This window comes from Pseudomonas koreensis (genome assembly GCF_012986595.1).
GTDB classification, from domain to species: Bacteria; Pseudomonadota; Gammaproteobacteria; order Pseudomonadales; family Pseudomonadaceae; genus Aquipseudomonas; species Aquipseudomonas koreensis.
Genome location: NZ_JAAQYM010000002.1, coordinates 170489 through 284538, shown reverse-complemented (window position 1 = coordinate 284538; position 114050 = coordinate 170489). Strand labels below are relative to the sequence as shown.

The 114050-nt window shown below is 61.1% G+C and carries 107 protein-coding genes (2 of these 107 running past the window's edge); 80 read left to right on the top strand and 27 right to left on the bottom strand.

The annotated features are described in order from the left end of the window. Both HBN98_RS06390 and HBN98_RS06385 read right to left on the bottom strand, forming a co-directional pair. Positions 1–422: the 5' portion of a 2OG-Fe(II) oxygenase gene (locus HBN98_RS06390; RefSeq protein WP_064588707.1), read on the bottom strand. Its footprint begins 349 nt before the window's first position; the window shows 422 of its 771 coding nt (coding positions 1–422); the start codon lies at positions 420–422; its stop codon lies off the left edge, out of view. 90 nt (positions 423–512) lie between these two features. Beyond that, positions 513–1139, bottom strand: coding sequence for an alanyl-tRNA editing protein (locus tag HBN98_RS06385; protein ID WP_064588706.1), 627 nt, complete (start codon positions 1137–1139; stop codon positions 513–515). A gap of 90 nt (positions 1140–1229) precedes the next feature. Here HBN98_RS06385 and HBN98_RS06380 point away from each other — a divergent pair, with 90 nt between their 5' ends. Further along, positions 1230–2228, top strand: coding sequence for a LysR family transcriptional regulator (locus tag HBN98_RS06380; RefSeq protein ID WP_025112989.1), 999 nt, complete (start codon positions 1230–1232; stop codon positions 2226–2228). Positions 2229–2355: 127 nt separating this feature from the next. Here HBN98_RS06380 and HBN98_RS06375 read toward each other — a convergent pair whose 3' ends face one another. Both HBN98_RS06375 and HBN98_RS06370 read right to left on the bottom strand, forming a co-directional pair. Then, positions 2356–2763: a PA2817 family protein gene (locus tag HBN98_RS06375; protein WP_083368219.1), complete on the bottom strand. Its 408-nt coding sequence runs from the start codon at positions 2761–2763 to the stop codon at positions 2356–2358. 89 nt (positions 2764–2852) lie between these two features. Beyond that, on the bottom strand, positions 2853–5300 hold the full coding sequence (locus HBN98_RS06370; RefSeq protein WP_083368220.1) for an acyl-CoA dehydrogenase: 2448 nt from the start codon (positions 5298–5300) through the stop codon (positions 2853–2855). A gap of 248 nt (positions 5301–5548) precedes the next feature. Between HBN98_RS06370 and HBN98_RS06365 the strand changes: the two genes are divergently transcribed. From HBN98_RS06365 to HBN98_RS06350, 4 genes are all read left to right on the top strand, one after another. Further along, on the top strand, positions 5549–6208 hold the full coding sequence (locus HBN98_RS06365) for a transglutaminase-like domain-containing protein (RefSeq protein ID WP_083368221.1): 660 nt from the start codon (positions 5549–5551) through the stop codon (positions 6206–6208). Between the two features lie 43 nt (positions 6209–6251). Further along, entirely contained in the window at positions 6252–6875 is a 624-nt protein-coding gene (locus HBN98_RS06360) for a glutathione S-transferase family protein (RefSeq protein ID WP_083368222.1), read from the top strand. A 133-nt stretch (positions 6876–7008) separates the two neighbouring features. Continuing rightward, the gene (locus HBN98_RS06355; RefSeq protein ID WP_064588701.1) at positions 7009–7941 is read left to right on the top strand and encodes an ABC transporter ATP-binding protein; all 933 of its coding nucleotides are present in this window, start codon (positions 7009–7011) and stop codon (positions 7939–7941) included. Next, positions 7938–8717: an ABC transporter permease gene (locus tag HBN98_RS06350; protein WP_064588700.1), complete on the top strand. Its 780-nt coding sequence runs from the start codon at positions 7938–7940 to the stop codon at positions 8715–8717. The genes HBN98_RS06355 and HBN98_RS06350 overlap by 4 nt, the downstream gene beginning before the upstream one ends. Before the next feature lie 164 nt (positions 8718–8881). Here the strand turns inward: HBN98_RS06350 and HBN98_RS06345 are convergent, their stop codons facing one another. Next, complete coding sequence (locus HBN98_RS06345) at positions 8882–9400, bottom strand: DUF2062 domain-containing protein (RefSeq protein WP_083368223.1); 519 nt, start codon at positions 9398–9400, stop codon at positions 8882–8884. Between the two features lie 135 nt (positions 9401–9535). On the opposite strand from HBN98_RS06345, the gene HBN98_RS06340 reads away from it, so the two are divergent. From HBN98_RS06340 to HBN98_RS06285, 12 genes are all read left to right on the top strand, one after another. Further along, positions 9536–11770 carry a DNA internalization-related competence protein ComEC/Rec2 gene (locus tag HBN98_RS06340; RefSeq protein ID WP_083368224.1) on the top strand — a complete coding sequence of 745 codons (2235 nt, stop codon included), beginning with the start codon at positions 9536–9538 and terminating at the stop codon, positions 11768–11770. Positions 11771–11871: 101 nt separating this feature from the next. Then, positions 11872–12507: a MotA/TolQ/ExbB proton channel family protein gene (locus HBN98_RS06335; protein ID WP_064588697.1), complete on the top strand. Its 636-nt coding sequence runs from the start codon at positions 11872–11874 to the stop codon at positions 12505–12507. Then, entirely contained in the window at positions 12504–12932 is a 429-nt protein-coding gene (locus HBN98_RS06330; RefSeq protein ID WP_064588696.1) for an ExbD/TolR family protein, read from the top strand. Before HBN98_RS06335 ends, HBN98_RS06330 begins: the two co-directional genes overlap by 4 nt. Further along, the gene (lpxK, locus tag HBN98_RS06325) at positions 12932–13942 is read left to right on the top strand and encodes a tetraacyldisaccharide 4'-kinase (protein WP_083368225.1); all 1011 of its coding nucleotides are present in this window, start codon (positions 12932–12934) and stop codon (positions 13940–13942) included. Before HBN98_RS06330 ends, lpxK begins: the two co-directional genes overlap by 1 nt. Before the next feature lie 21 nt (positions 13943–13963). Continuing rightward, positions 13964–14149: a Trm112 family protein gene (locus HBN98_RS06320; RefSeq protein WP_003174668.1), complete on the top strand. Its 186-nt coding sequence runs from the start codon at positions 13964–13966 to the stop codon at positions 14147–14149. Continuing rightward, complete coding sequence (gene kdsB, locus HBN98_RS06315) at positions 14146–14910, top strand: 3-deoxy-manno-octulosonate cytidylyltransferase (RefSeq protein ID WP_083368226.1); 765 nt, start codon at positions 14146–14148, stop codon at positions 14908–14910. The genes HBN98_RS06320 and kdsB overlap by 4 nt, the downstream gene beginning before the upstream one ends. Continuing rightward, positions 14910–15374: a low molecular weight protein-tyrosine-phosphatase gene (locus HBN98_RS06310; RefSeq protein ID WP_016986041.1), complete on the top strand. Its 465-nt coding sequence runs from the start codon at positions 14910–14912 to the stop codon at positions 15372–15374. The genes kdsB and HBN98_RS06310 overlap by 1 nt, the downstream gene beginning before the upstream one ends. Continuing rightward, entirely contained in the window at positions 15371–16390 is a 1020-nt protein-coding gene (murB, locus tag HBN98_RS06305) for a UDP-N-acetylmuramate dehydrogenase (protein ID WP_083368227.1), read from the top strand. Before HBN98_RS06310 ends, murB begins: the two co-directional genes overlap by 4 nt. A 410-nt stretch (positions 16391–16800) precedes the next feature. Continuing rightward, positions 16801–17271: a (2Fe-2S)-binding protein gene (locus HBN98_RS06300; RefSeq protein WP_083368228.1), complete on the top strand. Its 471-nt coding sequence runs from the start codon at positions 16801–16803 to the stop codon at positions 17269–17271. Then, positions 17268–19589 carry a xanthine dehydrogenase family protein molybdopterin-binding subunit gene (locus HBN98_RS06295; RefSeq protein ID WP_083368229.1) on the top strand — a complete coding sequence of 774 codons (2322 nt, stop codon included), beginning with the start codon at positions 17268–17270 and terminating at the stop codon, positions 19587–19589. Before HBN98_RS06300 ends, HBN98_RS06295 begins: the two co-directional genes overlap by 4 nt. Next, the gene (locus HBN98_RS06290) at positions 19589–20569 is read left to right on the top strand and encodes an XdhC family protein (protein WP_083368230.1); all 981 of its coding nucleotides are present in this window, start codon (positions 19589–19591) and stop codon (positions 20567–20569) included. The genes HBN98_RS06295 and HBN98_RS06290 overlap by 1 nt, the downstream gene beginning before the upstream one ends. Beyond that, the gene (locus HBN98_RS06285; RefSeq protein ID WP_083368231.1) at positions 20566–21156 is read left to right on the top strand and encodes a nucleotidyltransferase family protein; all 591 of its coding nucleotides are present in this window, start codon (positions 20566–20568) and stop codon (positions 21154–21156) included. Before HBN98_RS06290 ends, HBN98_RS06285 begins: the two co-directional genes overlap by 4 nt. A 146-nt stretch (positions 21157–21302) precedes the next feature. Here HBN98_RS06285 and rne read toward each other — a convergent pair whose 3' ends face one another. Continuing rightward, the gene (gene rne, locus HBN98_RS06280) at positions 21303–24548 is read right to left on the bottom strand and encodes a ribonuclease E (RefSeq protein ID WP_083368232.1); all 3246 of its coding nucleotides are present in this window, start codon (positions 24546–24548) and stop codon (positions 21303–21305) included. Positions 24549–25247: 699 nt separating this feature from the next. Here rne and rluC point away from each other — a divergent pair. From rluC to HBN98_RS06265, 3 genes are read left to right on the top strand one after another with little or no spacing between them, the layout of a single operon-like run. Continuing rightward, positions 25248–26210 (top strand): 23S rRNA pseudouridine(955/2504/2580) synthase RluC, encoded by a 963-nt coding sequence (gene rluC, locus HBN98_RS06275; RefSeq protein ID WP_083368233.1) that lies wholly within the window; start codon positions 25248–25250, stop codon positions 26208–26210. Further along, positions 26197–26859, top strand: coding sequence for an HAD-IA family hydrolase (locus tag HBN98_RS06270; protein ID WP_064588686.1), 663 nt, complete (start codon positions 26197–26199; stop codon positions 26857–26859). The genes rluC and HBN98_RS06270 overlap by 14 nt, the downstream gene beginning before the upstream one ends. A 24-nt stretch (positions 26860–26883) precedes the next feature. Next, positions 26884–27873 (top strand): S49 family peptidase, encoded by a 990-nt coding sequence (locus tag HBN98_RS06265; RefSeq protein WP_083368234.1) that lies wholly within the window; start codon positions 26884–26886, stop codon positions 27871–27873. Between the two features lie 51 nt (positions 27874–27924). On the opposite strand, the gene HBN98_RS06260 is transcribed toward HBN98_RS06265, so the two are convergent. Next, a complete protein-coding gene (locus HBN98_RS06260; protein ID WP_083368235.1) occupies positions 27925–28503 on the bottom strand; it encodes a Maf family protein in 579 nt (192 codons plus the stop codon). A gap of 105 nt (positions 28504–28608) precedes the next feature. Between HBN98_RS06260 and HBN98_RS06255 the strand changes: the two genes are divergently transcribed. From HBN98_RS06255 to HBN98_RS06125, 27 genes are all read left to right on the top strand, one after another. Then, a complete protein-coding gene (locus HBN98_RS06255; RefSeq protein WP_003204262.1) occupies positions 28609–29136 on the top strand; it encodes a YceD family protein in 528 nt (175 codons plus the stop codon). A gap of 13 nt (positions 29137–29149) precedes the next feature. Further along, positions 29150–29332 carry a 50S ribosomal protein L32 gene (rpmF, locus tag HBN98_RS06250; protein ID WP_003179396.1) on the top strand — a complete coding sequence of 61 codons (183 nt, stop codon included), beginning with the start codon at positions 29150–29152 and terminating at the stop codon, positions 29330–29332. Between the two features lie 4 nt (positions 29333–29336). Beyond that, the gene (gene plsX / locus HBN98_RS06245; protein ID WP_082920348.1) at positions 29337–30347 is read left to right on the top strand and encodes a phosphate acyltransferase PlsX; all 1011 of its coding nucleotides are present in this window, start codon (positions 29337–29339) and stop codon (positions 30345–30347) included. Positions 30348–30470: 123 nt separating this feature from the next. Continuing rightward, complete coding sequence (fabD, locus tag HBN98_RS06240) at positions 30471–31409, top strand: ACP S-malonyltransferase (protein WP_083368236.1); 939 nt, start codon at positions 30471–30473, stop codon at positions 31407–31409. 16 nt (positions 31410–31425) lie between these two features. Continuing rightward, positions 31426–32166: a 3-oxoacyl-ACP reductase FabG gene (gene fabG / locus HBN98_RS06235; protein ID WP_064588681.1), complete on the top strand. Its 741-nt coding sequence runs from the start codon at positions 31426–31428 to the stop codon at positions 32164–32166. Between the two features lie 196 nt (positions 32167–32362). Continuing rightward, positions 32363–32599 carry an acyl carrier protein gene (gene acpP, locus HBN98_RS06230; RefSeq protein WP_003175607.1) on the top strand — a complete coding sequence of 79 codons (237 nt, stop codon included), beginning with the start codon at positions 32363–32365 and terminating at the stop codon, positions 32597–32599. 108 nt (positions 32600–32707) lie between these two features. Beyond that, entirely contained in the window at positions 32708–33952 is a 1245-nt protein-coding gene (gene fabF / locus HBN98_RS06225) for a beta-ketoacyl-ACP synthase II (RefSeq protein ID WP_003227039.1), read from the top strand. Beyond that, the gene (gene pabC, locus HBN98_RS06220; protein WP_083368237.1) at positions 33952–34767 is read left to right on the top strand and encodes an aminodeoxychorismate lyase; all 816 of its coding nucleotides are present in this window, start codon (positions 33952–33954) and stop codon (positions 34765–34767) included. The genes fabF and pabC overlap by 1 nt, the downstream gene beginning before the upstream one ends. 3 nt (positions 34768–34770) lie before the next feature. Then, positions 34771–35955, top strand: a complete 1185-nt coding sequence (mltG, locus tag HBN98_RS06215) for an endolytic transglycosylase MltG (protein ID WP_083368238.1) — start codon at positions 34771–34773, stop codon at positions 35953–35955. A 19-nt stretch (positions 35956–35974) separates the two neighbouring features. After that, entirely contained in the window at positions 35975–36607 is a 633-nt protein-coding gene (tmk, locus tag HBN98_RS06210) for a dTMP kinase (protein WP_064588678.1), read from the top strand. After that, the gene (locus HBN98_RS06205) at positions 36600–37583 is read left to right on the top strand and encodes a DNA polymerase III subunit delta' (protein ID WP_083368239.1); all 984 of its coding nucleotides are present in this window, start codon (positions 36600–36602) and stop codon (positions 37581–37583) included. The genes tmk and HBN98_RS06205 overlap by 8 nt, the downstream gene beginning before the upstream one ends. A 56-nt stretch (positions 37584–37639) precedes the next feature. After that, a complete protein-coding gene (locus HBN98_RS06200; protein WP_064588676.1) occupies positions 37640–37996 on the top strand; it encodes a PilZ domain-containing protein in 357 nt (118 codons plus the stop codon). Between the two features lie 14 nt (positions 37997–38010). Then, a complete protein-coding gene (locus HBN98_RS06195; protein WP_083368240.1) occupies positions 38011–38799 on the top strand; it encodes a TatD family hydrolase in 789 nt (262 codons plus the stop codon). A 388-nt stretch (positions 38800–39187) separates the two neighbouring features. Then, positions 39188–39826 carry a TetR/AcrR family transcriptional regulator gene (locus tag HBN98_RS06190; protein WP_007950805.1) on the top strand — a complete coding sequence of 213 codons (639 nt, stop codon included), beginning with the start codon at positions 39188–39190 and terminating at the stop codon, positions 39824–39826. Positions 39827–39963: 137 nt separating this feature from the next. Beyond that, the gene (locus HBN98_RS06185; RefSeq protein WP_083368241.1) at positions 39964–40932 is read left to right on the top strand and encodes a GTP 3',8-cyclase MoaA; all 969 of its coding nucleotides are present in this window, start codon (positions 39964–39966) and stop codon (positions 40930–40932) included. Between the two features lie 270 nt (positions 40933–41202). After that, positions 41203–41808, top strand: coding sequence for a DUF4823 domain-containing protein (locus HBN98_RS06180; RefSeq protein ID WP_007967613.1), 606 nt, complete (start codon positions 41203–41205; stop codon positions 41806–41808). A gap of 15 nt (positions 41809–41823) precedes the next feature. Continuing rightward, a complete protein-coding gene (locus tag HBN98_RS06175; RefSeq protein ID WP_007967615.1) occupies positions 41824–42384 on the top strand; it encodes a DUF1285 domain-containing protein in 561 nt (186 codons plus the stop codon). Positions 42385–42583: 199 nt separating this feature from the next. Next, complete coding sequence (locus HBN98_RS06170) at positions 42584–43300, top strand: FadR/GntR family transcriptional regulator (RefSeq protein WP_064588673.1); 717 nt, start codon at positions 42584–42586, stop codon at positions 43298–43300. 129 nt (positions 43301–43429) lie between these two features. Continuing rightward, positions 43430–44305: an SMP-30/gluconolactonase/LRE family protein gene (locus HBN98_RS06165; protein ID WP_083368242.1), complete on the top strand. Its 876-nt coding sequence runs from the start codon at positions 43430–43432 to the stop codon at positions 44303–44305. Positions 44306–44575: 270 nt separating this feature from the next. Beyond that, complete coding sequence (locus HBN98_RS06160) at positions 44576–45394, top strand: SDR family oxidoreductase (protein ID WP_083368243.1); 819 nt, start codon at positions 44576–44578, stop codon at positions 45392–45394. 183 nt (positions 45395–45577) lie between these two features. Continuing rightward, the gene (locus HBN98_RS06155) at positions 45578–46582 is read left to right on the top strand and encodes a substrate-binding domain-containing protein (protein ID WP_083368244.1); all 1005 of its coding nucleotides are present in this window, start codon (positions 45578–45580) and stop codon (positions 46580–46582) included. Positions 46583–46615: 33 nt separating this feature from the next. Further along, positions 46616–48160 carry an L-arabinose ABC transporter ATP-binding protein AraG gene (araG, locus tag HBN98_RS06150; protein ID WP_083368245.1) on the top strand — a complete coding sequence of 515 codons (1545 nt, stop codon included), beginning with the start codon at positions 46616–46618 and terminating at the stop codon, positions 48158–48160. A 12-nt stretch (positions 48161–48172) separates the two neighbouring features. Further along, on the top strand, positions 48173–49141 hold the full coding sequence (gene araH, locus HBN98_RS06145) for an L-arabinose ABC transporter permease AraH (protein ID WP_027612371.1): 969 nt from the start codon (positions 48173–48175) through the stop codon (positions 49139–49141). Between the two features lie 229 nt (positions 49142–49370). Then, positions 49371–50084, top strand: a complete 714-nt coding sequence (locus HBN98_RS06140) for a GntR family transcriptional regulator (protein WP_064588668.1) — start codon at positions 49371–49373, stop codon at positions 50082–50084. Beyond that, positions 50081–51079 carry an ADP-ribosylglycohydrolase family protein gene (locus tag HBN98_RS06135; RefSeq protein WP_083368246.1) on the top strand — a complete coding sequence of 333 codons (999 nt, stop codon included), beginning with the start codon at positions 50081–50083 and terminating at the stop codon, positions 51077–51079. The genes HBN98_RS06140 and HBN98_RS06135 overlap by 4 nt, the downstream gene beginning before the upstream one ends. A gap of 197 nt (positions 51080–51276) precedes the next feature. Further along, positions 51277–52743: a purine-cytosine permease family protein gene (locus HBN98_RS06130; RefSeq protein WP_083368247.1), complete on the top strand. Its 1467-nt coding sequence runs from the start codon at positions 51277–51279 to the stop codon at positions 52741–52743. Continuing rightward, positions 52736–53656 (top strand): PfkB family carbohydrate kinase, encoded by a 921-nt coding sequence (locus tag HBN98_RS06125; RefSeq protein ID WP_083369409.1) that lies wholly within the window; start codon positions 52736–52738, stop codon positions 53654–53656. Before HBN98_RS06130 ends, HBN98_RS06125 begins: the two co-directional genes overlap by 8 nt. Positions 53657–53808: 152 nt before the next feature. Here HBN98_RS06125 and HBN98_RS06120 read toward each other — a convergent pair whose 3' ends face one another. The 3 genes from HBN98_RS06120 to HBN98_RS06110 form a co-directional block, all read right to left on the bottom strand. Then, the gene (locus HBN98_RS06120) at positions 53809–54063 is read right to left on the bottom strand and encodes a hypothetical protein (protein WP_064588665.1); all 255 of its coding nucleotides are present in this window, start codon (positions 54061–54063) and stop codon (positions 53809–53811) included. A gap of 44 nt (positions 54064–54107) precedes the next feature. Further along, positions 54108–54443, bottom strand: coding sequence for a hypothetical protein (locus tag HBN98_RS06115; protein ID WP_064588664.1), 336 nt, complete (start codon positions 54441–54443; stop codon positions 54108–54110). Positions 54444–54607: 164 nt separating this feature from the next. After that, positions 54608–55261, bottom strand: a complete 654-nt coding sequence (locus HBN98_RS06110) for an HD domain-containing protein (protein WP_083368248.1) — start codon at positions 55259–55261, stop codon at positions 54608–54610. Between the two features lie 228 nt (positions 55262–55489). On the opposite strand from HBN98_RS06110, the gene HBN98_RS06105 reads away from it, so the two are divergent. Next, positions 55490–55969, top strand: a complete 480-nt coding sequence (locus tag HBN98_RS06105) for a GNAT family N-acetyltransferase (RefSeq protein ID WP_083368249.1) — start codon at positions 55490–55492, stop codon at positions 55967–55969. Between the two features lie 3 nt (positions 55970–55972). Here the strand turns inward: HBN98_RS06105 and HBN98_RS06100 are convergent, their stop codons facing one another. Beyond that, positions 55973–56446, bottom strand: coding sequence for a hypothetical protein (locus HBN98_RS06100; protein ID WP_083368250.1), 474 nt, complete (start codon positions 56444–56446; stop codon positions 55973–55975). 190 nt (positions 56447–56636) lie between these two features. Between HBN98_RS06100 and HBN98_RS06095 the strand changes: the two genes are divergently transcribed. From HBN98_RS06095 to HBN98_RS06075, 5 genes are all read left to right on the top strand, one after another. Continuing rightward, complete coding sequence (locus tag HBN98_RS06095; RefSeq protein WP_083368251.1) at positions 56637–57626, top strand: 2-dehydro-3-deoxygalactonokinase; 990 nt, start codon at positions 56637–56639, stop codon at positions 57624–57626. A 19-nt stretch (positions 57627–57645) separates the two neighbouring features. Next, positions 57646–58266 carry a 2-dehydro-3-deoxy-6-phosphogalactonate aldolase gene (locus HBN98_RS06090; RefSeq protein ID WP_083368252.1) on the top strand — a complete coding sequence of 207 codons (621 nt, stop codon included), beginning with the start codon at positions 57646–57648 and terminating at the stop codon, positions 58264–58266. A gap of 12 nt (positions 58267–58278) precedes the next feature. Beyond that, the gene (gene dgoD / locus HBN98_RS06085) at positions 58279–59463 is read left to right on the top strand and encodes a galactonate dehydratase (RefSeq protein ID WP_262378972.1); all 1185 of its coding nucleotides are present in this window, start codon (positions 58279–58281) and stop codon (positions 59461–59463) included. A 173-nt stretch (positions 59464–59636) separates the two neighbouring features. Further along, on the top strand, positions 59637–60941 hold the full coding sequence (locus tag HBN98_RS06080) for an MFS transporter (protein WP_083368253.1): 1305 nt from the start codon (positions 59637–59639) through the stop codon (positions 60939–60941). A gap of 61 nt (positions 60942–61002) precedes the next feature. Next, complete coding sequence (locus HBN98_RS06075; protein ID WP_064588657.1) at positions 61003–61806, top strand: IclR family transcriptional regulator; 804 nt, start codon at positions 61003–61005, stop codon at positions 61804–61806. A 4-nt stretch (positions 61807–61810) separates the two neighbouring features. Here HBN98_RS06075 and HBN98_RS06070 read toward each other — a convergent pair whose 3' ends face one another. Then, a complete protein-coding gene (locus tag HBN98_RS06070) occupies positions 61811–62863 on the bottom strand; it encodes an NAD(P)-dependent alcohol dehydrogenase (protein WP_083368254.1) in 1053 nt (350 codons plus the stop codon). 190 nt (positions 62864–63053) lie between these two features. Between HBN98_RS06070 and HBN98_RS06065 the strand changes: the two genes are divergently transcribed. Next, positions 63054–63944, top strand: a complete 891-nt coding sequence (locus HBN98_RS06065; RefSeq protein WP_083368255.1) for an AraC family transcriptional regulator — start codon at positions 63054–63056, stop codon at positions 63942–63944. A 184-nt stretch (positions 63945–64128) separates the two neighbouring features. Here the strand turns inward: HBN98_RS06065 and HBN98_RS06060 are convergent, their stop codons facing one another. Continuing rightward, positions 64129–65793 carry an electron transfer flavoprotein-ubiquinone oxidoreductase gene (locus tag HBN98_RS06060; RefSeq protein WP_083368256.1) on the bottom strand — a complete coding sequence of 555 codons (1665 nt, stop codon included), beginning with the start codon at positions 65791–65793 and terminating at the stop codon, positions 64129–64131. 524 nt (positions 65794–66317) lie between these two features. On the opposite strand from HBN98_RS06060, the gene HBN98_RS06055 reads away from it, so the two are divergent. From HBN98_RS06055 to HBN98_RS06010, 10 genes are all read left to right on the top strand, one after another. Further along, positions 66318–67067 carry an electron transfer flavoprotein subunit beta/FixA family protein gene (locus HBN98_RS06055; protein ID WP_003226982.1) on the top strand — a complete coding sequence of 250 codons (750 nt, stop codon included), beginning with the start codon at positions 66318–66320 and terminating at the stop codon, positions 67065–67067. After that, positions 67068–67997, top strand: a complete 930-nt coding sequence (locus HBN98_RS06050; RefSeq protein WP_083368257.1) for an electron transfer flavoprotein subunit alpha/FixB family protein — start codon at positions 67068–67070, stop codon at positions 67995–67997. 80 nt (positions 67998–68077) lie between these two features. Then, complete coding sequence (locus HBN98_RS06045; RefSeq protein WP_083368258.1) at positions 68078–68899, top strand: substrate-binding periplasmic protein; 822 nt, start codon at positions 68078–68080, stop codon at positions 68897–68899. 9 nt (positions 68900–68908) lie between these two features. Beyond that, entirely contained in the window at positions 68909–69265 is a 357-nt protein-coding gene (locus HBN98_RS06040; protein WP_169842076.1) for a DUF4398 domain-containing protein, read from the top strand. After that, entirely contained in the window at positions 69262–70074 is an 813-nt protein-coding gene (locus HBN98_RS06035; protein ID WP_064588650.1) for an OmpA family protein, read from the top strand. The genes HBN98_RS06040 and HBN98_RS06035 overlap by 4 nt, the downstream gene beginning before the upstream one ends. A gap of 201 nt (positions 70075–70275) precedes the next feature. Further along, on the top strand, positions 70276–71715 hold the full coding sequence (locus HBN98_RS06030) for an aminotransferase-like domain-containing protein (protein WP_064588649.1): 1440 nt from the start codon (positions 70276–70278) through the stop codon (positions 71713–71715). Positions 71716–71793: 78 nt separating this feature from the next. Beyond that, the gene (locus HBN98_RS06025) at positions 71794–72288 is read left to right on the top strand and encodes a translation initiation factor 2 (protein ID WP_083368259.1); all 495 of its coding nucleotides are present in this window, start codon (positions 71794–71796) and stop codon (positions 72286–72288) included. 165 nt (positions 72289–72453) lie between these two features. Next, on the top strand, positions 72454–72708 hold the full coding sequence (locus HBN98_RS06020; protein ID WP_027612393.1) for a YkgJ family cysteine cluster protein: 255 nt from the start codon (positions 72454–72456) through the stop codon (positions 72706–72708). Between the two features lie 41 nt (positions 72709–72749). Further along, positions 72750–73355: an START domain-containing protein gene (locus HBN98_RS06015; RefSeq protein WP_083368260.1), complete on the top strand. Its 606-nt coding sequence runs from the start codon at positions 72750–72752 to the stop codon at positions 73353–73355. A 309-nt stretch (positions 73356–73664) separates the two neighbouring features. Next, positions 73665–75758 carry an LTA synthase family protein gene (locus HBN98_RS06010; protein ID WP_083368261.1) on the top strand — a complete coding sequence of 698 codons (2094 nt, stop codon included), beginning with the start codon at positions 73665–73667 and terminating at the stop codon, positions 75756–75758. A gap of 56 nt (positions 75759–75814) precedes the next feature. On the opposite strand, the gene HBN98_RS06005 is transcribed toward HBN98_RS06010, so the two are convergent. After that, positions 75815–75973, bottom strand: a complete 159-nt coding sequence (locus HBN98_RS06005; RefSeq protein ID WP_169432680.1) for a DUF3309 family protein — start codon at positions 75971–75973, stop codon at positions 75815–75817. A gap of 324 nt (positions 75974–76297) precedes the next feature. On the opposite strand from HBN98_RS06005, the gene HBN98_RS06000 reads away from it, so the two are divergent. The 3 genes from HBN98_RS06000 (at position 76298) to csrA (ending at position 77841) form a co-directional block, all read left to right on the top strand. After that, positions 76298–77113 (top strand): SDR family oxidoreductase, encoded by an 816-nt coding sequence (locus HBN98_RS06000; RefSeq protein WP_064588645.1) that lies wholly within the window; start codon positions 76298–76300, stop codon positions 77111–77113. 63 nt (positions 77114–77176) lie between these two features. After that, the gene (locus tag HBN98_RS05995) at positions 77177–77509 is read left to right on the top strand and encodes a YnfA family protein (protein ID WP_003226957.1); all 333 of its coding nucleotides are present in this window, start codon (positions 77177–77179) and stop codon (positions 77507–77509) included. A gap of 146 nt (positions 77510–77655) precedes the next feature. Further along, positions 77656–77841, top strand: a complete 186-nt coding sequence (csrA, locus tag HBN98_RS05990) for a carbon storage regulator CsrA (protein ID WP_007965653.1) — start codon at positions 77656–77658, stop codon at positions 77839–77841. Here the strand turns inward: csrA and HBN98_RS05985 are convergent. From HBN98_RS05985 to mnmC, 5 genes are all read right to left on the bottom strand, one after another. After that, positions 77838–78065, bottom strand: a complete 228-nt coding sequence (locus tag HBN98_RS05985; protein ID WP_003192759.1) for a YheU family protein — start codon at positions 78063–78065, stop codon at positions 77838–77840. The genes csrA and HBN98_RS05985 overlap by 4 nt on opposite strands. A gap of 201 nt (positions 78066–78266) precedes the next feature. Continuing rightward, complete coding sequence (locus HBN98_RS05980; protein WP_064588644.1) at positions 78267–79457, bottom strand: osmoprotectant NAGGN system M42 family peptidase; 1191 nt, start codon at positions 79455–79457, stop codon at positions 78267–78269. A 157-nt stretch (positions 79458–79614) separates the two neighbouring features. After that, positions 79615–81363, bottom strand: coding sequence for an N-acetylglutaminylglutamine synthetase (ngg, locus tag HBN98_RS05975; RefSeq protein WP_064588643.1), 1749 nt, complete (start codon positions 81361–81363; stop codon positions 79615–79617). A gap of 3 nt (positions 81364–81366) precedes the next feature. Further along, positions 81367–83139, bottom strand: coding sequence for an N-acetylglutaminylglutamine amidotransferase (locus HBN98_RS05970; protein WP_083368262.1), 1773 nt, complete (start codon positions 83137–83139; stop codon positions 81367–81369). Positions 83140–83288: 149 nt separating this feature from the next. Then, positions 83289–85268, bottom strand: a complete 1980-nt coding sequence (gene mnmC / locus HBN98_RS05965) for a bifunctional tRNA (5-methylaminomethyl-2-thiouridine)(34)-methyltransferase MnmC2/FAD-dependent 5-carboxymethylaminomethyl-2-thiouridine(34) oxidoreductase MnmC1 (RefSeq protein ID WP_083368263.1) — start codon at positions 85266–85268, stop codon at positions 83289–83291. Positions 85269–85623: 355 nt separating this feature from the next. Between mnmC and pap the strand changes: the two genes are divergently transcribed. Further along, positions 85624–87138: a polyphosphate:AMP phosphotransferase gene (gene pap, locus HBN98_RS05960; RefSeq protein WP_083368264.1), complete on the top strand. Its 1515-nt coding sequence runs from the start codon at positions 85624–85626 to the stop codon at positions 87136–87138. Positions 87139–87241: 103 nt separating this feature from the next. Next, a complete protein-coding gene (locus HBN98_RS05955) occupies positions 87242–88426 on the top strand; it encodes a thiolase family protein (protein ID WP_083368265.1) in 1185 nt (394 codons plus the stop codon). Positions 88427–88558: 132 nt separating this feature from the next. On the opposite strand, the gene HBN98_RS05950 is transcribed toward HBN98_RS05955, so the two are convergent. Next, positions 88559–88747: a DUF6316 family protein gene (locus HBN98_RS05950; RefSeq protein ID WP_083368266.1), complete on the bottom strand. Its 189-nt coding sequence runs from the start codon at positions 88745–88747 to the stop codon at positions 88559–88561. Between the two features lie 210 nt (positions 88748–88957). Between HBN98_RS05950 and HBN98_RS05945 the strand changes: the two genes are divergently transcribed. Next, positions 88958–89911 (top strand): DMT family transporter, encoded by a 954-nt coding sequence (locus HBN98_RS05945; RefSeq protein ID WP_083368267.1) that lies wholly within the window; start codon positions 88958–88960, stop codon positions 89909–89911. Between the two features lie 86 nt (positions 89912–89997). Here the strand turns inward: HBN98_RS05945 and HBN98_RS05940 are convergent, their stop codons facing one another. Next, positions 89998–91392: a class II fumarate hydratase gene (locus tag HBN98_RS05940; RefSeq protein ID WP_064588635.1), complete on the bottom strand. Its 1395-nt coding sequence runs from the start codon at positions 91390–91392 to the stop codon at positions 89998–90000. Positions 91393–91585: 193 nt separating this feature from the next. Between HBN98_RS05940 and HBN98_RS05935 the strand changes: the two genes are divergently transcribed. The 5 genes from HBN98_RS05935 (at position 91586) to HBN98_RS05915 (ending at position 95974) form a co-directional block, all read left to right on the top strand. Beyond that, positions 91586–92104, top strand: coding sequence for a DUF2059 domain-containing protein (locus HBN98_RS05935; protein WP_003226938.1), 519 nt, complete (start codon positions 91586–91588; stop codon positions 92102–92104). 12 nt (positions 92105–92116) lie between these two features. Next, positions 92117–92416 (top strand): BolA family protein, encoded by a 300-nt coding sequence (locus tag HBN98_RS05930; RefSeq protein ID WP_083368268.1) that lies wholly within the window; start codon positions 92117–92119, stop codon positions 92414–92416. Between the two features lie 168 nt (positions 92417–92584). Beyond that, positions 92585–93526 (top strand): oxygen-dependent tRNA uridine(34) hydroxylase TrhO, encoded by a 942-nt coding sequence (gene trhO, locus HBN98_RS05925; protein WP_083368269.1) that lies wholly within the window; start codon positions 92585–92587, stop codon positions 93524–93526. A gap of 35 nt (positions 93527–93561) precedes the next feature. Continuing rightward, positions 93562–94164 (top strand): DsbA family protein, encoded by a 603-nt coding sequence (locus HBN98_RS05920; protein WP_169842429.1) that lies wholly within the window; start codon positions 93562–93564, stop codon positions 94162–94164. Beyond that, entirely contained in the window at positions 94157–95974 is a 1818-nt protein-coding gene (locus tag HBN98_RS05915; RefSeq protein WP_083368270.1) for an ABC transporter ATP-binding protein, read from the top strand. The genes HBN98_RS05920 and HBN98_RS05915 overlap by 8 nt, the downstream gene beginning before the upstream one ends. Before the next feature lies 1 nt (position 95975). On the opposite strand, the gene HBN98_RS05910 is transcribed toward HBN98_RS05915, so the two are convergent. Then, on the bottom strand, positions 95976–100664 hold the full coding sequence (locus HBN98_RS05910; protein WP_083368271.1) for a hypothetical protein: 4689 nt from the start codon (positions 100662–100664) through the stop codon (positions 95976–95978). Between the two features lie 174 nt (positions 100665–100838). Here HBN98_RS05910 and HBN98_RS05905 point away from each other — a divergent pair, with 174 nt between their 5' ends. Then, positions 100839–103298: an EAL domain-containing protein gene (locus HBN98_RS05905; RefSeq protein WP_064588630.1), complete on the top strand. Its 2460-nt coding sequence runs from the start codon at positions 100839–100841 to the stop codon at positions 103296–103298. A gap of 79 nt (positions 103299–103377) precedes the next feature. Then, positions 103378–104139, top strand: coding sequence for an iron-containing redox enzyme family protein (locus HBN98_RS05900; protein ID WP_186352699.1), 762 nt, complete (start codon positions 103378–103380; stop codon positions 104137–104139). Positions 104140–104277: 138 nt separating this feature from the next. Here HBN98_RS05900 and HBN98_RS05895 read toward each other — a convergent pair whose 3' ends face one another. The 5 genes from HBN98_RS05895 to HBN98_RS05875 form a co-directional block, all read right to left on the bottom strand. After that, the gene (locus HBN98_RS05895) at positions 104278–105204 is read right to left on the bottom strand and encodes a GGDEF domain-containing protein (protein ID WP_064588628.1); all 927 of its coding nucleotides are present in this window, start codon (positions 105202–105204) and stop codon (positions 104278–104280) included. A gap of 362 nt (positions 105205–105566) precedes the next feature. Beyond that, positions 105567–106307, bottom strand: coding sequence for a YciK family oxidoreductase (locus HBN98_RS05890; RefSeq protein ID WP_083368272.1), 741 nt, complete (start codon positions 106305–106307; stop codon positions 105567–105569). A 170-nt stretch (positions 106308–106477) separates the two neighbouring features. Beyond that, positions 106478–107149 (bottom strand): N-acetylmuramic acid 6-phosphate phosphatase MupP, encoded by a 672-nt coding sequence (mupP, locus tag HBN98_RS05885; RefSeq protein WP_064588626.1) that lies wholly within the window; start codon positions 107147–107149, stop codon positions 106478–106480. 4 nt (positions 107150–107153) lie between these two features. Further along, positions 107154–107852: a bifunctional 2-polyprenyl-6-hydroxyphenol methylase/3-demethylubiquinol 3-O-methyltransferase UbiG gene (ubiG, locus tag HBN98_RS05880; RefSeq protein ID WP_047598712.1), complete on the bottom strand. Its 699-nt coding sequence runs from the start codon at positions 107850–107852 to the stop codon at positions 107154–107156. Between the two features lie 57 nt (positions 107853–107909). Further along, on the bottom strand, positions 107910–109244 hold the full coding sequence (locus HBN98_RS05875) for a TRZ/ATZ family hydrolase (RefSeq protein ID WP_083368273.1): 1335 nt from the start codon (positions 109242–109244) through the stop codon (positions 107910–107912). Positions 109245–109352: 108 nt separating this feature from the next. Here HBN98_RS05875 and mtnA point away from each other — a divergent pair, with 108 nt between their 5' ends. From mtnA to serC, 3 genes are all read left to right on the top strand, one after another. Further along, positions 109353–110429, top strand: coding sequence for an S-methyl-5-thioribose-1-phosphate isomerase (gene mtnA / locus HBN98_RS05870; protein WP_083368274.1), 1077 nt, complete (start codon positions 109353–109355; stop codon positions 110427–110429). A gap of 425 nt (positions 110430–110854) precedes the next feature. Beyond that, the gene (gene gyrA / locus HBN98_RS05865; protein ID WP_083368275.1) at positions 110855–113509 is read left to right on the top strand and encodes a DNA gyrase subunit A; all 2655 of its coding nucleotides are present in this window, start codon (positions 110855–110857) and stop codon (positions 113507–113509) included. A gap of 250 nt (positions 113510–113759) precedes the next feature. Continuing rightward, positions 113760–114050, top strand: partial view of a 3-phosphoserine/phosphohydroxythreonine transaminase gene (gene serC, locus HBN98_RS05860; protein ID WP_064588622.1) — the 5' end (the start) only. The gene runs 795 nt beyond the window's last position; 291 of the gene's 1086 nt are visible here — the first part of the coding sequence; it begins with the start codon at positions 113760–113762; its stop codon lies off the right edge, out of view.

The following is a 114050-nucleotide window of genomic DNA, read 5'->3' as shown; positions in this document are numbered from 1 at the left end:
TGGTGGGCGAGGAAGCACACGCCGGGTTTGACCACCCGCGACAGGCCGACATACATCTTGCGGCCATAGAGGTTTTCCAGATGCGCACCGGCCGGCCATGACTCGTCGAGCATGCAGCGCAAAGTGTCGACCGGGGATGAGTAGGGCGCACAACGATTGCGCAGCTCGGCGATGTTGCTGGTGGCGCGTTCGAAGTAGTCCTCGATCAGCAGAGGCTGGTTTTCCGCCTCGTAAAACGCCATGCCGATGCGGCCTATGCTCGGCGCGTTGATGTAGCCTTCGAAGCCCGGAGCAAGAATTTTGTCGCCAATCTGGATCGCCAGCGGTTCGGGCAAAAAGCCTTTGACGCGAATGGCGAGGACTTCTTCGTTGGCCAATTTTTTTATGCACGTCTCATCGAGACGCTCGACGTCTAGCATCATTGTTTTTAGGTCCATCTATCGATAGTCAACGGAACCGGCGAGCGCGGTTCCCCCGGCGCCGGACGCTGCGCGGAGCAGCGCCCGAAATGCTTAATCCACGGTGTAGTGGACGGATAACGTGCCCTTCTTCTGCGAAAGGGAAGCGATCGTGACTGTGCCCAAATCCTTCAGGCTGCGTACATGGGTGCCGCCGCAGCCATAGGCGGGCAACTCGCCAAAGCCGATTTCCCGCGCGCCTTCACGCAGCGAGGTCAGGCGTGGCAGATCGTGTTCAATCCACTGATTGATACCGTGTTGAACGGTGGGCGCGTCGACCTCCTGCGCGGCATCGCCTGGCTTGAATTGCACCCGGCCTTCGTCTGGCCAGTGGTGTGCCTTGATCGGCGTCCAGCCCAAGGCCTGCACAAAGTGCCCGATCAGGTGCCCCGCCGAGTGCATGCGGGTGTTGTAACAGCGACGTTGCTCATCGACGTGGATGCAGGTCATGCCGAGTTTTACCGGACGGTCGACGTAGTGAACGATCCGGTCCGGCTCCTGAACTACGCGCAGCACCTGGCTTTCGCCGATCCGGCCGGTATCGCAGGGCTGGCCACCGCCTTGCGGATGAAACAGCGTGGCGCGCAGCACGACAGCGAATTCGTTCTCGTGGGGCGTGCAGTCGAGGACTTCCACATTAGCCTTGAGGTCATCACTATGGAAAAAGAGGCGAAGCGTCATATTCCATGCCCTTATTAAAGTTTCTTTTTTTATTATATGAATCGTGTAATAACGTGATAATCCGTTCAAACATCAAAGGACTTGTGCGCTGTGAGCATCAATCTCCCGTTGCCACTGCTGGGTGAAATGGCGATTTTCGTCAAGGTCGTGGAGACCGGAAGTTTCTCCGAGGCCGCTCGCCAGCTGGGCTCTTCGCCGTCCGCGATCAGTCGCAGCATTTCCCGCCTGGAAAAGGCCCTGGCCACGCGTCTGTTGCAGCGCACCACACGCAAACTGCGCTTGAGTGACGGTGGCGAAGAAGTGTTCAAGCGCTGTCAGGAGATGGTCAGCGCCGCCAAGTCAGTCATGGAGATCAGCGGCCAGTTCACCCATGAGGCGGAAGGACTGGTGCGGGTCAGCGTGCCGAAAGCCGTTGGGCGTTTCGTGATTCATCCGCACATGCCCGAGTTTCTGCGGCGCTATCCCAAGGTCGATGTCGAGTTGCTGTTGGAGGACCGGCAGGTTGATCTGATTGACGATCATGTCGATCTGGCGATTCGTATCACTGACCGTCCGCCGGCCGGACTGGTCGGACGCCAGTTGCTGACCATCGACCATTTGCTCTGCGCTACCCCGCAATACCTGGCCGAACACGGCACACCGACGCATCCGCATGACCTGCTCAATCACAGCTGTATTTATCTGGGTGAAACGCCGAGCGATGCGCGCTGGAAATTCAAGAAGGGCAGCAAAGCCGTGACAGTCGGTGTGCGCGGCCGCTATGCCGCCAACCATACTGGCGTGCGGTTGGGGGCGGTGTTGCAGCACATCGGTATCGGCAGCCTGCCGTATTTCACCGCGCGTTATGCGTTAGAGCAGAAGTTGATTGTGCAGGTGTTGCCCGAGTGGACATTCCTCGCTTCCTACCACGGTGGGCTGTGGCTGCTGCATTCACCAACGCGTTATCTGCCGCCGAAGCTGCGGGTGTTCATCGATTATCTGGTGGAGTGCCTGGAGAAGGAGCCGACATTGAGCAAGCCGGGGAAGGCGGGGGCGCCGAACAATCTGGCGATGGCGTATGAATTACCGGAGAGCGAGGGGCTGCTTTAAAGCAAAAGATCGTCCGAACCCGGCCCGAGCCTGCGGCAGCTCCCACAGTGGTTACGTGTATTCCCTGTAGGAGCTGCCGCAGGCTCGGGCCGCGTTCGGACGATCTTTTGATCTTCAAACCATTAAATCAGTGCTTGCTGTCCTGGGCAGACATCGCCAGCAGCTGTTTTTCCTGATTCCAGTCGAACGGTTCGTCGTTCTGTTCGGCTTCGTAGCGACGTTCTTCCAGTGCCTGATACAGGTCGATTTCTTCATCGGACAGGTAGTGCAGGCAGTCGCCGGCGAAGAACCACAGCAGATCCCGCGGGATCAAGTGGGCAATTTGCGGGTAACGGGTGATGACCTGGCACAGGATGTCCTGGCCCAGGTACTGGCTTTCGATCGGATCGATCGGCAAGGATGCCAGCAGTTCGTCGAAGCGCTCCAGGAACAAGGCATGGCTTTCTTCGGGAACCTGTTCGGCCTCACCTACGGCGACCAGGATACTGCGCAGGTGGTCGAGCAAAACAAGATGATCGGCAACGACGTTGGACACGAGATAAGTCCTCAAGAGCAAAACGGGCGCGGGAGTATAAAGCCCCCGCGCCCGTTTTTCACAAATAAACAGCTACACGGTGGTCAGCATCAGCGGACTTTGCCCTCTGCCGGCTTCAGCTCCTCTTTGTCGAAATCATCGACGTCGATCACCTTGCGCCGTGCCGCTTCGGCATCGCGCAGGGTCTGTGCTTCCTGCGCTTGCAACACCCCGGCCTCCAGTGCGGCATCAATGGCGTGTTCGCCCGCCACCGGTTTGACCTGACCGCTCTTGAGCGCGGTGTGCAGTTTCTTGTGCAGCGGTTGTGCGGCGTTCAGCAGGTCGCTGGCATGTTGCAGGGCGCCGACGGCATCGTCGGCGGACTGCGGGCGATAGCAGCCGGCGAGCAGTTCTTCGAGGGTCGGATCGCCTTTGGCCCGACCAATCACTGCAGCCACTTCGGCACCGAGCTTGTCCGAAGGGCCTGTGTGGCGCCGGCCGAACGGGAACACGATCACTCGTAACAGGCAGCCGAACACCTTGTTCGGGAAGTTGCTCAGCAGCTCATCCAGTGCCCGCTCCGATTGACCAAGGCTTTCTTCCATGGCCCAGCGGAACAGCGGCTCCATATGCGCCGGCGAATCCAGATCGTGATAACGCTTGAGCGCGGCGGAAGCCAGATACAGGTTGCTCAATACATCGCCAAGACGCGCCGACAGGCGTTCGCGGCGCTTCAGTTCGCCGCCCAGCAGCATCATGCTGAAGTCGGCCAGCATGGCGAAAGCCGCTGCCTGACGGTTGAGTGCGCGGAAATAACCTTGGCTGATCCTGTCCCCAGGCGCATGTTCGAAGTGGCCGAAGCCCAGGTTCAGCACCAGCGTGCTGGCGGCGTTGCCCACCGCAAAACCAATGTGCTTGAGCAGCAGACCATCAAACTCTTTCAGCGCCTGATCCTTGTCCTCGCGTCCGGCGAGGGCCATTTCCTTGAGAACGAACGGATGGCAGCGAATGGCGCCCTGACCGAAGATCATCAGGTTACGCGAGAGGATGTTCGCGCCTTCCACGGTGATGAAGATCGGCGCCCCGTTCCAGCTGCGCCCCAGGTAGTTGTTCGGGCCCATGATGATCGCCTTGCCGCCATGTACGTCCATGGCGTGGCTGATGCACTCGCGGCCGCGTTCGGTCAGGTGATACTTGAGGATCGCCGACAGCACCGAGGGTTTCTCGCCCAGATCCACCGCGTTGGCGGTGAGCATGCGCGCTGCATCCATCATCCAGGCGTTGCCGCCAATGCGCGCCATGGCTTCCTGAATCCCTTCGAAGGCCGACAGCGGTACGTTGAACTGTTCACGAATCTGCGCGTACTGACCGGTCACCAGGCTGGTGAACTTGGCCGCGCCGGTGCCGACTGCCGGCAGCGAAATCGAACGCCCGACCGACAGGCAGTTCATCAGCATCATCCAGCCCTTGCCGAGCATCTCCTGACCGCCAATGAGGTAGTCCAGCGGGATGAACACATCCTTGCCCGAGTTGGGGCCGTTCATGAATGCGGCACCCAGTGGCAGGTGACGGCGGCCGATTTCCACGCCCGGCGTATCGGTGGGGATCAGCGCCAGGCTGATACCGAGGTCGTCCTTGTCGCCCAGCAGATGCTCCGGATCGTAAGCCTTGAAGGCCAGGCCGAGCAGGGTCGCCACCGGGCCGAGGGTGATGTAACGCTTTTCCCAGTTCAGGCGCAGGCCGATGACTTCCTGGCCTTCCCATTGACCCTTGCAGATGATCCCGGTGTCCGGCATGGCGCCGGCATCGGAGCCCGCCAGCGGGCCGGTGAGGGCAAAGCACGGAATATCGTCGCCACGGGCCAGCCGTGGCAGGTAGTGATTGCGTTGTTCATCGGTGCCGTAATGCAGCAACAATTCGGCCGGGCCGAGGGAGTTGGGCACCATCACGGTGGAGGCCAGATCGCCGCTGCGGGTGGCGAGCTTCATTGCCACTTGCGAGTGGGCATAGGCGGAAAAGCCCTTGCCGCCGAATTCCTTGGGAATGATCAGGGCGAAAAAGCCGTGTTCCTTGATGTGGGTCCAGGCTTCCGGCGGCAGGTCCATCGACTGGCCGATCTGCCAGTCACTGACCATTGCGCAGAGTTCTTCGGTCGGGCCGTCGATGAAGGCCTGTTCCTCTTCGCTCAGTTGCACCTTGGGGTAGGCCAGTAGCTTGTCCCAGTCCGGACGGCCGCTGAACAGCTCGCCGTCCCACCACACGGTGCCGGCATCGATCGCGTCGCGTTCGGTCTGCGACATCGGCGGCAGGGTTTTCTGGAACCAGTTGAACAGCGGCGCGGTGAAGTGTTTGCGGCGCAGGTCAGGCAGCAGCAACGGCGCGGCAACCACCGCGAGCACGACCCAGAACAGCAGCAGCAACCAGCCCGGGGCATGGCTGAAAATGCCCATCGCCAGCAGGTAAATGGCAACGATGCCCAAAGCGGGCAGCGGGGCGATGCGGCGGTGGGCGAGGTACGCCACACCGACGATCAGAACCAGTATCCACAACAACAGCATATGTAATCCTCCGTGAACCAAGGCAAACCGACCCTCCAGAGCTTAGACGGCATCTGTAAAACGGGGTGGTCAGAACATGGTGATTGAACGCGTGGGAAACCCTGGATGGCGTTTGTAGGTTCGGTGGGCAACGCCCGTGAGAAATCGTTCGCTATTCCCGCGTCTTCGCGTGCATGTTTGGCCGAAACGTCGTTATCTCTGTGCTTGAGCTGTCGCTAGACTCGGGGCTCACCCAGGAGAAAAACGTCATGCGTGAGTATCTGAGCCCCGGCCGCTTCATCGATAGTGACCACCCGGCGGTGGTGGAGTTCGCCGAACAGCAGCGTGGCGCCAGCCGCGATCCGCTCGCGCAGGCGATCAATCTTTATTACGCCGTGCGCGAGGCCGTGCGCTACAACCCGTATACCTTCAGCCGCGATTCGCAGACCTTGCGCGGCAGTTACGCATTGGCAACAGGGGAGAGCTACTGCGTGCCCAAAGCCACGCTGCTCGCAGGCTGCGCCCGCCATTGTGGGATCCCGGCGCGTATTGGTCTGGCGGATGTTAGAAATCATCTGTCGACTCCGCGTCTGCTGGAGTTGCTGAAAAGCGATATGTTCGCCATGCACGGCTACACCGAGCTGTTCCTCAACGATCGCTGGGTCAAAGCCACGCCGGCGTTCAACCAGCAACTCTGCGAATTGTTCAATGTGGCACCGCTGGAATTTGATGGCATCAATGACAGCGTGTTCCACCCGTACAACCGGGATGGCGCGCAGTTGATGGAGTATCTGGTCGATCACGGTCAGTTCGCCGATGTGCCGGAAACCTTCTTCTTCGAACACCTGGAGAAGTGCTATCCACACCTGTTTGGCGATCATCAGCCGCAACAGTTGGGTGACATGCTCGGTGATGTAAGCCGCCTCTGATCCGGCGTATGCTGCTCGCCCACGCATTTGAAAAGAGGCGGTCATGCTGAAGATCTGGGGACGGAAAAACTCATCGAATGTCAGGAAGCCGCTGTGGGCCGCCGAGGAACTTGGCCTGGCTTACGAGGCGATTGACGCCGGCGGGGCCTTCGGTGTGGTCGACACGCCTGAATATCGGGCGATGAACCCGAACGGCCGGGTACCGGTGATCGAAGATGACGGCTTCGTGCTGTGGGAATCCAACGCCATCGTGCGTTACCTGCTGGCCAAACATGCGCCGAACAGTGCGTGGTACTCGGCAGATCCACAGGCCCGGGCCATCGCTGACAAGTGGATGGACTGGGCCACTTCGAGTTTCGCCGGGCCGTTCCGTACCGTGTTCTGGGGTGTGCTGCGTACGCCGGCCGGGCAGCAGGACTGGCCGGCAATCAATGCCGCGATCAAGGAGTGCACGGCGCTGCTGGCCATGGCCGATCAGGCGCTTGCCAGCCAGCCGTATCTGTCTGGCAACGAAATCGGTATGGGCGATATTCCCCTCGGCAGTTTCATTTATGCCTGGTTTGAAATGCCCATCGAACGCGCCTCGCAGCCCTATCTGGAAGCTTGGTACGCACGCTTGAAGCAGCGTCCGGCGTATCAGAAAGCGGTGATGACCGCGTTGACTTGATAATTACTATCGACACACTTGACTGTACTTGTGTGGCGGGGGCAAGCACCATTGCGTTCACGCGCTGCGGTTGTTTCCCTCGCCGTGCGCCCTTATTTGTTTCTTTCCTCCCTTCTTGGTGCGTAAATCCGATATGAGTTCCGCTCTGTCCATCCGGCAGCTAACCAAAACCTACGGCAACGGGTTCCAGGCCTTGAGTGGTATCGATCTGGACGTTGCCGAAGGTGACTTTTTCGCCTTGCTCGGCCCCAACGGTGCCGGCAAATCCACGACCATCGGCATTCTCTCGACCCTGGTGAACAAGACCAGCGGCACGGTGAATATCTTCGGCCATGACCTGGACAAGAACCCCGCCGCGCTCAAGCGCTCGATCGGCGTGGTGCCCCAGGAATTCAACTTCAACCAGTTCGAAAAGACGTTCGACATCGTGGTGACCCAGGCCGGTTACTACGGCATTCCGGCGAAGATCGCCAAGGAACGCGCCGAGCAGTACCTGACCCAGCTCGGCCTGTGGGACAAGCGCGATGTGCCGTCGCGTTCGCTGTCCGGCGGCATGAAGCGGCGCCTGATGATTGCCCGCGCGCTGGTGCATGAACCGCGCCTGCTGATCCTCGATGAACCGACCGCTGGCGTGGACATCGAACTGCGTCGCTCGATGTGGACCTTCCTCACCGAGCTGAACCAGAAAGGCATCACCATCATCCTCACCACGCACTATCTGGAGGAGGCTGAGCAGCTGTGCCGCAACATCGGCATCATCGACCACGGCACCATCGTCGAGAACACCAGCATGAAACAACTGCTGGGCCAGTTGCACGTCGAAACCTTCCTGTTGGACCTGAAAAACGACTTGAACACCGCGCCGCAATTGATCGGCTATCCCGCCCGGTTGCTCGACAGCCATACCCTGGAAGTCCAGGTCGACAAATCCATGGGCATCACCGCGCTGTTCACCCAGCTTGCGCAGCAGAACATCGAAGTGTTGAGCCTGCGTAACAAAACCAATCGCCTCGAGGAGCTGTTCGTGTCCCTGGTGGAGAAAAATCTGTCGAAGGTGGCGGTATGAGTTCCGAGTTCCGCCCCAACCTCGTCGCCCTCAATACCATTGTTTACCGTGAAGTCCGGCGTTTTACCCGGATCTGGCCGCAGACCCTGCTGCCGCCGGCGATCACCATGGTTCTGTATTTCGTGATCTTCGGTAACCTGATCGGCCGGCAGATCGGCGACATGGGTGGCTTCACCTACATGGAGTACATCGTGCCGGGGCTGATCATGATGTCGGTGATCACCAACTCCTACGGCAACGTGGTCTCGAGTTTCTTTGGCAGCAAGTTCCAGCGTTCCATCGAAGAACTGATGGTCTCGCCGGTTTCGCCACACACGATTCTCATCGGTTACACCTGCGGCGGCGTGCTGCGCGGTTTGATGGTCGGGGTCATCGTCACCATCCTTTCGCTGTTCTTCACGCATCTGCAGGTGCATCACTTGGGCGTGACCATCCTGGTCGTGGTGCTGACGGCGACGATCTTCTCGCTGCTGGGGTTCATCAACGCGGTATTTGCGCGCAACTTCGATGACATCTCGATCATCCCGACCTTTGTGCTGACGCCGCTGACTTACCTGGGCGGGGTGTTTTACTCGATCACCTTGCTGCCACCGTTCTGGCAGACCGTATCGCTGGCCAACCCGGTGCTGCACATGGTCAACGCCTTCCGTTACGGCATTCTCGGGGTGTCGGACATCCGCATCGGCATTGCGATCAGCTTCATGCTGGTGGCGACGGTGGTGCTGTACTTCGGCTGTGCGCGGTTGCTGGTGAGTGGGCGCGGGATGCGGACCTGATCCAAAACCGTGTCGCTGCCATCGCGGGCAAGTCCGCTCCCACAGGGATTTGTGTCGTTCACATAATTGCGGGCAAACCAGATTCTGTGGGAGCGGGCTTGCCCGCGATGGGTCCCATTCAAACGCTACAAAAAACGGCCTCCACTGCGGAGGCCGTTTTGCATTCAAGACTTGCGGTTCTTCTTGCGCCGCGCCCATTGCCGCGCCACCCACCAGCGCCAGTACAGCATCACCGTGAAGTAGGCGAGGACGCCGAGTATCAGCCCGCATACCAACGATCCCAGCAAAAACGGTTGCCACATGGTCGAGAGCTCGCCGCTGATCCATTCCCAGGTCAACGAGTCGGGCAGGGTGCGGGCGGGCACATTCATCAGCCAGGCCCCGGCCTGATACGTGCAGAAGAACACGGCCGGCATGGTGATCGGGTTGGTCAGCCACACGAGGCTGACCGCAATCGGCATGTTGCCGCGCACGGTGATCGCCAGTGCCGCCGCCACCAGCATTTGCGCCGGTATCGGCAGGAACGCGGCGAACAGGCCAACGGCCATCGCCCGGGCGACCGAGTGACGATTGAGGTGCCAGAGGTTCGGGTCATGCAGCAACTTGCCGAGAAAGCGTAAGGATTTGTGTTCCCTGATGCTCGTCGGATCGGGCATGTAACGTTTGAATAAGCGCCGGGGCATAAGGCTTCTCGGTCGGTTAAGGCGGCAAGTATGTCTGGATTCTACGAAGCGCCCATTCAGACTTTGTGACAATTGTTGACGACGAGCATGCGCCGCGCCAGCTACGCCTAAGGAGGGACTCTCAAGGACGGGCGTATGCGCACAGGGATGGTGGCGCTGGCAGCCGGTCTGCTGGTGGTGGTTTTTTTACCGGTGTCACCGCCGGTCGGGTTGCTGATGGTGCTGTCCGTGGTGGGGCTGATGTTGCTGCCGTTTCGCAGTTATCCCCTGGCGTTTCTGCTGTTCGGTTTCACTTGGGCGTGTGTCAGCGCGCAGTGGGCACTGAATGATCGCTTGCCCAGGCAACTTGACGGCGAAACCCGCTGGGTCGAGGGGCGGGTGGTCGGCTTGCCGCAAAACAGCGAGGGCGTGGTGCGTTTCGAGTTGGCCGATGCCCGTTCACGGCATGAGCAACTGCCGTCGTTGATGCGTCTGGCGTGGTATGGCGGGCCGCCGGTCAACAGCGGTGAGCGCTGGCGTTTGGCGGTGAAGCTCAAGCGTCCCGGCGGTTTGCTCAATCCTGATGCCTTCGATTACGAGGCCTGGTTGCTGGCGCAACGCATCGGTGCGACCGGCACGATCAAGGACGGTCAGCGTCTGGCCGAGGCCAGTTGGGCCTGGCGCGACCGCATTCGTCAGCGCTTGCTGGAGGCGAACGCCCAGGGCCGGGCCGGGGCCTTGGCGGCGCTGGTGCTGGGCGACGGCTCCGGGCTCAGCCGCGAGGATTGGCAGATCCTGCAGGACACCGGCACCGTTCATCTGCTGGTGATTTCCGGCCAGCATATCGGGCTGTTGGCGGCGGTCATGTATCTGCTGGTCGCCGGGCTGGCACGTTACGGGCTGTGGCCGTTGCGCTGGCCGTGGCTGCCCTGGGCTTGCGGTCTGGCGTTTGCGGCGGCAGTCGGTTACGGGTTGCTGGCGGGGTTCGAGGTGCCGGTGCAGCGGGCCTGTGTGATGGTCGGGCTGGTGCTGCTGTGGCGCCTGCGATTTCGCCATCTCGGCGCGTGGTGGCCATTGTTGCTGGCGTTCAATGCGCTGTTGTTGCTTGACCCGTTGGCCAGTTTGCGCCCCGGTTTCTGGTTGTCTTTTGCGGCGGTGGCGGTGCTGATCTTCACCTTCGGCAACCGTCTCGGCGCGTGGCGTTGGTGGCAGACCTGGACCCGCGCGCAATGGCTGATCGCGATTGGCCTGTGCCCGGTGCTGCTGGCGCTGAACCTGCCCATCAGCCTCAGCGGGCCGTTGGCGAATCTGCTGGCGGTGCCGTGGGTCAGTTTTGTCGTGTTGCCGCCGGCGCTGCTCGGCACTGCATTGTTGCCGGTGCCCTATGTCGGCGAAGGCCTGCTGTGGCTGGCGGGTGGACTGATCGATGTGCTGTTTCGCGGGCTGGCGTTGATTGCCGGGCAATGGCCTGCGTGGATTCCAGCCGCGATTTCGTGGTGGATGTGGACACTGGGCAGCCTCGGCGCGCTGCTGTTGCTGTTGCCACGCGGCGTGCCGATGCGGCCGTTGGGTTGGCCGTTGCTATTGATGCTGGTGATGCCACCGCGTGAGCGACTGCCCGAGGGCGTGGCCGACATCTGGCAACTGGACGTGGGCCAAGGCCTGGCAATTCTGATCCGTACGCGCAATCACAGCGTGCTCTACGACGCCGGGCCGCGCTTCGGCGATTTCGATCTCGGCGAGCGGGTGGTGGTGCCGGCCCTGCGCAAACTCGGCGTCGAGCAACTGGATTTGATGCTGCTCAGCCATGCCGATGCCGATCATGCCGGCGGCGCCCTGGCAGTGGCGCGCCGCTTGCCGGTCGCTCAGGTCATCAGCGGCGACCCGCCGGGACTGCCCGCCGCGCTGAATGCCAGTGGGTGTGACAGTGGCCGGCAATGGCAATGGGACGGTGTACGTTTTCAGCTCTGGCAGTGGTCCGAGGCGCACGACAGCAACCAGCGCTCCTGTGTATTGCAGATCGAGGCCAATGGCGAGCGCCTGCTGCTGACCGGCGATATTGATACGGCCGCCGAACGGGTTTTGCTGGAGAGTCCGCTGGCGGTGCCGACGCAATGGCTGCAAGCGCCGCACCATGGCAGCCGCAGTTCATCCTCGATGGCTTTGCTCAGGGCCTTGAAGCCACATTCGGTGCTGATCTCCCGGGGTCAGGGCAATTCGTTCGGCCACCCGCATCCCACCGTGCTCGCGCGTTATCGCCAGCAGCGGTTGCGGATTTACGACAGCACCGAGCACGGCGCCATTCATCTGCAACTGGGGACCTTCAACGCACCATGGACGGCGCGTCAGCAACGGCGTTTCTGGCGCGATCCGCCCGTGTCGGCCCGTTGATCGGCGCAGGCACGCTTGCGACATCACGGTCGTCGGGGCAGCGGGTCTTAATCGCGAACCGGTATGGTAAAGTGGCGCACTTTTTCGAGGGGACTGTCACTGTGTGGGAATTGGTCAAATCCGGCGGCTGGATGATGTTGCCGATCATTCTGAGTTCCATCGCGGCCATGGCGATTGTCGCCGAGCGCCTGTGGACCCTGCGCGCCAGTCGCGTCACCCCCGAGCATCTGCTGGGCCAGGTCTGGGTGTGGATCAAGGACAAGCAGCTCAACAAAGAAAAACTCAAGGAATTGCGCGCCAATTCGCCGTTGGGTGAAATCCTCGCCGCGGGCCTGGCCAACTCCAAGCATGGTCGCGAGATCATGAAGGAATGCATCGAAGAAGCCGCTGGCCGGGTGATCCATGAGCTGGAGCGCTACGTCAACGCGCTGGGCACCATTGCCGCCATGGCGCCGCTGCTCGGCCTGCTGGGTACGGTGCTGGGCATGATCGACATTTTCAGTGCCTTCACCGGTTCCGGCATGACCACCAATGCCTCGGTGCTGGCGGGCGGTATTTCCAAGGCGTTGATCACCACGGCGGCGGGCCTGATGGTCGGTATTCCGTCAGTGTTTTTCCACCGTTTCCTGCAACGCCGCATCGACGAGCTGGTGGTGGGCATGGAGCAGGAAGCGATCAAACTGGTCGAAGTGGTGCAGGGCGACCGTGACGTCGATCTGGCCGGGGAAAAAGCGTGAAATTCCGTCGCAAACCCCGGGAAACGGTGGACATCAACCTTGCGTCGCTGATTGACGTGGTGTTCATCCTGTTGCTGTTTTTCGTCGTGACGACAACCTTTACCCGCGAGACCCAGTTGCGTGTCGATCTGCCGGAGTCGGTCAGCGGTTCGCCCGCCGAAGACCAGCAGCTCAAGCAACTGGATGTCGCGATCAGCGCCGAAGGCGTGTTCTCGGTGAACAACAGGATTCTGCCGAAAAACGACCTGGCGACGCTGATGGAAGCCATGCAGAAAGAATCCAACGGCGACACCAACATGCCGTTGTCGATCAGTGCCGATGGCAAGACTCAGCACCAGTCAGTGATCACCGCCATGGACGCGGCCGGCAAGCTCGGTTTCAGCCATTTGCGCATGACCACGGTCGAGGCGGCGCCCAAATCCTGATGAGCCTGTCCGATCGCTTGCTCGCCGCGTGGTACAAGGGGCATCCGGCCCTGACGCTGCTGCGGCCGCTGGAAATGCTCTACCGCCGCGTGGTGGTCAACAAACGCCAGCGCTTTCTCGACGGCGAAGGCCAGATCTACCAGCCGCCGGTGCCGCTGATTGTGGTCGGCAACATCACCGTCGGCGGCACCGGCAAGACGCCGATGATCCTGTGGCTGATCGAACACTGCCGGCGCAGCGGTTTGCGCGTCGGCGTGGTCAGCCGTGGTTATGGTGCCAAGCCGCCGCAGTTGCCGTGGCGGGTCGAGGCCGACCAGAGCGCCGACATCGCCGGCGACGAACCGCTGTTGATCGTGCAGCGCACCGGCGTGCCGTTGATGATCGACCCTGATCGCAGCGCTGCAGTCAAAGCCTTGCTCGCCAGTCAGCCACTGGATCTGATCCTCTCCGACGACGGCATGCAGCATTACCGTCTGGCCCGGGATCTGGAGTTGGTATTGATTGACGCCGCCCGGGGCCTGGGCAACAAACGCTGTCTGCCGGCAGGTCCGTTGCGCGAGCCGATCGAGCGCCTGCAAAGCGTCGACGGTGTGCTGTTCAATGGCGCCACGGCCGACCGCGACGACGGCTTCGCGTTTCGCCTGCAACCGACCGCACTGGTCAATCTGCGCAGCGGCGAGCGCAAGCCGCTGACGCATTTTGCGCCCGGTCAAACGGTGCACGCGGTGGCCGGGATCGGCAATCCGCAACGTTTCTTCAATACCCTCGAAGCGCTAGACTGGCGGACAATCCCCCATGCGTTTGCCGATCACGCCGAATACAGCGTGCAGGCCTTGAATTTCACACCGTCATTGCCGTTGGTGATGACCGAAAAGGACGCGGTGAAGTGCCGTGCCTTCGCCGCAGACGACTGGTGGTATCTGGCGGTCGATGCCGTGCCGTCACCGGCCTTCGTGGCCTGGTTCGACACCCAGTTGATGCGCCTGTTGCCCGATCGTCTTTTGCCTTAACTTTTTATCCAGGGAATGTTCATGGACACCAAATTGCTCGACATCCTCGCGTGCCCGATCTGCAAAGGCCCGCTCAAGCTCAGCGCCGACAAGACCGAACTGATCAGCAAGGGTGCAGGTCTGGCCTACCCGATCCGTGACGGCATCCCGGTGATGCTCGAAAGCGAAGCTCGCACCCTGACCACCGACGAGCGTCTGGATAAATGACCACTGCCTTCACCGTTGTCATCCCGTCGCGTTACGCCTCGACCCGCCTGCCGGGCAAACCGCTGCTGGACATCGCCGGCAAGCCGATGATCCAGCACGTCTGGGAACAGGCGAGCAAAAGCAGTGCCACCCGCGTGGTGGTGGCGACTGACGATGCGCGCATCGTCGAGGCGTGCCAGGGTTTCGGCGCTGAAGTGGTGCTGACCCGTGAAGACCATAATTCCGGGACTGACCGTCTGGCTGAAGTCGCGGCGAAACTGGGCCTTGCGCCGGACGCGATCGTGGTCAACGTGCAGGGTGACGAGCCGTTGATCCCGCCGAGCGTGATCGATCAGGTCGCGGCCAACCTCGCGGCCCACACCGAAGCGCGCATGGCCACGCTGGCCGAGCCGATCGAAGACGTGGACACGCTGTTCAACCCGAACGTGGTCAAGGTCGTGAGCGACCTCAACGGCCTGGCGCTGACCTTCAGCCGCGCGACCTTGCCGTGGGCGCGCGACGCCTTTGCCAAGAGCCGCGAGCAGTTGCCTGAAGGCGTGCCGTATCGTCGCCACATCGGCATTTATGCCTACCGCGCCGGGTTCCTCCAGGATTTCGTGAGTTGGGGCCCGTGCTGGCTGGAAAACACCGAATCGCTGGAGCAACTGCGTGCCCTGTGGCACGGCGTGCGGATTCATGTGGCCGACGCGTTGATCGCGCCGCCGACCGGCGTCGACACCGTTGAAGACCTCGAGCGCGTTCGTCGCCTGCTGGGGGCCTGATGCGCGTTCTGTTCGTGTGCCTGGGCAACATCTGTCGTTCGCCCACCGCTGAAGGCGTGTTGCGCCACAAACTGCGCGAAGCCGGGCTGGCCGATCAAGTCGAAGTGGCCTCCGCCGGCACCGGTGACTGGCACGTCGGCAACCCGCCGGACAAACGCAGCCAGGCAGCGGCCAAAGTGCGTGGTTATGACCTGTCGGCGCAACGCGCGCAGCAGGTCAGCCGCGCCGATTTCGCCAGTTACGACCTGATTCTGGCGATGGACAACAGCAACCTGCGCAACCTCAAGGCTTTGCAGCCTTCCACCGGCAAGGCCGAGCTGGACCTGTTCCTGCGCCGCTATGCCGGGGTGGTCGATGAAGTGCCGGATCCGTATTACGACGGCGATCAGGGTTTCGAGCAGGTGCTGGACCTGATCGAGGCGGCGTGTGACCAACTGTTGATCGAAGTGAAGGGCCGGTTATGAGTTTGCAGCTGCAACCACAGGTTTCGCTGAAACCGTTCAACAGTTTTGGCGTCGACGTTCGCGCGCAGCTGTTTGCCGAGGCTCACAGCGACGCCGATGTTCGCGAAGCCCTGGCCTGTGCCACTGCGCATGACCTGCCGTTGCTGGTCATTGGCGGTGGCAGCAACCTGTTGCTGACGGCTGATATTCCGGCGCTGGTGCTGCGCATGGCGACCCGGGGCATTCGGTTGATCAGTGACGACGGCAACCGCGTGGTGATCGAGGCTGAAGCCGGCGAGCCGTGGCATCCGTTCGTGCAACACACGCTGGCGCAGGGTTTTTCCGGTCTGGAAAACCTCAGCCTGATCCCGGGAACGGTGGGCGCCGCGCCGATGCAGAACATCGGCGCCTACGGTGTCGAGATCAAGGATGTGTTCGCCGGCCTCACCGCGCTGGATCGCCAGACCGGTGAGCTGCGCGACTTCAGCCTGGAACAATGCAACTTCGCCTACCGCGACAGCCTGTTCAAGCAGCAGCCGGGGCGGTGGCTGATCCTGCGCGTGCGCTTCAATCTTGATCGCGTTGCCCACCTGCATCTGGAGTACGGCCCGGTGCGTCAGCGCCTGACCGAGCAGGGCATCGAGCAACCGACACCCAGCGACGTCAGTCGCGCAATCTGCAGCATCCGCAGCGAAAAACTGCCGGACCCGGCGGTGCTCGGCAACGCCGGCAGCTTCTTCAAGAATCCGCTGGTGTCGGCGGCGCGGGTGGCGCAGATCAAGCAGCAGCACCCGGACCTGGTGGCCTATGCGCAACCGGACGGGCAGATGAAACTGGCTGCCGGCTGGCTGATCGAGCGCGCTGGCTGGAAGGGTTTCCGTGAGGCCGATGCTGGCGTGCATAAACTGCAGGCGTTGGTGCTGGTCAACTACGGCGCAGCCACTGGCCTGCAATTGCTCGATCTGGCCCAGCGCATCCAAAAAGATATTGCCGAACGTTTCAATGTCGAGCTGGAAATGGAGCCCAATCGGTATTGAGGCTACGCTCTCATAGCTGAATCGAAAGCCCTGCACTCAACAAAAAGTGCAGGGCTTTTTTGTTAATGGTGGGTTAACTTAGCCAGCTAACGATAACCGTCATTTGCTCCACCAAAGGCCCGGTGCAGACGTTCGCGTCGGCACGAGAGAGCCTGTGCCAACCACATATCAGTCAGCGATGACCCTGTGGCGAGGGAGCTTGCTCCCGCTGGACTGCGGAGCAGGCCCTTCTTGAAAGCGGGGCCGCTACGCGCCCCAGCGGGAGCAAGCTCCCTCGCCACGAAGTCAGTATTCAGCTTCACTGATGTGTATCGGCCGATTAGCCTGAGTCGATCTGCGCGAACCACACCGCTGATTTCCAGCGGCAGATTGCTCGACCCCATAACCACTAGAAATATGCGGGCGTGCCCATGATTACCCTGAAACTCAATGGCCAGAACCATCAACTGGATGTCACCGAAGACATGCCACTGCTGTGGGCTATCCGTGATGTCGCCGGTTACAACGGCACCAAATTCGGCTGCGGCATGGGCCTGTGTGGCGCGTGCACCATTCATATCGACGGCTTGCCAGCACGCAGTTGCATCACCCCGATCGGCTCGGTGATCGGGCAGAACGTCAGCACCATCGACAACCTGCACGCCGATCCGGTCGGCCAGGTGGTCCAGCAAGCCTGGCTCGACAGCGCCGTGGCGCAGTGCGGTTTCTGTCAGGGCGGGCAGATCATGTCCGCCACCGCGTTGCTCAAGACCCACCCCAATCCGAGCGACGAGCAGATCGAAGAGGCGATGGTCGGCAACATTTGCCGTTGCGGCACCTACAACCGGATCAAGACCGCCATCCGCCAGGCCTCCACTCACTTGAAGGAGGCCAAGGCATGAGCCGCCTGCCAAATGATTTCGCCCTGAGCAACCTCAGCCGCCGTGGTTTTCTCAAAGGCGTCGGCGCCACTGGCGCATTGGTGCTGGCCGCCAGTTGGGGCTGGCAGGATGCGTTGGCCGAAGAGGCACCGAAGAAGTTCGGCGCCGACGGCATGCCCAACGGCTGGATCGACGATCCCAAGGTCTACGTCAGCATTGCCGCGGATGGCACGGTCACCGTGGTCTGCAACCGTTCGGAAATGGGCCAGGGCGTGCGCACCAGCCTGAGCATGGTGGTTGCCGATGAACTGGACGCCGATTGGGCCAAGGTCAACGTGCAGCAGGCACCGGGCGATGAGGTGCGGTTCGGCAACCAGGACACCGACGGTTCACGCAGCATGCGTCACTGGTATGAACCGATGCGTCGTTGCGGCGCGGCTGCCAGGACCATGCTCGAGCAAGCCGCCGCCGCGCAATGGCAAGTGCCGGCAAGCGAGTGCCGGGCACAGTTGCACAAAGTCATTCACAAACCGTCCGGTCGTGAGCTGGGTTATGGCGAACTGGCCGCCGCTGCCAGTGCGCTGGCGGTGCCGGCGCGTGACAGCCTGCGCCTCAAGCAACCGTCGGAATTTCGCTATATCGGCAAGGAAGGCACCAAGGCCATCGACGGTGCCGACATCGTCAATGGCCGCGCGGTATATGGCGCCGATGTGCATTTCGACGGCATGCTGTACGCCACCATCGCCCGTCCGGCGGTGTACGGCGGCAAGGTCAAGTCGCTGGATGACAGCGCGGCGCTGAAGGTTCCGGGCGTGCTCAAAGTGCTGCAAATCGAAAGCCGTCCGCTGCCGTCGGAATTCCAGCCGCTGGGCGGCGTGGCAGTGGTTGCCAGCAATACCTGGGCGGCGATCAAGGGCCGCGAGGCGCTGAAAATCGAATGGGATGACGGCCCCAATGCCAGTTACGACTCGATCGCTTATCGCAAGGAACTGGAAGCCGCGTCACGCAAACCCGGCAAAGTGGTGCGCAACACCGGCGATATCGACAAAGCCCTGAGCGGCGCGGCCAGCAGCCTCGAAGCGTCTTATTATTTGCCGCACCTGGCCCAGGCACCGATGGAGCCGATGGTCGCCATCGCTCGCTACAACAATGGCGTGTGCGAAGCATGGGCGCCGAGTCAGGCGCCGCAGGTAACCCGCGAGCGCATCGCCGAACGCCTGGGGCTGCCGTTCGATAACGTCACCGTCAACGTCACCCTGTTGGGCGGTGGTTTCGGCCGTAAATCGAAACCGGATTTCGTTATCGAGGCGGCGATCCTCGCCAAGGAGTTCCCCGGCAAAGCCGTACGGGTGCAATGGACGCGTGAAGACGACATCCACAACTCGTATTTCCACACGGTCTCCGCCGAGTACCTGAAGGCCGCTGTCGGCAAGGACGGCATGCCCTCTGGCTGGCTGCATCGCACGGTGGCGCCGAGCATTACCGCGTTGTTCGCCCCGGGCATGAACCATGAGGCGGCGTTCGAACTGGGCATGGGCTTCACCAACATGGCCTACGCGATTCCCAATGTGCGTCTGGAAAACCCCGAAGCCACGGTGCATACCCGCGTCGGCTGGTATCGCTCGGTGTCGAACATTCCTCATGGCTTTGCGATCCAGAGTTTCGTCGATGAACTGGCGCACAAGGCTGGTGTGGATCCGCTCAAGTATCAGATCAAATTGCTCGGCCCCGATCGGCAGATTGACCCGCGCACCCTCAGCGAGGAGTGGAACTACGGCGAATCCCCCGAGCGCTATCCGATTGACACCGGGCGCATGCGCACCGTGCTGGAGACCGCGGCCAAGGCTGCCGGTTGGGGGCGGACATTGCCCAAGGGCCGAGGCCTGGGGCTGGCGGTGCATTACAGTTTCGTGACCTACGTGGCGGCGGTGATTGAAGTCGAAGTCAAGGACGATGGCACGCTGATCGTGCACAAGGCTGACATCGCCGTGGATTGCGGGCCGCAGATCAACCCTGAACGTATCCGCTCGCAATTCGAAGGCGCCTGTGTGATGGGCCTGGGCAACGCGGTGCTGGGGGAAATCAGCTTCAAGGATGGCAAGGTCCAGCAGGACAACTTCCATATGTACGAAGTGGCGCGCATGTCCCTGGCGCCGAAGGAAGTTGCCGTGCATCTGGTGACGCCGCCGGGCGAGGTGCCGTTGGGTGGCGTCGGTGAACCGGGCGTGCCGCCGATTGCGCCGGCGCTGTGCAATGCGATCTTCGCCGCTACCGGCCAGCGCATCCGCAACTTGCCGGTGCGTTATCAGTTGCAGAGCTGGCAGAAGGCGCAGGCGTAATGGACAGCGCCCATCTCAACGTCCTGCGCAGCGTGCTCGAATGGCGCCGCGCCGGGCAGCGGGTGGTGCTGTTCAGCGTGGTGCAGACCTGGGGCACCGCACCCCGGGCGCCGGGGGCGATGCTGGCCTTGCGCGAGGATGGTGTGGTGATCGGTTCGGTGTCCGGCGGTTGTGTCGAGGATGACTTGATCGCCCGCCTGCATGACGGGCGCATCGCCAGCGATGGCCCGCCGGTGCAACTGATTACCTACGGCGTTACCCGGGAGGAGGCCGCGCGGTTCGGTTTGCCGTGTGGCGGCACGTTGCGCCTGACCGAAGAGCAGGTCGCCGATCCGGCATGGGTCGCCGAGTTGCTCGCGCGGTGTGAGGCCCATGAGATTGTCGCCCGCGAGCTGAACATCGCAACCGGTGAGGTGCTGCTGTCGGCGGCGAGCAAATCCGATGTGCTGGAGTTCGACGGCAACACCCTGCGCGCCATTTATGGCCCGCGTTGGCGTCTGCTGTTGATCGGTGCCGGACAGCTGTCGCGTTACGTGGCTGACATGGCCCGGCTGCTGGATTTCGAAGTGCTGATCTGTGATCCGCGCACCGAGTTCGTCTACGGCTGGGAAGCGCACCACGGTCGTTTTGTCCCGGGAATGCCGGACGATGCCGTGTTGAGCATTCAGACGGACGAGCGCACGGCCATCGTCGCGCTGACGCACGATCCGCGTCTGGACGACATGGCCTTGCTCACGGCACTCGATTCGCCGGCATTCTATGTCGGCGCACTCGGTTCGCGAGTCAACAGCCAGAAGCGCCGGGACAACCTGGCTCAACTAGGCTTGTCAGCCGAGGCGATCAACCGTTTGCACGGGCCGATCGGCCTGCACATTGGCAGCCATTCGCCGGCGGAGATTGCTCTGTCGTTGTTGGCGGAGATCGTTGCGATCAAGAACGGCGTCGAGTTGAAACAGAAGAAAACGCTGGAGGGAGCATGAGTCGATCCATCGCAGTAATCGTCCTGGCAGCGGGCGAGGGCAGCCGCTTTCGTCAGGTGGCCGGTGCTGACAATGACAAGCTGCTGGCCGATTGCACCGGGCGCGATGGCGCGGTGCGGTCGGTGATCGAGCAGGTGTTGTTGAATCTGCCGGCCGATCTCGACCAGCGGGTGCTGGTGACGACTGAGGCAAGGCCGCAGGCGATGCGCATGGCACAGGCTTATGGTTATGACGTGGTGTCGATTGAATCGAGCGGTATGGGCGAGAGCATCGCGGCTGGCGTTGCGGCATGCCCGGATGCGGATGGCTGGCTGATTGTGCTGGGGGATATGCCGTTTATCCTGCCGTCGAGTATTGCGCGGGTGGTGGCAGCGATGGCCGACGACGCCGTGAGCGTACCGGTGCAGGAGGGCGAGTTCGGCCACCCGGTGGGGTTTGGGCGTTCGTTCGGGCCGGGGTTGCAGGCGTTGAGCGGTGACCGTGGCGCCAGGCCGTTGTTCAAGCAGGGCCGAGTGGTGGAGGTGACGGTGGATGATCCTGGGGTGTTGTGGGATATCGATGTGCCTGAAGCGTTGGTGTTCAAATAAAGCCAGATCAAAAGATCGCAGCCTTCGACTGCTTCTACACAGGTCTTCTGTAGGAGCTGCCGAAGGCTGCGATCTTTTAATCTTCCAAATGGAATAAAAAAGCCCCGCCTGATTGCTCAGGCGGGGCTTTTTATGGGCTTTCGGAATCAGACGAGCGGTTTAGGCTCGTGTTCTTTTTCCTCGGCCGCTTGGTGATGCTCAACCGCGTCCTGAACGGAGCGTGGTGCTTCGGCGATGACCGATTCAACCACGGCTTCTTCAGTCACGACAGCAGCCTCGACCTCTTCAGCCGCCGGGGCAGCAGCGGCAGCCAGTTCGGCTTCCTTCTGCAGACGCTCGGCTTCACGCTTGCGGCGACGCACTTCACGTGGGTCGTTCGGTGCGCGGCCGTTTGGCGTCAGGGCGCTGACCGGAGTGGCTGCGACCACTGGGGCTGGCTCTTCGGCAGCGACTGGCGCTTCGACGACCGGCGCTTCAACCACTGGCGCTGGAGCAGGTTCGGCAGTTTCAACCACCGGCTCGGCAGCCTTGGCTTCTTCAACCACCGGGGCGGCTTCAACCACTGGCGCCGGGGTTTCAGCGACAGCCGGCTCGGCAACCCAGTTGAACGCGGTCTGTTCTTCGCGAACTTCACGCACGGTTTCGGTCACGGTTTCAGCGACGGTTTCAGCAACCGGCTCTGCAACCACGACTGGCGCTTCGACAACCGGAGCAGGCTCGGCAGCGACTTCAACCTGAGGCTGAGCTTCGCGAACCGGGGCGACTTCGACTTCCGGAGCTGCAACCACTTCCACCGGAGTGGTCGCTTCAACCACCGGCGCTTCCACTGGAGCGGTGTCCAGGGTGGCAGCGGTGGCGCGTTCAGCTTGCTCGTGAGCCTGTGCTTCGGCTGGAGCACTGATCACGCTGCTGGCAACAGCGGCGGTGACGGCCAGGCCGGCAGCCAGATCGGCAGCGTTTGGCGCCTCAGCGTTTTCGCCGGACTCGGACTCTTCCGAACCTTCGATCACGTTGCCGTTGGCATCACGCTGACGCTCGCGACGGTTGCTGCGACGACGCTGACCACGGGAGCGACGACGTGGACGATCGCCTTCGGCGTTGTCCTGACCGTCTTCCGGCAGTTGCTCTTCGTTGCTGTTCACTTCTTCTTCAGCGACGGCAGCAGCGGCCTGTTCGGCACGCGGTTGACGCTCTTCACGCGGCGGACGCGGTGCGCGCTCTTCGCGTGGCTGACGAGCCGGACGCTCTTCTGCGACAACAGCGGCAGCGGCAGCCGTTACTGGTGCAGCCGGGGCAGCGTCCAGAGGTTCGCGCAGTTCACGTACACGCTCTTCGCGCTCGCCACGTGGCTTGCGGTCTTCGCGTGGCGCACGCGGTGCACGTTCTTCACGCGGGGCGCGTGGAGCACGTTCTTCGCGGGCGGCTGGCGCTTCGGTGCGGGCTTCACGCGGCTCGCGGACTTCACGGGCTTCTCGTGGCTGGCGCTCTTCACGCGGCTCGCGTGGAGCGCGTTCTTCACGCGGTGCACGTTCTTCGCGCGGCTTGCGCTCTTCATCGCGGCGACCGTTACGGTTGCGGCTCTGCTGACGACCGTTGCGACGCTCTTCATTACGGGCCGGACGCTCGGTGGCCGGTTTTTCAACCACAACCGGAGCGACTGGCTCTTCTTTGGTGGCGAACAGGCTGACCAGCGACTTCACCAGGCCTTTGAACAGGCTTGGCTCTGGCGCGGCAACCGGAGCCGGTGCAGCGGCGACAGGCGCGGCAACTTCGGTCGGAACCGGAGCGTTGGCGCGGGCCGGAGCTGTCTTGACCGCAGCTTCCTGGCGAACCAGGGTGCGGGTCGCAGCGGCTGGCTGGACTTCTTCGACTTCGGCAGCGGCAGCAGCGATTTCGTAGCTGGACTGGTTGGTCGCGGCTTCCGGGCTGTCGTCACGCAGACGCTGAACTTCGAAGTGCGGGGTTTCGAGGTGATCGTTCGGCAGGATGACGATACGGGCACGGGTGCGCAGTTCGATCTTGGTGATCGAGTTGCGTTTTTCGTTGAGCAGGAACGCGGCGACCGGGATCGGCACCTGAGCGCGCACTTCGGCAGTGCGGTCTTTCAGGGCTTCTTCTTCGATCAGGCGCAGGATTGCCAGCGACAGCGATTCAACGTCACGGATGATGCCGGTGCCGTTGCAACGCGGGCAGACGATGCCGCTGCTTTCGCCCAGCGATGGACGCAGGCGCTGACGGGACATTTCCAGCAGGCCGAAGCGCGAGATGCGGCCGATCTGCACGCGGGCGCGGTCGGCTTCCAGGCATTCGCGGACTTTCTCTTCCACGGCGCGCTGGTTCTTGGCAGGGGTCATGTCGATGAAGTCGATGACGATCAGGCCGCCGATGTCGCGCAGGCGCAACTGACGGGCGATTTCTTCGGCGGCTTCAAGGTTGGTCTGCAGGGCGGTTTCTTCGATGTCGCTGCCTTTGGTGGCGCGCGCCGAGTTGATGTCGATGGACACCAGGGCTTCGGTCGGATCGATAACGATGGAGCCGCCGGAAGGCAGTTCAACGACGCGCTGGAAAGCGGTCTCGATCTGGCTTTCGATCTGGAAACGGTTGAACAGCGGCACGCTGTCTTCGTACAGCTTGATCTTGCTGGCGTACTGCGGCATCACCTGGCGGATGAAGGTCAGGGCTTCGTCCTGGGCTTCAACGCTGTCGATCAGCACTTCGCCGATGTCCTGGCGCAGGTAGTCGCGGATGGCGCGGATGATCACGTTGCTTTCCTGGTAGATCAGGAATGGCGCGGAGCGATCCAGCGAGGCTTCTTTGATGGCGGTCCACAGTTGCAGCAGGTAATCGAGGTCCCACTGCATTTCTTCGCTGCTGCGGCCCAGGCCGGCAGTGCGCACGATCAGACCCATGTCGGCCGGTGCAACCAGGCCGTTCAGCGCTTCACGCAGTTCGTTGCGCTCTTCGCCTTCGATGCGACGGGAGATACCGCCGGCACGCGGGTTGTTCGGCATCAGCACGAGGTAACGACCGGCCAGGCTGATGAAGGTGGTCAGGGCGGCGCCCTTGTTGCCACGTTCTTCTTTTTCGACCTGAACGATGACTTCCTGGCCTTCGCTCAGGACGTCCTTGATGTTGACGCGGCCTTCAGGAGCTTTCTTGAAGTATTCGCGGGAGATTTCTTTGAGGGGCAGGAAGCCGTGGCGCTCGGAGCCGAAATCGACAAAGGCAGCCTCAAGGCTTGGTTCGATGCGAGTGATACGGCCTTTGTAGATGTTGGCCTTTTTCTGCTCGCGTGCACCGGATTCGATATCCAGGTCGTAGAGGCGTTGGCCATCTACCAGTGCAACACGCAACTCTTCGGGTTGAGTTGCGTTAATCAGCATTCTTTTCATGTAGTACCGTCGGTTTCCGGGCTGCCGGAAACGGCGTTCGGCACACACGACTTCTCACGGTCGGTGTCAGGTGCGTCGGGAGTGGTTGGCCATTCCCGTGTCCAGCGATGTCAGGCCAATTGGGCCGATATCGCGACGTACGCGTCCTGCTTGCTGTGGCTACTTAAGCACTCAGTCAGGAGGAGGAATCAACCAGTGGCTGTGGACGAGATGAAGCGTCTTGATAAAGCCTATTGCTACACAGTCCAGCGGTTGTGCATCTCCACCCTACACGTATCCCTGATAATTCGGGTGCTGCCGCGCGCAGAATCCGCAGCGGGTTGGCATTTACCGTGAGCTCCGAAAGGGGAGGTCACGCATCATGGCTAATTCAGGCGATGTTTCCGAAGCCTTCGCTCGGGGTCATCTGCAGCTGACTGCACTTTGTGAACTGGCCTCGAATATTTGCCTGTCAGGCGAGTGAAAACTCTGCTCGACGGTGTAATTCAGGCCTCATGTCACCTGCGCTTGTTACAACTGCAAACTCCACCGTTACGTAGCGAAAGCCCCGTAGGACGGCCTCGCGTCCTGGTGAATTGCGTTGGTCAGGGCCGGTTTTTGACCGTGGTTCCGCTGTCCAGGCCGCTTTTGGCGGCGTTCGCGACTATAGCAGCAATGATTAAGTGCTTCAATTCCATAAAAATTGTTATCATCCGCGGCATGACAACTACTGCCCCTTCGACTCCAGGCGTTCAACTGCTTGAAGTCTCGCCGGAGTATGCCGGCCAACGAATCGACAATTTCCTTCTTGCCCGGCTCAAAGGCGTGCCCAAGACCTTGATTTACCGCATTTTGCGTAAAGGCGAAGTGCGTGTGAACAAGGGGCGGATCAAGCCCGAATACAAGCTGCAGGCCGGCGATATCGTGCGCGTGCCGCCGGTTCGCGTGCCGGAGCGCGACGAGCCTGTGCCTCTGGCTCAAGGGCTGTTGCAGCGTCTGGAAGCCTCGATTGTCTACGAAGACAAAGCCCTGATCGTGATCAACAAGCCCGCCGGCATTGCCGTTCACGGCGGCAGCGGCTTGAATTACGGCGTCATCGAAGCCTTTCGTCAGTTGCGCCCGGATGCCAAGGAGCTGGAACTGGTTCACCGTCTCGACCGTGATACTTCCGGCCTGCTGATGATCGCGAAGAAGCGCAGCATGTTGCGTCACTTGCACGCTGCATTGCGCGGTGACGGTGTCGACAAACGCTACATGGCGCTGGTTCGCGGCAACTGGGCGACCTCGATCAAGCAAGTCCGTGCGGCGCTCGGCAAGAGCAATCTGCGCTCCGGCGAGCGCATGGTCGAAGTCGACGAGGAGGAGGGCAAGGAGTCGGTGACCGTGTTCAAGGTCCTGCGTCGCTTTGGTGACTTTGCCACCCTGATCGAGGCCAAGCCGATCACCGGCCGCACGCACCAGATCCGCGTCCACACGTTGCATGCCGGGCACTGCATTGCCGGCGACACCAAGTACGGCGATGACGGTTTCAGCAAGGAAATCCGTGATCTGGGCGGCAAGCGCCTGTTCCTGCACGCCTACATGCTGACCGTACCGCTGCCTGACGGTGGTGAGCTGAAGTTGCAGGCCCCCGTCGATGAAATGTGGGCCAAGACCGTGGAGCGATTGAGTGCGCCCCTCTGATTACAAACTGCTGATTTTTGATTGGGACGGCACCCTCGCCGATTCCATTGGTCGGATTGTCGAGGCGATGCATTCTGCGTCCGCGCGTTCCGGTTTTGAGTTGCGTGATGATTTTGCCGTCAAAGGCATTATCGGCCTGGGCTTGCCCGAGGCGATCCGCACCTTGTACCCGGACATCAGCGATGCCGAGATGACCTTGTTCCGCGAGTATTACGCTGATCACTACATCGCCGCAGAAGCCGTGCCTTCGCCGTTGTTCGAGGGCGTAGTGGAGTCGATGGCGTCGTTTCGTGAGCAGGGTTATCACCTGGCGGTGGCCACCGGCAAGAATCGTCGCGGACTGGATCGGGTGCTCAAGGCCAATGGCTGGGAGGATTATTTCGACATCACTCGCGCCGCCGACGAGACCGCGAGCAAGCCCCATCCGCTAATGCTTGAGCAGATTCTCGCGCATTGCGGTGTGCGGCCCGAGCAGGCGTTGATGGTGGGGGATTCGTCCTTCGATCTACTGATGGCGCGTAACGCGGGCATGGCGTCTGTGGCGGTCAGTTATGGCGCGCAGTCCATTGAGTCGCTGCAGCAGTTCGAGCCGCGCCTGTCGATCGACCGTTTTAGTGAATTGCACGCCTGGCTGGGGCAGCAGGCTTAATACGATTTTGCTGGGGTACAGCGCATGACCGACGAATGGAAAGCACCCGCCAAGGCAAGTGCCGACGACGGTGACGAGAAAAGCTGGAAGCTGTTGGAAAAGACCTTGCTGGCCAGCGTGCAGGAGCAGCGCCGTTCACGACGTTGGGGGATTTTCTTCAAGCTGCTGACGTTTGTTTATCTGTTTGTTGCGCTGATCCTGTTTACGCCGTTGATGGACATGGAAAAGAGCGCCACCCGGGGTCCGAACTACACCGCGCTGATCGACGTCACCGGCATGATCGCCGACAAGGAGCCGGCCAGCGCCGACAATATTGTCGGCAGTCTGCGGGCGGCCTTCGAGGACAAGAAGGTCAAGGGCGTGATCCTGCGGATCAACAGTCCGGGCGGCAGCCCGGTGCAATCGGGTTACGTGTATGACGAGATCAAGCGTCTGCGTGGTCTGCATCCGGATACCAAGGTGTACGCGGTGATTTCCGATCTCGGTGCGTCCGGCGCTTATTACATCGCCAGTGCAGCGGATCAGATCTATGCCGACAAGGCCAGTCTGGTTGGCTCCATCGGTGTGACGGCGGCGGGTTACGGCTTTGTCGGCGCCATGGACAAGCTGGGTGTCGAGCGCCGCACTTACACGTCGGGTGAGCACAAGTCGTTCCTGGATCCGTTCCAGCCGCAGAAGCCTGACGAGACCGCGTTCTGGCAGACCGTGCTGGACACCACGCACAAGCAGTTCATCAGCAGCGTCAAGCAGGGCCGTGGCGATCGCCTGAAGGACAAGGAGCATCCGGAGCTGTTCTCCGGGCTGGTCTGGTCCGGCGAGCAAGCACTGCCGTTGGGGTTGATTGATGGTCTGGGTAACGCCAGTTCAGTGGCGCGGGATGTGATCGGCGAGAAAGAGCTGGTGGATTTCACTGTGCAGGAATCGCCGTTCGATCGCTTCTCGAAGAAGCTCGGCGCCAGCGTGGCTGAGCAATTGGCGATGTGGATGGGTTTCCACGGGCCATCGTTGCGTTAAGTCAGTAGAAGTGTTGAAAAAAACCGGCCTTGATGGCCGGTTTTTTGTGCGTCAGGGAATTTGCACGCCTTCGACCAGCAGCATGTCGATCAGGCGAATCAGAGGCAGGCCGATCAGGCTGGTGGCGTCAGGGCCTTCGGTGTACTGAAACAGGCTCACGCCCAGGCCTTCGGCTTTGAAGCTGCCAGCGCAGTCGTACGGCTGTTCCAGGCGCAGGTAGCGCTCGATGCGCGCTTCGTCGAGTTGACGCATGTGGACGGTGAACGGCACGCAGTCGACCTGGCAGTGGCCAGTCTGGCTGTTGAGCAGGGCGAGGCCGGTGAGGAAGGTCACGCTGGCGCCACTGGCGGCCAGCAGTTGCTCGCGGGCCTTGTCGAAGGTGTGCGGTTTGCCGATGATGCGTTCGCCGAGCACGGCAACCTGGTCCGAGCCGATAATCAGATGAGCAGGGTGGCTGGCAGTCAGTGCCCGGGCTTTATGTTCGGCGAGGCGCTTGACCAGCTCGATGGCTGATTCGCCCGGCTGGTGGCTTTCGTCGATATCCGGCGAGCTGCAGACGAACGGCAGGTGCAGGCGGGCGAGCAATTCCCGACGATAAGTCGAGCTGGAAGCAAGTAATAAAGGCAGCATTGGCGTCTCCTGAGGCAGGTGCGAATTCTAGCGGAGGCACGCAAGTGACGGACAGGGCACAATTTCCTTTGACATGGGTGGGGGCATCCCTATAATGCTGCGCCTATGTTGAATGACCCGATTCCACCTCACGTTGACCCGCGCAAATTGGCTGACCGTGGCACCACCCTTCAAGGTGAGCTGCTGCTGGCCGATTTGAAGAGACTTTGCGACCCGCTTTCCGACGATGTCGGTACGGTGCAGGCCAAATTCGTTTTTGAACGAGATGAACGTAAATCTGTGGTAATCCACAGCTTTATCGACACCGAAGTCAAAATGGTTTGCCAGCGTTGTCTTGAGCTGGTCACCCTGCCGATCCACAGCGAATGCAGTTACGCTGTAGTGAAGGAGGGTGCGAATACCCAGTCGTTACCGAAAGGTTATGACGTGCTGGAACTGGGCGAAGATCCATTGGATCTGCAGTCACTGATCGAGGAGGAGCTTTTGCTCGCCTTGCCCATTGTGCCTGCTCATCATCCGGAAGAATGCCAGCAGCCGGCGGGAGCAGATGAACCCGAACCGAGCGAGGACGAGGTAACGCGGTCCAACCCGTTCAGTGTATTGGCGCAGTTAAAGCGTGACCCAAACGTTTAGGAGTTAATCAATTATGGCTGTTCAGCAGAACAAAAAATCCCGCTCTGCCCGTGACATGCGCCGTTCGCACGACGCTCTCGAGGCTAGCACCCTGTCTGTAGAAAAAACCACTGGTGAAGTTCACCTGCGTCACCACGTATCGCCAGAAGGCGTATACCGTGGCCGTAAAGTGATCGACAAGGGCGCTGACGAGTAATCACTTGTCTGCTCAAGTCATCGCGATTGACGCAATGGGCGGGGACTTCGGTCCCCGCAGCATTGTTCAGGCCAGCCTTGCTTGCCTTTCTGCTACGCCCTCGCTGCACCTGACCCTCGTCGGTCAACCCTCCCTTCTTGAAGAATTGATCAACGGCCAGTCGGCTGCCGATCGCGCGCGCCTGACGATTGTTCCGGCGTCTGAAGTCATCACCATGGACGAAAAGCCGACCCAGGCCTTGCGTGGCAAGCCGGACTCGTCGATGCGTGTCGCCCTTGAATTGGTGCGTGACGGCAAGGCTCAAGCCTGTGTCAGCGCCGGCAATACCGGTGCGCTGATGGCGTTGTCGCGGTTCGTGCTCAAGACGTTGCCGGGGATTGATCGGCCGGCGATGGTCGCGGCGATCCCGACGCAGAAAGGTTATTGCCAGTTGCTCGACCTGGGCGCCAACGTCGATTGCAGTGCCGAGCATCTGTTGCAGTTCGCGGTGATGGGGTCGGTGGCGGCGCAGACGCTGGGTATCGCCCGGCCGCGGGTGGCGCTGCTCAACATCGGCACCGAAGACATCAAGGGTAATCAGCAGGTCAAGCTGGCAGCGACCTTGTTGCAGGCGGCGCGCGGCATTCACTACATCGGTTTTGTCGAGGGCGATGGCCTGTATCGCGGCGAAGCCGACGTGGTGGTGTGTGACGGCTTTGTCGGCAATATCCTGCTCAAGTCCAGCGAGGGCCTGGCGACGATGATCGCGGCGCGCATTGAGGCGTTGTTCAGGAAAAACCTCGCGTCACGCGCTGTGGGCGCGTTGGCGCTGCCATTGATGAAGCGTCTGCAGGCTGATCTGGCCCCGGCGCGACATAATGGCGCAAGCTTTCTCGGGTTGCAGGGCATTGTCGTGAAAAGTCACGGTTCGGCCGGGGTTCAGGGCTTTCAAAGCGCGATTCAGCGCGCGCTGATCGAGATTCAGGAGAATCTGCCCGAGCGCCTCCACGGTCGTCTGGAGGATTTGTTGTCTTAGGCGTTTTCGTCGGACAATGCTTAAATGTGACCGCCCGGTTCAAAGGGCCATCCAACTGTCAGTTTCTTGCGTCCCTCAGTGGGGCGTCATTTTCCGACGACAAGATCATTAGGGGCTTGTTACATGTCTGCTTCCCTCGCATTCGTCTTTCCAGGACAGGGTTCGCAGTCCCTCGGCATGCTGGCCGAGCTGGGCGCGGAACATCCGCTGATCCTCGAAACATTCAAAGAAGCCTCCGCTGCTCTGGGCTACGACCTGTGGGCACTGACCCAGCAAGGTCCGGAAGAACTGCTCAATCAAACCGACAAAACCCAACCGGCCATTCTGACCGCCTCGATCGCCCTGTGGCGTCTGTGGCTGGCTGAAGGCGGCGCGCGTCCTGCATTCGTTGCCGGTCACAGCCTGGGTGAATACAGCGCACTGGTGGCTGCCGGCAGCCTGACGCTGGCTGATGCGGTGAAGCTCGTTGAACGCCGTGGCCAACTGATGCAGGAAGCCGTTCCGGCCGGGCAGGGCGGCATGGCTGCGATCCTCGGTCTGGAAGATGCTGACGTACTGGCAGCCTGCGCTGAAGCGGCGCAGGGTGAAGTGGTCAGCGCCGTCAACTTCAACTCGCCAGGTCAAGTGGTCATCGCCGGTGTCAAGGCGGCTGTCGAGCGCGCCATCGAAGGCTGCAAGGCTCGTGGTGCCAAGCGTGCCATGCCGCTGCCGGTCAGCGTGCCGTCGCACTGCGAACTGATGCGCCCGGCTGCCGAGCGCTTCGCCGAATCCATCGCCGCCATCGACTGGCAGGCGCCGCAGATCCCGGTAGTACAGAACGTCAGCGCGCAGGTGCCGGCTGATCTGGAAACCCTCAAGCGTGATCTGCTCGAACAACTGTACAAGCCAGTTCGCTGGGTTGAATCGGTCCAGACTCTGGCAGCCAAAGGCGCAACCAGTCTGGTCGAGTGCGGCCCGGGCAAGGTGCTGGCCGGTCTGAACAAACGTTGCGCCGAAGGCGTTTCGACTTCCAACCTCAATACCCCAGACGCTTTCGCTGCCGCCCGTGCAGCGCTGGCCTGAATCAGGAGAAACTTGCATGAGTCTGCAAGGTAAAGTTGCACTGGTCACCGGTGCAAGCCGCGGTATCGGCCAGGCTATCGCCCTCGAACTGGGTCGCCAGGGCGCCACCGTTATTGGCACTGCGACCTCCGCCAAAGGCGCCGAGGCGATTGCCGCTACGCTGAAAGAGCACGGTATCCAGGGCACGGGTCTGGAACTGAACGTCACCAGCGATGAGTCGGTCAGCGCCGTGCTGGCGAGCATTCAGGAGCAGTTCGGTGCGCCGGCGATCCTGGTCAATAATGCCGGCATCACCCGCGATAACCTGATGATGCGCATGAAAGACGATGAATGGTACGACGTGATCGATACCAACCTGAACAGCCTGTATCGCCTGTCCAAGGGCGTTTTGCGTGGCATGACCAAGGCGCGCTGGGGTCGAATTATCAGTATTGGCTCGGTGGTGGGTGCCATGGGCAACGCAGGCCAAGTAAACTATGCAGCCGCCAAGGCCGGTCTGGAAGGTTTCAGCCGTGCAATGGCGCGTGAAGTCGGTTCGCGTTCGATTACGGTCAACTCGGTAACCCCAGGGTTTATCGACACCGATATGACCCGCGAGCTGCCTGAAGCACAGCGTGAAGCCTTGCAGACGCAGATTCCGCTGGGTCGTCTGGGACAAGCTCAAGAGATCGCTTCTGTGGTCGCTTTTCTTGCATCCGACGGTGCGGCATACGTTACTGGGGCTACAATCCCGGTGAACGGTGGGATGTACATGTAAGTAAAATGTGACGGATTGCTTCAAAAAAATGTCATACGAGCTGTCTAAAATCCGTTATAAAGCTGCAATCTATTTATAGGCAGAGGGTCGCAGGGTTTGAGGAGTGAAGCTTTCAGTTGAAAAGCTGAAAAGCCTTTCTATACACTTACCCACTGGCCAGCTGCCTGAATTTGTCCATTAGGAGTGAAAACAAGGTATGAGCACCATCGAAGAGCGCGTCAAGAAAATCGTTGCCGAGCAACTGGGTGTTAAAGAAGAAGAAGTGGTCAACACTGCTTCCTTCGTTGAAGACCTGGGTGCCGACTCCCTTGACACCGTTGAGCTGGTGATGGCTCTGGAAGAGGAATTCGAGACCGAAATCCCTGACGAAGAAGCTGAGAAGATCACTACTGTACAAGCTGCAATCGACTACGTTACTAGCCACCAGGCGTAATAGTTTGTAATCGTTGTCTGCTGTCATGGAAAAACCGCACTGCCATCATGGCGTGCGGTTTTTTCTTTAGGCCTGATGCAAAGTCGTCATTTGAAAAAGGAGAGTGCTGTGTCGCGTAGACGCGTCGTAGTCACCGGTATGGGTATGTTGTCGCCACTGGGCACGGATGTGCCGAGCAGTTGGCAGGGCATTCTGGCTGGCCGCAGTGGCATTGGTCTGATCGAACACACCGACCTTTCTGCCTATTCCACCCGTTTTGGCGGCTCGGTAAAGGGCTTCAATGTCGAGGAATACCTGTCGGTCAAGGAAGCACGCAAGCTCGACCTGTTCATTCAGTACGGTCTGGCCGCGGGTTTTCAGGCTGTTCGCAACGCTGGTCTGGAAGTCACCGATGCCAACCGTGAACGCATTGGCGTGGCCATGGGTTCGGGGATCGGCGGGCTGACCAACATCGAAGAAACCAGCCGTACCCTGCATGAGACGGGCCCGCGTCGAATCTCGCCATTCTTCGTGCCAGGCTCGATCATCAATATGATTTCCGGTTTTCTGTCCATCCACCTGGGTGCACAGGGACCGAACTACGCCATTTCCACTGCCTGTACCACCGGTACGCACTGCATTGGCATGGCGGCACGCAACATCATGTACGACGAAGCCGACGTCATGATCGCCGGCGGTGCCGAAATGGCCGCGTGCGGCCTGGGCATGGGCGGTTTCGGCGCGTCCCGTGCGCTGTCGACCCGCAACGACGAGCCGACTCGCGCCAGCCGTCCTTGGGACAAGGGCCGTGACGGCTTCGTGCTGTCCGACGGTGCCGGTGCGCTGGTACTCGAAGAACTCGAGCACGCCAAGGCTCGCGGCGCGACCATCTATGCCGAGCTGATCGGCTTTGGCACCAGCGGCGATGCGTTCCACATGACCTCGCCACCCGCTGATGGCGCCGGTGCTGCGCGCTGCATCACCAATGCCCTGCGCGATGCGAAGATCAATATCGACCAAGTGCAGTACATCAACGCCCACGGCACCTCGACCCCGGCCGGCGACCTCGCCGAAGCCAACGCGATCAAGACCGTGTTCGGTGATCACGCCTACAACCTGGCGGTCAGCTCCACCAAGTCCATGACCGGTCACCTCTTGGGTGCGGCGGGCGCGGTCGAAGCGATCTTCAGTGTGCTGGCAATCAACAGCCAGGTGGCACCGCCGACCATCAACCTCGATGAGCCGGATGAAGGCTGCGATCTCGATTTTGTGCCGCACACCGCGCGCAACATGGACATCGACGTCGTACTGTCCAACTCCTTCGGGTTTGGCGGCACCAACGGTACGTTGGCATTCCGCCGGTTCGCCGGTTGATGGACTGCTGGGTCGACGGTCAGCCGGCTGACGCTCTGTCGCTGAAAGATCGCGGCCTGGCTTACGGCGATGGTCTGTTCGAGACCATTGCCGTGCGGCGCGGCCAGCCTGTGTTGCTGGATCGTCACCTGGCGCGTCTGGCCGGTGGCTGCGCACGTCTGGCGATCGCCGCTGATCTCGAGCTGGTTCGCCAAGAGCTGCTGAGCTATGCGGCAGCGATGGGCGAGGGTGTGCTCAAGTTCATTCTCACCCGGGGCGATGGCTTGCGTGGCTACGCGCCCGATCCTGCGGCGCCGGGCCGGCGCATTCTGCAAGGCAATCCTCCTGCTGCTTATCCTGTCGTGCATGGCGAACAAGGCGTGCGCCTGTTCCCCTGCGTCACGCGGTTGTCGAACCAGCCCTTGCTGGCCGGGCTCAAGCATCTGAATCGTCTGGAGCAAGTGCTCGCCCGTGCCGAGTGGCGCGACAGCGAGCATGCCGAAGGCCTGATGCTTGATCAGGCCGGACGCGTCATAGAGGGCGTGTTCAGCAACCTGTTCCTGGTGCGCGACGGCGTATTGATCACCCCGGATTTGAAGCGCTGCGGCGTCGCCGGTGTGATGCGTGCTGAAATTTTGTTTCAGGCCGAGTCATTGGCCATCCCCACCCAAATCACCGACATCAGCCTCGAACAGCTGCAATGGGCTGATGAAGTCTTTGTTTGCAACAGCGTGTATGGCGTCTGGCCGGTACGTGCCTACGCTGCGCTGAGCTGGCCGGTTGGCCCGCTCACCCGTAAACTGCAAACCATTTCCCGCGCCCTACTGGATGCCTGATTCGTGAGACGTAAACTCTTGCTGCTGCTGGAAACCGGACTGGTTCTGGCAGGGCTGCTATTGGGCGCCAGCGCCTGGAAAATCCATTCGGCACTGGAACAGCCTCTGAACATCACGCAGGAAGAACTGCTGGATGTGCCGAAAGGCTCGACGCCGACTCGTACCTTCCTCGAACTCGAAACCGATGGCGTGATCAAGGACGCCTTCTGGTTGCGCATCTACTGGCGCTTCAATCTGGCCGGCACGCCGATCCATACCGGCGAATACCGCATGCAGCCGGGCATGACCGTCAACGGTCTGATCGACCTGTGGAAGCGCGGCGAAGTGGTGCAATACAGCCTGACGCTTGTCGAGGGCTGGAACTTCCATCAGGTCCGCGCCGCGCTGGCAAAAGATGACAAGATCGAGCAGACCCTCAAGGGCTTGAGCGACAGCGAAGTGATGGAGAAAATCGGCCATCGTGGGCTGTTCCCGGAAGGCCGTTTCTTCCCGGATACCTACCGTTTTGTGCGCGGTGTTTCCGACGTCGAGTTGCTGAAGAAAGCCTTCGATCGCCTCGACGAGGTGTTGGCCAAGGAGTGGGACAATCGTTCGCCCGACGCGCCGTACAGCGAGCCTTATCAGGCGCTGATCATGGCGTCGCTGGTGGAGAAGGAAACCGGCGTGCCACAGGAACGCGGGCAGATTGCCGGCGTGTTCGTGCGGCGGATGGCGCTGGGCATGCAGTTGCAGACCGATCCGACCGTGATCTACGGTTTGGGCGATCGCTACACCGGTAAATTGACTCGCGCGCATCTCAAAGAGCCGACGCCGTACAACACCTATGTGATTCCGGGGTTGCCGCCGACGCCGATTGCCATGGTCGGCCGCGAGGCGATTCATGCCGCGCTCAATCCGGTGGAAGGCAACAGCCTGTATTTTGTTGCCCGTGGCGACGGTAGCCATGTGTTCTCCGATGACCTGGAGGCGCATAACAGTGCGGTGCGCGAGTTCCAGCTCAAGCGTCGTGCCGATTACCGCTCCAGCCCGGCGCCGGCCGCTCCGGCCCCGGCTACCGAACAGGCGACTCCTGCTGCGTCTCCTGACACCGCGCCAGAGGCGGTGCCGCAGGTTCCGCCGCAGGACCCTGCGCCAGCCCCGGCACCTGCTGCCGAGCCTGGGGCGGCGGCGCCGCAAAACGCGCAATGACTTTGATTAAGGACTGCCTGTGACTGGCTTGTTTATTACCCTGGAAGGCCCGGAAGGCGCCGGCAAGAGCACCAACCGCGAGTACCTCGCCGAGCGTCTGCGCGCTGAAGGTATCGAAGTGCTGCTGACCCGCGAGCCCGGCGGCACGCCGCTGGCTGAACGCATTCGCGATGTGCTGCTGGCCCCGGCAGATGAAGTCATGAACCCCGACACCGAGCTGTTGCTGGTGTTCGCCGCCCGCGCCCAGCATCTGGCCGAGGTGATTCGCCCGGCGCTGGCCCGCGGCGCGGTGGTGCTGTGTGATCGTTTCACCGATTCGACGTATGCCTATCAGGGCGGCGGTCGCGGTTTGTCGCTGGAACGCATTGCCGCGCTGGAGACGTTCGTCCAGGGCGATCTGCGCCCGGATCTGACGCTGATTTTCGATCTGCCGGTGGAAGTCGGCCTGGCCCGTGCCAGTGCTCGCGGACGACTGGATCGCTTCGAGCTGGAAGGCCGGGCGTTCTTCGAAGCGGTACGCAATGCATTTCTCAAGCGCGCCGAAGCCGATCCTGCGCGCTATGTGCGCATCGATGCCGGTCAGCCATTGGTCAAGGTTCAGCAATCGCTGGATACCTTGATTCCGAACTTGCTGGAGCTGATTCGTGGCTGAGGCCTATCCATGGCAGGACAGCCTTTGGCAGCAACTGGCCGGGTGTAGTCAGCACGCCCACGCGTATCTGTTGCATGGCCCGGTCGGGATCGGCAAGCGTGCGCTGGCTGAGCGGCTGATGGCCAGCCTGCTGTGCCAGCGTCCGACGCCCGAGGCCTGTGGTGAGTGCAAATCCTGCCTGTTGCTCAAGGCCGGCAGCCATCCGGACAATTACATCCTGGAGCCGGAAGAAGCCGACAAGGCGATCAAGGTCGACCAGGTGCGCGATCTGGTCAGTTTCGTGGTGCAGACTGCGCAACTGGGCGGGCGCAAGGTGGTGCTGATCGAACCGGTGGAGTCGATGAACATCAACGCCGCCAACGCCTTGCTCAAGAGTCTCGAAGAGCCTTCGGGCGATACCGTGCTGTTGCTGGTCAGCCATCAGCCGAGCCGTTTGTTGCCGACGATAAAGAGTCGTTGCGTGCAGCAGGCATGTCCGCTGCCGGGCGAGGCCATGAGCCTGCAATGGCTGGCACAGGCGCTGCCGGAGTGTTCCGAAGAGGAGCGCGTCGAATTGCTGACGCTGGCGGCCGGTTCGCCACTGGCGGCGGTCAGCCTGCAGTCCCAGGGTGTGCGCGAACAGCGTGCGCAGGTGGTCGAAGGGGTGAAGAAGCTACTCAAGCAGCAGCAGTCGCCGACGCAACTGGCCGAGGAATGGAAAAACATTCCGATGCTGCGTCTGTTCGATTGGTTCTGCGACTGGTCGAGCTTGATCCTGCGCTATCAACTGACCCAGGATGAAGCCGGCCTGGGTCTGACTGACATGCGCAAAGTGGTGCAGTACCTGGCGCAGAAAAGCGCCCAAGGCAAAGTCCTCGATATTCAGGACTGGATTCTCGCTCAGCGGCAGAAAGTCCTGAGCAAGGCCAACCTCAATCCGGCGTTGCTGCTGGAAGCGCTGTTGGTGCAATGGGTGAGTCTGCCGGGCCAACGGTAATCGCCCTGGAATGACTGTGTGCGCCTAGACTCTGAAGATCAGCAGAGGAGGTCAACATGAATGAACCCATGAGCCCGGGACCGCGCAACGGCATCCTGTCCCTGACCATCAAGGACAAGTCGGTGCTGTACGCGGCCTACATGCCGTTCATCAGAAACGGCGGCTTGTTCATCCCGACCAACAAGAGCTACAAGTTGGGCGACGAGGTGTTCATGCTGCTGAATCTGATGGACGAGGCGGAAAAGATTCCGGTGGCCGGCAAGGTTGCCTGGATTACCCCCAAAGGCGCCCAAGGCAATCGTGCCGCCGGTGTCGGTGTGCAATTCAACGATGGCGACAACACCGCTCGCAGTCGCATCGAAACCCATCTGGCCGGAGCCCTCAAGTCCGACCGTCCCACTCATACGATGTAAGTTGCAGTCCTTTTATGCTCGTAGATTCTCATTGTCACCTTGATCGCCTCGACCTCGCCGCCCATGACGGTTCGCTGGATGCTGCCCTCGATGCGGCCCGGCAGCGCGGGGTCGGGCACTTCCTGTGCATCGGCGTCAGTGCCGACAACGCCGCCGACGTCAAAGCCCTGGCCGAACGTTATGCCGACGTCGATTGTTCGGTCGGTGTGCATCCGCTGGATGTGCAGCCGGGTGCGGCGCCCGCGCTGGATTGGTTGCTGCACGAACTCAATCACCCGAAAGTGGTGGCGATCGGCGAAACCGGTCTGGATTATCACTACGAGCCGGAAGCCGCCGAGTTGCAGCAGGCATCGTTCCGTCTGCACTTGCAAGCTGCCCAGCAGACCGGCAAACCGGTGATCATCCATACCCGTGGCGCCCGCGCCGACACCCTTGAACTGCTGCGCGAGGCCGCGCTGCCCCAGGCCGGTGTGCTGCATTGCTTCACCGAAGACTGGGACATGGCCAAGGCCGCGCTGGACATGGGCTATTACATTTCCCTGTCGGGTATCGTCACCTTTCGCAATGCAGACGCCCTGCGCGATGTGGCCAGCAAAGTGCCGGCCGACCGGCTGCTGGTGGAGACCGATTCGCCGTACCTGGCGCCGATCCCTTATCGCGGCAAGCCGAACCTGCCGCAGTACGTGCGCGAAGTGGCCGAGTTCCTGGCAATGCTGCGTGGGGAAAACTACGAGCGATTTGCCGAGCAGACCACCGAGAACTTCAAGCGGCTGTTCCCGCTGGCGAGTGTTAAATCTGCTTGACTGCGAAATGGACGTCGCGTGCGGGCAGATTCCACCGCGAACGCCAAATCGCAGGCAAAAAAAACCCGGGTTCTGGGGGGTGAATCCGGGTTAAGACCATTAGGAGTAAAACAAAGGCACGCGGTCCCTTGGTACCTTTATCGGCACGGCACTTGGGGGAGATGCCGTCCGACAGTTCAAGTATTGATCAGTCTGGCGTTGAGTCCAGTTGAGCGGCCGGGGTTTTTAAACAAATTTGGAATACGTGCGCTTCAGTTGAGTTCTCATTGCACCCCCAGCGTTCGCAAAATGAACAAGAAACGCAGATATGGTCGGATGATCCGTGCATTTTTGTGCAAGTTAGGCATAATACGCGGCTTCGAATTTTGACCCCTACAGACCTTTTCTTATGCACAAAGAACCTCGTAAGGTCCGTGAGTTTCGTCGCCGCGAGCAAGAAATTCTCGATACCGCGCTTAAGCTGTTCCTCGAACAAGGTGAAGACAGTGTCACCGTCGAGATGATTGCTGATGCCGTGGGTATCGGCAAAGGCACGATCTACAAGCATTTCAAATCCAAGGCCGAGATCTACCTGCGGCTGATGCTCGATTACGAGCGCGATTTGAACGAGCTGCTGCATTCGGCCGATGTCGACAAGGACAAGGAAGCGCTGTCACGTGCCTACTTCGAATTCCGCATGCGCGACCCGCAGCGCTACCGCCTGTTCGACCGTCTTGAAGAGAAGGTCGTAAAAGGCAATCAGGTGCCGGAGATGGTCGAGGAGTTGCACAAGATCCGCGCCTCGAACTTCGAACGCCTGACCTTGCTCATCAAGGGCCGCATCAGCGAAGGCAAGCTCGAAGACGTGCCGCCGTACTTCCACTACTGCGCATCCTGGGCGCTGGTGCACGGCGCGGTGGCGCTGTATCACTCGCCGTTCTGGAGCAACGTGCTGGAAGATCAGGAAGGTTTCTTCCAGTTCTTGATGGACATCGGTGTGCGCATGGGCAACAAGCGCAAGCGTGATCCGGAAACCCCGAGCAGCTGAATCATTCAGCGGCCTTATTGCGTCATGATTTCGCTGCATGACGCAGTACCGCAGGAATATACTCAGGCATAGGGCTTGCTAAAACTTGATTTGTGAGTCAAGTTTTAACAGCTCGAAATTCTATCGCCGGAGTGATCATGATCGTTGACCGTCAAGGCAGGCGTTTTCGCAATTTGCGCATCAGCCTGACTTCAGCCTGCAATTACGCCTGTACCTACTGCGTGCCCAACGGCAAGCGGCTGGTGGCTGCGCAGGATGAACTGTCGGCCGAGGCCATGGCTCGTGGCGTCGCTTACCTGATCGAAGCTGCCGGCATCGAGCGTCTGCGCATCACCGGCGGTGAGCCGCTGGTCAGCCCCAAACTCGAATCTTTCATGAGCGCCGTCGGCAAGATGGGCCTGGAAGACATCAGCCTGACCACCAACGGTCAACTCCTGGCGAAGAAGCTGCCGCTGCTGGTGGACGCCGGTTTGCGCCGGATCAACGTGTCCCTCGATACCCTCGACGCCGGTGCGTTCCGCAGCATCGCCCGTGGCGGCGACCTGGCGACCGTGCTCGATGGCATGGACCAGGCAAAAGCGGCGGGTCTGAAGATCAAGGTCAACATGGTGCCGTTGCGCGGGCAGAACCTGGATCAGGTGATGCCGCTGCTCGATTACTGCCTGGAACGTGGCTACGAGCTGCGCTTTATCGAGCTGATGCGCATGGGCCACCTCGCCACCGACTCCAATACCTTCCTGCAACAGTTCGTCAGCCTGCAGCAACTGTTGAGCCTGATCGGCGAACGCTACGAGTACGCCCAGGCCGATGCGCCGGTGGACGCCACAGCCGTGCGCTATGCGATCCCGGGCGTCGGTCATTTCGGCGTGATTGCCAACGAAAGCGTGCCGTTCTGCCGGACGTGCTCGCGTTTGCGCCTGTCGTCGACCGGCTGGCTGCATGGCTGCCTGTCGTCGAGCAACCGCCACTATGTCGGTGACCTGCTCGACAAGCCGCGTCACCAGGCACTGCCGGCGTTGCAGCGCTTGCTGGTCAAGGCCTTGGGCGACAAACAGGAAGTGGCGTTCTCCGGTGGCGCGACCGTCATGAAGATCATCGGCGGCTGAACTGGCTTTTGTGGCAAGGGAGCTTGCTCCCGCTGGGTTGCCAGCCAACCCGAGAACCATTCATCTCAGGGCGTCCGGCTTACTTCAAATCCCGGATTTGCGACGGCTGCGCCGCCGAGCGGGAGCAAGCTCCCTCGCCACAAAAGCTTCATTTGAGGCCTTTGGGGCGTCATTTCAAATTCGATACCTGCACATTTTCAAGGACTGGCGCAAAAGCTGCATCCAACGGCCATTCGCCGGTTTTCCGTCACCGGCTTCTGGAGGATGAGGATGCGTAGCCTGGTTTTGCTGCTGGCCGTTTTGGCGCTTGGCGGCTGTATGACTGTCAGCGATATGGCCGAAGGCACTCGCTATCAGATGAGCGACGCGGGGCTGCTGGATCACAGCGACAGCCGTCGGGTGAACAATTTCCGCATTCAGCCGGACTCGTTCATCTACATCGCCCAAGGCGCGTTCGCACCGCCGGGCGGCTCTTACCCGCGCCCGAATGTGGTGGCCGAAGAAGCCTTCAAGGGCTTTGTCGAATACTTCCCGATGGTTCGTCGTGCCCGCGCTCCAGAAGGTCTTGATCAGGCGATGGGCGAAGCTCGCGATGCCGGCGCCCATTACCTGCTGTACACCCGTTTTGCCAAGGCTGACGACCGCATCGGCAACTCCGACGAGTGGCTCGATCAGGAAGCCGTGGATCGCTTGGGCATCGACGGTGGGGTGATTCAAATCATGTTGATCGAGACCAGCACCCAGTATTTGATTGATACTGCACGGATCAAGAGTCGTGGCGGTTTACTGACGTTCCACGACAACAAGCCTGAAGACCTGATCGGCCCGCCACTGGCGCAATACGCGCGCAGCCTGCTCGGAGTCGGCGACCAATAAACCAAGGAGTACGCCATGAGTGGCCCGCAAAAAGCCAATGACCTGTTGGGACAGATCCCCAAAACCAAAGGCCTGCCGCCGGTGCACTTGTGGAACCCGGACTTCTGCGGCGACATCGACATGCGCATCGCCCGCGACGGCACCTGGTATTACCTGGGTACGCCGATCGGGCGCAAGCCGATGGTCAAGCTGTTCTCCACGATCATCCGCCGCGACGGCGATGACTACTTCCTGATCACCCCGGTCGAAAAGGTCGGGATCAAGGTCGACGATGCGCCATTCGTGGCGATTGCCGTGGAAGTCGAAGGCGAGGGCGAGGCGCAGGTCCTGCGTTTCACCACCAATGTCGAAGAAACCGCCGAAGCCGGGCCGGAACATCCGATCCGTGTCGAGATCGACCCGACGACCCAAGAGCCTGCACCTTATGTGCATGTGCGCACCAACCTTGAAGCGCTGATTCATCGCAATGTGTTCTACCAACTGGTGGAACTGGCAGTCAGTCGCGAAATCGATGGGCAGCGCTGGCTCGGTGTGTGGAGCGGCGGAGAGTTCTTCCGCATCGGCCTCGAACCCTGATCAATACACATCACTAACTGTGGGAGCGAGCCTGCTCGCGAAAGCGCTACGTCAGTCACCATCAATGTTGATTGATACACCGCCTTCGCGAGCAGGCTCGCTCCCACATTGGGTTTGTGGATTGTCTGAAAAATCCCATTGACGGTTATTCGTATGATGATTAGCGTGAACACCCATCGCGAACCGCTTTGAGGTTTTCATGTCCAGCAGCTTTCATGCGTCAACGGTCGATTGGCTGGGCAGCTGGATTGCCGCTGGCCAGGTCAAACCGGGGCAGACGATCAAGGTCGAGGCCGATCTGGGCCTGCAGCTTGGTGTCAGCCGCACGGTGATCCGCGAAGCGATCAAAACCCTCGTCGCCAAAGGCATGCTCGAAGTCGGCCCGAAGGTCGGTACCCGGGTGTTGCCGGTGCGGCGCTGGAACCTGTTCGATCCGCAAGTCGTCGGCTGGCTGTCACGCAACGGCTTGCCGGAAAACTTCGTCGATGACCTGCTCGACCTGCGGCGCACCATTGAACCGATGGCCGTGCGCTGGGCCTGCGAGCGCGCCAGCCTCGAGCAGATCGAAGCTGTGCGACTGGCGTATAACGCGCTGGAGCGGGCGGTCGACAGCGGCATCGATTACAACCGTGCCGACCAGGTATTCCACGAGTGCATTCTGGCGGCCAGCCACAACCAGTTCATCGAACAAATGGTTCCGGCCCTTGGCGCCTTGCTCGCCGTGTCGTTTGAAGTTTCCGCCGCCGACCCTGACGAATTGCGCCGCACATTACCCATTCACAAGGACATGGCCGACGCCATCGCCGCCCGGGATGCCGCGCGCGGGGTATGGGCCTGCATGACCCTGATCGACAACGCTGACCTGGCGATCAAACGCTTTTACCCAAAGGTCATGGCCGACAAGAAAGCCAGCTGACAACACAAATTCCCCTGTAGGAGTGAGCCTGCTCGCGATGGCGCCGTACCAGAAAAAGCCACTTTGACTGAACCACCGCCATCGCGAGCAGGCTCACTCCTACAGTTAAAACAACATGAAGGATTCAACATGACGTGGACCGCCGTAACTCAACACCGCGCCAAGCTCGGTGAAGGCCCGTTCTGGGATGCCCCGACTCAGGCGCTGTATTGGGTCGATATCGCCGGCAGGCAGGCGCTGCGGCTGATTGGCAACAATGTGCAGATCTGGCAGATGCCCGAGCACGTTTCCGCGTTCATCCCCTGTGCCAGTGGCGATGCGCTGGTGACCCTGAGCAGCGGCGTGTATCGACTGGACCTCGATTCCCCGGGGCTCGAGCCACGCCTGGAATTGTTCTGTATCGCCGACCCGCAACCGGGCAATCGGCCCAACGAAGCACGCTGTGATGCGCTGGGTCGACTGTGGCTCGGCACCATGCAGAACAACATCGGCGACCACGGCGAAGACCTGCCGATCATCCGTCGCTCCGGTGGCTTGTTTCGCATTGATCCCGACCAGCGCGTCACGCCGTTGCTGCGCGGCCTGGGGATTCCCAACACGCTGTTGTGGAGTGAAGACGGCACCACGGTGCTGTTCGGCGACAGTCTTGATGACACGCTGTATCGCTATTTTATTCACGCCGACGGCAACCTTGATGTAGCTGATCCCTGGTATGGCCCGGATCAGCACGGCGGTCCCGACGGTTCGGCGATGGATGCCGAAGGTTATGTGTGGAACGCGCGGTGGGACGGCAGTTGCCTGCTGCGTCTGACGCCGGAAGGCAAGGTCGACCGCAGGATCGAACTGCCGGTCAGCCGCCCGACCAGTTGCGTATTCGGCGGCGAGGATCTGAAAACCCTGTACATCACCAGCGCCCAGAGTCCGCACAACCACCCGCTGGATGGCGCGGTGTTGTCGATGCGCGTCGATGTGCCGGGCAAACTCTGCACACGATTCGCCGGTTAAATCCCAAAATATGGGATGCAAAATTATATATTGAGATTATTTGGCGGTCGGGTTTATAGTCGGTTCCAGCAGTAACACGCACTCACACTTAAAAAGAACAAAACAGGTGAAGTGATGCAGCGAATCTCTATCGCACTCCCCAGCGGAGTCAGCGTCTCGCAACGGCCCGGCGTCGCTCGCCGCGCCTGCCTGTCTTGTTCTCACAGTCTTCCAGACCGGACATCGTCAGATGCCCGGTTTTTTTGTGCTTACGAGCAGGAGTCCTGATCCATGGCTGAACCTCTTTCCTTGCCGCCGGTGCCCGCGCCGCCGAAAGGCGAGCGTCTGAAAAACAAAGTGGTCCTGCTGACCGGCGCCGCTCAAGGCATCGGCGAAGCCATCGTCGCCACCTTCGCCTCGCAGCAGGCCAAACTGGTGATCAGCGATATTCAGGCGGAGAAAGTCGAGCAGGTTGCCGCCCACTGGCGCGAGCAGGGAGCCGACGTGCAGGCGATCAAGGCTGATGTGTCGCGTCAGCAAGACCTGCACGCCATGGCCAGACTCGCCGTCGAACGCCACGGGCGCATCGACGTGCTGGTCAACTGCGCCGGGGTCAACGTGTTCCGTGACCCGCTGCAAATGACCGAAGAAGATTGGCGCCGCTGCTTCGCCATCGACCTGGACGGCGCCTGGCACGGCTGCAAAGCGGTGCTGCCACAGATGATCGAGCAGGGCGTCGGCAGCATCATCAACATCGCTTCGACCCATTCCAGCCACATCATTCCCGGCTGCTTCCCGTATCCGGTGGCCAAGCACGGCCTGCTCGGGCTGACCCGGGCGCTGGGCATCGAGTACGCGGCGAAAGGCGTTCGGGTCAACGCCATCGCCCCGGGCTACATCGAAACGCAACTGAACGTCGATTTCTGGAACGGCTTTGCCGATCCGCATGCCGAGCGTCAGCGCGCCTTTGACCTGCACCCGCCAAAACGCATCGGCCAGCCGATCGAAGTGGCGATGACCGCGGTGTTTCTGGCCAGTGATGAAGCGCCGTTCATCAACGCCTCGTGCATCACCATCGATGGTGGCCGTTCAGTGATGTACCACGACTGAGCGGACCGGGCTTGAGGCGGGTGAGTCCGCCTGAAATCCAATCATCATACGATATGACTATTTTCAACAAAGGCTGCTGTTACACGCTGTGAACGATTGAACGCCGCTATTCGTGGCGAGTGAGCAAGCTCCCTCGCCACAGTTTTCAAACATTGCTCAAAAAAAATAACAAGGAGTCAGCTTATGAAACGTCGTTTCGGGATTCGTACCCTGTGCAGTGCCGCGCTGGCGGTCACTGCGTTCAGCCTGAGCAGTTCGCTGCTGGCTGCCGATGCCGTGAAAATCGGTTTCCTGGTCAAACAGGCTGAAGAGCCCTGGTTCCAGACCGAATGGGCCTTCGCCGAGAAAGCCGCCAAGGACAAAGGCTTCGAACTGATCAAGATCGCCGTGCCGGACGGGGAGAAAACCCTCTCGGCCATCGACAGCCTCGCCGCCAACGGGGCCAAGGGCTTCGTGATCTGCCCGCCGGATGTGTCGCTCGGCCCGGCGATCATGGCCAAAGCCAAACTCAATGACCTCAAAGTGATCGCCGTGGACGACCGTTTCGTCGACGCCAACGGCAAGTTCATGGAAGACGTGCCGTACCTCGGCATGGCCGCATTTGAAGTCGGCCAGAAGCAGGGCAACGCGATGGTCGCCGAAGCGAAGAAACGCAACTGGGACTGGAAAGACACCTACGCCGTGGTCAACACCTACAACGAACTCGATACCGGCAAGAAGCGCACCGACGGCTCGGTCAAATCCCTGGAAGACGCCGGCATGCCGAAGGATCACATCCTGTTCGCAGCGCTCAAGACCCTCGACGTGCCGGGCAGCATGGACGCGACCAACTCGGCGCTGGTCAAACTGCCGAGCGCGGCGAAGAACCTGATCATCGGCGGGATGAACGACAACACCGTACTCGGCGGCGTGCGCGCCACCGAAGCCGCCGGGTTCGCTGCGGCCAACGTGATCGGCATCGGCATCAACGGCACTGACGCCATCGGCGAGTTGAAAAAGCCCAACAGCGGTTTCTTCGGTTCGATGCTGCCGAGCCCGCACATCGAAGGCTACAAGACTGCCGAGATGATGTACGAGTGGGTCACCACCGGCAAAGAGCCGCCGAAGTACACGGCGATGGACGACGTCACCCTGATCACCCGCGAGAACTTCAAGCAAGAGCTGGAAAAAATCGGCCTGTGGAATTGATGGCTGCTCGATCGGTGTGAAGAGGTGACTCAGATGCACGCGCAAGTACAGACACATGCAAGCAGCGCCGGCGGCAGCCTGCGCTTCAACGGGATCGGCAAGACCTTTCCCGGGGTGAAGGCGCTGGACGCGATCAGCTTCGTCGCCCATCCGGGGCAGGTGCACGCCTTGATGGGCGAGAACGGCGCCGGCAAGTCGACCCTGCTGAAGATCCTCGGCGGGGCCTACATCCCGAGCAGCGGCGAGTTGCAGATCGGCGAGCAGACCATGGCCTTCAAGTCGACGGCCGACAGCATCGGCAATGGCGTCGCGGTGATCCACCAGGAGCTGCATCTGGTGCCGGAAATGAGCGTGGCCGAGAACCTGTTTCTCGGCCATCTGCCGGCCAGTTTCGGCCTGATCAATCGCGGCGCATTGCGCCAGAACGCCTTGGCCTGCCTCAAGGGCCTGGCCGATGAAATCGATCCGCAGACCAAGGTCGGGCGCCTGTCGCTCGGCCAGCGGCAGTTGGTGGAAATCGCCAAGGCGCTGTCCCGTGGCGCGCATGTGATCGCTTTCGACGAGCCGACCAGTAGCCTTTCGGCCCGCGAGATCGACCGTTTGATGGCGATCATCAGCCGCTTGCGCGATGAGGGCAAAGTGGTGCTCTACGTCTCCCATCGCATGGAAGAAGTGTTCCGCATTTGCGATGCAGTGACGGTGTTCAAGGACGGCCGTTACGTGCGCACCTTCGACGACATGAGCCAGTTGACCCACGATCAACTGGTGACCTGCATGGTCGGGCGCGACATCCAGGACATCTACGATTACCGCAGCCGCCCGCGTGGCGCGGTGGCGCTGAAGGTCGACGGTCTGCTCGGCCCGGGCCTGCGCGAGCCGGTGAGTTTCGAGGCGCACAAGGGCGAGATTCTCGGGCTGTTCGGCCTTGTCGGTGCCGGGCGCACGGAATTGTTCCGGCTGCTCAGCGGGCTTGAGCGCAACACCGCCGGACGTCTGGAATTACGCGGCCATGAACTGAAGTTGCGCTCACCGCGTGACGCGATTGCCGCCGGTATCCTGCTGTGCCCCGAGGACCGCAAAAAGGAGGGGATCATCCCGCTGGCCAGCGTCGCCGAGAACATCAACATCAGCGCGCGCGGTGCCAATGCCAGCCTCGGCTGTCTGCTGCGCGGGCTGTGGGAGAAGGGCAACGCCGACAAACAGATCAAGGCGCTGAAAGTGAAAACGCCGCATGCCGGCCAACAGATCAAATTCCTGTCTGGCGGCAATCAGCAGAAGGCCATTCTTGGGCGCTGGTTGTCGATGCCGATGAAAGTCCTGCTGCTCGACGAACCCACTCGCGGCATCGACATCGGTGCCAAGGCCGAGATCTACCAGATCATCCATAACCTGGCCGCCGATGGCATTTCGGTGATCGTGGTGTCCAGCGACCTCATGGAGGTGATGGGCATTTCCGACCGCATTCTGGTGCTGTGCGAAGGCGCGCTGCGCGGCGAAGTCAGCCGCGACCAGGCCAATGAATCCAACCTGTTGCAACTGGCTTTGCCGCGCCATCGCGCTGACGGCGCGGCGAACTGAGAGGTGAACATGATGACCATCCAAAACAAGGCGCTGCCGACTCCCCGCAAACCGCTGGACCTGCGCCGCTTCCTCGACGACTGGGTCATGCTGCTGGCGGCCATCGGCATCTTCGTCGCCTGCACGTTGCTGATCGACAACTTCCTGTCGCCGCTGAACATGCGCGGGCTCGGGCTGGCGATTTCCACCACCGGCATCGCCGCGTGCACCATGCTCTACTGCCTGGCGTCGGGGCATTTCGACTTGTCGGTGGGTTCGGTGATCGCCTGCGCCGGGGTGGTCGCGGCGGTGGTGATGCGCGACACCAACAGCGTGTTCCTCGGCGTCAGTGCGGCGCTGGTGATGGGCCTGATTGTCGGGCTGATCAACGGCATCGTGATTGCCAAGCTGCGGGTCAATGCGTTGATTACCACGCTGGCAACGATGCAGATCGTTCGTGGCCTGGCCTACATTTTTGCCAACGGCAAAGCGGTGGGCGTGTCGCAGGAATCGTTCTTCGTCTTCGGCAACGGCCAATTGTTCGGCGTGCCGGTGCCGATCCTGATCACCATCGTCTGCTTTCTGTTCTTCGGCTGGCTGCTGAACTACACCACTTACGGCCGCAACACCATGGCCATCGGCGGCAACCAGGAAGCGGCGTTGCTTGCCGGGGTCAACGTTGACCGGACCAAGATCATCATCTTCGCCGTGCACGGTGTGATCGGTGCGCTGGCCGGGGTGATTCTGGCGTCGCGCATGACCTCCGGGCAGCCGATGATTGGCCAGGGTTTCGAACTGACCGTAATCTCGGCGTGTGTGTTGGGCGGGGTGTCGCTGAGTGGCGGGATCGGCATGATTCGGCATGTGATTGCCGGGGTGTTGATTCTGGCGATCATCGAGAATGCGATGAACCTGAAGAACATCGACACGTTTTATCAGTATGTGATTCGCGGTTCGATCCTGTTGCTGGCTGTCGTCATTGATCGCCTGAAACAACGCTGATTCTATCTGTAGAAGCATAGTTTTGTGGCGAGGGAGCTTGCTCCCGCTCGACTGCACAGCAGTCGCAAATCCGGACAATGCGGTGTGTCAGACTCATCGTTGTCACGGGTTTTGGGGCCACTGCGCAGCCCAGCGGGAGCGAGCTCCCTCGCCACAGTTATGCATCCTTCTGTCCGAACCCCTAAAAACCTCTTGCCCGCCCGCACCCGTTTCGGGTATCACTTTGTACATGATTAGACAGGTACGATTTGACAAGAAACAACGGGTGGTCGACGAACTCGTCCGGCGCATCGAAAGCGGCCTCATGGAGGACGGCTTTCTGTTGCCCGGCGAGCATCAGTTGGCTCAGGAATTCAACGTCAGCCGTGGCACGTTGCGCGAAGCGCTGGCCGAACTGAAGCGGCGCAATTACATCGCCACGCAAAGCGGGGTCGGCTCCATCGTCACGTTCGACGGTGTGGTGCTCGATCAGCGCAGCGGCTGGGCGCAGGCGCTGGCCGACAGCGGGGTGCTGATCAATACCGAAGTGCTGCGTCTGGAAGCCGTGACCCGGCCCGACCTGCTCTCGCGTTTCGGCACCGATCAATTCATCACCCTCGACCGGCGCCGGCGTTCCAACGACGGCACGCTGGTGTCCCTCGAGCGCTCTTTGATGCCGGCCACCGGCGGCCTGGAAAGCCTGCCGCGTGTCGGTCTGATCGACAATTCGCTGACCATCACCCTGGCCGCCTACGGCTACATCGGCGAGCGCGGCGATCAGTGGATCGGCGCCGAGCCGCTGAATGCCGAAGATGCCGAACTGCTCGGGCGCCCGGTGGGGACGGTTTTCCTCAAGGCCCTGCGCACCACCTACGACCGGCAGAACCGTTTCATGGAGCAGGTCGAAAGCCTGCTCGACCCGGTGCATTTCCGCCTGCACCTGCAATTTGGAGAATCGAAATGACCGCGCTCAACCGTGCCCTTGGTGCGTTTTATGGCCTGGCCCTCGGTGATGCGCTGGGCATGCCGACGCAATCGCTGAACCGCGAAACGATCAAGACCCGCTTCGGCCGGATCACCGACCTGCAGGACGCCGGCCCGCTGCAACCGATCGCCGCCAACATGCCCAAAGGCTCGATCACCGACGACACCGAACAGGCGATCCTGGTCGGCGAGTTGTTGCTCGAAGGCAAGGGCCGGATCGAGCCGGCAGTGCTCGCCCAGCGGCTGATCGAATGGGAGGCCGAGATGCAGGCCAAGGGCTCGCAGGACTTGCTCGGGCCGTCCACTAAACGCGCCATCGAAATGATCCTCGCCGGACACTCGCCGGAGGAGGCCGGACGCTACGGCACCACCAATGGCGCGGCGATGCGCATCACCCCGGTGGGCATCGCCGCGGACGTGGCCGATCCCCAGCGCTTCATCGCGGCGGTGGTGCAGGCCTGTCAGGTCACCCACAACACCACGCTGGGCATTTCCAGTGCGGCGGCGGTGGCGGCGGTGGTCTCGGCCGGGATCAACGGCGTAGACCTGGGCGAGGCGTTGAACCTCGGCCAGCAGATTGCGCAACAGGCCGAAGCGCACGGGCACTGGGTCGCCGGTGGGCGTATCGCTTCGCGCATCAGTTGGGCGCGCACCATCAGCGTCGACAGTGACAAGGCGCTGCTGGCGGATTTGCTGTACGACGTGATCGGCACATCGGTGGCGTCGCAGGAGTCGGTGGTGGTGTCATTCGCCCTGGCGCAGCAAGTGGCGGTCGGCGAGATGAACGCGTTCGATGCGCTGTGCATGGCCGCCAGTCTTGGCGGTGACACCGACACCATCGCGGCGATTCTCGGCGCCATGCTCGGGGCCTGCCTGGGCCTCGAGAGCTGGCCGGTGCCGATGATTGCCACGGTGAAAGCGGTCAATCATCTGGAGCTTGAGCCCCTGGTGCAGGGGCTGTTGGCCCTGCGCTGATCACATAACTGTGGCGAGGGAGCTTGCTCCCGCTGGGCTGCGAAGCGGCCCCAAACCCTGCTGACTGGTGCGAAAACATCGTACTGACTGGGTTGCGACTGCTGCGCAGCCGAGCGGGAGCAAGCTCCCTCGCCACAAAAGCACTAAATTTTGCGTCATTGCCACAACCACAATAAAGGCAAACAGGAGCACTGTTCATGAGTTCATCAAACGCCGGGCAAAGCGCCGGACAGCTGGAAACCCGGGGTATCGAACCGGTGCCGGAAGCCGAGTGCAACGGCCACCCGCTGCAGCTGTTCTGGGTCTGGTTCGCCGCCAACATTTCCATTCTCGGTCTGCCGCTGGGCGCCACGCTGGTGGCGTTTCGCGGGTTGGCGATCTGGCAGGCGATCATCGTCGCGATTGTCGGTGCGGCCGGTTCGTTTGCGGTGGTGGGGATCATCTCGATTGCCGGCCGCCGTGGCCGTGCGCCGAGCCTGACCTTGTCGCGGGCGATCTTCGGCGTACGCGGCAATATCGGCCCGACGCTGGTCTCGCTTATGTCGCGCCTGGGCTGGGAAACCGTCAACACCACCACGGCGGCATTCGTGTTGCTGTCGCTGTGCTCGATCCTGTTCGGCTCGCCGGTGGAAGCCAAAAGTGCGCCGGTCCTGACCCTGATCTTCATCGCGATTTTCGTCCTGCTGACCCTGTCGGTTTCCGGCCTCGGTCATGCCACGTTGCTGGTGATCCAGAAGTGGGCGACCTACGTGTTCGGTGCGCTGAACATTCTGGTCGGCGGCTTCCTCTGCGCGACCATCGACTGGAGCGCGGTGTTCAACGCCACCCCGGCGCCGCTGAGCGCGATGATCATCGGCATCGGCACCATGGCCGCCGGCACCGGGATCGGCTGGGCCAACGCCGGTGCCGACATGTCGCGCTATCAACACCGCAGCGTCAAAGCCGTGCGTCTGGTGGCGTCGGCGGCGTTCGGCGCCGGGATTCCGCTGGTGCTGCTGATCACCCTCGGTGGCCTGCTGTCGGTGGGCAACAACGACCTGGCGTCGGCAACTGACCCGATTGTGGCCATCCGCGACATGCTGCCGACATGGATGGCCGTGCCGTACCTGATCACCGCGTTCGGCGGTCTGCTGCTGTCGAACAACCTCTCGGTGTACTCCGCCGGTTTGACCACGCTGACCCTGGGCCTGAAGGTCAAACGCGTGTACGCGGTGGTGGTGGACATCGTCGCGATCTTCGCCGGCTCGATCTATTTCATGCTGATCGCCGACAGCTTCTACGGTCCGTTCATCACCTTCATTTCCCTGCTGGCGGTGCCAATCACCGCGTGGGTCGGGATTTTCGTGGTCGACCTGATTCACCGCCATTACTACAGCCCCAAAGACCTGCTCGACGTCAGCCCGAGCAGCGCCTACTGGTATCGCGGCGGCATCGAGTGGCGCGCGTTCGGCGCCTGGGCGATTGCCATCGTGCTCGGCTTCAGTTTCACCACCATCGGCACCACCGCCGAGAACGTCTGGTTCAAGGGCTTCCTGTCCGACTCGTGGCTGGGGCACAACGGTCTGGGCTGGATCGTGACCTTCGTGGTGGCCGGTGGCATTTACTTCGTCCTTGGCGGGGCGAAAGATCGCCGCGCCGCGCAAGTCGAGAATGCTCATGCCTAAGATGTTGCACACCGGCCAGGTCATTATCGACCTGGTCATGGCGGTGGATCAGCTGCCACAAGTCGGCGGCGATGTGCTGGCGCAGTCTGCAGGTTTCGAGGCCGGCGGCGGGTTCAACGTGATGGCCGCTGCCGTGCGCAATGGTCTGCCAGTGGTGTATCTCGGCCGCCACGGCACCGGGCGTTTCGGCGATCTGGCACGCCAGGCAATGAGTGAAGAGGGCATTCACATCGGCATCAAAACGCCTGCGCTACGCGACACCGGGATTTGCGTGGCACTGACCGATGCGTCGGCCGAGCGCAGTTTCATTTCTTACATCGGCGCTGAAGGAGAAGTCACCGAGGAAGACCTGAACAGCGTGACGGCCGAGGCGGGCGATTACGTGTATCTGAGTGGCTACAGCCTGCTGCATGAAGGCAAGGCGCAGGCGTTGCTGGACTGGACGCTGGCGCTGGCGCAGACGATCAAGGTGGTGTTCGATCCGGGCCCCTTGGTCGAGTCACCGGATTCGCCGTTGATGCAGGCGCTGCTGCCGCGCATCGATGTGTGGACCAGCAACAGCGTCGAGGCGTTGCGGTTTACCGGGGCTGCGGACCTCGCTGAAGCCCTGGATCGTCTCGCTGAGCATCTCCCGAAAGAGGTGCTGTTGGTGGTGCGTGACGGGCCGCAGGGTTGCTGGATTCAACAGCGTGGCGAGCGACGGCATGTGCCGGGGTTTGCAGTAAAAGCCGTGGACAGCAACGGGGCGGGCGATGCCCATGCCGGGGTGTTTGTCGCCGGATTGGCGCAGGGTTTGAATGCGCATGAGGCAGCACGGCGGGCCAATGCGGCGGCGGCTGTGGCAGTGACGCGGTGGGGGCCGGCGACATCGCCGGGGACTGCTGAGGTTGATGCATTAATACGCGGCGACTGAACAACCGTCATCGCCAGCAGGCTGGCTCCCACAAGGGAATCACGTCGCTCACAAAACCCCTGTAGGAGCTGCCGCAGGCTGCGATCTTTTGATCTTGAAAGATCGCAGCCTGCTGCGGCTCATACAGGACTCTACTGCTCGCGGATCTACCGTCAGCTATCGAGCTTTCGCGCCGCTTCAACCCCAGCCGCACTGAGCTTGATCGGCAAATTCAACGAGTGTTCGCCGGCCTCGTTGCAGGTCACATGACCATGGTGGATCAGTCCGCGTTCCTGCAGGGCGGCGAGGGCGCTGGCCACGACTTTCTCACCGCGATAATTGTCCAGCACCTCTTTGCCCAGTCCGCTCGGATGGGCGTGCAGCAGGCGGGTGAGGACTTCTTTTTCCAGGTTTTTATCGACGTTCATGGTTACCTCTTCATGGATGTGAATAGGACGCTCGCGTCGGCGAACTACTGGCCGCCGCCCTCGGAGCCCGAACCACCGGTGGTGGTTTTCGAGCCGATGCCGGGGCCGGCGTTGTCGGGTGTGGCGGGGGAGTCAGGGGTGTTCATGCCACCCTGGCGGCCGGGGTCACTGCCCTGGGTACGTGGGTCAGTGCCGGTGGCGGGCGGCTGGTTGATCAGGGGGACGCCGGAGCCATCGGTATTCATGCCTGGGGCACTGTTGATGACCGGGGCTCGTGGTGGGGTCGGATCGGTAGGGCCGGTGCCTGCGGCAGTTGCAGCGAAGGCTGCGGGGCAGAGCAGGGCGGTGAAGACAACAGCGGTCAACCTTGACGAAATCATAGGGCTTCTCCAGTGATTGGAATCCTTACCTTTTATTGGTCTGCCCGCGAATTGGATTGGTGCCTGAGGAACGACGAACGGTCGGTTCTCGGCACCGGTATTTTCACGTCAGTGCCACGCCGGGTCCGCTGAAACCTGAGCATCAGCCCAGCGCAATAACCGCTTCAGACGATGCCGATCTCTTCCTTGAACTGCTCCATAAACCCCTTCAGGCGTTGATGGCGGATCTGCGCCAGACGCTGACCCGCAGCGGTCTGGAAGCCTTCGGCGAGGTGCAGCAGCTTGGTCTGGAAGTGGTCGAGGCAAAAGCGCGTGTCGTTGTAATCGCGATGTTTAGCCTCCGGATCCTGTGGGTCGTAAAGCGCCGAGCCCATGCGCCCGGCAACATAGAAGGTGCGGGCGACACCGAGCATGCCCAGTGAGTCGAGCCGATCGGCGTCCTGAACCAGTTTCGCCTCAAGGGTGAGCGGGGTGATGTTGGCGGAAAAACTGTGGGCTTCAATGGCGTGGGCGACGGCGCTGATGTTGCTTTGGGACCAGTCCAACGCGGCCAGCACGTTGGCGGCTTTTGTTGCGGCGAGACGTGAAGCCTGCGAGCGCAGCGGCGAGTTCTTTTCGACGGCGACGCAATCGTGCAGCAGCACGGCGGCAAGCAACACCTCAAGGTCTCCGCCTTCCTCGGCCTGCAAGGTGCGCACGTTGTGCCAGACCCGTTGCAGGTGCGCGAGGTCGTGGGCGCCGTCGTCGGAGGGTTCAAGGGCGTGGGGCAGCAGTGCGCTGGCGAGGGTGGTCAAAGGGGCAAAAGCGCTGGCAGACATTAGTGTTCTTTCAGTTGAGTTGAGCTTTGTTGGCAAGGGAGCTTGTCGAATCGTCGCACCGTCCCGCTCAACTGCGTGACAATCGCAAAACCCGGAAACAAGCCCTGTCTGATGGATCACATTGAAGGGTATTGGGGCCGTTGCGCAACCCCGCGGGAGCAAGCTCCCTCGCCACAATAGCAATGCAGCTTTAGTATGGCGCTTTCCCTTTTCCGACAAGGCCCGTCCATGACGATCGAAATCCGCCCGGCGACCCCCAGCGATGCACCGCAGATCCTCGCCTTCATCACCGAACTGGCAGATTTCGAAAAGGCCCGTCACGAAGTGATCGCCAGCGTCACCGACATCGAGCGTAGCCTGTTCGGCGAAGGCGCCACGGCCCACGGCCTGATCTGCCTGCGTGATGGTGTGCCGATCGGTTTCGCGGTGTTCTTCTTCAGCTATTCGACGTGGCTTGGCAGCAACTGCCTGTACCTCGAAGACCTCTACATCACCCCCGAACAACGAGGCGGCGGCGCCGGCAAAACCCTGCTGCGCCACTTGGCGAAAATCGCCTGCGACAACGACTGCGGCCGTTTCGAGTGGAGCGTGCTGGAGTGGAACACCCCGGCCATCGATTTCTACAAATCCCTCGGCGCGCAGCCGCAGGAAGAGTGGGTGCGTTATCGCATGGATGGCAAGGTGTTGCGGGAATTTGCCGAGGGATGATCCTCAGGGCTTCGATGTGGTTTTGGCTGTTTCATCATCAGTCATTTCCCAATTGCCGCTCAGCAATCCATCAAGTGTCTTGCGCACGGAAATCTTGAAAGCCCCGGCCTTCCTTTCATCGAAAGCCGCTTTCCAGTAGGTGTAGCCCTGACTGAAATCCGGAATCTGCGCCGTTTCGCCCAAGCGCCGGGTCAGGCTGCGCTGCAATGCTGCGGCTTGAAAAGGCAGATGCGGCATTTCGTTGAACTCGCCTCCGGTGACCGGGTTGGTCATCCGGATGCCATCCACGCGGATATGCACGACGGTGCCGTAGTGCGGATAGTTCTCGATTTTGAGGATGGTCACGGTTGAGGCTTCTTCGCCCGCGCGGGTCTTATAGGCCCAGATGTCGCCTTCTTTGATAGCGGGCAAGGCGCTGGCAATCGCCGCGAAGCAGAGCGCGCCACAGAGCAGTAACGCCGTTAAAGCGGTTTTCATTTTTTCTTCCTTGAACAGGTCGTGAGCAATCGTTGCGTGGACGCGACCGGCATTTTAGAGATTTGGCAAAGAAACGGTTGTTACACTTGTAAATCCCATAATATGGGAGAGATATTTATATATTGAGATTTTCCTGCGCCAAGGTTTATAGTCCATCGCACTCACTGCCAAAAACAAAACAGGTGAAGCGATGCAGGCGCAATTGATCGCGCTCGATTGGGGGACGACCTCATTACGTGCTTACAAACTCGCCGCGGGCGCAGTGGTGCTGGAGCAGCGTGCGCTGTCGTCCGGGATCATGCAGCTGCCCAAGACTTCGCGAGTCATCAACGGTGGTGAATGCGCCGACGGTTTTGAGCTGGCCTTTGACGAGGCCTGTGGCGACTGGCTCGATGCGCAGCCGGATCTGCCAGTGATCGCTTGCGGGATGGTCGGCAGCGCCCAGGGTTGGCGCGAAGCGGCCTACTGCGAAACACCGGCGAACGTCGCCCATCTCGGAAACTCCCTACAAACATTGGTCAGTCTGCGCGGTACGCGAGTGCATATCGTGCCGGGCGTGATCCAGCGCTCACGGCTGCCCAACGTGATGCGCGGTGAAGAAACCCAAGTGCTCGGCGTACTGCAGAACCTGCCGGTCGATGCTGGCGACGATCTGTTGATCGGCCTGCCGGGCAGCCATTCCAAGTGGGTGGACGTGGTCGATGGCTGCATCACGCATTTCGATACGTTCATGACCGGCGAAGTGTTCGCCGTGCTCAGTGAACACAGCATTCTCGGTCGCACCCAGCAACAGGGTGCGACGTTCGATGGCCAGGCGTTTGACCGTGGCGTTCAGGTGGCGCTGTCGGCGGACGGTGAACTCGGCGTGCTTTCCACGCTGTTCAGTGCGCGCACCCTGGGCCTGACCGGCGAACTTGCCCCGACGGCGCAAGCGGATTACCTGTCCGGGCTGATGATCGGCCATGAGCTGGCGGCCCTTGCCCCGGTTCAGCGGCGTCGCCGCAACAACACGAATCTCCCTTCGATCATCCTCATCGGCAACGCGCAACTCTGCGCCCGCTACAGCCGCGCCCTCGACGCTTGCGGTTTCGCCCCAGTGACGCTGGCCGAGCAGGCCACCGAGCGCGGCCTGTGGCAACTGGCGCTGGCCGCCGGACTTATCGATTCCTCATCCCGTTAACCCTGACTGGAGGCCTGACATGCTCAAGCAAGCACTGGCACAAAACGGTCTGATCGCGATCCTGCGTGGCCTGCATCCGCAGGAAGCTGCCGCTGTCGGAGAAGTCCTGTATGCCGCCGGATTTCGCGTCATCGAAGTACCGCTCAATTCCCCTTCGCCGTACGAAAGTATCCGCACCCTGCGCCAGACCTTGCCCGCCGATTGCCTGATCGGTGCCGGTACGGTGCTGACTGCGGAACATGTCGAGTTGGTCAAAGAGGCGGGCGGCCAGGTGATTGTCATGCCGCACAGCGACGCCAAGGTACTGCGCGCGGCGAAAGCGGCGGGGCTGTTTCTGTCGCCGGGTGTCGCCACGCCGACCGAAGCGTTCGCGGCGCTGGAGGAGGGCGCGGACATTCTCAAGTTGTTTCCGGCCGAGCAGATGGGCCCGGCGGTGGTCAAGGCCTGGCTCGCGGTGTTGCCATCGGGGACGGTGCTGGCGCCGGTCGGCGGGATCACCCCGGACAACATGCAGGCATTTATCGACGCGGGCGTCAAAGGCTTCGGCCTCGGTTCCGGGCTGTTCAAACCGGGCATGACGCCTGAGCAAGTGGCGGTGAATGCCAAGGCCTATGTGGCTGCGTGGAAGGCTCTTCGTTAAGACTTTTTGGCGCTGCGTGCGCTTCATCCGAATAAGAGAGACAAGCCGATGAAAATCACCAAACTCACCACCTTCATCGTCCCGCCGCGCTGGTGCTTCCTCAAGGTCGAAACCGACGAGGGCGTCACTGGCTGGGGCGAGCCCGTGGTCGAAGGTCGTGCGCACACCGTTGCGGCTGCCGTTGAGGAATTGTCCGACTACCTGATCGGCAAAGACCCACGCAACATCGAGGACATCTGGACCGTGCTGTACCGCGGCGGCTTCTACCGTGGCGGTGCGATTCACATGAGTGCGCTGGCCGGTATCGATCAGGCGTTGTGGGACATCAAGGGTAAGGCGCTCGGCGTGTCGGTGAGCGATCTGCTCGGCGGTCAGGTGCGTGACAAGATTCGTGTGTATTCGTGGATCGGCGGCGACCGTCCGGCTGACACTGCGCGCGCTGCGAAGGAGGCGGTGAGCCGTGGGTTTACCGCGGTGAAAATGAACGGCACCGAAGAGCTGCAATTCCTCGACTCCTTCGAGAAAGTCGACCTCGCTTTGGCCAACGTTGCTGCGGTGCGTGATGCGGTCGGGCCGAACGTCGGCATCGGCGTCGACTTCCATGGTCGGGTGCACAAGCCGATGGCCAAGGTGCTGATGAAGGAACTCGACCCGTACAAACTGATGTTCATCGAAGAGCCGGTGCTCAGCGAAAACTACGAAGCGTTGAAGGAGCTGGCGCCGTTGACCAGTACGCCGATTGCTCTCGGTGAGCGGCTGTTTTCGCGCTGGGACTTTAAACGGGTGTTGAGCGAAGGCTACGTCGACATCATCCAGCCGGATGCCTCCCACGCCGGTGGCATCACCGAAACCCGCAAGATCGCCAACATGGCTGAGGCCTATGACGTGGCGCTGGCGCTGCATTGCCCACTGGGGCCGATTGCGCTGGCAGCGTGTTTACAACTCGACGCGGCTTGTTACAACGCGTTTATCCAGGAGCAGAGCCTGGGCATCCATTACAACGAGAGCAACGACTTGCTCGACTACGTGAAGGATCCACGGGTGTTCGACTACGACCAGGGTTTCGTGAAGATCCCGAACGGGCCGGGGCTGGGCATCGAGATCAACGAGGAATACGTGATCGAACGCGCCGCCGTCGGCCACCGCTGGCGCAACCCGATCTGGCGCCATGCCGATGGCAGCTTTGCCGAGTGGTGAGTGCCTTCTGATCCACCACAAATCCCCTGTAGGAGTGAGCCTGCTCGCGATGGCGTCTTGTCTGACACATCAATGCCAGATGTGCCACCGAATCGCGAGCAGGCTCACTCCTACAGGGATTGGTGCAAGGCCATAGGCCGACCTCAAATAATCATAAGAAGAGGCACCCCCTCATGCCACCGCAAACCCTCACCGGGCAGGCGTCTTTAGTCACGCCCAGCCGCAAGCGGTTTTTCATCATGGTGTTGCTGTTCATCACCGTGGTCATCAACTACCTCGACCGCAGCAACCTGTCGATTGCCGCGCCGGCGCTGACCAGCGAACTGGGCATCGATCCGGTACACGTCGGGCTGATTTTCTCCGCGTTCGGCTGGACCTACGCCGCGATGCAGATTCCCGGCGGCTGGCTGGTGGATCGGGTACCGCCGCGCATTCTCTACAGCGTTGCGCTGCTGCTGTGGTCGCTGGCCACGGTGATGCTCGGCTTTGCCGCGAGTTTCATTGCACTGTTTGTGCTGCGTATGGCGGTCGGTGCGCTTGAAGCGCCGGCGTATCCGATCAACAGCCGCGTGGTCACCACCTGGTTTCCCGAACGCGAGCGGGCCACGGCGATTGGTTTCTACAGCTCCGGGCAGTTTGTCGGGCTGGCGTTTCTGACCCCGGTGCTGGCGTGGCTGCAACATGAATTCGGCTGGCACATGGTGTTCGTCGCCACCGGCGCGGCGGGGATTGTCTGGGCGGCGATCTGGTACGCGGTGTATCGCGAGCCGCGAGACTTCAAGGGCGCCAACGATGCGGAAATCGATCTGATCCGCGAGGGTGGCGGACTGGTGGATATTCAGGCGCAGACGACCAAGGCCCCGTTCAACTGGACCGACCTGGGCATCGTCCTGACCAAGCGCAAGTTGTGGGGCATCTACCTCGGCCAGTTCTGCCTGAACTCGACGCTGTGGTTTTTCCTGACGTGGTTCCCGACCTACCTGGTGAAATATCGTGGCATGGATTTCATCAAGTCCGGCCTGTTGGCGTCGCTGCCGTTCCTTGCCGCGTTCATTGGCGTGCTGTGTTCGGGGTTCTTTTCCGACTGGCTGATCCGGCGGGGCTGCAGCGTGGGGTTTGCGCGCAAGTTGCCGATCATTGGCGGGCTGCTGATTTCCACCTCGATCATCGGTGCCAACTTCGTTGAGTCGACGCCGCTGGTGATCGCCTTCCTGGCGCTGGCGTTTTTCGGCAACGGGCTGGCGTCGATCACCTGGTCGCTGGTCTCGACGCTGGCGCCGGCGCGGTTGCTGGGCCTGACCGGCGGAGTGTTCAATTTCATCGGCAACCTGTCGGCGATTGCCACGCCGATCGTGATTGGCTTCCTTGCCAGCGGCGATTCGTTCGCCCCGGCAATCACCTACATCGCCGTGCTGGCCTTGATCGGTGCGTTGTCTTACGTGCTGCTGGTGGGCAAGGTCGAGCGTATCGAGTTGTAGTGGTCCGCATCGGGCGACCATAATGCCGCCCGTTCCCTCGCTCAACGGTAAAAGGCTGGATATGCAGGAAGACGCCCCGGAAAAAACCAAGGACGCCGCCCCCACCGGCACCCAGACGCTGCTTCGCGGACTGGGGGTGGTGCAGGCGGTGGCCAGTGGCGCCCGCGATCTGAAAGAGATCGCCCGGCTGATCGGCACCACGCGCAGCACCACCCATCGTCTGGCCAGTTGCCTGGTGGACGAGCGCTACCTGCGCGTGGTGCCGCAAATCGGTTATCTGCTGGGGCCGAAGCTGATCGAACTGGGGTTTCAGGCGCGCGAAGAATTGCCGCTGGTGAATCTGGCCGGGCCGTATCTGGACGAGTTGTCGGCGCTGACCGGCGACACCGTGCACCTGGGCATTCGTGAAGGCGACGAGGTGTTGTACCTGCTGAAGAATCCGGGGCGCAATGGCCCGGAAATGCGTTCGCGGGTCGGCCATCGCATGCCGCTGGCGCGCACCGGGATCGGCAAGGCGTTGATGCTCGATGATGCCCCGCAGGATTGGCAACGGCTGTACGACATCAGCCTGCCGGCGGGTGGGAAAAGTCAGTTCTGGCCGCAGCATCCCCAGCAATCGTGGGAACAGCTTGAGCAGCGCATGACCGAGTACGTTGCTGGCGGCTACGCGTTCGATCTGGAAGACAACGAACCGTCGATCCGTTGCGTGGCGGCGCCGATTCGTGATGCGAGCAAGCGCATTGTCGCGGCGATCAGCATCGCCAGCACCGTGCCGTACATGCCGCTGGAAAAAATGGCCGAGCTGATCCCCCTGATCAAAGGAGTCACAGCCCGGCTGTCGGCGGAGCTTGGCTTGAAGGTTTGAAGCCTTAAACCTTGAGCGTCGCCATGTCGATCACGAAGCGATACTTCACGTCACCGGCGATCATCCGGGCGTAAGCCTCGTTGATCTGGCGGATGTCGAGCATTTCGATGTCGCAGGTGATGTTGTGCTCGGCGCAGAAATCCAGCACTTCCTGGGTTTCGGCGATGCCGCCGATCAACGAGCCGGCCAGCACGCGGCGGCCCAGCACCAGGTTGGCGGCGTGCACCGGCGGGTCGATCGGCTCGATCAGCCCCACCAGGATATGCACACCATCAAAGCGCAGGGTTTGCAGGTACGGGTTGAGGTCGTGCTGCACCGGAATGGTGTCCAGCAGGAAGTCGAACCGGCCTGCGGCGGCGGCCATCTGCTCGGCGTCGGTGGAGACGATCACATGATCGGCGCCCTGACGACGACCTTCCTCGGCCTTGCTCGCCGAGCGGGTGAACAGCGTGACTTCCGCGCCCAGCGCCTTGGCAAACTTGATGCCCATGTGGCCCAGGCCGCCCATGCCGAGAATCCCGACCTTGTCACCGGCCTTGACCCCGTAGTGCTTGAGCGGCGAGTAGGTGGTGATGCCGGCGCAGAGGATCGGCGCGGCGCTGGCCAGGTCGAGCTTCTCCGGGATGCGCACCACGAAGTGCTCGCTGACCACGATGCTGTCCGAATAACCGCCCATGGTGTTGCTGCCGTCGACCCGGTCCGGGGTGGCGTAGGTCATGGTCGGGCCTTCGAGGCAGTATTGTTCGAGGTTCTGCTGGCAGGCGGCGCAGGTGCGGCAGGAGTCGACCATGCAGCCGACACCGACCAGATCGCCGACTTTATGTTGGGTGACGTTCGCACCGATGGCGGTGACTTTACCGACGATCTCGTGGCCGGGCATCAACGGGTAAACGGCGATGCCCCATTCGTTGCGCGCCTGGTGGATGTCGGAGTGGCAGACGCCGCAGTAGAGGATCTCGATCGCCACGTCGTCAGCGCGAGGGCTGCGGCGTTCGAATTTCATCGGGGCGAGGGGAGTGGTGGCCGATTGAGCGGCATAACCGATAGCGGTGTACATGAGAAACCTCGCAGAAGCAGTGACAGGTGAGGTGGTGCATTTTGGGCGCCGTCTGTCGCGGCGGCCATGACGATTCCTCCGGGTCTCATGCCTAATCCTCCGGCATGCAGGTCTGCGCGAGCGCATTGGCAAAAGGATCTGCGATGATGCTTGCATGCCTCTTTCCGTGACTTTTTTGAAGACCCCTCCGATGCAGTTGACCCGCCACCTTGATGCCAATGCCACGCTGGTTTCGCTGATCGAACCGCTGGCGCTTCGCGACGGTTACAGCCAGACCGGGTTGCCCGGCGTGCAGGTCTTGCGCGCCAGTTGCGACGTCGCGCGCGGCCCGCACATTTATGAGCCGAGCCTGATGATCATCGCCCAAGGCAGCAAACTGGCGTTCCTCGGCCCGCGCACCATGGAATATGGCGCCGGGCACTACCTGATTCAGGCGCTGCCGGTGCCGTTCGAGTGCGAAACCTTTGCCTTGCCGGATGCGCCGTTGCTGGGGGTGTCGGTGGCGATCGACCGGGTGTTGCTCGGTGAACTGGTGCTGGCCATGGGGCTGGCGCCGGGGCGGCACATTCCGGCGCAGACGCCGGAGTCGATGACCTCGGTGGTGCTCGACGATGACATGCGCGGCTGTGTCGAACGCTTGCTGCGCTGCCTGCACGATCCGCTGGAGTGTCAGATTCTGGGGCCGGCACGGGTGCGCGAATTATTGTTCACCGCGCTGCGCGGACCGCAGGCCGATGTGTTGCGCGCGCTGGTGGAGCAGCAGGGACAGTTCGCCCGGGTGGCGGCGTCGATCAGCCATCTGCACGCGCACTACACAGAGCCGCTGAATGTCGAGATCCTGGCCAGTTGCGCGAACATGAGCGTTTCGTCCTTTCACGAACACTTCAAACGCAGCACGTTGCTGTCGCCGGTGCAGTACCTGAAGCGTTTGCGCTTGCTCAAGGCGCAGACCTTGCTGATCGCTGAAGGGTTGGGTGTGGCGCAGGTGGCGCATCGGGTGGGGTATCAGAGTACGTCGCAGTTCAGTCGCGAGTACAAGCGCTACTTCGAGCGCAGCCCGGGTGATGAGCGCGCGGCTTGAGTCAGTCGCAACGCTCTCGATGGACCCGCGATCCTTGTAGGAGCTGCGGCACGCTGCGATCTTTTGATTTTTCAGATCAGCGTCAAAAGATCGCAGCCTTCGGCAGCTCCTACAAGAGGAATGCTGGAATCGTGGGCAACAAAAAGGCCCCCAATTCGGGAGCCTCGTTGTTCAGCGATACGCCTTACATGTTCGGGTAAGTCGGGCCGCCGGCGCCTTCCGGCGTGACCCAGGTGATGTTCTGCGAAGGGTCCTTGATGTCACAGGTCTTGCAGTGCACGCAGTTCTGGGCGTTGATCTGGAAGCGCTTCTCGCCGTCTTCCTTGGTAATCACTTCGTAGACGCCGGCCGGGCAGTAGCGCTGCGCCGGTTCGTCGTACAGCGGCAGATTCTTGCTGATCGGGATGCTCGGGTCGGTCAGCTTCAAGTGGCACGGCTGCTCTTCTTCGTGGTTGGTACCGGAGATGAACACCGAGCTCAGTTTGTCGAAGCTGAGTTTGCCGTCCGGCTTCGGATAGTCGATCTTCTTGCAGTCGGCCGCCAGCTTCAGGCAAGCGTAATCCGGCTTGGTGTCGTGCAGGGTGAACGGCAGTTTGCCGCCGAAGATGTTCTGGTCCAGCCAGTTGAAACCGCCGCCGACGATCGCGCCGAACTTGTGGATCGCCGGGCCGAAGTTGCGGCTGGCGAACAGTTCGTCGTAGAGCCAGCTCTTCTTGAACGCGTCCACATAGGTGGTCAGTTCTTCGGTACCGTCCTTGTCAGCGAACAGTGCGTCAGCCACCGACTCAGCGGCGAGCATGCCGGACTTCATCGCGGTGTGGCTGCCCTTGATCTTGGCGAAGTTCAGGGTGCCGAGGTCGCAACCGATCAGCGCGCCGCCCTTGAAGACCATTTTCGGCAGCGAGTTCAGGCCACCTTTGCAGATTGCGCGGGCGCCGTAGCTGACGCGCTTGCCGCCTTCCAGGTACTGGGCCAGCACCGGGTGATGCTTGAGGCGCTGGAATTCGTCGAACGGCGACAGGTAGGTGTTGCTGTAGGACAGGTCAACGATCAGACCGACCACCACCTGGTTGTTTTCCAGGTGATAGAGGAATGAGCCACCGGTGTTTTCGGTGCCCATGATGTCCAGCGGCCAGCCGGCGGTGTGCACCACCAGGCCAGGCTGATGTTTGGCCGGGTCGATTTCCCAGATTTCTTTCAGGCCGATGCCGTAATGCTGGGCGTCGGCATCGCTGTCGAGGTTGTAGCGCTTGATCAGTTGCTTGCCGATGTGGCCACGGCAACCTTCGGCGAACAGCGTGTATTTGCCACGCAGTTCCATACCCGGGGTGTACAGGCCTTCTTTCGGATGACCTTCACGGTCGACGCCCAGATCACCGGTGATGATCCCGCGCACGATGCCGTTTTCGTCGATCAGCGCTTCCTGAGCGGCGAAGCCCGGGTAGATTTCCACGCCGAGGTTTTCGGCCTGCTGCGCCAGCCAGCGGCACAGGTTGCCCAGGGAAATAATGTAGTTGCCTTCGTTGTGCATGGTCTTGGGCACAAAGAAGTCTGGAATTTTCTGCGCGCTGTCGGCGTTTTTCAGGACGAAAATATCGTCGCGGGTGACCGGGGTGTTCAGCGGGGCGCCGAGTTCTTTCCAGTCCGGGAACAGTTCGTTCAGAGCGCGTGGTTCGAACACGGCACCGGAAAGGATGTGTGCGCCGACTTCGGAGCCTTTTTCGACCACGCAGACGCTGATTTCCTTACCGGCTTCGGCGGCCTTCTGCTTCAGACGGCAGGCGGCGGACAGGCCAGCGGGGCCGGCACCGACGATGACCACGTCGAATTCCATGTATTCGCGTTCCACAGGCTATCTCCTACTCAAGGCTCAACAGTTTTTTTTCTAATTTGGAGGTTTGATGTCGCTTCCGTTATGCCTTTACGTTAACGTCAAGGGGGATAAAGGAAAAGCCACCTTTCTCTCTGGGCGGCGCATTATATCTACACCACTCTGAGCGTCCAATACAAACGTTTGTTTGAATCGGCTCCAGCCCAGAGAAATCAAAGAAGCGCGGCTTATGAACGGCCATTTTGCCGTATTGACCGGAATAGGCGTTCCGGTCAAGATACGGGCGGTTTTGCGCTCGCCGTAGGCAGACTGGCGGTTTCAAGAGCACCTCTAAAGACAGGGCACAGGCAGTTGAAGGTGATGCGCAGCGCAGGTCCGGCGCGCAGTTTACACACCGTGCAGAGCAATGACTTGTTGGTCACCACTGACGAACGGTCATCGCCCCCAGCCGGCGTTTTTAGAGGTGCCCTTGTGCCCGATGAGCATCATCCGCCAGGTTCGCCTAGGCGACTTTCTTTTCACCGGAGAGTAACGAGGAATCCATGAAGGTTCTTGTAGCTGTCAAACGCGTTGTGGATTACAACGTCAAGGTCCGCGTCAAGGCGGACAATTCCGGCGTAGACCTCGCCAACGTCAAGATGTCGATGAACCCGTTCTGCGAAATCGCAGTGGAAGAAGCCGTACGCCTGAAAGAGAAAGGTGTTGCGACTGAAATCGTCGTCGTCTCCATCGGCCCGTCCACCGCTCAGGAACAGCTGCGTACCGCACTGGCTCTGGGTGCCGACCGCGCCATCCTCGTCGAATCCGCTGAAGACCTGACTTCGCTGGCCGTGGCCAAGCTGCTCAAGGCCGTGGTCGACAAGGAACAGCCTCAGCTGGTGATCCTGGGCAAACAGGCCATCGACAGCGACAACAACCAGACCGGCCAGATGCTCGCTGCACTGAGCGGCTACGGTCAGGGCACTTTCGCTTCGAAAGTCGAAGTTTCCGGCGACAGCGTTGCCGTGACCCGCGAAATCGACGGCGGCGCGCAGACCGTTTCCCTGAAACTGCCGGCCATCGTCACCACCGACCTGCGTTTGAACGAGCCGCGCTACGCGTCCCTGCCAAACATCATGAAAGCCAAGAAGAAGCCTCTCGAAGTGCTGACTCCGGACGCTTTGGGCGTTTCCACCGCCTCCACCAACAAGACCCTGAAAGTCGAAGCGCCGGCTGCACGCAGCGCAGGCATCAAGGTCAAGTCGGTGGCTGAACTGGTCGAGAAACTGAAAAACGAAGCGAAGGTAATCTAAATGACTATCTTGGTTATTGCTGAACACGACAACAAAGTGCTGGCCCCGGCCACGCTGAACACCGTGGCTGCGGCTGCGAAAATCGGCGGCGACATTCACGTGCTGGTTGCTGGTCAGGGCGCTGGCGCCGTGACTGAAGCCGCGGCGAAAATCGCTGGCGTGAGCAAAGTCCTCAACGCTGACAATGCCGCTTACGCGCATCAGCTGCCGGAAAACGTTGCTCCGCTGGTCGCTGAGCTGGGCAAGGGTTACAGCCACATCCTGGCTGCCGCTACGTCCAACGGCAAAAACATCCTGCCGCGCGTTGCTGCTGCGCTGGACGTTGACCAGATCTCCGAGATCATCTCGGTCGAAAGCGCTGACACCTTCAAGCGCCCGATCTACGCCGGTAACGCGATTGCCACCGTGCAATCGACCGCCGCGATCAAGGTGATCACCGTACGTGCCACCGGTTTCGACCCGGTTGCTGCAGAAGGTGGTTCGGCTGCCGTTGAAGCCGTTGCTGCTGCCCACGACGCTGGCATCTCCAGCTTCGTCAGCGAAGAGCTGGCCAAGTCCGATCGTCCTGAACTGACCGCTGCCAAGATCGTCGTTTCCGGCGGTCGCGGCATGCAGAACGGTGACAACTTCAAACACCTGTACGCCCTGGCCGACAAGCTGGGCGCTGCTGTCGGCGCTTCGCGCGCCGCGGTCGACGCAGGTTTCGTACCCAACGACATGCAGGTCGGTCAGACCGGCAAGATCGTTGCACCACAGCTGTACATCGCCGTCGGTATCTCCGGCGCGATCCAGCACCTGGCCGGCATGAAAGACTCCAAAGTGATCGTTGCGATCAACAAGGACGAAGAAGCGCCGATCTTCCAGGTGGCCGACTACGGTCTGGTGGCGGATCTGTTCGAAGCAGTTCCTGAGCTGGAGAAGCTGGTCTAATCCGGCGGCTTCACTTATAAAGAGCCCGGCCTTCTGGTCGGGCTTTTTTTTGTCTCGGATTTGAGTGGGAGTGTTTTGCCATGGATCTGCGCCGCAGGTTGTTATTGGGATTGATCCTCTTGCCGGGGATGGCTGCGGCCGCCGGCAAATGCGAGCGCCTGGTCGTCACCGGCAGCCCGGATGCACCGCCGTACCTGTGGCAGGACCCGCAGAATCCCAAACAGCTGATCGGCGCCAGTGCCGACCTGTTGCAGCAAGTGGCCAAGGACCTCGGCATCAAGGTCGAGCTGCTTTATGCCGGCAAACGCGCGCAGGCCCTCGATGAGGTGCGCAGCGGGCGCATGGACATGCTGGCCGACACGCCGCTGATGTTCAACGAGCTGGAAAACCTCGACTACATCTATCCGCCGTTGCTGGAAAACGACTATCTGGTGTGGACGCGCAAAGGCTCGACGCTGGTCTACAGCGAAGCAAAGGACCTGCACGGACACACCGGCGGGGTGTCGGAAAAGTCTCGCATGACCCAAGAATTCGGCACTTTCGCCGAGCAGAATCTGACCCTGACTCGGACGGCAAACATCACCCAGGCCTTTCAGAAATTGCTGCTGGGCGAGGTGGAATATGTACTCGCCGGCCGCTACTCGGGCATGGCGGCCGCGCAGGCACTGGGCATGGCCAATGATCTGCTGGCCTTCGAGCAACCGATCGACCGGCCGGGCCTGTTCCTCGCGGTTTCGCACAACTCCGCCTGCAACGATCCGTGGTTGCGCGGACAGCTCGCTAAAAAGATGACAGAATTGCCCGCGTCCGGACTGACCGAAGCCGCGCTGCAACGCAATATCGAGCGCTGGAAGGCGCAGCAGCAACAGCCGCAGCCATCTGTCAGCGCCCCAAAACAGTAGGGATTCTTAGTGAGTATTCGACCTCTTTTCGCGGCCATGGCCGTTCTGGCCCTGGCCGGCTGCGCCAATGATCCGGCACCCAATGAACAAATGCGTCTGACAGAGCAGGCCATCGCCCAGGCCAAGGCCGTCGGTGCGACGGCTGATGACATGCCGGAAATGAAGCTGGCCGAAGACAAGTTCAACCGGGCCAAGGGCAACATGGCCGACGAGTCATTCAAGAACGCGCGCATGCGTTCCGAGCAGGCCGAGCTGGATGCACGTCTGGCCGAAGCCAAAGTGCTGACGCAAAAGAGCGAAGAGCAATTGAATGTGCTGAACACCCGCATCATCCGTCTGCGCAAGCAACTGGGAGATGCCCAATGAGCCTCCAGTCAAAAGTCCTCGGCGGACTGATTCTCGCCGGTTGCGCGAGCCTCTACGGTTGCGCCGGCCAACACAGCGAAGCCGCCTTGCAGCAGGCCAGCAGCGACTTTCAGAAGGTCAAGGAAGATTCCAACGTGCTGCGCATCGCGCCCAAGGACGTGATCCGCGCCGGTGAGTCGCTGGCCCGTGCCGATCGCCTGTCGACCTATTGGGGCAGTGGCTCGGACGTGGCGCATTACGCCTACCTGAGCCAGCGCTACAGCGAAATCGCCCGCGAACACACCAATCTGGTGCTCAACGAAGAGCGCGCGGCGAAGCTCGAGCTGGAACGCCAGCGCCTGCAACTGGCCCTGCGCGAGTCCAAACTGCTGAGCGTGCAGCAGCAGGGCAAGTGGCTCGAAGAGCAGATCGTCGCGCTGGCTACCACGCAAACCGATCGCGGTCTGGTCATGACCCTCGGCGACGTGTTGTTCGACACCGGCGAAGCGGAACTCAAGAACTCCGCCAACCGCGTGGTGTTGAAGATCGTGCAGTTCCTCCAGCTCAATCCGAAACGCGTGGTGCGGATCGAGGGTTACACCGACAGCACCGGCGGCAAGCAGGAAAACCTCAAGCTGTCGCGTGATCGCGCGCAGGCAGTAGCGGATGTGCTGATGGACTTGGGCATCGAGGACAAACGGATTCAGGTCGAAGGCTACGGCGACGAGTACCCGGTGGACGCCAACGCCTCCGAGCGTGGGCGGGCACAGAACCGTCGGGTGGAAATTGTGTTCTCCGACGAAAAAGGCCAGCTCGGCGCTGCCCGCTGAGGGCTGCGTCTCTGGAAAGCCCGGGCTGTCATGCAGCGCCGGGCTTTTTTACGTCTGTCGAGGGGGGCGCAAATCCATACAGTTGTGGCTGACACAGCACTGTATGGTTGACTAAAGTGGCAACTGTCCCAGTACACTTCTAAACTGTTCCGGTATTGTTTCACACAAGAATAAAACGCCCGTGAAATCGAGTACTGCGTCATGACCAATCTCTTGCTCTACCAGCGTATTGCTCAGCAACTGGCCGAGGACATCCGCCGTGGCGTCTATCAGCCCGGGGAACGTGTGCCGTCGGTGCGCAAGATGAGTTCGCAGCTCAACGTCAGCCATGCGACGGTGTTGCAGGCTTACGCCAATCTCGAAGATCAGGGCCTGATCCGCGCACGGCCGCAGTCCGGTTACTACGTGCATCAGACCCCGGCACTGACGGCCCCGACGCCGGATATCGCCCGGGTCGAACGGCCGGGTCTGGTCACCCGCGCCAGCATCATTCAGCAAGTGTTGGTCGAATCCCGTCGCGAAGGGGTATTCCCCTTGGGCGCGGCGGTGCCGAGCGTCGAGTATTTGCCGGTGCGTGCATTGCATCAGCAATTGGCCAAAGTCACCCGATTCCATAGCCCGCGGGCGTTCAGCTACATGTTCAGCCCAGGTTTCGAACCGTTGCGCCGGCAAGTGGCAATCCGCATGCGCGACGCTGGGGTGGTGGTCGATCCTTCAGAAGTGGTGATCACCCACGGTTGCGTCGATGCATTGCAGATGTCGTTGCGCGTGCTGACCCGTCCGGGCGATCTGATCGCCGCCGAATCACCGACCTATTACGGCCTGCTGCAACTGGCCGATCTGCTGGGCCTGAAAGTCATCGAGATTCCCAGCGATCCGGCCACCGGCATGAGCCTCGAGGCCCTGCAACTGGCGGCCAACCAATGGTCGATCAAGGCCTTGGTCCTGACCACGCGCCTGAGCAATCCACTGGGCGGCACCATGCCGGAAGAGCGGCAGAAACAATTGCTGCGCCTGGCCTCGGACTTCGACATCCAGATTGTCGAGGATGACATCTACGGCGAGTTGATGTTCGAACAGGGCCGCACCAAAGCCCTGAAGGCCTACGACCGGCTGGATCGGGTGATCTACTGTTCAAGCTTCTCCAAGACGCTGTCGCCGGGTGTGCGGGTCGGCTGGATGATTGCCGGCAAGTATCAGCAGGAAATCCAGCGTCTGCAGACGTTCACCACCCATTCGGCGTGCAGCGTGACGCAAATGGCGATTGCCGCTTATCTGGAAAATGGCGGTTATGACCGGCATTTACGGTACATCCGCCAGGAATACCGAAAAAACCTCAGCGCGTTCCAGCTGGCAGTGCAGCAGTACTTCCCTGAAGGCACGCAAATGACCCGGCCCACGGGCGGTTTCATCCTCTGGGTGAGTCTGCCGGGCAGGGTCAATACCCAGGAATTGCACGTGCGGGCATTGCAGCAGGGCATCAGCATCGCGCCGGGTCTGATCTTCAGTAATACCGAGCAGTTCAACCACTGTATCCGCCTCAATTGCGGCACGCCGTGGAATCGCGAGGCGGAAAGGGCGCTGATGACACTCGGTTTGCTGGCGACGCAACTGTGTCAGGAAACTGCGGGCGGTTTCTGAACGAGCGGCGCGTCGTGCTTGTCTTGTGACGCTCAACAGGCGAGCATATGGCTCTCTGCCGTCAGTGTTGTTGGGTTCATGAAAGCGATTTTTCCTGCTGCCTGGTTTGTGCTTTGTGTATTGACGATGGGCCACGCGCCCGGAGTCATGGCAGCCGCCGTTCAGGAAAAACCCGCAGCGTCCGCACCCGCGAGCAAGGCGACCGCCAGCCAGAAAACCGTTGCCGGCAAGCAAACTCAGGATAAGAAATCCCCGCAGAAGAAAGCCGCCTCGGTGAAGAAACGGCCTCCGGTCGCTTCCAAGTCGAAACCGGCCAGTGAGGTGGTGAAGACCAAACTGCCGCCGGCCAAGCTCGATCTGAGTCTGCCCAAGGACATGGTCCAGCAACTCAAACCGGCCGGTACCGTGCCGATGCCCAAACACGATGCGATCCTGCCGCAGATGTTTGGTGAGAAGAACAGCGGTTTCCAGCTCAACGGCCGTTTGCTCAGCAACGAAATGCAGTTGCAGTTGCGCAACGAAGAGCGCCGTGAAGTTGAAGGCGCTGCGCTGGATTTCGAGTTCAAGCAATAAATTCAATCGATCCGTGACCCGCAGACCAGACGCTTTGTCGGAGACTGGTCAGTCACATTCAGTTATCGATAAAAACCCCGATTCAGGGAATTTGAAACAACCGTTTTAGCGGTTACTCTGTCCGTGTCTCTTTAACACATTGCCCGTCGCGAGGACTTGCTCGTCATGAAATGCCGTGAAGGCTGTGGCGCTTGCTGCATTGCCCCTTCCATCAGTTCTGCCATTCCGGGCATGCCCAATGGCAAACCTGCCGGCGAACGTTGCGTGCAGCTGTCGGTCGAAAACCTGTGCAGCATTTTCGGCCAGCCGGAACGTCCAGCGGTCTGTTCAGGATTTGCCGCCGATGTCGAAGTCTGTGGCAGCAGCTCGGAAGAAGCGATCAGGTTGATCGGCTGGTGGGAGCAGATGACGGCGGCGTGATGTGTCAAACGAACGGAACTTCAACAATAAGGAATAAGACTATGGGTTCGCTGCATCGTATCGCTGTGTTGTGTGGTTTGACGGCCGTGCTGGCTACTTCGGTTGCTCAGGCCGAAGACTGGAAAGTCGCTAAAAATGAAGACGGTATCAAGGTCTCGCTGGCCGAAGTGCCGGGTTCGGACTACAAGTCCTATCAGGGGGTTGCCCTGATGAAAACCACCGTTGCCAAACTGCGCGCCTTGCAGGAAGACGTGTCCGGTGCCTGCGCCTGGATCTACGAGTGCAAGACCCAGAAGTTGCTCAAACACGAGGGCGATCAGAGCTGGACCTACACTCAGTTCAACACGCCGTGGCCCGTCACTTCGCGTGATTCGGTGCTGCACATCACCACCGTCGAAGGCGCTGATGGCAGCCTGACGCGCAACCTCGAAGGCTTGCCGAAGTACATTCCGGAAGAAAAAGGCTTTGTCCGTGTCACTCAGGTCAAAGGCTTCTGGAAGTTTGTACCGAAAGGTGATCAGGTGGAAGTGACCTATCAGGTGCACACCGAACCAGGCGGCAGCGTGCCAGCCATGGTCGCCAACAAGTTTGTGGTCGACGCGCCGTTCAACACCCTTAAAGCCTTGAAAGAACGCGCCGAGAAGTAATCCGCGCTTAAAGCAAAACGCCCCGATCGATTCGGGGCGTTTTTGTTTTGTCGTTATATTGTGTTTCCAGATATGCGTTGCACGAAATTTTCACAAAGCGTTCCAGACAATTCGCCCGCGCAATTCACTTCGTCCCCTTACGGCTGCCTGTATGAAAGAGTCGGGCAGTGGGGCAGTAATCAATGGCAATGCTGTCGTTGATCGGGCAACATTTGCGCACCGCGCACGCCCCGGGGCCTGGAATGGCCAATAGAGGGCATGGCGCCGCTGTATTTTGCAACTTCAACTTCCAATGGGTCCTAAAACGACATGGCAAACCCGGACGCCCTGAATCAGCAGCGATCTTCCACTCGCCTGCTGCAACCGACCGTCAAATCGCATCTGGCCTACACCCTGTTGTGTGCCCTGGTCATGATGGTGATGTTTTCCGTGCTGCGCCTCGCGCTGCTGGTCTACAACCGCGAGATGATCCTCGATACCCCGGCCTCGACCTTCCTCGAAGCCTTCGCCAACGGCCTGCGTTTCGACCTGCGCCTGGTGGTCTACGTCTGCGTTCCGCTGCTGCTGGCACTGTTCAGTGCCCGCGCTATGGCGGCGCGCGGCTTCTTCCGGCTGTGGCTGACCGTGGTGTCCAGCATCGCGCTGTTCCTCGGCCTGATGGAGATGGACTTCTACCGCGAGTTTCACCAACGCCTCAACGGCCTGGTGTTCCAGTACGTGAAAGAAGATCCGAAAACCGTGATGAGCATGCTCTGGTACGGTTTCCCGGTGGTGCGCTATCTGTTGGCGTGGGCCGTCGGCACGGTGATCCTGACCCTGGCCTTCAAGGGCGCCGATCGTGCGACCCGTCCACGCGGCCCGTTCAGCGGTGGCAACGTCGGCACCCGTCAGGTGGCGCCGTGGTACACCCGTCTGGCGGTGTTCGTGGTCTGCCTGCTGATCTGCGTCGTGGCGGCCCGTGGCACCCTGCGTCAGGGCCCGCCGCTGCGTTGGGGTGACGTGTACACCACCGAATCGAACTTCGCCAACCAGCTCGGCCTCAACGGTACGCTGTCGCTGATCGCGGCCGCCAAGGACCGCATGGGCGAGGATCGCAACAACATCTGGAAAGCCACCCTGCCGCAGGAACAGGCGCAGAAAGTGGTGCGCGAGATGCTGGTGATGCCGGACGACAAACTGGTCGATGCCGATATCGCCGCCGTGCGTCGTGACTACACGCCACCGGCCGACAAGACCCTGCCGATCAAGAACGTGGTCGTGATCCTGATGGAAAGCATGGCTGGTCACTCGGTGGGCGCTTTGGGCGCATCGGGCAACATCACGCCGTACCTCGACAAGCTGTCGAAGGAAGGCCTGTTGTTCGACCGCTTCTTCTCCAACGGCACGCACACCCACCAGGGCATGTTTGCGACCATGGCCTGCTTCCCGAACCTGCCGGGTTTCGAATACCTGATGCAGACCCCGGAAGGCAGCCACAAGCTCTCCGGCCTGCCGCAGCTGCTCAGCGCGCGCAAGTATGACGACGTCTACGTCTACAACGGTGACTTCGCCTGGGACAACCAGTCGGGCTTCTTCAGCAACCAGGGCATGACCAACTTTGTAGGTCGTAACGACTTCGTCAACCCGGTGTTCTCCGATCCGACCTGGGGCGTGTCCGACCAGGACATGTTCGACCGTGGTCTGGTGGAGCTGAAGGCGCGGGAAAACGGCAAGCCGTTCTACGCGCTGCTGCAAACCCTGTCCAACCACACACCGTACGCCTTGCCGACGCCATTGCCGGTCGAGCGCGTGACTGATCGCGGCACGCTCAACGAACACCTGACTGCCATGCGTTACGCCGACTGGGCCCTGGGTCAGTTCTTCGAGAAGGCGCGCAAAGAGCCGTACTTCAAGGAAACCCTGTTCGTGATCGTCGGCGACCACGGTTTCGGCAACGAGCGTCAGATCACCGAAATGGACCTGGGCCGCTTCAACGTGCCGATGCTGATGATCGCACCGGGCATCCAGGAGAAGTTCGGTACCCGTGACCACACCGTCGGCACCCAGATCGACATCGTGCCGACCATCATGGGGCGTCTGGGTGGCGAAGTGCGTCACCAGTGCTGGGGTCGCGACCTGCTCAACCTGCCGGCCGGCGACACCGGTTTCGGTGTGATCAAGCCGTCGGGCAGCGAGCAGACCACGGCCATCGTCACTGCTGACCAGATTCTGGTGCTGCCGAAAGAGAAGGAAATGGCGCCGAAGATCTATCAGTACCAACTGGGCGCGAACCCTTCTGCCGAGATCATTCCGGACGCACCGCGTACCGCTGAATTGAAACTCAAGCTCGAAGCGTTCCTGCAAACCGCGACCAAGAGTCTGATGGACAACACCGCCGGTGTGATCAACGGCAAGCCGGACTGATAATCCGCTGGACAAAAAAAGAGGCCCTCAGGGCCTCTTTTTTTTGTCTTGGGGTTTTATATCCTGCCAAGCAACAGCAGAACCAACAGCACCACCAATACCACACCGATAATGCCCGACGGACCATAACCCCAACTTCTGGAGTGCGGGAAGACCGGCAGACCACCGATCAGCAACAGGATCAGGATAATGATAAGAATTGTGCCCATGTCGATTTTCCTTGTTGATAGTGTTCGAGAAGTCTTGATGTTCAGGGGCGACTGGCGACTAACTAATTCCAGACGGCTTACAAATTCCGACTGGTGTGTATCAAAGAAAATTCAATGTTTTTTTAATGTATTTAGATCGCAGGCTTATTTCCTTTGAAGCCAGGATCAAAAAGATCGCAGCCTGCTCCAGCGCCTGAAAAAAATGTGTGTAGACGCTGCCGAACGCTGCGATCTTTTGATCCTGTATTCAGCATTCTGATGGAGCGTGGGGTGTGAAAGATCCTTCGCTACACTCCGCGCATCTCCTACGGAACAACAAGGCTGTCTGCTATGCAAAATCGCATGATGATTACGGGCGCGGGCTCAGGTTTAGGTCGCGAAATCGCACTGCGCTGGGCGCGTGAAGGCTGGCAACTGGCCTTGTCCGACGTCAGCGAGCCCGGCCTGCAGGAAACCCTGAAACTCGTGCGCGAAGCCGGTGGCGACGGGTTCACCCAGCGCTGCGATGTGCGCGACTACAGCCAGCTCACCGCGTTGGCCCAGGCCTGCGAAGTAAAGCTGGGCGGTATCGATATCATCGTCAACAACGCGGGTGTGGCGTCCGGCGGCTTCTTCAGCGAACTGTCGCTGGAGGATTGGGACTGGCAGATCGCAATCAACCTGATGGGCGTGGTCAAGGGCTGCAAGGCGTTCCTGCCGCTGCTGGAGCAGAGCAAAGGCAAGATCATCAACATCGCTTCGATGGCGGCGTTGATGCAAGGCCCGGCCATGAGCAATTACAACGTGGCGAAGGCCGGGGTGGTGGCCTTGTCCGAAAGCTTGTTGGTGGAACTTGCGCAGCAAGAAGTCGGGGTGCATGTGGTCTGCCCATCGTTCTTCCAGACCAACTTGCTCGATTCGTTCCGTGGCCCGACGCCGGCGATGAAAGCGCAGGTCGGCAAGTTGCTGGAAAGTTCGCCGATCAGCGCCGCTGACATCGCCGACTACATCTATCAGCACGTGGCCGCCGGCGAGTTCATGATCCTGCCGCACGAACAGGGGCGCATGGCCTGGGCGATCAAGCAGAAGAACCCGCAACTGATCTACAACGAAATGACCACCATGGCCGATAAAATGCGCGCCAAGGCCAAACCCGCCAACGGTTGAACTTGCCCGCCGGGTGTCGCCTCGTTAGGGTGGCCGCCATGGTCACCCTGTCGAGACGTATCAATGCTCAATTACTTGTGGTTCTTCCTTGCGGCGTTGTTTGAAATCGCCGGTTGTTTCGCTTTTTTCATGTGGCTGCGCCAGGGCAAAAGTGCCTTGTGGGTGATCCCGGCGCTGCTCAGCCTGACGCTGTTTGCCCTGTTGCTGACCCGCGTCGAAGCGGCTTATGCCGGTCGTGCCTATGCCGCGTATGGCGGAATCTACATTGTTGCGTCGATCGGCTGGCTGGCGGTGGTCGAGCGGGTGCGCCCGCTGGGTTCGGACTGGATCGGCGTGGCGCTGTGCGTGATCGGCGCCAGCGTGATTCTGTTCGGGCCACGTTTTTCCGCCGCTTGAGGCGAGACTGTTTAGCGATTTGCGGGAAATGTCTGAAGGGCGCCGCGCTTGCGGGTGTAGGGCAAGACTGAATTGCTCGCCACGCATTGTCGAGCGTGCGCCTACCGCGCATCTTCAGGGCTGGCTAACCCTGAAGGACGAATTCCATGCTTGTACTCAGCCGTGTTGTGGGCGAGTTGATTTCCATCGGTGACGACATCTCCGTGCGCGTTTTGTCGGTCAACGGATCCAGTGTGCGCTTTGGTGTCGAGGCGCCGCAGAAGGTCAATGTGCACCGTTCTGAAGTCTACGAGCGGATCCAGCGCAAACAGATCAGCGAGAAAGTCCGCTAGTCGAACAGATGCTTGGGCACGTCGTGTTTGAGCATCAGCTGGCATTGCTCGCTTTCCGGGTCGAACACGATCAGCGCCTGGCCTTTGGTCAGCGCCTGACGCACGCGCAGCACGCGGGTTTCCAGCGGCGTGTCATCACCGTTGTCGGTGCCGTCGCGGGTGACGAAATCCTCGATCAGGCGGGTGAGGGTATCGACTTCAAGAGCGTCGTAGGGAATCAGCATGGGCACCTCGGCTAAATCAATGGCGGGATGCTACGGCGATTGGTGGCTGGCTGCCAGTTTTGTGTGGGCAGTATCGGCCCTATCGCTGGCAAGCCAGCTCCCACAGCGTTTGATGGTGTACGCAAACAACTGATCACCCCGAAAACTGTGGGAGCTGGCTTGCCAGCGATGGGGCCAGTCCAGCCACCAGGGAAGGCCGGATCAGCTGTCGGAACGCTGCCCCACCAGACTGTCCACCGACGGCACCCGGGTATCGCTCTCCATCTGCGTCTCATGCTCGATCTGGTGACTGAAGCGATCGAGCGACGCATTGGCCGGCGCGGCATCGCTGGCGAACACTGGCGGGCTCAGGATGTACGCCCCGAGCAGGCGACTGAGCGCCGCCAGGCTGTCGATGTGTGTGCGCTCGTAGCCGTGGGTGGCGTCGCAACCGAAGGCCAGCAGGGCAGTGCGGATGTCGTGCCCGGCGGTGACCGCCGAATGCGCATCGCTGAAGTAATAGCGAAACAGGTCGCGGCGTACTGGTAGTTCGTTGTCACCGGCCAGGCGCAGCAAATGACGCGACAGGTGATAGTCGTAAGGCCCGCCGGAATCCTGCATGGCCACGCTCACGGCATGCTCGCTGGAGTGCTGGCCCGGAGCGACCGGCGCAATGTCGATGCCGACGAATTCGCTGACATCCCACGGCAAGGCCGCCGCTGCGCCACTGCCGGTTTCTTCGGTGATGGTGAACAGCGGGTGACAGTCGATCATCAATTCCTGACCGCTCTCGACGATGGCTTTGAGCGCGGCGAGCAGCGCCGCAACCCCGGCCTTGTCATCAAGGTGTCGGGCGCTGATGTGGCCGCTTTCGGTGAACTCCGGCAGCGGGTCGAAGGCCACCACGTCGCCGACGCTGATACCCAGCGAGTCGCAATCGGCCTTGGTTGCGCAGTAGGCATCCAGACGCAGTTCAACGTGGTCCCAACTGATCGGCATCTCATCCACGGCGGTGTTGAACGCGTGCCCGGACGCCATCAATGGCAGCACGCTGCCGCGAATCACGCCGTTGTCGGTGAACAGGCTGACGCGGCTACCCTCGGCAAACCGGCTCGACCAGCAGCCGACCGGAGCCAGGGTCAGGCGCCCGTTGTCTTTCACTGCGCGCACAGCGGCGCCAATGGTGTCGAGGTGCGCGGAGACGGCGCGGTCAGGGCTGTTTTTCTTGCCCTTGAGGGTGGCGCGGATCGTGCCGCGCCGGGTCATCTCGAAGGGTATGCCGAGTTCTTCCAGACGCTCGGCAACGTAGCGCACGATGGTATCGGTGAACCCCGTAGGGCTGGGAATGGCGAGCATTTCCAGGAGGACTTTCTGCAGGTAGTTCAGATCCGGTTCGGGGATTTGTGTGGTCATGGAAACTCCTGATGGGTTGAGCACATCGATGGTTTCGATGAGGAATTGGGGGTGGATTTAAGGACCTCTTCGCGAGCAGGCTCGCTCCCACATTTGGAAAGCATTCCCCTGTGGGAGCGAGCCTGCTCGCGAAGGCGTCAGCCCAGGCAAAGCAAAATCAAGAAACCGCCGGCTGACTGTGCGGAAACAGCAAATCGACAAAGCGCTCCGCCGTCGGCTGCGGTTCGTGGTTGGCGAGTCCCGCGCGTTCGTTGGCTTCGATGAACACGTACTCCGGTTGATCGGCCGCCGGCACCATCAGGTCGAGGCCGACCATTGGAATGTCCAGCGCCCGCGCCGCACGCACGGCGGCATCGACCAGGGTCGGATGCAGAATCGCGGTGACATCTTCCAGCGTGCCACCGGTGTGCAGATTGGCCGTACGCCGCACGAACAGATGCTCGCCGGCCGGCAGGATGCTGCTGTAGTCATAACCGGCCGCGTGCAGGGTGCGCTGGGTTTCGTGGTCCAGCGGGATCTTGCTCTCGCCACTGGTGGCCGCTTGCCGACGGCGGCTCTGGGCCTCGATCAGCGCACCAATCGAATGGTGCCCGTCGCCGACCACTTCGGCCGGACGGCGAATCGCCGCCGCCACCACCTCAAAACCGATCACCAGAATTCGCAGGTCCAGCCCTTCGTGGAAGCTTTCGAGCAACACGCGGCTGTCAAAACGCTTGGCGGACTCGATGGCTTGCTGCACCTCTTCGATGCTCTGCAAATCCACCGCCACGCCCTGGCCCTGTTCACCATCGAGTGGCTTGACCACCACCCGTTGATGCTCGTCGAGAAACGCCAGGTTGTCGTCGGCATTGCCCGCCAGTTGCTGCGAAGGCAGCTGCAGGCCGGCGGCTTTCAACACTTTGTGGGTCAGGCTTTTGTCCTGGCACAGGCTCATGCTGATCGCGCTGGTCAGGTCGCTCAGCGATTCGCGGCAACGCACCCGGCGCCCACCATGGCTGAGGGTGAACAACCCGGCTTCGGCATCGTCCACTTGCACATCGATGCCGCGCCGATGCGCTTCCTCGACGATGATCCGCGCATAAGGATTGAAGTTGGCTTCCGGCCCGGGCCCGAGGAACAGCGTCTGATTGATGCCGTTCTTGCGCTTGATGGCGAACGTCGACAGGTTGCGGAAACCGAGCTTGGCGTAGAGGTTCTTCGCCTGGCGGTTGTCGTGCAGCACCGACAGATCCAGATAGCTCAAGCCGCGGCTCATGAAATGCTCGACCAGGTGTCGCACCAGCACTTCGCCGACACCGGGCCGCGAACATTGCGGATCCACCGCCAGGCACCACAGGCTGCTGCCGTGTTCCGGGTCGTTGAAGGCTTTCTGGTGATTGAGGCCCATGACGCTGCCGATCACCGCGCCGCTGTCTTCATCTTCAGCCAGCCAGTACACCGGGCCGCCTTGATGGTGCGGGGTCAGCCGCGAGGCATCGATCGGCAGCATGCCGCGCGCTTGATACAGCAGATTGATCGCCTGCCAGTCCGCTTCGCTCTGTGCCCGGCGGATGCGGAAGCCGCGAAACACGCGGGTGGCCGGGCGGTAATCGCTGAACCACAGGCGCAGGGTGTCGGACGGGTCAAGAAACAGTTGTGTCGGTTCCAGACCGAGAATCTGTTGCGGCGCGGCGACGTACAGGGCGATATCGCGCTCGCCGGGCTGCTCGTTGAGCAGTTCCTGGGCCAGCGTCGCCGGATCAGGAAAGGTGTGACCGATGAGCAACCGGCCCCAGCCGCAATGCACGGCGATCGGCTCGGCGCCGAGTTTGCTGCCGTCTTCGGCCAGGCGCGCCTGCAAGCGTTCATACGACGGTGTCTGACCGCGCAACAGGCGTTGGCTGATAGCCGTGGCGTGAGGTTTCATCGATCAGATTCCTTGTTCACTGAGCCACAGGTTCAGGGCCGCCAGTTGCCACAGTTTCGAACCGCGCAACGGCGTCAGTTGGCCTTGCGGATCGGTCAGCAATTTGTCGAGCATGGCCGGGTTGAACAGGCCGCGATCCTGGCTCGGATCCAGCAGCAGTTCGCGTACCCAGTTCAAGGTGTCGCCTTGCAAGTGCTTCAGGCCCGGAACCGGGAAGTAGCCTTTCTTGCGGTCGATCACTTCGCTTGGAATGACCAGGCGTGCCGCTTCTTTCAGCACCTGTTTGCCGCCGTCGGGCAGCTTGAACTGGCCGGGGATTCGCGCGGAGAGTTCCACCAGGCGATAGTCGAGAAACGGCGTGCGTGCTTCCAGGCCCCAGGCCATGGTCATGTTGTCGACGCGTTTGACCGGGTCATCCACCAGCATCACCGTGCTGTCCAGACGCAGGGCTTTGTCGACCGCTGCATCAGCGCCGGGTTGAGCGAAATGTTCCTTCACGAAGTCGCCGGCCGCGTCATTGGCGGTCAGCCATTTCGGTTGCACGGTGGCGGCGTAGTCGTCGTAGCTGCGGTCGAAGAACGCCGCGCGATAGGCCGCATACGGATCGGCCGCACCATCGACTTGCGGGTACCAGTGATAACCGGCAAACAACTCGTCCGCGCCCTGGCCGCTTTGCACCACTTTGCAGTGTTTGGCGACTTCGCGGGACAACAGATAGAACGCGATGCAGTCGTGGCTGACCATCGGCTCGCTCATCGCGCGGAATGCGGCGGGCAGTTGCTCGATGATCTCTTTTTCGTCGATGCGCAATTGATGGTGTTGGGTGCCGTAGTGTTTGGCGATCAGATCCGAATACTGGAATTCATCGCCACGCTCGCCGCCGGCATCCTGGAAACCGATCGAAAAGGTCGACAGGTTTTCCACGCCGACTTCCCGCAACAGGCCGACGAGCATGCTCGAATCGACACCGCCGGACAGCAGCACGCCGACATCCACCGCCGCCCGTTGACGGATCGCCACGGCTTCGCGGGTGCTGTCGAGCACGCGGTCACGCCAGTCTTCGAGGGTCAGATTCTTCTCGTCGTCGTGTGGGCCGTAAGGCAGGGTCCACCAGGTTTTCTGCTCGGTGCGGCCATCGGCTTCAACGCGCATCCAGCTCGCTGGCGGCAGCTTTTCGATGCCGGCGAGCAAGGTGCGTGGCGCGGGCACCACCGCGTGGAAATTCAGGTAGTGATTGAGCGCTACCGGATCGAGAATCGGGTTGATGTCGCCGCCCTTGAGCAGCGCCGGCAGGGCCGAGGCAAAGCGCAGGCGCTGACCGGTGCGCGACAGGTACAGCGGCTTCACGCCGAGACGGTCGCGAGCGATGAACAGGCGCTGGGCATCGCGTTCCCAGATGGCGAAGGCAAACATGCCGTTGAGCTTTGGCAGCAGCGCTTCGCCCCAGGCGTGGTAGCCCTTGAGCAGCACTTCGGTGTCGCCACCGGAATAGAAGGCGTAACCGAGCGCTTCGAGTTCGGCGCGCAGTTCCGGGAAGTTGTAGATCGCGCCGTTGAAGGCCAGGGACAAGCCGAGTTGGCTGTCGATCATCGGCTGCGCCGAGCCGTCCGACAGGTCCATGATTTTCAGGCGACGATGGCCCAGGGCAATCGGCCCTTGGGCATGGAAGCCCCACGCGTCGGGGCCGCGAGGGGCCAGGTGATGGGTGATTCGCTCAACGGCTGCAAGGTCTGCAGGTTGATGATCAAAACGTAACTCGCCAGCTAATCCGCACATAAGTCCTTACCGGTTTTTCCGTTGGGGAGGGTTGATTCCGAGTTCGACCAAAATGGCCGGTACTCAGAAACTGACCCGCTGCAGATGTGGGAGTTTTAGAACGATGAGTTATAAGAGGGAGCGACTGACCAGCGGCCAGTCGCGATTTTTCACTTGCCGCGAATCAACTGGCGCAGCGCGAAACGGTTGGGGTGACAGGCCTCGGCGACGCTTCTGGGCAGTGGCAGCGGCTCGTTGTCCAGCCATGCCGCGAGCAGTTCGCCGGACAGCGGCGCGGTGATCAGCCCCCGTGAGCCATGGCCACTGTTGACGTACAGACCGTCGAGCCACGGGCAGGCGATGTCTGGCACTTGTCGCGCATCCTTGCTCAACGCCGCGTAGGCCTGAGTGAAGGCTGCGCGGTCGGCGAGGGGGCCGACGATCGGCAGATAATCGGGACTGGTGCAGCGGAACGCGGCGCGTCCCTCCAGTGTTTCCGCCGGCAGTTCATTGATGTGCAGGCGCGCGACCAGATCGCTGGAGATCTCTTCGAGCATCGCCAGATTGCCCAGGTGTTCGGCGGTGGTCGGGGTCAGGTCATCGCTGTTGAAGTCGAAGCTGGCGCCGAGGGTGTGTTCGCCAAGGCGTGCCGGCGCCACATAACCTTCGGCGCAGACCACGGTGGTCAGTGCCTGACTCTCGGCGGTTTGCGCCAGGCGCGTGATTTGCCCGCGAATGCGCTTGAGCGGCAGCTCGGCACTTTGCGCAAAGCGTTTGATCTCCGCGGCGCCGGCCAATACCACCACCGGGGCGCTGGCGAGCAGGCGTTCGTTGTCGAGGGCCTGCCACTGACCCTCGACCTGGCGCAGTTCCAGCGCGTGGTGATGCTTGAGCAATTCGATGTTCGGCTGTGCAGCTTGCATCTGGCACAGCGCCGGCGGATGCACCCAGCCGCCTTCGGGGTAGTACAAGCCGCCGTGGCGCAGGCCGATCCCGGCCTGAGTTTCGGCTTGCGGCTGATCGAGCCAGTGCACCAGGTCTTCCGGGAATGCTGCTGCCAGTTGCGCCTGACGCTCGGCTTCCTTGGCATTGAAGGCCAATTGCAGCACGCCGCAATCGTCCCAGTCCGTGCCGCGTTGCAGGGTTTCCAGCAGCCGGCGGGTGTAGCCGAAGCCGCTGACGATCAGTTGTGACAACGCCGTGCCGTGGGCCGACAACTTCAGGTAGAGCACGCCCTGCGGATTGCCCGACGCCTCCTGCGCCACGGCCTCGTGACGCTCCAGCAGACTGACTTGCCAGCCGCGCGCGGCGAGACTGGCAGCGGTCGCACAGCCGGCCAGCCCGGCGCCGATCACCAGCGCCCGCCGCTCACCGCTCAGCGGGGCAGGGCGGGCGAACCACGGTTTGTCCGGCAGCGGGGGCGCGACGTCCTGCGGCCAGCCGAGAAACGCGCCACGCAGGATTTCCCACTTGTGGCCGATGCCCGGCGTGCGCTTCATCTTGAACCCGGCAGCATTGAGCAAGCGCCGCACCCAGCCAGTGCTGGTGAAGGTGCTGATGGTCGAGCCGGGCGCGGCCAGACGCGCGAGTTCGACGAACAGTTCGGCGGTCCACATGTCCGGGTTTTTCGCCGGGGCGAAACCGTCGAGAAACCACGCGTCGATCTGCGCATCAAGTTGCGGCAACTGCTCCAGTGCATCGCCGATCAGCAGCGTCAACGTCACCCGGCCATTGCCGAGAATGATCCGCTGAAAGCCCTGATGGATCGCCACGTATTGTGTCAGCAACTGATCGGCCAGCGGCTTGAGCTCCGGCCACAAGGCCAGCGCCCGTTGCAGATCCGCCGGGCTCAGCGGGTACTTTTCGACGCTGACGAAATGCAGCCGTGCGCCGGCCACCGCGTGCTGCTCGAACAACTGCCAGGCGCAGAGAAAATTCAGCCCGGTGCCGAACCCGGTTTCGCCGATCACCAGTCGTCCGTGCGCCGGCAGCGCGGCAAAGCGCTCGGCCAGACGGTTCTGTTCGAGGAACACGTAGCGGGTTTCGTCCAGCCCCGACTGGTCGGAAAAATACACATCATCGAACACCCGCGAACGCGGGCGTCCCTGGTCATCCCAGTCGAGTTGGGCGTGGGGCAATACAGGTTTCATGGCAGGCTCGGCAACGACAAGGCGGCCATTCTAGCTGATCGGGCGCAGGGTGCTTGATCCATGGCAAGGCCGGGTTGAGTGGGTTCAAGGACAATCGACGATTTGAGGTTGAAGGTGAGTTTGTTGTGGCGAGGGAGCTTGCTCCCGCCGGGTTGCGCAGCAACCCTCAAACCAGGCGACTCAGCCATATCTGAACCACCGTGTCGGTCTGAGTGACGTCTGCTGCGCAGCCGAGCGGGAGCAAGCTCCCTCGCCACAGGTTTTCATTCATTTAACTCAACTTCGTGGGGGAATTTCCCCTCCATCGCCGTGCCCAATCCGCTAGTCTTGCTGAATCCTGGAAGGAGCCGTCCCCATGTTTGAATCCGCTGAAATCGGTCACGCCATCGACAAAGAGACTTACGACGAGGCTGTGCCGGCGCTGCGTGAAGCATTGCTGGAAGCGCAGTTCGAGTTGCAGCAGCAGAAGCGTTTTCCGGTGATCATTTTGATCAACGGCATCGAAGGCGCCGGCAAGGGCGAAACCGTCAAGTTGCTCAACGAGTGGATGGACCCGCGCCTGATCGAGGTGCGCACCTTCGATCAGCAGACCGATGAAGAGCTGGCGCGGCCACCGGCCTGGCGTTACTGGCGGATGCTCCCGGCCAAGGGGCGGATGGGCGTGTTCTTTGGCAACTGGTACAGCCAGATGCTTCAGGGGCGGGTCCATGGTTTATTCAAGGATCCGCGCCTGGATCAGGCGATCAACGCCGCCGAGCGCCTGGAAAAGATGTTGTGCGACGAAGGTGCGCTGATCTTCAAGTTCTGGTTTCACCTGTCCAAGAAACAGATGAAGGCGCGCCTCAAGGCACTGGCCGACGACCCGCTGCACAGCTGGCGCATCAGCCCGCTGGACTGGCAGCAGTCGCAGACCTACGACAAGTTCGTCAAGTACGGCGAGCGCGTGCTGCGCCGCACCAGCCGCGACTACGCGCCGTGGCACATCATCGAAGGCATGGACGCCAATTACCGCAGCCTGGCGGTCGGCAAGATCCTGCTCGAAGGCCTGCAAAACGCGCTGAAGCGTCCACAGGTGCAGACCGAGGAAGTCAACGCCGCACCCCTGGGCACCGCTGTCGATCAACTGAACCTGCTCGACAGCCTCGACCTGAACCAGCTGCTGGACAAGAAAGACTACGAAGAACAGCTGATCACCGAGCAGGCGCGCTTGTCCGGGTTGATGCGTGACAAACGCATGCGCCGCCACGCCTTGGTGGCGGTGTTCGAAGGCAATGATGCGGCGGGCAAGGGCGGGGCGATTCGCCGGGTGGCGGCGGCGCTCGATCCGCGTCAGTACAGCATTGTGCCGATTGCCGCGCCAACCGAAGAAGAGCGCGCGCAGCCGTACTTGTGGCGCTTCTGGCGACACCTGCCGGCGCGCGGCAAGTTCACCGTGTTCGACCGCTCCTGGTATGGACGGGTGCTGGTGGAGCGGGTCGAGGGCTTTTGCAGTCCGGCCGACTGGCTGCGCGCGTACAGCGAGATCAATGACTTCGAAGAGCAGATCGCCGACGCCGGAGTCATCGTCGTCAAGTTCTGGCTGGCGATCGACAAGGACACGCAGATGGAGCGCTTCCAGGCTCGGGAGCAGATTCCGTTCAAGCGCTTCAAGATCACCGAGGATGACTGGCGCAATCGCGACAAGTGGGACGCCTATCGCGCGGCCGTGGGCGACATGGTCGACCGCACCAGCACCGAGATTTCGCCGTGGACGCTGGTCGAGGCCAATGACAAGCGCTGGGCGCGGGTCAAGGTGCTGCGCACGATCAACCGCGCGCTCGAAGAGGCGTTCAAGAAGTCCGACAAGCATGCGAAAAAGCACAAGGACTGAGCCGATGGAGGCGCATACGCGGGGTGAATGATTGTCGCGGTCGGCGGCGGGGTGGACTTATGCTCGGTTCACTCTCTTCCGACAACAACAATTGAGGTATGCCATGCGTGAAGTGGTGATCGTCGACAGCGTGCGGACCGGCCTGGCCAAGTCCTTTCGCGGCAAGTTCAACCAGACCCGTCCTGACGACATGGCAGCCCATTGCGTCAACGCGCTGCTGTCGCGCAATGACATCGACCCGGCCAGCGTCGAGGATTGCATTGTCGGCGCCGGCTCCAACGAAGGCGCGCAGGGCTACAACATCGGCCGCAACGTAGCAGTGCTGTCGCGCCTGGGCACTGGCGTGGCGGGCATGACCCTCAATCGCTTCTGTTCCTCGGGTTTGCAGGCGATTGCGATTGCCGCCAACCAGATCGCGTCGGGTTGCAGCGACATCATCGTTGCCGGGGGCGTCGAGTCGATCAGCCTGACCCTGAAAAGCGTCAACACCGATCACCTGATCAATCCGCTGCTCAAGCAGCAGGTGCCGGGCATCTATTACACGATGGGCCAGACTGCCGAAGTGGTGGCGCGTCGTTACCACGTCAGCCGCGAGGCGCAGGATCGGTATGCGCTGCAAAGCCAGTTGCGCACCGCCCAGGCGCAGGCTGCCGGCCTGTTCAATGATGAAATCGTGCCGATGGCGGTCAAGTACCGGGTCGAGGACAAAAACAGCGGTGAGGTGCAGATTCTCGACGGCAGCGTCGATCACGACGACTGCAACCGCCCGGACACCACCTATGAAAGCCTCGCCGGCTTGAAGCCGGTGTTTGCCGAGGACGGCTCGGTGACGGCCGGCAATTCGTCGCAACTGTCTGACGGTACGTCGATGACCCTGGTGATGAGCCTGGAAAAAGCCCTGCAACTGGGGCTCAAGCCCAAGGCGTTTTTTCGTGGCTTCACCGTGGCCGGTTGCGAGCCTGACGAGATGGGCATCGGCCCGGTGTTCTCGGTGCCGAAACTTCTCAAGGCCAAGGGCTTGCAGGTGGCGGACATTGATTTGTGGGAACTCAACGAGGCGTTTGCTTCGCAATGCCTGTACGCCCGCGATCGGCTGGAGATCGATAACGAAAAGTACAACGTCAACGGCGGCTCGATTTCCATCGGCCACCCGTTCGGCATGACCGGTTCGCGGCAGGTCGGGCATCTGGTGCGCGAGTTGCAGCGGCGCAATCTGCGCTACGGCATTGTGACCATGTGTGTGGGCGGCGGGATGGGGGCGACGGGGTTGTTTGAGGCGGTACGCTGACCGGCCAAAACAATCCTTGTGGCGAGGGAGCTTGCTCCCGCTGGGCTGCGGAGCAGATCTGGATTTTCCCGGTAAAGCCTGAAGCGAGGGCCGCTTCGCGCCCCAGCGGGAGCAAGCTCCCTCGCCACCGGTTTACGCTGTCTGCGCCTGCATCCGCGCGATATACGCCTTTATTTCCTGCTCGGCTATCTCTGGACTGTCGAACGGCCCCTCAAGCGTGTTCTCCCGCGTACAGAAAAACAGTTCGCCATTGACCCGACACAACCGGTCGCTGCGAAAGTGCGTGGCGGGGGCGCTGTCCTGGGCGCGCATTCCGTACATGATCGGCCTCCTTGAGTGATGCGCTGAAAGGGATCCAATGAGCTTATGCCTGAAGCACTTGGCGCGCCCGGCCAGGCGATCAACGGTGATCCGTCAATTTAATGCTGCGACCTGCACAGTTTCATTAGCGGCCTGGCCCGAACTGTCCCTGTGTTGCACCTGCGTGCGGGCCTAGAATGACCGATCTTGTCAGCAGGCATTGGGGTTCGCATGCACATTTCATCCGGTCGCTGGGTTTACGGTCTGTTCCTGGCGCTGCTGACCGCTTTTCTGTGGGGCATTTTGCCGATCAAGCTCAAACAGGTATTGCAGGTGATGGACCCGATCACCGTGACGTGGTTTCGCCTGTTGGTCTCCGGCGGTTGCCTGTTCATGTATCTGGCGGCCACCCGGCGCCTGCCGAGTCGCAAGCAGCTCGGGGCCAGGGGCGGCTGGCTGGTGCTGATGGCGGTGCTCGGGCTGGTGGGCAACTACGTGCTGTACCTGATGGGCCTCAATCTGCTGAGCCCCGGTACCGCGCAACTGGTGGTGCAGATGGGCCCGATCATGTTGCTGATCGCCAGCCTGTTTGTGTTCAAGGAGCGTTTCAGCATCGGTCAGGGCATTGGCCTGGCGGTGCTGTTGATCGGGTTTGTGTTGTTCTTCAATCAGCGCCTGGCCGAATTGCTCACCTCATTGTCGGACTACACCGCCGGCGTGTTGCTGGTGCTGTCGGCCTCGACGGTCTGGACTTTCTACGCGCTGGGCCAGAAGCAATTGCTCACGGTGTGGAATTCGCTGCAGGTGATGATGGTGATCTACCTGTTCTGCGCCGTGTTGCTGACGCCATGGGTGCATCCGCTCGAAGCACTGGCGTTGAGCCCGTTGCAGGGCTGGCTGCTGCTGGCGTGCTGCATGAACACGCTGATTGCCTACGGCGCCTTCGCCGAGGCGCTGGCGCATTGGGAAGCATCGCGGGTCAGTGCGACGTTGGCGATCACGCCGTTGGTGACCTTTGCGGCGGTGGCGCTGGCGGCGTGGATGTGGCCCGAGTATGTGCACGCCGAGCAGATCAATGGTCTGGGCTACGGCGGGGCGGTGCTGGTGGTGTTGGGGTCGGCGCTGGTGGCGTTGGGGCCGTCGTTGATGGCCGGGCTGAAGGCGCGGCGGTTGCGAATGGCCTGAAAAGCAAAAGATCGCAGCCTGCGGCAGCTCCTACAGGGCAACGCATTCCCCTGTAGGAGCTGCCGCAGGCTGCGATCTTTTTGCTGTTAGCCCTTGGCGCCAGCCTCGATCATGTTTTCCGGCCGCACCCATGCATCGAACTCTTCATCGGTCAGATACCCCAGTTGCAGCGCCGCCTCTCGCAAGGTCAGGCCTTCGCTGTAAGCCTTCTTGGCGATCTCCGCCGACTTGTCGTAACCGATGTGCGGGTTCAGTGCCGTCACCAGCATCAGCCCGCGCTCCAAGTGTTTGGCCATGACTTCGGCGTCTGGCTCGAGACCGGCGATGCAGTGCTGCTGGAAGTTGCTGCAACCGTCGGCGAGCAGGCGGATCGACTGCAGCACATTGTGGATGATCACCGGTTTGTACACGTTCAGTTGCAGGTGACCCTGACTCGCCGCGATGCCGATGGTGACGTCGTTGCCCAGCACCTGGCAGGCGAGCATCGACAGCGCTTCGCACTGGGTCGGGTTGACCTTGCCGGGCATGATCGAGCTGCCCGGTTCGTTGGCCGGCAGCTTGACCTCGGCAAACCCCGCGCGGGGACCGGAGCCGAGCAGGCGCAGGTCGTTGGCGATTTTCATCAGGGCCACGGCGAGGGTCTTCAGGGCGCCGGACAGGCTGGTCAGCGGTTCATGCCCGGCCAGTGCGGCAAACTTGTTCGGCGCAGTGACAAACGGCAGACCGGACAGCGCGGCGAGTTCGGCGGCAATCGCTTCGCCAAAGCCGTGCGGTGAATTCAGACCGGTGCCGACTGCAGTGCCACCCTGTGCCAGTTCACACACGGCCGGCAGCGCGGCGCGGATCGCCCGTTCGGCGTAATCCAGCTGCGCGATAAAACCCGACAGCTCCTGACCGAAGGTGATCGGCGTCGCGTCCATCATGTGCGTGCGGCCGGTCTTCACCAGTTTCATATGGCGTGCCGCCAGTTCAGCCAGACCGCCGGACAGCTCGGCGATGGCCGGCAACAGTTGCTCCTGCACGGCTTTGGCGGTGGCGATGCTCATGGCGGTGGGGAAGCAGTCGTTGGAACTTTGCGAGCGGTTGACGTGATCGTTGGGGTGCACCGGCGTCTTGCCGCCGCGCGGGTTGCCGGCCAGTTCGTTGGCGCGGCCGGCGATCACTTCGTTGACGTTCATGTTGCTCTGGGTGCCGCTGCCGGTCTGCCAGACCACCAGCGGGAACTGGTCGTCGTGCTGGCCGTCGAGGACTTCGTCGGCGGCCTGTTCGATCAGGCGGGCGATGTCGGCGGGCAGGTCGCCGTTGCGGTCGTTGACCCGGGCGGCGGCCTTCTTGATCAGGGCCAGGGCGTGCAGGACCGGCAACGGCATGCGCTCCTGACCGATGGCGAAGTTGATCAGCGAGCGTTGCGTCTGAGCACCCCAGTAAGCGTCGTCCGGGACTTCGATCTGGCCCAGGCTGTCGGTTTCGATACGGCTCATCGTGCACACTCCTGTTGGTCTGTTTGCGCAGTTTAGGCCCGGTCAGGCCCAGGTGGTTCCCTCGAACCGATTGTTGACCGGTAAAACCCGGCCAATCAAGCACGGCAAGGGCCGGGGGTTGAGCCACGAGGTTTTTTAGGCGCAGAATGGTCGCCCTTGGGGTTTTACCTCGTTAGCTAGAAAAGGAAACTCGATGACTCGTCTTCGTGCCATCTGTACCGCGGTTGCACTGGTTTGCGCCAGCGGCCAGGTGCTTGCCGATACCGCCAGCCACAACGCCAGTGCCGAAGCTTTCCTGACCCTGGCGCACGCTGACAAACTGGGCACTCCGGTGTACATGCAAGTGCAGCAGATGTTTGCTCAGCGCTTTGAACAGACCAAAGCCCCGGAATCCAAGAAAGCCGTACTGGAAACCTACCAGGCCAAGGCCAACGCCGCCCTGGACCAGGCCATCGGCTGGAACAAGCTCAAGCCTGACATGGTCAAGCTCTACACCAGCAACTTCAGCGAATCCGAGCTCAAGGACCTGGTCGCGTTCTACCAGTCGCCACTGGGCAAGAAAGTCCTGGAAAAAATGCCGCAGCTGACCCAGCAATCGGCCCAGATGACCCAGGCCAAACTGGAAAGCGCCGTCCCTGTCGTCAACAAGCTGCTCGACGACATGACCAACGAGCTGGCACCGAAAGGCGCTGCGCCGGCCAAGAAGAAGTAAGCGGAGTTCGTGATGACCATGCAACAACGCATCGAATCGACGCTGGGTCTGCTTCAGCCTGAGCATCTGCAGGTGCTGGATGAAAGCCACATGCACAGTCGCGGGTTACAGACCCACTTCAAGGCGGTGGTGGTCAGCGCGCAGTTCGAAGGCCTGAACCGGGTCAAGCGCCACCAGAAGGTCTACGGCACGCTCGGCGAGCTGATGGGAGAGTTCCATGCGTTGGCGCTGCACACCTTCACCCCGCAGGAATGGGCAGAGATTGGCGCCGCTCCGGCGTCGCCGACCTGTGCCGGCGGTAGCAAACATTAAGATCAAAAGATCGCAGCCTGCGGCAGCTCCTACATTGGATTGAGTTCCCTGTAGGAGCTGCCGCAGGCTGCGATCTTTTTTGCTAGAATCCGCAACGCGCCGCTACCCGGCGCGTTTTTTTTGAATCCGGTTCACCCTTTGCGAGGGTAGCCACCTGGAGAAATACCCATGACACAACCGATTGTCGTGGCGGCACTGTATAAGTTCGTCACCCTCGAAGATTACGTTGACCTGCGCGAGCCACTGCTGCAAGCGATGGTCGACAACGGCATCAAAGGCACGCTGCTGATTGCCGAAGAAGGCATCAACGGCACCGTGTCCGGCAGCCGCGAAGGCATTGATGGCCTGCTCGCCTGGCTGAAGAACGACCCGCGCATGATCGACATCGACCACAAAGAGTCGTACTGCGACGAGCAGCCGTTCTACCGCACCAAGGTCAAACTGAAAAAAGAGATCGTCACCCTCGGCGTCGAAGGCGTGGACCCGAACAAAAAGGTCGGCACTTACGTCGAGCCGCAGGACTGGAACGCGCTGATCAGCGACCCGCAAGTGCTGCTGATCGACACCCGCAACGACTACGAAGTGGCGATCGGCACCTTCGAAGGCGCCATCGATCCGAAAACCACCAGTTTTCGCGAATTCCCCGACTATATCAAAGAGCACTTCGACCCGGCCGTGCACAAGAAGGTCGCGATGTTCTGCACCGGCGGCATTCGCTGCGAGAAAGCCTCGAGCTACATGCTGGGCGAGGGTTTCGAAGAGGTCTACCACCTCAAGGGCGGCATCCTGAAGTACCTCGAAGAGGTGCCGCAGGAAGAAACCAAGTGGCAGGGCGACTGCTTCGTGTTCGACAACCGCGTGACCGTGCGTCACGACCTCAGCGAAGGCGACTACGATCAATGTCATGCCTGCCGCACACCGGTCAGTGTTGAAGATCGCGCCTCCGAGCATTACGTGGCCGGCATCAGCTGCCCGCACTGCTGGGACAAGCTGAGCGAGAAAACCCGTCGCAGCGCCATCGATCGGCAGAAGCAGATCGAACTGGCCAAGGCGCGCAACATGCCGCACCCGATCGGCTACAACTATAAACAAGCATCCACCGAGGCTTAATCATGTCTGCGCGCCTGCTCTATGTGATGGATCCGATGTGTTCCTGGTGCTGGGGTTTCGCTCCGGTCGCCAAGGCATTGGTCGAGCAGGCGCAGGCAGCCGGAGTGGAGCTGCATCTGGTGGTCGGCGGGTTGCGCACCGGCAGCGGTGCGGCGCTGGAGCCGACCACGCGGCGCTACATTCTTGAGCATTGGCAGGCGGTGGCCGAGGCCACCGGCCAGCCATTCAAGTTCGAAGGTGCATTGCCCGACGGTTTTGTCTACGACACCGAGCCGGCCTGCCGGGCGATCGTCACCGCGCGCAGTCTGGCGCCGGATTGCGCGTGGACACTGGTGGGACTGATTCAGCAGGCGTTCTACCAGCAAGGGCGCGACGTCACCCAGGCCAGCGTGCTGGTGGAGCTGGCCGAACAGGCCGGTGTGCCGCGTATCGAATTTGCTGCGCTGTTCGATCACGCCGAACAACACAAGGCGACTCAGGCTGATTTCAGCTGGGTGCAGGATCTGGGCATCGCCGGGTTCCCGACCCTGCTCGCCGAACGCAACGGCCAACTGGCGCTGCTGACCAACGGCTATCAACCGCTCAGTGAGCTGTCGCCATTGCTCGGTCGCTGGCTGGAGCGCGCAGCCTGTGCCTGACCGGGCCGATGACACGCCAGCCGTAAAGCGTGTCGACCGGCTGAGCTGGGCAGAGGTCCGGCGCCTGGCACTTCATCACAAAAAATCCCTGTGGATCGCCAACGGCGTGGCCGTGCTGGCGACGCTCTGCAGTGTGCCGATTCCGTTGCTGTTGCCATTGCTGGTGGACGAAGTCCTGCTCGGCCATGGCGATGCCGCGCTGAAAGTCATGAACCACGTGCTGCCGTCGATGTGGCAGCAGGCAGCGGGCTACATCGGCCTGATGCTGGTGGTCACCTTGACCCTGCGTTGCAGCGCCCTGTGTTTTGGCGTGTTGCAGGCGCGGCTGTTTGCGCGATTGGCGAAGGACATTGTCTACCGCATTCGCGTGCGCCTGATCGAGCGTCTCAAGCGCATCTCCCTCGGGGAGTACGAAAGCCTCGGCAGCGGCACGGTGACCACCCATCTGGTCACCGATCTGGACACCCTCGACAAATTCGTCGGGGAAACCCTCAGCCGTTTTCTGGTGGCGATGCTGACCCTGGTCGGCACCGCCAGCATCCTGATGTGGATGCACTGGAAACTGGCGCTGCTGATCCTGCTGTTCAATCCGCTGGTGATCTACGCCACGGTGCAGTTGGGCAAGCGGGTCAAGCACCTGAAGAAACTGGAGAACGACAGCACCTCGCGTTTCACTCAGGCCCTGAGCGAAACCCTCGATGCGATCCAGGAAGTGCGTGCCGGCAACCGTCAGGGGTTCTTCCTCGGGCGGCTCGGATTGCGTGCGCAGGAAGTGCGCAACTACGCGGTCAACTCACAGTGGAAGACCGATGCGTCGAACCGCGCCAGCGGTCTGCTGTTCCAGTTCGGCATTGATATCTTTCGCGCCGCCGCCATGCTCACGGTGCTGTTCTCCGACCTGTCGATCGGCCAGATGCTCGCGGTGTTCAGTTACCTGTGGTTCATGATCGGCCCGGTCGAACAACTGCTCAATCTGCAATACGCCTACTACGCGGCGGGCGGTGCGCTGTCGCGGATCAACGAACTGCTGGCGCGCGATGACGAGCCGCAGTACCCGGGCGGCGTCGATCCGTTCAAGGGCCGGGAAACCGTGGGCATCGAGGTGCAAGGGCTGAGCTTCGGTTACGGTGATGAGCTGGTGGTGGATCAGATGAATTTGTCCATTGCCCCCGGGGAAAAAGTCGCGATTGTCGGCGCCAGTGGTGGCGGCAAAAGCACCTTGGTGCAGCTGTTGCTGGGGCTGTACACGCCGTCGGCAGGCACTATCCGCTTCGGCGGTTCGACCCAGCAGGAAATCGGCCTGGAGCTGATTCGCGAAAACGTCGCGGTGGTGCTGCAGCATCCGGCGCTGTTCAACGACACGGTTCGGGCCAACCTGACCATGGGCCGCACGCGCAGCGACGAAGCCTGCTGGCAGGCACTGGAAATCGCCCAGCTCGAGGCGACCATCCGCGCCTTGCCGGAAGGCCTCGACAGCATTGTCGGGCGTTCCGGCGTGCGCTTGTCCGGTGGTCAGCGCCAGCGCCTGGCGATCGCGCGGATGATCCTCGCCGAGCCGAAAGTGGTGATCCTCGACGAGGCCACCTCGGCCCTCGATGCCGCCACTGAGTACAACCTGCATCAAGCCATGGCGCGTTTCCTCAATGGCCGCACCACGTTGATCATTGCCCATCGCCTGTCAGCGGTGAAGCAGGCGGACCGCGTGCTGGTGTTCGATGGCGGGCAAGTGGCCGAAGATGGCGATCACCAGCAACTGATCGCGGATGGCGGCTTGTACGCCAAGCTGTATGGCCATCTGCAACGGATCTAGATCAACTCCACAACACCTGCAACGCGCCCGCTGAACCGTCGTGGCCGAACTCTTTCATGACCACGGCGCATGACTCGCACGGGCGCATGGTCGTGGCGACATCGACCGAGCGCAGCTCCTTGGGGGCGGGGTATTTTTCCCTGATCACCTGAATCAGCTTGCTTTCACTGTCCAGCGACGTGGGGCGGGCGGACAGGGTTGGCCGGTAGGTGACGATGTCTTTGATAGTCAGGGGCACTGCCAGCAACTGCCCCTGCGGGGTGACCGTCAGCGACGTCTTTGGAAAGCTGCTGCTGTAGTCGATGTTGATGTAGGTGGTGTCGCCGATGCGCACGTGGTTGGCGCCCAGATGGCGGAATAACGGCAAGCGGGTGGTCGTGCCCTGTGTACCCGAGACACTGACATAGACCTCGCGCTGACCGCTCACCGTGGTGACTTCGGCGTAGGCAATGTTGCGCGCGTTGAGCGGCCTCTCGTATCGCGGCAGCAGGTTATGCAGCTTCTGCATCGACTGGTCGATGCGCAGCGCGGCGTCAGTGTTCTTCGGCGGAACGGTGGGTGACAGAAACAGCGTGTCGAAGATTTCTGCTGTCCGCAGGCGAAAGGCCTGCGGCGCTTCCTTGCTGCGTGTCCAGCTGCTGGCGCCATTGGGCAGGCGGGTGACGATCATGCGTGTGGAGTGATCGAACATCAGCGCCTCCCCCGGGCTGGTGTCGACTTTCAGCCATTTCAGGTTGGCCGGCGGATGGGCGGACGTACCCAGGGGAATGGCCAGGTCCTCCATGGTTTTCATCGCCCGCTCGACGGCCTCGAGGCCATGGATGCGCACGATGTTGTTGGCGTTCAACGAGCCGGTATACACCGTCAACAGCTCGGCGCCCAGCGTACCGTCTGCCATGTCGGCGGGTAGCAGGCGGGTGAAGCTCAATTGATTGCCCGGTACCTGGCCTTTTTTGATCGTCGCCTGGTAGTACTCCTGAGTATTGACCCGAAAGAACACGTAGCTGGCCGAGTCATCGATGGCGGGCAGCATGATTGCGCCGACTCGGTGTGAGTCATTCAGATGGTCATACGTGGCGCCGATGTCCAGGCGTGCATAAATGCCTTTGCGAAATTGCAGCGTCGCGTTGATCTGCCGCTTGGGCACAAGCCTGCCGCCTGTGAATCCCAGTCGGGCAAGGTCGCCGCGAAACAAGGTCGAACGGCCATCAATGATCGAGTAAAGCTTGCTGTCGACGGCCATGAACTCGCCGCGCTGGTTGGGCAGCGGAGCGGGAGTTGAAAGCCTGTCGCCGAACCATGGCGCATACCCCTTGGTCTTGTCGATGCTACCGATGGCCGGCGTCGACGCGGGCTCGCCGGTGACGTAGCTGGCGAGGCAATCAGGCGAGCTGCCCGGCATGCGGCGCGGTCGGCAAGAGGGCAGGGTCCATTGCTTGCTGTCGTCGAGCATGTCGACGCGACGCAGTTCATCGCCGTCCAGCCGATAGGGCACATCGTCAATGAATACCGTGGAACGGCCGTCAACCTCCAGCAACTGATGCACCCGTGAATCGTCTGCGAGTTCGACGAAAATCTCCTCGTCGGTCTTTTTCAGCGGGCTGTAGTGGGAGCGGCCGAAGGACACCTGATGCCGTTCTGTCGTCAGCGCCGGCCCAAAAGGCTGGCCTGATAGCGGATCGAGCAGAAAGTGGCGATTTCCTGGCCCGCCGATTCGACGGACCGGGACGTCTTCAATGCCCTTGATCACGGCCAGTCGATCAGCGTGGTTCAGCGGCTGCCAGCGTCCGGGGGCGGTGGCCTGCGGCAAGTGGCTGAGCAGGTCGTAGTCGTCTGCTCGGCCGGCCAGTCTTTTCAACTGGAACAAGGCTTGATTCTCCAGGGCAGCAACCGCGCGCCCGGCGCTTTTCACCCCACGCGCGGACAACCGCACCAGGTCGGGCAGGCCATCCAGCGGATTGAGGTTTTTCAGCGTGTCAGTAAGGAATTTGCGTGACAGTTTGGTAAATCCCGGAATCGTCGCGCGAATGTTCATTCTGCCGGCCTGGACCACGAGCCTGATACTGCCGGCGGCGAATTTTCCCAAGGGAATGCCGAAGGACACGATATCGATTATCAGACTGATGGCGCCCATGACGCGGTCACCGTACTGGTCCGACATGAGGTCCTCCAGGCTGCCCCAGAATGGAATGAAAGGCTTGATGCTGTGTAACCAGTGTTTGCGGTTACTGTCGCGTTCGAACGCCGTCACGCCGAAAGCGTCTTCACGCATTTTCGCCTCATCGGTATAGAACCAGTGATGGGCGATATAGCTGGCAATCGCCGCGCAGCGAGCGGAAGACAACGTCAGCTCGTGGGTCATCTCAAGGTGTACAACCGGGAGTGGATGCGGCAGCTCGGGGGTGTCGTTCAGGGCATCAAGGATGCCGACGCACCTTGCGTCGCGTGCAGGCTTCGTGCCTTGTTCATGGGCTTTCCAGTCGAACGGCAAGGGGCGAGCCTTGAACCGGGAAATCAATTGTTCGCGGGTTCGCCCTCGTTGCGGCTCAAGCGCTGGCGTGAATCGGCCACCTTTGAGGCCCTTGTTCAGATCCGGGCGGGGGCGGATTACGCCGGCACGGGGTATGCACTCGATGAAGCGCACGGTGGGGCCACAGGTCACTTGCAGGACAAACCCCATGCGTACTCTGAACGGCAATCTGTTCTTCGCGTTTTCAAGCAAGGCTGGAACGAGCCGGGTTGCCTTGCGCAACGTCAGGATCTGGATCTGCCCGTGCTCAAGGGCCTGGCGATCTTCCCAGGGCAGCGTCGCCAGTTGGCATCTGATCAGGTGCTCGTAAGCGGCTTTGGTCTTGGTCAGGTAGTTGGTGAACCGTTGGTCGAACAGTTTGCCGATGTCGGGCAGCGTGCAGTTTTTTGGAAACACCGATGATCGGTTGTCCGCGGTGGCAGAGGCCAAAGTGCCCGTTTGCAGCACGTTTGCGGCGTTCAGACTGATCCATTCACTGGCGGTCCGACCATTGGTGGTGACGTACCATTTTGTGTCGGTCGTCAGTCCCCCGGAGGCGTAGACCTCAGGCAGTGGCCAGTGTGGTTGGGGCACATCGGGGCCATCGATCAGGGCGCGCGTGCTGCGTGTTGTGGTGCGCGGAGCGTTACGCATCAAGCGTATGTTCAAAAGCAGGCCCGTCCTCGCCCACAGATCATTGGACATCGCCCCCTTCAGTTGCTCTTTTGCCAGTTGCAGACGTTGGGGTGGTTCAAGGCTCAGTTGGACAATGGTCTGGTTCAGCTGCGTATTGTGTGCGTCCAGTGCCTTGATCGCTTCCAGCTGATTGTCGTGCGGCGCTGTGCCGGGTGAGTCGGTCACCGTCGCACCGGTGGCTGCCGCCCAGCGCATGGCGGCCGGGATGCGCGTGAGGGTGATCAACTGCAGCTCGGCTTCAGTGGCGTCGGCGCTTCTTTTCAGCGGCAGATCGACCAACTGTTGAAAGGTCAGGCGCTGCAGCAGACCCGGGTCGAGCGTCTGGGCCAGATGCACACCGTGCACGAAGTTGACCCAGACCGGTGAGGTGCAATAGGGCAGATCGGGCGGAATATCGCGCACCTGAAACTCGATGGGAAACCAGGGTACGCAGAGTCGTCCCAGCAGGGCCTGCTCGGTCGGGGTGGTGGCGCGCACCGACGTCATCAGGTGTTGCAGGAAATCCTTGCGGATATCCGCGTAGCTCCGGCCATGGTTGGCAGGGTTCTGCAGATCGTAACCAACGATGCTCTGCGGTGCCTCGGCAGGCGTCAGCTCATACCAGATCCGCAAGGCTTCAAGTACCAGGCGTGCCGCGATGTCCGGGGCGGTGGGTTCATCCGCTGCCGCCGCGCCGTACCAGTTCAGGGTTTTCAGCAGGCGCAGGCCAGTATCGCGTGCCGTGGGCGTGTCGAGCATGGCGGCGAGGCAGGCGGTAGGGGTGGTTTGCAGTTGGTGAGCCGTCAGCGCAGGTTTTACCTCGCCGATCAGCCGTTCGATAACCGAGCCGGCTTCACCGCCAAGAAGCTCGCTGATGATCAAGCTGACGGCGTAATGCTCGCTGGGGTCGATCAGCGTGCCGAGTGGCGTGCCCTGTTCAAGATTGAGTCGGTGGATGGCGCGTTTTTCTTCAATCTCTTCCGTAAGCCGGACCAGGCTCGCCTCGGTTTGTCTGGCCGGAACGCTGAGACCATAAAACTTCAGTACCTGAGGCAAGGGCAGCAAGCTGTCGGAGCGAAGATGTCCGCCGATGCTCAGGATCGCTCGTTGAAAGGACTGAACGCTACTAAGCAACTTTTCAGTGTCGCTGATTTTGTAGGTGGTACCGCTGCCATCAAGGAGGGTCCCGCTAATAACGCACTGTTCGCCAACGCTGTCGATTTCCGTGGGCCTCCCTTCAACGGTTCGCAGGTATTTGGACAGCTCGTTGTCTCCCGGCGACGTGAGCAGCGACTGCCAGCGATTTCGCGCGTGAGCGTGCTCGATGGATAACGGCGAATGGCTGCGCGGTGAAAAGTAGAAATCGCCGAGCGAGGTGGCGTGACGTTTTACGTCATGCAGGGCGCTTAACAGCGCCGTATATTCAGCCTGTTGGCCGGCGTGACGTTGTAACGGCGTGGGCGTGGGCGTGGAAGTTGTTGAAGTCGTTGAGGTCGTTGAAGTCATGTAAAGGGCTCTTGAGTGAGAAAGAGCCGCAGTGTCAAACCTTCGCTTGCTGGCTGTGCGGTACATACGTATCGCAGGTTCATTTGCGTCCATGCTTGCCGGAAGGGTAATCGCCCCCTAGGCTAGCTTGAGCGGTCTCCTCTTGAAGTTGGCAGTGCGTGCACAAAGGACCTCATGAAGCAAAAAAGGACTCTCGGAACGCCACGGTTGTTGGGCATCGTCTGGCCATTTATTGCCGTCGTGTTATTTCAGGCGTTATTGGGGGGCGTGAGTCTTTACGTCCTGTCGGCCGTTCGCGGCTATGTGGCCGGTGAGAGCCTGTGGTCCAAGGGCCAGAAGGACGCCATCTATTACCTGAACCTCTACGCCGATAGCCGCGACGAGGCGATCTTCCTCAAGTACAAGGGCGCAATTGCCGTGCCGCAGGGCGGTCATGAGTTGCGTCTGGCCCTCGATCGACAGCCGCCGGACCTGCAGGCGGCGCGGGAGGGGATCCTCAAGGGGGGCAACCATCCCGACGACGTCTCGAGTCTGATCTGGCTGTACCTCAATTTTCGCCATTTCAGTTATCTGGAAACCGCAATCGACCGCTGGACGATTGGCGATGCCTATCTGATCCAGTTGGACAATGTCGCGCGTGAGATGCATCAAGGCATCAGCCAGAACGTCGCGACAGCGGCTGACATCCAGCGCTGGAAAGCACGGATCTTTGCCATCAACGACGGCGTGACGCCGGCGGCCAAGGCGTTCAGTGATGCCTTGGGCGAAGGTTCGCGGATGATCCTGCGGCTGCTGCTGTTCACCAATCTGGCCACGGCGCTGGGGTTGATCGTGCTGGCACTGTTGCGCACCCACAAACTGCTCAAGCAACGCCACGCCTTCGCCCAGGCGCTGCAACTGGAAAAGGATCGGGCGCACATCACCCTGCAATCGATCGGCGACGGGGTGATCACCACCGACGTCAACGGCGCGATCGATTACATGAACCCGGCGGCCGAGGCCATGACCCACTGGAAGGCCGAGCACGCCGCGGGCCTGCCCCTGGCCGCGCTGTTCAACCTGCTGGACGACAATGCCCAGACTGAAGGGCTGACGCTGATCGAGCATATCCTCAGCGGCAAACTGGTCGGCGGCAGCGAGCACTCGAAGCTGATTCAGCGCCTGGACGGCAGCACGGTGTCTGTGACGCTGGTCGGTGCGCCGATCCGCAATGCGGAAAAAATCAGTGGCACGGTGCTGGTGCTGCACGACATGACCCAGGAGCGGCAATATATCGCAAACCTGTCGTGGCAGGCGACCCACGATGCGCTTACCGGTCTGGCCAACCGCCGCGAGTTCGAATACCGCCTGGAGCAGGCGCTGCACAACCTGACGCGCCAGACTGGCCGGCATGCGCTGATGTTCCTTGACCTGGACCAGTTCAAACTGGTCAACGACACCTGCGGTCACGCGGCTGGCGATGAATTGCTGCGGCACATCTGCACGCTGTTGCAGTCCGGCCTGCGCGAGGGCGACACCCTGGCGCGGCTGGGCGGAGACGAGTTCGGCATCCTGCTGGAAAACTGTGCGCCGGAGGCTGCAGAAAAAATCGCCGAGAGCCTGCGCCAGACCGTGCAGAACCTGCACTTCGTGTGGAAGGGCAGGCCGTTCTTGACCACGGTAAGTATCGGCCTGGTGCACATCGCCCAGACCCCGACCACCCTTGAGACGTCGCTGCGCGCGGCCGACATGGCGTGCTACATGGCCAAGGAGAAGGGCCGTAACCGGGTGCAGGTCTACCACGCCGACGATTCGGAATTGTCCTTGCGCTTCGGGGAGATGGCCTGGGTGCAGCGCTTGCACATGGCGCTGGAAGAAAACCGCTTCTGCCTTTATGCCCAGGAGATCGCCCCGTTGGGCGCCACGGCTGACAGTGGCGGGCACATCGAAATTCTCCTGCGCCTGCATGACGAGGCTGGCCGGATGATTCTGCCGGACAGTTTCATTCCGGCGGCCGAACGTTATGGCCTGATGAGTCAACTTGACCGTTGGGTCGTCGAAAATGTTTTTAAAGTCATTGCCCAATGTATTGCTGAACAACATGAAGGCCCATTGGCAATGTGTGCGATTAATCTTTCAGGCATTACTATCGGAGATGACGCGTTCTTGCACTTTCTGCGCGAACAGTTTGTTAGTTACGCCATACCACCTGAAATGATTTGTTTTGAAATTACCGAAACCAGTGCAATTGCCAATCTCGGTAGTGCAATTAGATTTATTAATGAACTCAAAGGCTTAGGTTGTTACTTCTCGCTCGATGACTTTTGTGCCGGAATGTCTTCATTCGCTTATTTGAAACATTTGCCTGTAGACTTCCTGAAGATCGACGGGAGTTTCGTAAAGGATATGCTGGACGACCCGATTAACCGTGCAATGGTCGAAGTGATCAATCACATCGGACATGTCATGGGTAAGCAGACAATTGCCGAGTTTGTTGAAACAACCCAGATCGAGCAGGCATTGCTTGAAATCGGGGTGGATTACGCTCAGGGTTACGTCATCGAACGCCCGCAGTTGTTTACCTGCGACAGTTTGCAAAGTCGGCCCGCCAGACCGCAGCCGTTGTTGTTCAAGGCGCCTGGCACGTTCCGTTGAAATCTCTTGCCGATCCTTACAATCACAAATCAAAAGGAGCCGAACAGTGATCGACACATTCAACCGAACCGGACCACTCATGGAAGCTGCAAGTTATCCAGCCTGGGCACAACAGCTCATTCTGGACTGCAGCGAGAGCAAGCGCCGGGTTGTTGAACATGAACTGTACCAGCGCATGCGCGATAACAAGCTCAGCGCCAAGACTATGCGTCAGTACCTGATCGGGGGCTGGCCCGTTGTTGAACAGTTTGCGTTGTATATGGCGCAGAACCTCACCAAGACCAAGTTTGCCCGCCATCCTGGGGAGGACATGGCGCGCCGCTGGTTGATGCGCAACATTCGCGTCGAACTCAACCATGCCGACTACTGGCTGAACTGGAGTCGCGCCCATGGGGTCAGCCTTGAGGATCTGCAGGCTCAGCAAGTGCCGCCCGAGTTGCATGCCTTGAGTCATTGGTGCTGGCACACCAGTTCGGCGGATTCGCTGATCGTCGCCATCGCCGCCACCAACTATGCCATCGAGGGCGCGACCGGTGAGTGGTCGGCGCTGGTCTGCTCTACGGGTGTGTACGCTGCGGCGTTCCCCGAAGAGGAGCGCAAGCGCGCCATGAAGTGGCTGAAGATGCACGCCCAGTATGACGACGCCCATCCGTGGGAAGCGCTGGAAATCATCTGCACGCTGGCGGGCATGAACCCGAGCCAGGCGTTGCAGACCGAGCTGCGCCAGGCAGTGTGCAAGAGTTACGACTACATGTACCTGTTCCTGGAGCGCTGCATGCAGCTGGAAACCACCGAGCGCGCGATCCACGGTCGTGAACGTCTGGCGTTGGTAGAGAGCTGATTCATGGTCTGACGCATAGCAAAAAATGTGGGAGCGAGCCGGCTCGCGAAGATGGCGTTTCAGTCAGCACGGGTTTGACTGATCCATCGCTTCGCGAGCCGGCTCGCTCCCACACTGCTTTGTACTGTCTGAAAGCACTCAGCCCGCCATCGCCAGGCGATTACGCCCCTCGCGCTTGGCCACATACAACGCGCTGTCGGCGCGGCGCAACAGGCTGTCGGCCGACTCCCCCGGCAGCAGGGTCGAGCAGCCGAGGCTGACCGTCAGGTCGATCAACTGGCCGTCAGCAAAATATTCCGCAGTCTGCGCGGCATGGCGCAACCGCTCGCCGACCATCGCCGCCGCTTCCCGGCCGGTGTTGGACAGCAGGATCAGAAACTCTTCCCCGCCATAGCGAAACACCATGTCGACGTTGCGCAGCTGGCCCTTGATCGACGCCGCCACCGCTTTGAGTACGTCGTCCCCGGCGCTGTGCCCGTGGCTGTCGTTGACCCGTTTGAAGTGGTCAATGTCGAGCATCAGCACCGACAACGGTTGCAGGTGCCGTCGGGACATGTCGATCTCGCGTTGCAGGGTCTGTTCCATGGCGATGCGGTTGCCGGTCCCGGTCAACGGATCGCGCAGCGCACTTTGGGTCGCCGCGCGGTAGAGCAGGGCGTTGCGCATCGGGAACAGCAGCGACGACAGCAGCGATTCGAGATTGCCCTGGTCTTGCTCGGTGAAGCGCTGGTTGCGGCGAAATACCAGTTCGCCCAGGTGCTCGCCTTCGTGGCTGAGGCTATAGCTGACCGAATGGTGACCGCGGGCGCCGAACTCCAGGCGCAGGTCGCTGCCCGAATGCACGTAGCTCAAGGCATCCAGCGGCACCAGGCGTTGGACTTCGCGGAAAAACAGACCGAGGATTCGTTGCGGCTCAAGACTGGTTTGCAGTTGCAGGCTCATTTGTTGGCGCAGTTGCGCCAGGCTGGCCGGGCGTTCCAGAAGCGGAGGCAGCTGACCAAAGCCCAGGCGTTGCAATTTGGCACTGTCAAAGTCAATTGCATTGGTCTGGGAAGGTGATTTCATATGGCGTGAGCCCCTAAGCAGTAAGTCTGTCTTACAGGCTGGGTGAGAGCGGCTATGGGCTGCGCGTCATACTGATCCATCAGTCCCGTAGGACATTTGGCGTAAGTTTAGTCTGCCTGATGACGAATAGTCAGCTATCGAAATCGGCCTTGCCCCAGTGCCTTCACACGGCATGCTTTGAGGAAAATTAGAGCGAAAGTCATGCCATTCGGTTCATGTAAATTAAAACCGTTATAAATCAAGTGGATGGCTTTTTGCTTTGAGGTGGGGTGGCGGTTATTTGACCAAAGTGTGACGGCGGGAGGCGGCAAATGTATGCCGCGACGGTAATCCGCCACGGCAACAAAAGCGACGTATGGCAGTTATTGCGCGTTGAATGCCTGACCATTGATACCCGCGCTGTCCGGGCCCATCAGGTACAGGTAGACCGGCATGATCTCTTCCGGGGTCGGATTGTTCAGCGGGTTTTCCCCCGGGTACGCCTGTGCGCGCATGCTGGTGCGGGTGCCGCCCGGGTTGATGCTGTTGGCGCGTACCGGCGCTACGCCGTCAACTTCATCGGCCAGGGTTTGCATCAGGCCTTCGGTGGCGAACTTCGATACGCCGTAGGCGCCCCAGTAGGCCCGGCCCTTGCGTCCGACGCTGCTGGAGGTGAACACCACCGAGGCATCCTGCGACAGCTTGAGCAGCGGCAGCAGGGTGCTGGTCAGCATGAACATGGCGTTGACGTTGACCTGCATGACGCGCATGAAGTTTTCGCCCGACAGTTGTTCGATCGGCGTCCGCGGACCAATGATCGAGGCGTTGTGCAACAGGCCGTCGAGATGGCCGAACTCGGTCTCGATCATCGCCGCCAGCTCATCGTACTGATGCGGCAGGGCGGTTTCGAGGTTGAACGGGATCACCGCCGGCTGCGGATGGCCCGCCGCTTCGATCTCATCGTAGACCTGTGTCAGATTGGCTTCGGTCTTGCCCAGCAGCAGCACGGTGGCGCCGTGGGCGGCATAGGTTTTCGCGGCAGCCGCGCCGATGCCACGACCGGCACCGGTGACCAGAATGACCCGATCCTTGAGCAATTCGGGACGGGCGGTGTAATCAAACATAAAAACCTCACAATCCATTCATGAAGACCTGCTTCCTTGTGGTGAGGGGATTTATCCCCGACCGGCTGCGAAGCAGTCGTAAACCTGCATGGCGAATCGACCTAAAAGAGCGCGGGGGCTGCTTCGCAGCCCATCGGGGATGAATCCCCTCACCACAGGGGTGTGTCAGGTCAGCAGCTGCAAAGCGCGCTGTCGAGCACCTTGCGCAATTCCAGCGGATGATCCACCACCACGTCCGCGCCCCAGTGCCGCGGGTTGTCGTCCGGGTGAATGTAGCCATAGGTCACGGCGCAGGTCTTGGTGCCGGCATCGCGCCCGGATTCGATATCGCGCAGATCATCGCCGACAAACAGCACCGTCGACGGATCCAGATCAAGCATCTTGCACGCAAGGATCAAGGGCTCCGGGTCCGGCTTGCTGTTTTTCACGTGATCCGGGCAGATCAGCAGCGCCGAACGCTCGGCCAGCCCCAGTTGCTGCATGATCGGCTCGGCAAAGCGCACTGGTTTGTTGGTGACCACGCCCCAGATCAAGTTGGCCCGTTCGATATCGGCGAGCAGTTCGCCCATGCCGTCGAACAGCTTGCTGTGCACGGCGCAACCGGCCAGGTAGCGTTCGAGGAACTCAAGACGCAGCGCTTCAAAGCCCGGCGATTCCGGGTCCATTGAAAAGGTCACGGCAACCATCGCTTTGGCGCCGCCGGAGATTTCATCGCGGATGTGCTTGTCGTTCATCGGCGGCAAGCCACGGTCCGCGCGCATCGCCTGACAAATGGCGATGAAGTCCGGCGCGGTGTCGAGCAGGGTGCCGTCCATGTCGAAAAGGACTGCTCTGATGGTCATCGGCTTATTCCTCGCGCAGGGTCTGGATCATGTAGTTGACATCAACGTCGTTGGCCAGCTTGTAGTGCTTGGTCAGCGGGTTGTAGGTCAGGCCGATGATGTCCTTGACGGTCAGGCCGGCGATGCGGCTCCAGGCGCCGAGCTCGGACGGGCGGATGAATTTCTTGAAGTCATGGGTGCCGCGCGGCAGCAGCTTCATGATGTATTCGGCACCAATGATGGCGAACAGGTAGGCCTTCGGGTTGCGGTTGATGGTCGAGAAGAACACCTGGCCGCCCGGCTTGACCATGCGGTAGCAGGCGCGGATCACCGAGGATGGATCCGGTACGTGTTCGAGCATTTCCAGGCAGGTCACGACGTCAAACTGCTCAGGCATTTCCTCGGCCAGGGCTTCGGCAGTGATCTGCCGGTATTCGACGCTGACGCCGGATTCCAGCTGATGCAGTTGCGCGACCGCCAGTGGCGCTTCGCCCATGTCGATGCCCATCACCGTGGCGCCGCGCTGGGCCATGGCTTCGCTGAGGATGCCGCCGCCGCAGCCGACGTCGAGGACTTTCTTGCCGGCCAGATTGACCCGCTCATCAATCCAGTTGACGCGCAGCGGGTTGATGTCGTGCAGCGGTTTGAACTCGCTTTCGCGGTCCCACCAGCGATGGGCCAGGGCTTCGAATTTGGCGATTTCGGCGTGGTCGACGTTGCTCATGATCAATTCCTCTAAAACTTGAAAAAGGCTGTAGCCGCGGAGTCTGCTCCGCGGTGTTTACGATTCGGTGTGGCCGCTGATGCGCTGGCCCCAGGCCCGGGCGGTGGCGCCCAGCTGTTGTTCGTCCAGACGGGTCAGACGCCGGTCGTCGAGCAGTTGTTTGCCAGCGACCCACAGGTGTTTCACGCAGTCGCGACCGGTGGCATAGATAAGCTGCGAAACCGGGTCGTAGACCGGTTGCTGGGCCAGGCCGGACAGGTCGAAGGCGACGATATCGGCGGCTTTGCCGATTTCCAGCGAGCCGACCTGCGTTTCGATCCCCAAGGCCCGGGCGCCGTTGAGCGTGGCCATGCGCAACGCGCGGTGCGCGTCCAGCGCAGTGGCCGAACCGGCGACGGCTTTGGCGAGCAGGGCGGCGGTGCGGGTTTCGCCGAGCAGGTCGAGATCGTTGTTGCTCGCCGCACCATCGGTGCCGATGGCCACATTGACCCCGGCCTGCCACAGACGCTCCACCGGGCAGAAACCGCTGGCCAGCTTCAGGTTCGATTCCGGGCAGTGGATCACGCTGGTGTTGCTTTCTACCAGCAATGCCAGATCGTCATCGCTGATCTGGGTCATGTGTACGGCCTGGAAGCGCGGGCCGAGCAGGCCCAGCCGACCGAGGCGGGCCAGTGGCCGCTCACCGCGATGCTCCAGCGCTTGCTGCACTTCGAAGGCGGTTTCGTGGACATGCATATGGATCGACGCGTCCAGCTCTTCGGCGATCACGCGGATTTTTTCCAGATTCTCGTCGCCCACGGTGTAGGGTGCATGAGGACCGAAGGTGATCTTGATCCGTTCGTGATGCTTCAGATCGCCGAACAGCTCGACGCCCTGACGAATGGCCTCATCGGCACTGGCAGCTCCGGGAATCGGGAAATCGAGGATCGGGATTGCGATCTGGGCGCGAATGCCGCTGTTGTGCACGCGTTCACTGGCGACTTTCGGGAAGAAATACATGTCCGAGAAACAGGTGATGCCACCCTTGATTTGCTCGGCAATCGCCAGATCGGTGCCGTCACGGACGAAATCTTCATCGACCCATGTGGCTTCGGCCGGCCAGATGTGATTTTCCAGCCAGGTCATCAGCGGCAGGTCGTCGGCCAGGCCACGGAACAGCGTCATCGCTGCGTGGCCGTGGGCGTTGATCAGGCCTGGGGCGAGCAGCACGTCCGGCAGTTCGCGGATTTGCGTGGCGTTACACTTGAGTGCTTCGGCGCGTGGGCCGATAAACACGATGCGACCGTCGCGGATGCCCAGCCCGTGCTCCTTGAGCACCACGCCAGCGGGTTCGACGGGTACCAGCCAGGTCGGCAGCAATAATAAGTCGAGCGCAATGGCAGGTTTCGGCATCGAGGGTCGGTTCCAGTGCTTTTGTAAAGGATGGCGAAGTATACCCGAGCGTCTTCGCGGGGGGATCGCTATAATCGGCGGCTTTTGTTCATGAGTGCGGGGTGAGGGATGCGCGATCGACTGTTGGCTGCGGAGAAAGTGAAGGCCATCGATTGGCGAGATGGCGCGCTCCACCTGCTGGATCAGCGTATTTTGCCGTTCGAGGAAACCTGGATTGCCTACACCAGCGCCGCCGGCGTGGCTGAGGCGATTCGTTCGATGGTGGTGCGCGGCGCGCCGGCCATCGGCATCAGCGCAGCCTATGGCATTGTGCTGGCGGCCCGTGCTCGGGTGGCCGAAGGTGGCGACTGGTATGCGGCGCTGGAAGAGGATTTCGCCTTGCTGGCCGACTCCCGGCCGACGGCGGTCAACTTGTTCTGGGCGCTGAACCGCATGCACGATCGACTGGATCGTCTGAAGGACAATGCCGATCCGCTGGTGGCGCTGGAGGCCGAGGCGATCGCCATTCACGAAAGCGATCGCGAAGCCAACCTGACCATGGCGCAACTCGGCGTCGACCTGATCCGCAAACATCAGGGTAATGCCCAGGCGATCCTGACCCACTGCAACACCGGCGCGCTGGCCACTGGCGGTTTCGGTACGGCGCTGGGGGTGATTCGCGCCGCTTATCTCGAAGGCATGGTCGAACGCGTCTATGCCGATGAAACCCGGCCGTGGCTGCAGGGCTCGCGCCTGACCGCGTGGGAGCTGGCGAACGAGGGCATCCCGGTCACGCTCAATGCTGACTCCGCCGCCGCGCACATCATGAAAACCAAAGGCGTGACCTGGGTGATCGTCGGCGCTGACCGCATCACCGCCAATGGCGACGTGGCGAACAAGATCGGCACCTACCAACTGGCGGTCAACGCCATGCACCACGGCGTGCGGTTCATGGTGGTGGCGCCGAGTTCGACCATCGACATGAATCTGGCCAGTGGCGACGACATCCCGATCGAGGAGCGTGACGGCGCCGAGTTGCTGGAAGTCGGTGGCAAGCGCGTGGGGGCGGACGTCGAGGCGTTCAACCCGGTGTTTGACGTGACCCCGGCGGATCTGATCGATGCGATCGTCACCGAGAAGGGCATCGTCGAGCGTCCGGACACGGCGAAAATGGCCCAATTGATGTGCCGCAAGCGCCTGCATTGATTGGCTTGATGTCTGCGTTGTCCCCTTCGCGAGCAGGCTCGCTCCCACAGGTTTTGTGATCAGCATAGAACGTTGTGGGAGCGAGCCTGCTCGCGAAGGGGCCTTAAAAGTCAATAAACATCCCCAAACCAAGCTTCAAATCTGCATTCAAAGAAGCTCTGAGCTTCTCTCGTCCCCTTTACGCCTGTCATCGGTCAACTAACTATGCTCCATGCGCATCTGGGGGATAGGTGCGTGGCGGCTCTTGTGATAACATCCGGCGTTTTCCGAGGCGGCTTCACGGAGCTGTCTTTACTGCGCAAATCCACTGTTCAATTTGTTGATTTGTCGTAAGTCGGCGCATGGCACTCGGCCTGCCCCGACGAGCTTCGTACATCCCATATGGATATGACGAAGTTTCACCAGAAAAAGGAATCAGGCTTCTCATGGGCGAACTGGCCAAAGAAATCCTCCCGGTCAATATCGAAGACGAGCTGAAACAGTCCTACCTCGACTACGCGATGAGCGTAATCGTCGGCCGTGCACTGCCGGATGCGCGCGATGGCCTCAAGCCCGTGCACCGTCGCGTACTGTTCGCGATGAGCGAGCTGGGCAACGACTTCAACAAGCCGTACAAGAAATCTGCCCGTGTTGTCGGTGACGTGATCGGTAAGTATCACCCGCACGGTGATACGGCGGTGTACGACACCATCGTCCGCATGGCTCAGCCTTTCTCCCTGCGCTACCTGCTGGTTGACGGTCAGGGCAACTTCGGTTCGGTCGACGGCGACAACGCTGCGGCCATGCGATACACCGAAGTGCGCATGACCAAACTGGCGCACGAGCTGCTGGCCGACCTGCACAAGGAAACCGTGGACTGGGTGCCGAACTACGACGGCACCGAAATGATCCCGGCGGTGATGCCGACGCGCATCCCCAACCTGCTGGTCAACGGTTCCAGCGGTATCGCCGTGGGCATGGCGACCAACATTCCGCCGCACAACCTCGGTGAAGTCATCGACGGTTGCCTGGCCCTCATCGACAATCCCGAGCTCACCGTCGATGAGCTGATGCAGTACATCCCCGGTCCGGACTTCCCGACCGCCGCGATCATCAATGGTCGCGCCGGCATCATCGAAGCCTACCGTACCGGTCGCGGCCGCATTTACATGCGTGCGCGCTCGATCATCGAAGACATCGACAAGGTCGGTGGCCGTCAGCAGATCGTCATCACCGAACTGCCTTACCAGTTGAACAAGGCGCGTCTGATCGAGAAGATCGCCGAGCTGGTAAAAGAGAAGAAACTCGAAGGCATCACCGAACTGCGCGACGAGTCCGACAAGGACGGTATGCGCGTCGTGATCGAACTGCGTCGCGGCGAAGTGCCTGAGGTGATCCTCAACAACCTCTACGCCCAGACCCAGCTGCAATCGGTATTCGGCATCAACATCGTCGCGTTGATCGACGGCCGTCCACGGATTCTGAACCTCAAGGATCTGCTGGAAGCCTTCGTCCGTCACCGTCGCGAAGTGGTTACCCGTCGTACTGTGTTCGAGCTGCGCAAGGCCCGCGAGCGTGGTCACATCCTCGAAGGCCAGGCCGTTGCCCTGTCGAACATCGACCCGGTGATCGCCCTGATCAAGGCTTCGCCGACGCCGTCGGAAGCGAAAGAAGCGCTGGTCAGCACGCCGTGGGAGTCCTCGGCAGTGGTGGCGATGGTGGAACGTGCCGGTGCCGATTCGTGCCGTCCGGAAAACCTCGATCCGCAATACGGTCTGCGCGAAGGCAAGTACTTCCTGTCGCCAGAACAGGCGCAAGCCATTCTCGAACTGCGTCTGCATCGTCTGACCGGTCTGGAGCACGAGAAGCTGCTGGCCGAGTATCAAGAGATCCTCAACCAGATCGGCGAGCTGATCCGCATCCTCAACAGCGCCGTGCGCCTGATGGAAGTGATCCGCGAAGAGCTGGAAGTCATCCGTGCCGAATACGGCGACGTGCGCCGCACCGAAATTCTCGATGCGCGTCTCGACCTGACCCTGGGTGACATGATCCCGGAAGAAGAGCGCGTCGTGACCATTTCCCACGGCGGCTATGCCAAGACTCAGCCATTGGCTGCGTACCAGGCGCAGCGTCGCGGCGGTAAAGGCAAGTCGGCGACTGGCGTCAAGGATGAGGACTACATCGCTCACCTGCTGGTTGCCAACAGCCACACCACGCTGCTGCTGTTCTCCAGCAAGGGCAAGGTGTACTGGCTCAAGACTTACGAAATTCCGGAAGCGTCCCGCGCCGCCCGTGGTCGTCCGCTGGTCAACCTGCTGCCGCTGGATGACGGTGAATACATCACCACCATGCTGCCGGTCGAGGAGTACACCGAAGGTCACTACATCTTCATGGCAACCGCCAATGGCACCGTCAAGAAGACCCCGCTGGAGTCCTTCAGCCGTCAGCGCAGCGTCGGTCTGATCGCGCTGGAACTGGACGAAGGCGACGTGCTGATCTCCGCGGCCATCACCGATGGCGAGCGCGAAGTGATGCTGTTCTCCGACGGCGGCAAAGTGACGCGCTTCAAAGAGTCCGACGTCCGTGCCATGGGCCGTACCGCTCGTGGTGTGCGCGGCATGCGTCTGCCGGAAGGTCAGAAGCTGATTTCGATGCTGATCCCGGAACAAGGCAGCCAGATCCTCACCGCTTCCGAGCGTGGTTATGGCAAGCGCACCGCGATCACCGAGTTCCCTGAGTACAAGCGTGGCGGTCAGGGCGTGATCGCCATGGTCAGCAACGAGCGTAACGGCCGTCTGGTCGGTGCGGTTCAGGTGCTCGACGGCGAAGAAATCATGCTGATCTCCGATCAGGGCACCCTGGTACGTACCCGTGTCGACGAAGTGTCGAGCCTGGGTCGTAACACCCAGGGCGTGACCCTGATCAAGCTGGCCAAGGATGAAACCCTGGTCGGTCTGGAGCGGGTTCAGGAGCCATCGGAAGTCGAAGGCGAAGAGCTTGAAGGTGAAGAGGGTGCCGAGTTCGAGGGAGATGTCGTAATCGACGACGTTGCCGAGGACCAGCAACTCGACGCCGCAGCTGACGAAGAGCCGCAGGAATAAGCGGACAAGCGAGGGGGCGGATGAAAATTCGCCCCCTTGTTATTTGTCCGAACGGAAAGTTTCGATTTTCAGGGAAATCCCTTGTGGGAGCGAGCCTGCTCGCGAATGCAGGCGCTGCGGTAACTCTGAAGCACCGCGGTGATGCATTCGCGAGCAGGCTCGCTCCCACAGAGTTCCTGCCTCAGCAGGAGCCCTGTGTTGATTGATGTGATTTATTGCGTGATACCACCAAATCAGAGCGAGATTGGATGTGAGCAAGCGAGCCTATAACTTCTGTGCCGGTCCTGCGGCGCTTCCTGAAGCTGTCCTGCAACGTGCTCAGGGTGAACTCCTTGATTGGCACGGCAAGGGTCTGTCGGTCATGGAAATGAGCCATCGCAGCGATGAGTTCGTGTCCATTGCCACCCAGGCCGAGCAGGATCTGCGTGACCTGCTGAATATCCCGTCGAACTATAAAGTGCTGTTTCTGCAGGGTGGCGCGAGCCAGCAATTCGCGCAGATTCCGCTGAACCTGTTGCCTGAAGGCGGCAGCGCCGACTAT

Coding starts and splice junctions, on each gene's coding strand:
- HBN98_RS06385 (WP_064588706.1), bottom strand. CDS start 1,139: ATGACGCTTCGCCTCTTTTTCCATAGTGATGACCTCAAGGCTAATGTG.
- HBN98_RS06370 (WP_083368220.1), bottom strand. CDS start 5,300: ATGCTGTTGTTGTGGATACTGGTTCTGATCGTCGGTGTGGCGTACCTC.
- HBN98_RS06365 (WP_083368221.1), top strand. CDS start 5,549: ATGCGTGAGTATCTGAGCCCCGGCCGCTTCATCGATAGTGACCACCCG.
- HBN98_RS06360 (WP_083368222.1), top strand. CDS start 6,252: ATGCTGAAGATCTGGGGACGGAAAAACTCATCGAATGTCAGGAAGCCG.
- HBN98_RS06355 (WP_064588701.1), top strand. CDS start 7,009: ATGAGTTCCGCTCTGTCCATCCGGCAGCTAACCAAAACCTACGGCAAC.
- HBN98_RS06350 (WP_064588700.1), top strand. CDS start 7,938: ATGAGTTCCGAGTTCCGCCCCAACCTCGTCGCCCTCAATACCATTGTT.
- HBN98_RS06345 (WP_083368223.1), bottom strand. CDS start 9,400: ATGCCCCGGCGCTTATTCAAACGTTACATGCCCGATCCGACGAGCATC.
- HBN98_RS06340 (WP_083368224.1), top strand. CDS start 9,536: ATGCGCACAGGGATGGTGGCGCTGGCAGCCGGTCTGCTGGTGGTGGTT.
- lpxK (WP_083368225.1), top strand. CDS start 12,932: ATGAGCCTGTCCGATCGCTTGCTCGCCGCGTGGTACAAGGGGCATCCG.
- HBN98_RS06320 (WP_003174668.1), top strand. CDS start 13,964: ATGGACACCAAATTGCTCGACATCCTCGCGTGCCCGATCTGCAAAGGC.
- kdsB (WP_083368226.1), top strand. CDS start 14,146: ATGACCACTGCCTTCACCGTTGTCATCCCGTCGCGTTACGCCTCGACC.
- HBN98_RS06310 (WP_016986041.1), top strand. CDS start 14,910: ATGCGCGTTCTGTTCGTGTGCCTGGGCAACATCTGTCGTTCGCCCACC.
- murB (WP_083368227.1), top strand. CDS start 15,371: ATGAGTTTGCAGCTGCAACCACAGGTTTCGCTGAAACCGTTCAACAGT.
- HBN98_RS06300 (WP_083368228.1), top strand. CDS start 16,801: ATGATTACCCTGAAACTCAATGGCCAGAACCATCAACTGGATGTCACC.
- HBN98_RS06295 (WP_083368229.1), top strand. CDS start 17,268: ATGAGCCGCCTGCCAAATGATTTCGCCCTGAGCAACCTCAGCCGCCGT.
- HBN98_RS06290 (WP_083368230.1), top strand. CDS start 19,589: ATGGACAGCGCCCATCTCAACGTCCTGCGCAGCGTGCTCGAATGGCGC.
- HBN98_RS06285 (WP_083368231.1), top strand. CDS start 20,566: ATGAGTCGATCCATCGCAGTAATCGTCCTGGCAGCGGGCGAGGGCAGC.
- rne (WP_083368232.1), bottom strand. CDS start 24,548: ATGAAAAGAATGCTGATTAACGCAACTCAACCCGAAGAGTTGCGTGTT.
- rluC (WP_083368233.1), top strand. CDS start 25,248: ATGACAACTACTGCCCCTTCGACTCCAGGCGTTCAACTGCTTGAAGTC.
- HBN98_RS06265 (WP_083368234.1), top strand. CDS start 26,884: ATGACCGACGAATGGAAAGCACCCGCCAAGGCAAGTGCCGACGACGGT.
- HBN98_RS06260 (WP_083368235.1), bottom strand. CDS start 28,503: ATGCTGCCTTTATTACTTGCTTCCAGCTCGACTTATCGTCGGGAATTG.
- HBN98_RS06255 (WP_003204262.1), top strand. CDS start 28,609: ATGTTGAATGACCCGATTCCACCTCACGTTGACCCGCGCAAATTGGCT.
- rpmF (WP_003179396.1), top strand. CDS start 29,150: ATGGCTGTTCAGCAGAACAAAAAATCCCGCTCTGCCCGTGACATGCGC.
- fabD (WP_083368236.1), top strand. CDS start 30,471: ATGTCTGCTTCCCTCGCATTCGTCTTTCCAGGACAGGGTTCGCAGTCC.
- fabG (WP_064588681.1), top strand. CDS start 31,426: ATGAGTCTGCAAGGTAAAGTTGCACTGGTCACCGGTGCAAGCCGCGGT.
- acpP (WP_003175607.1), top strand. CDS start 32,363: ATGAGCACCATCGAAGAGCGCGTCAAGAAAATCGTTGCCGAGCAACTG.
- pabC (WP_083368237.1), top strand. CDS start 33,952: ATGGACTGCTGGGTCGACGGTCAGCCGGCTGACGCTCTGTCGCTGAAA.
- HBN98_RS06200 (WP_064588676.1), top strand. CDS start 37,640: ATGAATGAACCCATGAGCCCGGGACCGCGCAACGGCATCCTGTCCCTG.
- HBN98_RS06195 (WP_083368240.1), top strand. CDS start 38,011: ATGCTCGTAGATTCTCATTGTCACCTTGATCGCCTCGACCTCGCCGCC.
- HBN98_RS06190 (WP_007950805.1), top strand. CDS start 39,188: ATGCACAAAGAACCTCGTAAGGTCCGTGAGTTTCGTCGCCGCGAGCAA.
- HBN98_RS06185 (WP_083368241.1), top strand. CDS start 39,964: ATGATCGTTGACCGTCAAGGCAGGCGTTTTCGCAATTTGCGCATCAGC.
- HBN98_RS06180 (WP_007967613.1), top strand. CDS start 41,203: ATGCGTAGCCTGGTTTTGCTGCTGGCCGTTTTGGCGCTTGGCGGCTGT.
- HBN98_RS06175 (WP_007967615.1), top strand. CDS start 41,824: ATGAGTGGCCCGCAAAAAGCCAATGACCTGTTGGGACAGATCCCCAAA.
- HBN98_RS06170 (WP_064588673.1), top strand. CDS start 42,584: ATGTCCAGCAGCTTTCATGCGTCAACGGTCGATTGGCTGGGCAGCTGG.
- HBN98_RS06165 (WP_083368242.1), top strand. CDS start 43,430: ATGACGTGGACCGCCGTAACTCAACACCGCGCCAAGCTCGGTGAAGGC.
- HBN98_RS06160 (WP_083368243.1), top strand. CDS start 44,576: ATGGCTGAACCTCTTTCCTTGCCGCCGGTGCCCGCGCCGCCGAAAGGC.
- HBN98_RS06155 (WP_083368244.1), top strand. CDS start 45,578: ATGAAACGTCGTTTCGGGATTCGTACCCTGTGCAGTGCCGCGCTGGCG.
- araG (WP_083368245.1), top strand. CDS start 46,616: ATGCACGCGCAAGTACAGACACATGCAAGCAGCGCCGGCGGCAGCCTG.
- araH (WP_027612371.1), top strand. CDS start 48,173: ATGACCATCCAAAACAAGGCGCTGCCGACTCCCCGCAAACCGCTGGAC.
- HBN98_RS06140 (WP_064588668.1), top strand. CDS start 49,371: ATGATTAGACAGGTACGATTTGACAAGAAACAACGGGTGGTCGACGAA.
- HBN98_RS06135 (WP_083368246.1), top strand. CDS start 50,081: ATGACCGCGCTCAACCGTGCCCTTGGTGCGTTTTATGGCCTGGCCCTC.
- HBN98_RS06130 (WP_083368247.1), top strand. CDS start 51,277: ATGAGTTCATCAAACGCCGGGCAAAGCGCCGGACAGCTGGAAACCCGG.
- HBN98_RS06125 (WP_083369409.1), top strand. CDS start 52,736: ATGCCTAAGATGTTGCACACCGGCCAGGTCATTATCGACCTGGTCATG.
- HBN98_RS06120 (WP_064588665.1), bottom strand. CDS start 54,063: ATGAACGTCGATAAAAACCTGGAAAAAGAAGTCCTCACCCGCCTGCTG.
- HBN98_RS06115 (WP_064588664.1), bottom strand. CDS start 54,443: ATGATTTCGTCAAGGTTGACCGCTGTTGTCTTCACCGCCCTGCTCTGC.
- HBN98_RS06110 (WP_083368248.1), bottom strand. CDS start 55,261: ATGTCTGCCAGCGCTTTTGCCCCTTTGACCACCCTCGCCAGCGCACTG.
- HBN98_RS06105 (WP_083368249.1), top strand. CDS start 55,490: ATGACGATCGAAATCCGCCCGGCGACCCCCAGCGATGCACCGCAGATC.
- HBN98_RS06100 (WP_083368250.1), bottom strand. CDS start 56,446: ATGAAAACCGCTTTAACGGCGTTACTGCTCTGTGGCGCGCTCTGCTTC.
- HBN98_RS06095 (WP_083368251.1), top strand. CDS start 56,637: ATGCAGGCGCAATTGATCGCGCTCGATTGGGGGACGACCTCATTACGT.
- HBN98_RS06090 (WP_083368252.1), top strand. CDS start 57,646: ATGCTCAAGCAAGCACTGGCACAAAACGGTCTGATCGCGATCCTGCGT.
- HBN98_RS06080 (WP_083368253.1), top strand. CDS start 59,637: ATGCCACCGCAAACCCTCACCGGGCAGGCGTCTTTAGTCACGCCCAGC.
- HBN98_RS06075 (WP_064588657.1), top strand. CDS start 61,003: ATGCAGGAAGACGCCCCGGAAAAAACCAAGGACGCCGCCCCCACCGGC.
- HBN98_RS06070 (WP_083368254.1), bottom strand. CDS start 62,863: ATGTACACCGCTATCGGTTATGCCGCTCAATCGGCCACCACTCCCCTC.
- HBN98_RS06065 (WP_083368255.1), top strand. CDS start 63,054: ATGCAGTTGACCCGCCACCTTGATGCCAATGCCACGCTGGTTTCGCTG.
- HBN98_RS06055 (WP_003226982.1), top strand. CDS start 66,318: ATGAAGGTTCTTGTAGCTGTCAAACGCGTTGTGGATTACAACGTCAAG.
- HBN98_RS06050 (WP_083368257.1), top strand. CDS start 67,068: ATGACTATCTTGGTTATTGCTGAACACGACAACAAAGTGCTGGCCCCG.
- HBN98_RS06045 (WP_083368258.1), top strand. CDS start 68,078: ATGGATCTGCGCCGCAGGTTGTTATTGGGATTGATCCTCTTGCCGGGG.
- HBN98_RS06035 (WP_064588650.1), top strand. CDS start 69,262: ATGAGCCTCCAGTCAAAAGTCCTCGGCGGACTGATTCTCGCCGGTTGC.
- HBN98_RS06030 (WP_064588649.1), top strand. CDS start 70,276: ATGACCAATCTCTTGCTCTACCAGCGTATTGCTCAGCAACTGGCCGAG.
- HBN98_RS06025 (WP_083368259.1), top strand. CDS start 71,794: ATGAAAGCGATTTTTCCTGCTGCCTGGTTTGTGCTTTGTGTATTGACG.
- HBN98_RS06020 (WP_027612393.1), top strand. CDS start 72,454: ATGAAATGCCGTGAAGGCTGTGGCGCTTGCTGCATTGCCCCTTCCATC.
- HBN98_RS06015 (WP_083368260.1), top strand. CDS start 72,750: ATGGGTTCGCTGCATCGTATCGCTGTGTTGTGTGGTTTGACGGCCGTG.
- HBN98_RS06010 (WP_083368261.1), top strand. CDS start 73,665: ATGGCAAACCCGGACGCCCTGAATCAGCAGCGATCTTCCACTCGCCTG.
- HBN98_RS06000 (WP_064588645.1), top strand. CDS start 76,298: ATGCAAAATCGCATGATGATTACGGGCGCGGGCTCAGGTTTAGGTCGC.
- HBN98_RS05995 (WP_003226957.1), top strand. CDS start 77,177: ATGCTCAATTACTTGTGGTTCTTCCTTGCGGCGTTGTTTGAAATCGCC.
- csrA (WP_007965653.1), top strand. CDS start 77,656: ATGCTTGTACTCAGCCGTGTTGTGGGCGAGTTGATTTCCATCGGTGAC.
- HBN98_RS05985 (WP_003192759.1), bottom strand. CDS start 78,065: ATGCTGATTCCCTACGACGCTCTTGAAGTCGATACCCTCACCCGCCTG.
- HBN98_RS05980 (WP_064588644.1), bottom strand. CDS start 79,457: ATGACCACACAAATCCCCGAACCGGATCTGAACTACCTGCAGAAAGTC.
- ngg (WP_064588643.1), bottom strand. CDS start 81,363: ATGAAACCTCACGCCACGGCTATCAGCCAACGCCTGTTGCGCGGTCAG.
- HBN98_RS05970 (WP_083368262.1), bottom strand. CDS start 83,139: ATGTGCGGATTAGCTGGCGAGTTACGTTTTGATCATCAACCTGCAGAC.
- mnmC (WP_083368263.1), bottom strand. CDS start 85,268: ATGAAACCTGTATTGCCCCACGCCCAACTCGACTGGGATGACCAGGGA.
- pap (WP_083368264.1), top strand. CDS start 85,624: ATGTTTGAATCCGCTGAAATCGGTCACGCCATCGACAAAGAGACTTAC.
- HBN98_RS05955 (WP_083368265.1), top strand. CDS start 87,242: ATGCGTGAAGTGGTGATCGTCGACAGCGTGCGGACCGGCCTGGCCAAG.
- HBN98_RS05950 (WP_083368266.1), bottom strand. CDS start 88,747: ATGTACGGAATGCGCGCCCAGGACAGCGCCCCCGCCACGCACTTTCGC.
- HBN98_RS05945 (WP_083368267.1), top strand. CDS start 88,958: ATGCACATTTCATCCGGTCGCTGGGTTTACGGTCTGTTCCTGGCGCTG.
- HBN98_RS05940 (WP_064588635.1), bottom strand. CDS start 91,392: ATGAGCCGTATCGAAACCGACAGCCTGGGCCAGATCGAAGTCCCGGAC.
- HBN98_RS05935 (WP_003226938.1), top strand. CDS start 91,586: ATGACTCGTCTTCGTGCCATCTGTACCGCGGTTGCACTGGTTTGCGCC.
- HBN98_RS05930 (WP_083368268.1), top strand. CDS start 92,117: ATGACCATGCAACAACGCATCGAATCGACGCTGGGTCTGCTTCAGCCT.
- trhO (WP_083368269.1), top strand. CDS start 92,585: ATGACACAACCGATTGTCGTGGCGGCACTGTATAAGTTCGTCACCCTC.
- HBN98_RS05920 (WP_169842429.1), top strand. CDS start 93,562: ATGTGTTCCTGGTGCTGGGGTTTCGCTCCGGTCGCCAAGGCATTGGTC.
- HBN98_RS05910 (WP_083368271.1), bottom strand. CDS start 100,664: ATGACTTCAACGACCTCAACGACTTCAACAACTTCCACGCCCACGCCC.
- HBN98_RS05905 (WP_064588630.1), top strand. CDS start 100,839: ATGAAGCAAAAAAGGACTCTCGGAACGCCACGGTTGTTGGGCATCGTC.
- HBN98_RS05900 (WP_186352699.1), top strand. CDS start 103,378: ATGGAAGCTGCAAGTTATCCAGCCTGGGCACAACAGCTCATTCTGGAC.
- HBN98_RS05895 (WP_064588628.1), bottom strand. CDS start 105,204: ATGAAATCACCTTCCCAGACCAATGCAATTGACTTTGACAGTGCCAAA.
- HBN98_RS05890 (WP_083368272.1), bottom strand. CDS start 106,307: ATGTTTGATTACACCGCCCGTCCCGAATTGCTCAAGGATCGGGTCATT.
- mupP (WP_064588626.1), bottom strand. CDS start 107,149: ATGACCATCAGAGCAGTCCTTTTCGACATGGACGGCACCCTGCTCGAC.
- ubiG (WP_047598712.1), bottom strand. CDS start 107,852: ATGAGCAACGTCGACCACGCCGAAATCGCCAAATTCGAAGCCCTGGCC.
- HBN98_RS05875 (WP_083368273.1), bottom strand. CDS start 109,244: ATGCCGAAACCTGCCATTGCGCTCGACTTATTATTGCTGCCGACCTGG.
- mtnA (WP_083368274.1), top strand. CDS start 109,353: ATGCGCGATCGACTGTTGGCTGCGGAGAAAGTGAAGGCCATCGATTGG.
- gyrA (WP_083368275.1), top strand. CDS start 110,855: ATGGGCGAACTGGCCAAAGAAATCCTCCCGGTCAATATCGAAGACGAG.